The following is a 111,242-nucleotide window of genomic DNA, read 5'->3' on the forward strand; positions in this document are numbered from 1 at the left end:
CGCGCGAGCGCCTCGCGGGCGTGCCGCTGGCGCAGCGCTCGTACGCGCGGCTGCGCCGCATCCTGCTGCAGACCAGCCAGCCCAATGCCTTCACCATCGCCGAGGCCGGCGGCGCCGAGTCGGCGCTGGTGGTGCGGCGCGCCAGCGGCAAGCCGCTGACCGACGGCATCCCCACGCTGTTCACCTACCGCGGCTACTGGGACATCTTCGACAAGCGCATGGCCGAGACCACGCTCGCGCTCGAGCAGGAAGACCGCTGGGTGCTGCAGATCCGCGCGCCCGGCATCACCGACATCACCTCGCGCGAGCTGCTGCTGCGCGAGGTGCGCCGGCTCTATCTCACCGACTACATCCGGGTCTGGGACGACTACCTGGCCGACATCCGGCTGGCCGACAGCCGCTCGCTGCTGCAGAGCATCCAGATGACGCGCGTGCTCTCGACCTCGGAGTCGCCGATGTCGCGCATCATCCGCGGCGCCGCGCGCGAGACCGACCTGCTGCGCAACCATGACGAGGCCGCGCGCAGCCTGCTCGACCAGGCGCAGAACCGCGTGCAGACCACGCGCGAGCGCATCGAGCAGCTGATCGGCCAGCCCGACGGCAGCCAGCGCCGCAACACCGTGCCCGACCGGCCCGAGTCGCTGGTGGACAACCACTTCGAGCCGCTGCGCCGCATGGTGACCGCGCCCAAGCAGGGCGGGCAGGCGCCGATCGATGCCACCGCCGCGCTGATCAACGAGCTCTACAACTACCTCACGGCCACCGACACCGCGCTGCGCAGCGGCAACATCCCGCCGACCAGCGATGCCGTGACCAAGGTGCAGGCCGAGGCCGGCCGCATGCCGGTGCCGTTCCAGGGCATGCTCAATGACCTCTCGGCCACCGCCTCGTCGAAGGCGGCCGCGGTCACGCGCCAGAACATCGGCCAGAACGCGGCCGCCACCATCGGCAACTTCTGCAACCAGGCGATCGCGGGCCGCTATCCGTTCTCGCGCGGCTCCAGCCGCGACGTGGCCGCGGGCGACTTCGCCAACCTGTTCGCGCCGGGCGGGATGATGGACGACTTCTTCCAGAAGAACCTCATGACGCAGGTCGACACCTCGAGCAACCCGTGGACCTGGAAGCGCGGCGTCGACGGCAGCGCCTCGGGCCGCTCGGCCTACCTCGATTCGTTCCAGAAGGCGCAGGCGATCCGCGACGTGTTCTTCACGGGCATGGCGGGCGGGCGCACGCCCTCGTTCTCGATCGACATCCGGCCCGAGGACATGGACGCCGGCCTCACGCAGATGACGCTGGACATCGATGGCCAGACGGTGCGCTACGCGCACGGCCCGCAGGCGCCCACCACCGTCAAGTGGCCCGGTCCGCGCAACAGCAACCAGGTGCGGCTGCAGGTCACGACCTCGAGCGGCACGCCGGCCGGCGGCATCGTCACCGAGGGCCCGTGGGCGCTGCACCGGCTGTTCGACAAGGCCTCGATCTCGCCGGGCGGCTCGAGCGAATCCTTCAATGCCAGCTTCGACCTGCAGGGCCGCAAGGTGGTGCTCAACGTGACCGCCAACAGCGTCTACAACCCGCTGCGGCTGTCGCAGATGAGCGGCTTCTCGTGCCCGGGGCGCTCGTGATGAATCACGGCGCGGCGGCGCAGCCGGCCTGGGTGCCCGGCGACGAGCAGGTCGGCTGGTACGGCAAGCTGCCCGCGGCCGGCGACTTCCTGCACCGGCGCATGTCGCGCGAGCTGCAGGCCTGGTGGGACCGCTGGATGCAGAACGGCCTGGGCGCCTTCAAGCGCTGGCCCGATGCCATGACGCGCCACTACGCGGTGGCGCCGGTGTGGAACTTCGCGATCCCCGCCACGCAGGGCGTGAACGCGGTGCAGTTCGGCTGCATCGCGCCGAGCTGCGACCGCGTGGGCCGCTACTACCCGGTGTGCGTGAGCCTGCAGGTGGATGCGCGCGCCTACCGGCCCGCGGTGCTCGAAGGCGCGGCCGCCTGGTACTGGCGCTGCGGCAACGCCATGCTGCAGGCGATCCGCCATGGCGTGGCGCCCGAGCAGTTCGACGCGCAGGTGCTGGCCGCGGGCCATGGCGGCTTCCAGCCGGCCAGTGGCGGCTCGGACGACATCCTTTCGATCCTCGGGCCTACGTCGGCGGGCGAGGGCGCCCAGCAGCGGCTGGGCTGGCCGGAGCTTCCACTGTGCTTCGACGCGTTCGGAAGCACGAGCTACTGGTGGACCAACCAGGCCGACGGCTCGCCGCTGCGGACCGCGGCGCATGGCGGCGGGCTCAACACGCCGCTGTTCTCGAAGCTTTTTTCCCAGGGGCACGTGCCATGGGCGTGAGAGTCCCGATGCATGAGGAGGAACAAGAATGACGACGGAAGGACGCACCGGCCCTCCGGTGGGCACCGACCCGCAGGAGCGGCCCCACCCGCTGGCCATCGGCCACCGGCTCGACGAGTTCGAGCTGCTCGAGGTGATCGGCGAAGGCGGCTTCGGCATCGTCTACCGGGCCTACGACCACTCGCTGCAGCGCGAGGTCGCGATCAAGGAGTACATGCCCTCGATGCTCGCGCGGCGCATCGGCGACGACAGCGTGCACGTGCGTTCGGACCGGCTCACGGCCACCTTCCAGGCCGGGCTGCGCAGCTTCATCAACGAGGCGCGCACGCTCGCCCAGTTCAGCCACCCGGCGCTGGTGCGCGTGCATCGCTTCTGGGAATCGAACTCGACCGCCTACATGGCGATCCAGCTCTACAAGGGCCGCACCCTGCGCCGGCTGGCCGACGAGGAGCCGGGCACCATCTCCGAAGCCTGGCTGCTCGGCATGCTCGGGCCGCTGCTCGGCGCGCTCGAGACGTTGCACCGCAGCGGCTGCTTCCACCGCGACATCGCACCCGACAACATCTTCATCCAGCAGGACGGCCTGCCGGTGCTGCTGGACTTCGGCGCCGCGCGCAAGTCGATCGCCGACCTGGTCGACGAGGTGGCGGTGATGGTGAAGTCGGGCTACTCGCCGATCGAGCAGTACGCCGACGACAACACGCTGCTGCAGGGCGCCTGGACCGATCTCTACGCGCTGGGCGCGGTGCTCTACCGCGCCGTCACCGGCCATCCGCCGCCCTCGGCCGTGGTGCGCAGCGTGCAGGACGCCTACGTGCCGCTCGCGAGCCTGAACCGGCCCGACCTGAGCCCGGCCTTCTGCGCCGCGGTCGACCACACGCTGGCCGTGCACAGCAAGGATCGCACGCAGACCGTGGCGGCCTTCGCGGCCGAGCTCGGGCTCAGCAAGCTCGGCGACATCTACGTGGGCGGGCTCGCGGCGCCGGTGCACGCGGCGGGCGCGGTGCCTGCGCCGGCACCGGCGCCCGTGGCGCCCGTGGCGCCCGTGGTGCCCGTCGCGTTGCCCGAGTCGTATGCGCCGGTCTCCGCGCCCGCGCCCTTCGAGGCATTGCCGCCGGTCGCGCCGCCGGCCCGCGCGCCGGCCGCGCGCCGGCCCGCGAAGAAATCCGCGCTGCCGCGCTGGGGCCTGGTCGGCGTGCTGGTGGTGGCGCTGGTCGCGGTCGGCAGCTGGATCGGCCTGCGCATCACGCAGTCGCCGCCGCCCACCAGCACCGCGATGGCACCGCCGGTGCCGCCGCCGGGCGCGCCGATGTCGAACCCCGCCTCGCCGCCCGCCGTGATGCCGCCCGCCACGCCGGCCTCGGCCACGGTGCCCGCCGCCTCGCAGCCGCCGTCGGCCGATGGCGGCGGCGGCGTCGCGGCCGCGCCCACCGGCGGCAACTCGCCGACCGCCGTGCCGCCGGCCACCGCGCCGGGCAGCAACGGCGCGCTGAGCCCGCTCGACAACGTGCCCGTGACACCCGCGAGCCCGCCGCCCGAACCCGCGCTGGCGATCAGCGAGGCCGAGGACTGGAACCTCGCGCAGGCCGAGAACACGCGCGAGGGCTACGAGGCCTACCTGCGCCGCTACCGCCGCGGCCCGCATGCGCGCGATGCGCGCAATGCCATCGCCGAACTCAACCGGCTCGCGCAGCCGGCCTCCACGCAGCCCGTGGTGGTGGGCACCGTGCCGCCCGGCGTGCCGGGTGCGCCGGGTGCAACAACCCCGGTCGCGGGCGGCACGGCGGTTCCGCCCGTGTCGGGCGCCGCGGCCGGCATGGGCCGCGTGACGCTCAACATCCGGCCCTGGGGCCAGGTCTTCGTCGACGGGGCAGACCGCGGCGTGAGCCCGCCGCTCAAGTCGCTGTCGCTGCGCCCCGGCATCTACAACATCGAGGTGCGCAACGGCGACCTCGAGGTCTACCGGCAGCGCGTGACGGTGCAGGACAGCAAGTCAGCGCCGGTGGTGAGCCACGAGTTCAAGTAGGGGGCGAAGGCGGCGGTCAGCCGAGCAGACTGGCCGTCGTCACCACCTGGGCGTACTCGCCCTGCAGGTTGGCCAGCGCCATCGCGTGGACCTGCTCCGCGCCGAAAGTGGCGCCATCGATGCCCGCGCGGTCGAAGGCGAAAGTGGCATCGGACACCACCGTGACCGCGAAGCCGAGGCAGCTCGCGGTGCGCGCCGTGGCCTCGACCGACATGTTGGTGGCCACGCCGACCACCACGAGCGCCTCGATGCCGCGCACGCGCAGCCAGCGCTCGAGGCCCGTGTGCGCGAAGGCATCGGTCACGTTCTTCTCGACCACGTGCTCGGCGGGCAGCGGTGCCAGCGCGTCCTGGAATTCCGCGCCGGGCTGGCCCGGGAAGAACACCGACTCGGCGAAGCGCGACATGTGGCGCACATGGACCACGGGGCGGCCGATGTCGCGCCAGTGCATGAGCAGGCGCTGCACCTGGGCTTCCGCGCCGGGGTTGTTGCGGCGGCCCGCGCGCGGTTCCTGCATGCCTTTCTGCATGTCGATGACGAGGAGGGCGCGGTTTGTCATGGCGAGCCTAGCGTGAACGGGATTGCGCCGCACTCTAAGCGATGCGCCGGGCGCTACAGGCCCTTCTGCAGCGCCCGCCGGTACTGCACCGCCTCCGCCACGTGCGCCGTCTCGATGACCGGTGCCCCCGCGAGGTCGGCGATGGTGCGCGCCACCTTGAGCGCGCGGTGCGTGCTGCGCGCCGACCAGCCGAGCCGGGCGGCGGCCGTGTGCATGAAGCGGCGCGCCTCGTCGCCGAGCGACGCATGGCGATCGATGTCGGTGCCTTGCAGCGCCTGGTTGGCCTTGCCCTGGCGTTCGATCGCGCGTTCGCGCGCGGCGGCTGCGCGCGCGCGGATGGCGGCCGTGGTCTCGCCCGCGGGCGCATCGAGCAGTTGCTGCGCCGACACCGCGGGCACTTCGATGTGCAGGTCGATGCGGTCGAGCAAGGGGCCGCTGAGCTTGCGCTGGTAGCGCGCCACCTGGTCGGGCGTGCAGCGGCAGGCTTTCGTGGGCGCGCCCAGAAACCCGCAAGGGCAGGGATTCATCGCGGCGATGAGCTGGAAGCGCGCCGGAAAATCCGCCCGCCGCGCGGCCCGCGCGATGGTGATCGTGCCGGTCTCGAGCGGCTCGCGCAGCGCCTCGAGCGCGGCGCGCGAGAACTCGGGGAATTCGTCGAGGAACAGCACGCCGTGGTGCGCCATCGAGATCTCGCCGGGCCGCGGGGGCGAACCGCCGCCCACCAGCGCCACGGCGCTCGAGGTGTGGTGCGGCGACGCGGTCGGCCGGTGCATCCAGCGCTCGGTCGAGAAGCGGCCGCCGAGGCTCGCGATGGCGGCGCTCTCGAGCGCTTCATCGATGCGCATCGGCGGCAGCAGGCCGGCGAAGCGCTGGCCCAGCATCGACTTGCCCGAGCCCGGCTCGCCCATCATCAGCAGGCTGTGGCCGCCGGCCGCGGCGATCTCGAGCGCGCGCTTGGCCCCGGCATGGCCCTTCACGTCGGCCATGTCGGCATAGGCGGGGGCGCGGGCTTGCGTGGACGCATGGGCGCGCGACCAGCCCTCGTCGTCCGCCTCCAGGCCCGCCTGCGCATCGGCCGGCAGGAAGCGCCGCACCACGTCGAGCAGGTGCCTGGCGCCGTAGACCTCGCCGCCGGGCACCAGCGCGGCCTCGTCGGCGCTGGGCGCGGGCAGCACCAGCCGGGTGGCGATGCCGCGCGTGTGCAGCGCGAGCGCCATCGCGAGCGCGCCGCGCACCGGCCGCAGCTCGCCCGACAGCGAGAGCTCGCCCGCGAACTCGTGCCCCGCGAGCCGCGCGCCCTCGATCTGGCCGCTGGCCGCGAGGATGCCCAGCGCCATCGGCAGGTCGAAGCGGCCCGAGTCCTTGGGCAGGTCGGCCGGCGCCAGATTGACGGTGATGCGCTTGTTGTGCGGGAACTCCAGCCCGGCGTTCTGGATGGCCGAGCGCACGCGCTCGCGCGCTTCCTTGACCTCGGTCTCGGCCAGCCCGACCAGCGTGAAGCTCGGCAGGCCGTTGGCCAGATGCACCTCGACCGTGACACTGGCCGCTTCCAGCCCGAGCAAGGCGCGGCTTTGCACCAAAGACAGACTCATTCTCTGCTTCCTCCCTATATTGGTGCGCCCGATTCCGGTCGTCGCGGGCGTCTTGTTCTTTTTTCGGTGCAAGGCACAAAGCCTTGCGCTTGTAACCATTTTTGGCTGGCTTCCTTGGGCGCGCTTCAACCGGTCACCGGGGGATGTGCACTTTGGCACGCTCCCTGCTTTGAGGGTCATCAGGTTCCACAACACTACTTGCGAGGAGTTCCCGATGACGCACCGTTCCGCCGCCCAGGCCCTGATCGTCCTGGCCACCGCATTGACCACGTCGGGCGCCGCCCTGGCGCAGGCCACCCCAGACGCTGCGGCGGCGCCTGCAGCGGCACCCGCTGCTTCTCCGATCACGGCCAACATCTCGCTGACCACGAACTACAAGTTCCGCGGCCAGGACCAGGACATGATCGGCCGGGACGACTTCGCCAAGACCCGCGGCCTCAAGCCCGCCATCCAGGGCGGCTTCGACTACGCCTTCGGCGAGAGCGGCTTCTACGTCGGCAACTGGAATTCCAGCGTCAACTGGCTCAAGGGCAACAGCGTCGAGGTCGACCTGTACGGCGGCTACAAGTTCAAGGCCGGCCCGCTGGACATGGACGTCGGTGCGCTCACCTACATCTACCCGGGCAACTCCCTCGGCAACACCACCGAGCTCTACGGCGCGGCCACCTATGCGAACGAAACCTTCGGCTCGTTCACGGCCAAGTACTCGCACACGGTGTCGAAGGACTACTTCGGCTACGCCGGCAACAAGAACGGTTCGGGCCTCAAGGGCCGCAACACCGGCTACCTGAACCTGAGCTACAGCAAGGAGATCGTGCCGAAGGTCACGCTCAAGGCCGCCGTGGGCTTCACCCGCTTCTCCAGCGACATCCGCCACAACACGGCCGCCAAGAACTACGTCGACTACAACGTCGGCGCCACCTACGACTTCGGCGGCGGTCTCACGCTCACCGGCTCGGTGCAGGGCGCGAACAAGAAGGACGCGTTCAACGTCGCGGCCGGCCCGCTGTACGACTTCGGCTTCTACACCGTGCAGCAGGTCTATTCGCCCAACAAGCCGCGCTTCATCCTCACGCTGACGAAGACGCTGTAAGCACGCGACACAACGAGGCGCGGCCCATGCTGCCGCGCGAATTCTTTCCATCCAAAGGAGCAACTCATGAAGCTGGTCACAGCCATCATCAAACCGTTCAAGCTCGACGAAGTGCGCGAAGCCCTCTCGGCCATCGGCGTGCAGGGGATCACCGTCACCGAGGTCAAGGGTTTCGGCCGCCAGAAGGGCCACACCGAGCTCTACCGCGGCGCGGAGTACGTCGTCGACTTCCTGCCCAAGGTCAAGATCGAGGCGGCGGTCTCGGATGACCTCGTCGAACGCGTGATCGAAGCCGTCGAAGGCGCCGCGCGCACCGGCAAGATCGGCGACGGCAAGATCTTTGTCTACAACCTCGAGCAGGTCGTGCGCATCCGCACCGGCGAAACGGGCCGCGAAGCCCTTTGATCGAGTCCAGGCCCGAAAGAACAACGTCCATGAAAAAACTGCTTGTCTCCCTCGCGCTCGGCTTGAGCGTGCTTGCCGCCGGCACCACCGGCTTCGCGCAGACGCCCGCGCCCGCCGCCGCCGCTTCGGCACCGGCCGCCGAGGCCTCGGCACCGGCTGCCGCGCCCGCCGCAGCGGCACCGGCTGCTGCAGCGCCCGCCGCCGCACCGGCCGCGGCACCGGCACCCAAGGTCGATTCGGGCGACACCGCCTGGATGCTGACCTCCACGCTGCTCGTGATCCTGATGACCATCCCCGGCCTCGCGCTGTTCTACGGCGGCCTGGGCCGCTCGAAGAACATGCTGTCGGTGCTGATGCAGGTCTTCGTGATCTTCTCGCTGATCAGCATCCTGTGGGCCATCTACGGCTACAGCCTCGCCTTCACGGGTGAAGGAAGCTTCGTCGGTACCTTCGACAAGATCTTCCTCAAGGGCGTGTCGCAGGAGACCTTCGGTGCGCTCACGACGATCCCCGAGTACGTGTTCGTCGCGTTCCAGGGCACCTTCGCCGCCATCACCGTGGCGCTGATCGTCGGCGCCTTCGCCGAACGCGCCAAGTTCTCGGCCGTGCTGCTGTTCTCGGTGCTGTGGTTCACCTTCGCCTACGTGCCGATGGCCCACATCGTCTGGGGCGGCGGCCTGCTCGGCAAGGACGGCGCGCTCGACTTCGCGGGCGGCACCGTGGTGCACATCAACGCCGGTGTGGCCGGCCTGGTCGGTGCCTACATGGTCGGCAAGCGCGTGGGCTACGGCAAGGAAGCCTTCACGCCGCACTCGCTCACGCTCACCATGGTCGGCGCCTCGCTGCTGTGGGTCGGCTGGTTCGGCTTCAACGCCGGCTCGGCGGGTGCCGCCAACGCCGCCGCTGGCCTGGCCTTCGTGAACACGGTGCTCGCCACCGCTGCCGCCGCGCTGTCCTGGATCCTGGGCGAGAGCCTGCACAAGGGCAAGGCCTCGATGCTGGGTGCCGCCTCGGGCGCCGTCGCCGGCCTCGTCGCAGTGACGCCCGCCGCCGGCTTCGTCGGTCCGATGGGTTCGATCGTGCTGGGCCTGCTGGCCGGCCTGGTCTGCCTCTGGGGCGTGGGCGGTCTCAAGCGCATGCTCGGTGCCGACGACGCGTTCGACGTGTTCGGCGTCCACGGCGTGGGCGGTATCCTGGGTGCCATCCTGACCGGCGTGTTCGCGGCCCAGGGCCTCGGCGGCACCGGCGGCCTGACCCCCGACACCTTCTCGATGGGCGCCCAGGTCTGGATCCAGATCAAGAGCGTGCTGTTCACCATCGTCTGGTCCGGCGTCGTGGCGTTCATCGCCTTCAAGATCGCCGACCTGGTGCTCGGCCTGCGTGTGACCGAAGAGGAAGAGCGCGAAGGCCTCGACATCTCGTCGCACGGCGAAACCGCCTACAACCGCTGATCGGACAAGCTCCGACACGCGACAAGGACACCGCGGGTTCCTCGCTCCAGAGGAAGGGACCCGCGGTCCACCACCAGACCACCACCCTATTTTTCCAAGGTACTTCCAAGGTACTTCCAAGGTTTCCTGAAGCCCATTTTTTCAGCGAGAGTCTCCTTTGGATGTTCAGCCCGCAAGCACTCCGGTGCGAGCGGGCTTTTTTTTGTCCTCGGCCCGGCGCGGCCCGGTGCGGTCCGACAGCGGCGGACCGTGGCGCGGGGGCACAATCCCCGTCATGTGGACCCCCCTGGACAACAGCCTCAGCGCCCTCGGCGAATCGCCGTTCTGGCACCCGCAGGAACGTTCCCTGTACTGGCTCGACATTCCCGGCCGCGCGGTGCTGCGCACGCGCGGCGAGATCGGCGCGGGCGGCGCGGTCGAGCGCTGGGACCTGCCGACCGAACCCGGCTGCATGGCGCCCGCGCGCAGCGGCGGCCTGGTGATCGCGCTGCGCGACGGCATCTACCGCGCGCGTGAATGGGGCGGCGCGCTGGCCGCGATCGCGCGCGTGGAGCACGACGCGGCCACCATGCGCTTCAACGACGGCAAGTGCGACGCGCTCGGCCGCTTCTGGGCCGGCAGCATCAACGAGGCGAAGGACCGGGCCAATGCCGCGCTCTACTGCCTCGACGCGCGCCGCGACGGCGGCCAGTCGCCGATGCTCTCGCAGATGGCCGAGGGCGTGACCACGGCCAACGGCCTCGCGTTCTCGCCCGACGCGCGCACGCTCTACTGGGCCGACACGCCGGCCCACGCGGTGCGCGCCTGGGACTGGGATGCGGCGCACAACACGCTCTCGCACGGCCGTGTCTTCAAGCGGTTCGACGCCAAGCCCGAAGGCTGGGCGCCCGGCTCGGCGCTGGCCTATGGCGGGCGGCCCGACGGCGCCACGGTCGATGCCGAGGGCCACTACTGGGTCGCGATGTTCGAGGGCGCGCAGCTGCTGCGCCTCGCGCCCTCGGGCGAGGTCGTGGCCGCCTTCGCGCTGCCGGTGCAATGCCCGACCATGCCCTGCTTCGGCGGCGACGACCTGCGCACGCTGTTCGTCACCACCGCGCGCAAGGGCCGGCCCGAGGCCGAACTGGCGCAGAAGCCCGCCTCGGGCATGGTGCTGTCGATGCGCGTCGAGACGCCCGGCCTGCCGGTCCATTTCTTCGAGGACTAGCCCGCGCCGCATGGCCCTGCAGCACATCCCGCCGATCCAGTGCCTCGTGACCTTCGAAGCGCTGGCGCGGCTGCGCCACGCGGGCCGCGCGGCCGACGAGCTCTGCGTGACCGCCAGCGCGGTCAGCCACCGCATCCGCCAGCTCGAGTCGCACGTGGGCTTCAAGCTGTTCGGCCGCGGCGACTTCAGCCTCACGGCCGACGGCGCGGCCTACCTCGCCAACGTGCGCACCGGCCTGGCGGCGCTGCAGGCGCATGCGGGCGGCACGAACGCCGCGGCGGGCCAGCGCGCGGCCACGCGGCTGCGGCTCGCGGTCACGCCGACCTTCAGCCGCCAGTTCCTCATGCCGCGGCTCGAGCTGTTTCGCAACATCTATCCCGACATCGACCTGGTGCTGCAGGTGTCGATCCCGCTGCTCGACGTGACCGCCGAGCCGGCCGACCTCGAGGTGCGCTACGGCGGCGGCAACTACGCCGACTGCGAGCACCGCCCGCTGCTCGAGGAACTGGTGGTGCCGGCCTGCAGCCCGAGCTACCTCAACGAGTTCGGCCCGTTCCACGGTTTCCGCACCGCGGCCGAGATCGCGGCCGCGCGGCTGATCCGCAGCCCGCTCGAACCCTGGGGCACCTGGTTCGCGAGCTGCGGCATCGACCAGCCCGAGCCGCAGCTGGGCTCGCAGTTCAACGACCTGGGCCTGGTCTACGACGCGGCCGCCAGCGGCTTCGGCGTGGCGCTGGTGCGCCAGAAGATGGGCGCGGCCTGGTTCGAATCGGGCCGGCTGGTGGCGCTGTCGGAGCATGCCGTGCGCTCGCCGCACCGCCACACGCTGTGCTGGCAGCCGGGCGCGCTCGAGCGCTGGGAGTGCGCGGCCTTCGCCGACTGGCTGGTGCAGGCGCTGCGCTGAACACGGTCCCAGCCCGTGCGGCGCGGCGAAGATTCCTCAAGTCCGCCGCAAAAATCCTTCAACCCGGAGGCCGCGCATTTCCTTAGAGTGGGGGGTCGGCCCCCGCCAGCCATCCGCAGAAGAACACCGAGAAGAGACTTCGCCCATGAACGCGCCCCCGAGCGCGACGCAGCATGCGTCGCTCCAGAAGACAGAACGCCAGTCGCAGGTCGTGCGCGCGCTGCAGGTCCACCTGCCGGCGCATGCGCTGATCTGGCATGCCGAGGACACCACGCCCTACGAGTGCGACGGCCTCACGGCCTACCGCCAGCGGCCGCTGGTGGTGGCGCTGCCCGAGACCGAGGACCAGGTGGCGGCCGTGCTGCGCACCTGCCACGGGCTGGGCGTGCCGGTGGTGGCGCGCGGCTCGGGCACGGGGCTGTCGGGCGGCGCCATGCCGCACGAGATGGGCGTGACTTTGTCGCTCGCCAAGTTCAACCGCATCCTCAAGATCGACCCGGTCGCGCGCACCGCGCTCGTGCAGTGCGGCGTGCGCAACCTCGCCATCAGCGAGGCCGCCGCGCCCTACAACCTCTACTACGCGCCCGATCCCTCGAGCCAGATCGCCTGCTCGATCGGCGGCAACGTGGCCGAGAACTCGGGCGGCGTGCACTGCCTCAAGTACGGCCTCACGCTGCACAACGTGCTCCAGGTGCGCGGCTTCACGGCCGAGGGCGAGCCGGTGGCGTTCGGCAGCGAGGCGCTCGATGCCGCCGGCCTCGACCTGCTGGCGCTGGTGATCGGCAGCGAGGGCATGCTCGCCGTCACCACCGAGGTCACGGTGAAGCTGGTGCCCAAGCCGCAGCTGGCGCGCTGCATCATGGCCAGCTTCGACGACGTGCGCAAAGCCGGCGACGCGGTGGCCGCGGTGATCGCCGCGGGCATCATCCCCGCGGGGCTCGAGATGATGGACAAGCCCATGACCGCCGCCGTCGAGGACTTCGTGCACGCGGGCTACGACCTCGACGCGGCCGCCATCCTGCTGTGCGAATCCGACGGCACGCCCGAGGAGGTCGAGGAGGAGATCGGCCGCATGACGGCCGTGCTGCGCGGCTGCGGCGCCACCGCCATCGCGGTCAGCAACAGCGAGGACGAGCGCATGCGCTTCTGGAGCGGGCGCAAGAACGCCTTTCCGGCCTCGGGCCGCATCAGCCCCGACTACATGTGCCTCGACTCCACCATCCCGCGCAAGCGGCTGGCCGACATCCTGCTGGCGATCCAGGCGATGGAGCAGAAGTACGGCCTGCGCTGCTGCAACGTGTTCCACGCGGGCGACGGCAACCTGCATCCGCTGGTGCTGTTCGATGCCAACGACCCCGACGAGCTGCACCGCTGCGAGCTGTTCGGCGCCGACATCCTCGAGACCAGCGTCGCGATGGGCGGCACCGTCTCGGGCGAGCACGGCGTGGGCGTCGAGAAGCTCAACAGCATGTGCGTGCAGTTCACGGCCGCCGAGAACGAGCAGATGTTCGGCGTCAAGCGCGCCTTCGATCCCGAGGGCATGCTGAACCCCGGCAAGGTGATCCCCACGCTGCAGCGCTGCGCCGAGTACGGCAAGCAGGTGGTGCGCGGCGGCCGGCTGCCGCATCCCGAGCTGCCGAGGTTCTGATGAGCAGCGGCATCGATCACGCATTGGGCCAGGCCGTCGAACGCATCCGCGCCGCGGCCGCCGACGGCACCGTGCTGCGCATCCGCGGCGGCGGCAGCAAGGACTTCTACGGCGAGGCGCCGCGCGGCGAGGTGCTCGACACGCGCGCGCTCGCGGGCATCGCGAGCTACGAACCCAGCGAGCTGGTCGTGACCGTGCGCGCGGGCACGCCGCTGGCCGAACTCGAGGCGGCGCTGGCCGAGAAGGGCCAGTGCCTGGCCTTCGAGCCGCCGCACTTCGCGGCGGATGCGACCGTCGGCGGCATGGTCGCCGCGGGCCTCGCGGGCCCGTCGCGCGCCAGCGTGGGCAATGTGCGCGACTACGTGCTCGGCGCCACGCTGGTCAACGGCCGCGGCGAGGTGTTGAGCTTCGGTGGCCAGGTGATGAAGAACGTGGCGGGCTACGACGTCTCGCGCGTGCTCGCGGGTTCGCTCGGCACGCTGGGCCTGATCGCCGAGGTCAGCCTCAAGGTGCTGCCGGTGCCGCCGGCCGAGGCCACGCTGGAGTTCGCCTGCGACCAGGCCGATGCGCTGCGGCTGCTCAACGAATGGGGCGGGCGGCCGCTGCCGCTCAACGCGAGCTGCTGGTTCGAGTACGCGGGTGCCGGCGCGCTCTACCTGCGGCTGCGCGGCGCGGTGGCGGCGGTCGAGGCCGCGTGCGCGCACCTCGGCGGCGAGCGCAAGGACAAGGAGCGCGCCGCGGCCGACTGGCAGTCGCTGCGCGAGCAGAGCCTGCCGTGGTTCGACACCGCGGCCGGGCCCGATGCGCTGTGGCGGCTGTCGGTGCCGCAGACCGCGCCGGTGCTGGGGCTCGAGGCATTCGGCGCGCCGCTGGTCGAATGGCATGGCGGGCAGCGCTGGTACAAGGCGCCGCCCACGCCGGCCGCGGCCGCGCGCATCCGCGAGGTCGCGCGCGCGGCGGGCGGGCATGCGACGCTGTTCCGCCTGCCCGCGCACGGCGAAGCTCACGAGGCCGCGGCGCCGCGCTTCGACCGGCTCGAGCCCGCGGTCGAGCGCATCCACCGCGCGCTGATGCGCGAGTTCGATCCGCACGCCGTGTTCGACCGCGGCCGGCTGCACGCCTTCGACTGAACGACCCCCATGCGGCGCCTGCGCTTTCTCACCGGCCGCCACCGCGCGCCCTCGACCAACCACATGCTGGGCCTGCTGCTCGCGTTCAACGCCGGCGCCGTCAATGCGGGCGGCTTCCTGGTGCTGCACATGTACACCTCGCACATGACCGGCTTCACCTCGCAGGTGGCCGACGGCCTGGTGCTCGGCAACGCGACCCTGCTGCTCAATGCGCTGGGCGCGATCCTGGCCTTCGTGGCGGGCGCGGCGGTCTCGGCGCTCTTGGTCAACTGGGCGCGCCAGCACCATCTGCGCAGCGTCTATGCGCTGCCGCTGCTGCTCGAGTCGGCGCTGATGCTGCCCTTCGGCCTGATGGGCGCGATCACGCTGACCTGGCACACGCCCTTCGCGGTGCCGCTCACGGTGCTGCTGCTGTCCTTCATCATGGGGCTGCAGAACGCGGTGGGCTCCAAGACCTCGGGCGGCCGCATCCGCACCACCCACATGACCGGCAACCTCACCGACCTCGGCATCGAGCTCGGCAAGCTGCTGTACTGGAACCGTCGCGCGAAGCCCGGCGAAACCCTGGCGGGACCGGTGCGCCACAACGGCGCGCGGCTGCGGCTGTTCGCGGGGCTGGTCGGCATGTTCGTCACGGGCGGCATCGTCGGCGCGGCCGGCTTCACCTACGTCGGCTTCGTCTGCGTGGTGCCGCTCGCGGCGCTGCTGCTGGCGCTGTCGCTGCCGCCCTTCATCGAGGACGTGCGGCGTTCGGCCCACCTGCGCCAGCTGCTCGGCGCGATCCGCCCGCGGCGCAAGAACGACGCGTCCTCCGGCCCCTGAGGCCGGCGAGTTTCACGAGACAACGACAAGAACCGACCCCACGATGCAAACCGAGCTCGCTCCCGAATTCCGCGGCACCGACGACGGCCGCGAGGCCGAGGCCATCCTGCGCAAGTGCGTGCACTGCGGCTTCTGCACCGCCACCTGCCCGACCTACCAGCTGCTCGGCGACGAGCTCGACGGCCCGCGCGGGCGCATCTACCTGATCAAGCAGGTGCTCGAGGGCCAGGCGCCCACGCGCAGCACGCAGCTGCACCTCGACCGCTGCCTGACCTGCCGCAACTGCGAGAGCACCTGCCCGAGCGGCGTGCAATACGGCCACCTGGTCGACATCGGCCGGCGCATCGTCGACGAGAAGGTGCCGCGCCCCGCGGTGGAATCGGCCACGCGCTGGGTGCTCAAGGAAGGCCTGCCCTCGCCGCTGTTCGGCCCCGCGATGAAGCTGGGCCAGTCGGTGCGCGGCCTGCTGCCCGAGGCACTGAAGGCCAAGGTGCCCGCGAAGCAGGCGGCCGGTGCCTGGCCCACGGCCACGCACGCGCGCAAGGTGCTGATGCTCGCGGGCTGCGTGCAGCCGTCGATGATGCCGAACATCAACACCGCCACTGCGCGCGTGCTCGACGCGGGCGGCATCCAGGCCGTGCTCGCGCCCGAGGCCGGCTGCTGCGGCGCGGTGAAGTTCCACCTCAACGACCAGGAGGGCGGCAAGGCGCAGATGCGCGCCAACATCGACGCCTGGTGGCCGCTGGTCGAACGCAACGAGGTGGAAGCCATCGTGATGAACGCCTCGGGCTGCGGCGTCACCGTGCGCGAGTACGGCCACGTGCTGCGCAACGATCCGGCCTATGGGCTGAAGGCCGCGCGCATCAGCGGGCTCACGCGCGACCTCGGCGAACTGCTGCCCGACCTGGTGCCGGCGCTCAAGCCGCGCGTGCGCGCGACGCCCGGCACCATCGCCTACCACCCGCCCTGCACCCTGCAGCACGGCCAGAAGCTGCGCGGCGGCATCGAGACCCATCTGCGTGCCTTGGGCTTCGACGTGCGCGTGGCGATGAACGAATCGCACCTGTGCTGCGGCTCGGCCGGCACCTACTCGGTGCTGCAGCCCGAGCTCGCCTATCCGCTGCGCGACCGCAAGCTCGGCCACCTCAAGCAGCTGCAGCCGGTGGCGATCGCTTCGGCCAACATCGGCTGCATCACGCACCTGCAGAGCGGCAGCGGCGAGCTGCCGGTGCGCCACTGGGTCGAGCTGCTCGACGCGGCGCTGCAGCCGGCCGGCTGAGCCCTCAATCGCAGCGGTAGGTGACCTCGCCCTGCGGCGCGCGGCCCTTGGTCGGCGGCACGAAGCGCAGCGGCGCGCCGAAGTTGCGGCAGTAGGCCTCGGCCTCCTCGGGGCTCGGCGAACGCAGCACGCCGTCGCCGAGCATGGTCACGCGCGGCGCGGTGCGGGTCGCGCAGCCGGCGAGGACGGCCGCCAGGGCCAGGAGGATCAGCGGAGTGGCGCGATGGCGCATGGCGTGAACGGCGCCAGGACGGCGGCGTGGAAGTGCGGGAGCCGCCGACTGTAGCGGGTCCCGGCGCTCAGTCCCAGCGGTAGCGCGCGGTCATCGTCACGGCGCGTTCGTTGCCGCGGTAGCACTCGCCGTGGTAGCAGCCCGAGAAGTACTTGCGGTTGAACAGGTTGCTGACGTTGAGCGCCAGTCGCCACGGGCCGCGCTCGTAGTGCACGGTGGCGTCGGCCACCGCCACGCCGCGCTCGAAGCTCGTGTTGTGCTCGTCGCCCGCGCGCTTGCCGATGTAGCGCGCGCCGGCGCCGAAGCCCAGGCCGTTGCCCAGCGTGTAGTCGAGCCAGAGCGCGGCCGTCTGGTTCGGCACCAGCGGCAGGGTCTTGCCGATCTCGTCGCCGTCGGCGCTCTGCAGCACCCGGTTCTGCAGCCGCGAGAACGAGGCCGTGAAGTTCAGGCCCGGCATCAGCTCGCCCTTGGCCTCGAGCTCGATGCCGCGCGAGCGCACCTTGCCGATCTGCCGGCCTTCGAAGGTGACCGGGTCGTACGAGACCACGTTGTTCTTGCGCAGGTCGTAGACGGCGGCGGTGAACAGCAGGCGCGAGTCCGCGGGCTGGTACTTCACGCCGGCCTCGACCTGCTTGCCGCGGCTCGACCGGTAGGGGTTGTTCTGCGCGTCGAGCCCGGCGTTCGGCAGGAACGACTCGGTGTAGCTCAGGTAGGGCGCCCAGCCGCTGCGAAACAGGTAGGTGATGCCGGCACGGCCGCTGAACACCGAGTCGCGCTGCTCCGTGACCTTGCTTTCGAGCCAGTCCTCGGTGATCGAGCGCACGTGGTCCTTGCGCCCGCCCAGCGTCAGCATCCAGCCGTCGCCGAACTTGATCTGGTCCTGCGCGTAGAGGCCGACCTGGCGGATGCGCTGCGTGTAGTTGTTGAGCGGTTCGTCGGGTACCGGGATGAACTGGTCGTAGACCGGGAAGTACAGGTCCAGGTCGGGCGCCGGTCCGCGGAACTGGCGCGCGCGGCCCTTCTGATCGTTCCAGTCCAGGCCCAGCAGCAACGTGTGCTCGGTCGCGCCGGCGCGCAGCTTGCCCTGCAGCTGGGTGTCGAGCCCGGCCTGCGACATCGGGTCGTTCCAGCGGCGCGCGAGCCGGTAGATGGTGCGCTGGTCCTCGGCGGCCGAATCGGCCCAGACCACGCGGCGGTCGAGCCGCAGGTGGCCGTAGCGGAAGTTCTGGCGCAGCGTCCAGTCCTCGCCCAGCAGGGTCTCGAGCCGGTAGCCGGCGGAGGCCTGCTCCTGCTTGATGCCGCTGTAGCTGCGGTCGCCCATCTTGAGGTTGGTGTAGCGGCCGTTGGCGTTGATGAAGTAGGGGTCCTCGCCCGAGCTGTCCTTCAGGAACTCGCCGAACACGGTGAACGAGGTGCGTGCGTCGGGCTGCCAGCGCAGCGAGGGCGCGATGTAGGAGCGCGTGCGGTTGATGCGCTTGCCGTCGGGGTAGCGGTCCTGGTCGTTGCTGTCGAGCGAGACGCCCACCAGGCGGTAGCTCAGCGTGCCGTTCGGGCCGAAGGCGTCGCCGAGGTCGAAGGCCAACTGCTTGCGGTCGAAGCTGCCGTACTGCAGCTCGAGTTCGCGGATGCGCCCGCCCGTGGGCTGCTTGCTCACGCGGTGGATGATGCCGCCCGCGTCGCCGCGGCCGAAGGCCATCGACGACGGGCCGCGCAGCACCTCCACGCGCTCGAGCGCATAGGGCTCGGTCAGCGGATAGGTGACGTTGAACGGCGTCTGCGCGAGGCCGTCGCGGTAGGTGCTGTTGTAGGTGTTGAAGCCGCGCAGCGTGATGTCCTCCCAGCCGCGGTTGTCGGGGCCGTAGACGCTGACCGACACGCCGGGCGTGTAGGCGATCGCGGCCATCACGTCCTGCGCGCCGCGCGCCTCCATCTCCTCGCGGCCGACCACCGAGATCGACTGCGGCACCTCCACCAGCGGGGTGTCGGTCTTGGTGGCGGTCTGCGAGAGGCGCGCCGCGTAGCCGGCCACCGGCCCGGTGGCGCTCTCGCGCTGCGCCTCCACGATGATCGGCGGCATGCTGCCCGTGGCCTGGCCGGCGCGCTGGACCACGATGGCGCCGCCGGTGGCGATGGCCGAGAGGCCGGTGCCGGCGAGCGCGCGATCGAGCGCCTGGCGCAGCGACTGCGCGCCCTGCAGCGCCGGGGCCGTGAGCCTGGCCGCGAGCGCGGCATCGACCGAGATCGCCACGTTCCATTCGCGCGCCAGTGCGTTGAGCGTCTGGCCCAGCGGCTGCGCGGGCAGCGCCAGCCGGTGTTCGGCCGACAGCACCGCGGCGGCGCTTGAGGGCTGGGCCTGGGCGCCTCCCGCGGCCAGGGTGGCGGCGAGCGCGAGCGCCAGCATGGCGCAGGGAAGCGGGCGGGCGAAGGTGGCGGGAAGCCTGGGAGCCATGGAAATTACGTCCTTTGTGCGGGGTTTGCGCAGGGAAGACGTACGGGGCGGCAAAGACCGGACAAATTTTTTTCGCTGCGGTCCGCCCTCTTTGGCAGAGATGGCGGCGGCCGGCTTCAGCGCCGCGGCCGGATCAGCGCCGCGCCGCTGCCCGTGCGCTCCACGCGCACCGGCAGCACGCTCGGCAGGCTGGCCAGGAAGGTGGCGGGGTCGCGCAGCGGGAAGCTGCCGGTCAGCCGCAGGCCGCGCAGCGCGGGCTCGTCGGCCAGCTCCATCGGGCGGTCGAGGTAGTCGTTCCAGCGCGCCACCGCCTCGGGCAGCGGCGTGTCGTCGAAGGCCAGCCAGCCCTGGCGCCAGGCGCCCACGTCGCCCGGGCGCACCGCCGCGCGCGGGCCCAGGCCCTGCGCACCCACGTCCACCGCGGTGCCGGCGCCCAGTTCGATGTCGGGCGCGCGGCCGTCGTCAGGCCCCTGGCCGACCCAGACCGCGACCCGGCCCTGCGCCACCGCCACGTGCATGCGGCCGTCGCGCGCGCTCACGCTGAACACGGTGCCGAGCACGCGCACCCGGCCCCATTCGGTGTTGACGAAGAAGGGCCGTGCCGGATCGTGCGCGACCTCGCAGCGGATCTCGCCGCCCGCGAGCCGCACTTCGCGCCGGTCGCGAAAATAGGCGACCTCGACCGCGGTGCGGGCGGCCAGGTCGAGCCGGCTGCCGTCGGGCAGCGGATGCGCGATGCGCTGGCCGCGCGACGTGCGCAGCGCCAGTTCCAGCACAGGCTGGCGCCAGAACCAGCGCGCGCCGCCGGCCACCAGCACGGCCGCGCCGAGGCCGCCGAAGGCCGCGAGGATCTGGCGCCGCGTGCGCCGCGCATGGGGGGCCGAACCGGCGGCGGGCCGTGCCACCGTCTCGCGCAGCGCGCTGGCCTCGGTGGCGCTCCAGGCGCGCAGCGCGGCCTGCGCCGCCGCCTCGTGCAGCGCGTTGGCCTGGCGCCACTGGGTGAGTTCGGCCTGCGCAGCGGCGGCGGTCTCGGGCGCGCCGCCGTGCTGGCGCGCGACCAGCAGCAGCGCGTGCTCGAACAGCTTGCGCGCGGAACCCTCGGCCGGCCGGCGGCGCGCGGGCAGGGCGCCGTCGAGGCTGCCGGCGGGGGTGGACAGGGCGTCCTTCATGCCAGCACGAAGGCCGCGTCGCCCTGCAGCCGCAGGCAGTCGCAGACCGCGCGCACCACGTGCTTCTCGATCGCCGCCACGCTCACGCCCATGTGCGCGGCGGCCTCCGCGTGGCTGCAGCCGTAGATGCGCACCAGCACGAAGGCCTCGCTGCGCCGCCGGGGCATCGCCTGCAGCCGTGCCACCAGGCGCTCGAGCTGCAGCCGCGCGTCGAGCGCGCGTTCGCTCGAAGGCGCCTGGTCGCTGCAGATGCAAGCCAGGGTCTGCAGCATGCGCAGCTCGGCCTGGCGATGCCGGGCCGTGTCGATCACGATGTTCTTGCCGGTGCGGTAGAGGAGGGCGCGCAGGTCGAGCACGGCGCTGCGCTGCTGCATCGCGAGCACGCGCGCGTAGCTTTCCTGCACCACGTCGGCGGCCGCGTCGCGGTCGCGCAGCGAGCGCGAGAAGAAGCCCAGCAGTTCGGCGTAGTAGCTTGCGACCATGACCCGCGGTGTCGTCGTTGCCTGATCGAACTTGACGGGGTCGAAGCGTGCAGGCCAGAAAGAATGAGAACTATTCTTGATTATCTGGCATTTCTTGCGAAGAAGGTTCGCCAAAAGCCGCCGCTGAGGCGCCCGCGCCGCCGCCGCACACCGGGCCGCGCCCTGGTCCGACGCGTGCCGGCCGTGGCGCCGGCGCATCATTCCGGCTCTTCGGCAGCGCCAAGGAGTACGCCCATGTCCCGCTTTCCCACCCGTGCCGCGCTCGCGGCCGCCTTCCTGTCGCTCGCGGCCGGTGCCTTCACCAGCGCCCAGGCCCAGTCCGCCATGCCCGCCTGGAAGGGCGAGGGCGCCACGCGCTACGTCTGCGGCGGCATCGGCTCCGACGAGTCGAAAGCCATGCGCGCCGCGATGAAGGAGCATCCGCTGGCGCTGCTGTTCGCGCGCGCCGATGGCGCCTACCTGGCCGACCTGCAGGTCGAGATCAAGGGCGCGGACGGCGCCGCCGCGCTCTCGCTGCGCGCCTCGGGGCCGGTGTGCCTGGTCGACATTCCCGCGGGCCGCTACACGGTGGTCGCGACCACCCAGGGCGGCGAGTCGAAGAGCCAGGCCGTCACGGTCGGCAGCGGCTCGACGACCGCGAGCTTCAGGTACTGAGCGTCAGGCGGAGGCGGCGAGCGCCGCCTCGATGTCGCGCGAGAGCGAGGCCGGCGTGTCGAGCGGCGCATAGCGCTTGCGCACCTGGCCGTCGCGCCCGACCAGGAACTTGGTGAAGTTCCACTTGATGGCGGTGCTGCCCAGCAGGCCCGGCTTCTCCTTCACCAGCCACTGGTACAGCGGCGCGGCGCCGCTGCCGTTGACGTCGATCTTCTCCATCATCTGGAAGCTCACGCCGTAGTTCTTCATGCAGAAGGCGCCGATCTCCTCGTTGGTGCCCGGGTCCTGGCCGCCGAACTGGTTCGACGGGAAGCCCAGCACCGCGAGGCCCTGGTCCGCGTACTTCTCGTGCAGTTCCTCGAGGCCCGCGAACTGCGGCGTGAAGCCGCACTTGCTCGCGGTGTTGACGATGAGCAGCACCTTGCCCTTGTAGGCGGCGAGGCTCACGGGCTGGCCGTCGATCTGTCTGGCCTCGAAGTCGTAGACGCTGGTCATGGGGATTTCCTCAAGGGGTCGAAGGAGCGCGATCTTCGCTCGCGGCGGGCGTTCGCGCAAACGAGGACCAGACCGCGGCCGCCACGATCAGCGCGCCGCCCGCGAGGATGCGCGAGTTCATCGTGGCCGCGCCCAGCGCCACCGACGACACGCTCGCGAACAGCACCTCCGACAGCATGATCACCGCGGTCGCGCTGGCCGCCAGCCGCGCGGCGCCGTACTGCAGGCAGACGTTGGCGATCACGAAGCCGAAGCCCAGCAGCGCGGCCCAGCCGATCCAGCCCGGCGAGGCGGCGGTCGGCGGTGCGAAGGCGCCGAGCGCGGTGCCGGTCAGCGCGGCCGTGCCCGCCACCACCGCGCAGCCGCAGAACATCGCGAGCGCGCGCGATTCGCCGGGCGCCGCGCGCAGCTGGCGCAGCACGATGTTGGTGACAGCGAAGCCGAAGCCCGCCGCCACGCCGAGCCAGTCGGGCAGGCTCGAGGGCACGGGCCAGTCGGTGCCCGGCGTCTTGAGCACCACCGCCACGCCGGCCAGCGCCAGCGCCACGCGCGCCAGCGATCCGCCCGTGGGCCGCTCGCCCAGCACGGCCCAGCCCAGCAGCACGCTCCACAGCGGCATCAGGTAGAACAGCAGCACCACGCGCACCACGTCGCCCTGCGTCACGGCCCAGTTGAAGCCCACGTTGGTGAAGCCGGCCGCGAGGCCCAGCAGCACCAGCATCGGATGGGCCGCGAAGCCGGCCCAGGCGCCGCGGCGCAGCAGGCCCACCACGGTGGCGATCGCGAGATAGATCAGGCAGGTGGTCCACACCGGATGCAGGCCATGGCCTTCGATGTGACGGAACGGAAACCACGACAGCCCCCAGACGAAGGCATTGAAGATCAGGGCGAGGGCGGGCATCGGGCGGGCAAACCGCCGAGCATAGCGGTCCCTCGGTGCGGCCGCCGCCGGGCCGCCCCAAGGCGGGCCGCGTCTCCCCCTCGGGGGGTGGAGTTACACGACCGAAGGGCGTGAAAAGCCGGGGGGCTCAGTGATGCTTGTCGCTGCGGGCGATGGCGAGCAGGTGCTCGACTTCCTCGGGGTACTTCTTGAGGTTGTTCTCGTGCCAGCGCTTGATGATCCACATGCAGCCCGCCACCACGAAGCCGAAGGCGCTGATCGCGCCGTAGGCCGACAGGCCCAGGCCGGTGCACACGCTGTAGAAGCCGCCGAGCAGCAGGATGCAGGCCTGCTCGTTGAAGTTCTGCACCGCGATCGAGCGGCCGGCGCCCATCAGGTTGTGGCCGCGGTGCTGCAGCAGCGCGTTCATCGGCACCACCAGGAAGCCGCCGAGGCCGCCCAGGATGATGAGGAAGGGCACCGCGAGCCACACGTTGCCGATGAAGTTCATGCAGATCACCATCAGCCCCATCGCGATGCCCATGGGGATCACGCGGGTGGCCATGTCCAGCCGCATGCGCATCGAGGCCACGATGGCGCCCACGGCGGTGCCGATGGTCACCACGCCGGTGAGGATCGAGGCCTGCGTGGTGTTGTAGCCCAGCGCCAGCGAGGCCCAGGCCAGCACGATGTACTTGAGGTTGCCGCCCGCGCCCCAGAACAGCGTGGTGGTGGCCAGCGAGATCTGGCCCAGGCGGTCGCGCCACAGGCGGGCGTTGCAGTGCCAGAAGTCGGGCAGCAGGCCGACCAGGTTGCGCGCCAGGCTGTGCTCGGGGTTGGAGCGCATCGGCCGCATCTCGACGCCGGTGTGCGGAATGCGCGTGTTGAACCAGGCCGCGACCATGTAGACCACGATCAGCACCGAGAGCGCGGCCTCGGCCGGCGAATCGATGCCGGTGTCGATGAAGGGCATGTCGAAGGCCAGCAGCTTGCTCGACACCGCATGGCCCACCAGCGAGCCGCCGAGCACGATGCCCAGCAGGATCGAGGCGATCGTCAGGCCCTCGATCCAGCCGTTGGCCTTGACCAGCTGCGAGGCCGGCAGCAGCTCGGTGAGGATGCCGTACTTGGCCGGCGAATAGGCGGCCGCGCCCAGGCCGACGATCGAATAGGACAGGAGCGGGTGCGAGCCGAACAGCATCATCAGGCAGCCGAACACCTTGATGGCGTTGCTGACGAACATCACCCGCCCCTTGGGCAGCGCATCGGCGAAGGCGCCCACCAGCGGCGCGAGCACCACGTAGAAGACGGCGAAGATCGGCACCAGCGCCGCGCGCTGCCACTCGGGCGCGCCGGCGTTTCGCATGAGATCGACCGCAACGACGAAGAGCGCTTGGTCGGCCAGCGACGAAAAGAACTGGGCCGACATGATCGTGTAGAAACCGCGCTTCATCGATGGGCTGGCTGGCCAGGGGGGGCGCTGGCAGTAGTGAAAAAGTGTCGCGTGGAAGGCGAGTGGGCGGTTATAGCATGGGGGTACGACAGGCCCTGCAGGCAGCTTCTGCGTATTCGACCCCATTCCCGAAGATGCTAAAACGTGGTCTGCAAATCGTTTTCAAAGACCCTTCGCCATGCCCCGCCCCATTCTCGCCACGGTTCACACCGCTGCCTTGCGCCACAACCTCGAGCGCGTGCGCCGCAATGCGCTCGATTCCCGCGTCTGGGCGGTGGTCAAGGCCAATGCCTACGGCCACGGCATCGAGCGCGTCTACGAGGGGCTGCGCGGCGCCGACGGCTTCGCGCTGCTCGACCTGGCCGAGGCGCAGCGCGTGCGCGCGCTGGGCTGGCGCGGCCCGGTGCTGCTGCTCGAGGGCGTGTTCGAGGCGCGCGACCTCGAGCTGTGCTCGCGGCTCGACCTCTGGCACACGGTGCATTGCGACGAGCAGATCGACATGCTCGCGGCCCACAAGACCCTGCAGCCGCACCGCGTATTCCTCAAGATGAACTCGGGCATGAACCGCCTGGGCTTCACGCCGGAGCGCTTCGCGGCCGCCTGGACCCGCCTCAACGCGCTGACCCAGGTCGACGAGATCTCGCTGATGACCCACTTCAGCGACGCCGACGGCGAGCGCGGCATCGCGCACCAGGTCGAGGCCTTCGAGCGCGCCGCGCGCGACCTGCCCGGCGAGCGTTCGATCGCCAACAGCGCCGCCACCCTGCGCCATGCCGACAGCACGCGCGCCGACTGGGTGCGCCCCGGCATCGTGCTGTACGGCAGCGCGCCCGACTTCCCGGCCAACGATGCCGCCCATTGGCAGCTGCAGCCCACCATGACGCTGTCGACCAGGCTGATCGGCGTGCAGACCCTGCAGCCGGGCGACACCATCGGCTACGGCTCGCGCTTCACGGCCGATGCGCCGCTCCACATCGGCATCGCGGCGGTCGGCTATGCCGACGGCTATCCGCGCCACTGCGACACCGGCACCCCGGTGCTGGTCAACGGCGTGCGCACGCGCATGGTCGGGCGCGTCAGCATGGACATGATCACGGTCGACCTCACGCCCGTGCCCGACGCGCAGTTCGGCACCGAGGTCACGCTGTGGGGCCGCTCGGCCGTCAACGATGCGGTGCTGCCCATCGACGAGGTGGCGCGGGCCGCGGGCACCGTGGGCTACGAGCTGATGTGCGCGGTGGCCCAGCGCGTGCCCTTCGCACCCGAGACCGTCGACCACGACCGATGAAGGTCCTCTCCAACTGGCGCTCGGTGCGCCTTTGGGAGACGCAGGTCGAGCGCGACCTGCACCGCCACCACAGCCTGCGCACGCACGGCATCCTGATCGGCAGCTTCACGCTGCTGCTGATGTGGGGCGCCTCGGCGCTGCAGATGCACCTGCTGGGCGTGCAGTCGCTCGCGGTGCGCTACTTCATGACCCTGGGCGTGGGCTACCTCGGCTACCTGCTGGTGCTGCGCTGGTGGGCGCAGCGGCTGGTGGAGGGGCGCGCCGACCTCGGTGACGCGGTCGACGCGGCCGATGCCGGCGAGCTGGCCTTCGACGCGGGCAGCGCGCTCGCGCGCTCGGGTGCCAGGGCCGACGGCGGCCTGCTGTCCGATGCCGCCAGCGGCGCGCTCGAGGTCGCCGGCGGTGCCGACGAGGGCGCCGTGGTGGTCGTGCCGGTGGTCGCGATCTTCCTGGTCTGCATCGCGGTCGTGCTCGGCGCCGGCTCGCTGGTGCTGCTGTATTTCAGCTGGGACGCGCTGCTGGCCGTGGCGATCGAGGTGGCGTTCTCGTATGTCTCGGCGCGCGCCGCGGTGCGCGTGGCGCGCGAGGGCTGGCTCCTGGCCGCGGTGCGGCTGACCTGGAAGCCGCTGCTGGGCGCGGTCGCCTGCGCCGTGATCCTCGGCGCCACCCTCGACCATTTCCTGCCCGAGGCGCGCAGCCTGCCCGAGGCGGTGCGCATGCTGCTCGGGCGCTGAGGCGAGGCCCGCACCGTGGACCTGCGCACCCTGCGCTACTTCATCGCCGTGCTCGAGGCCGGCAGCCTCTCGCGCGCCGCGGGCACGCTCTACATCGCGCAGCCGGCGCTCACGGCGCAGATCAAGAAGCTCGAGGCCGAGCTCGGCGCGCAGCTGTTCGATCGCTCGCACGCGGGCGTCACGCCCACGCCCGCGGGCCTGCAGCTCTACGAGGACGCGCGGCGCCTGCTGTCCGATGCCGACGCGGTGCGCGAGCGCATCCAGCGCCTGCCGCAGGGGCCCGAGGGCTCGGTCACGGTGGCCGTGCCCTTCCTGCTGGCCTCGCTGCTGCTCGGGCCGGTGCTGGCCGAACTCAAGGCCTCGCATCCGCGCATCCGCGTGTTCGTGCTCGACGACCTGAGCCTGATGGTGAAGAAGGCCATGCTCGACCGCCGCGCCGACGTCGGCATCCTGGTCGACACGCCGCAGGTCGAGGGCCTGGCCTGCCGCCCGCTCGCGCGCGAGGCCATCTTCGCCTGCGGCTTCGACCGCGACGGCAGCGTGGCGCCGCGCCTGCGCGCCGGCCGGCGCGGCAAGGCCCGGCTCGCGCCGCGGCCCGAGATCGACTTCGCCGACGCGGCCCGACTGCCCCTGGTGCTGCAGTCGCGCCGCTTCGCGATCCGCCAGCGCGTGGAGGAGGCCGCGGCCACGCTCGGCGTGGCGCTCAACCTCGCGCACGAGCACGACTCGGCGCGCGTGATCCGCTCGCTCTATGTCTGCGGCGCCGGCTTCACCTTTACGCCGGCCTGCGCGCTGTCGGACAACCCGCCCGCGGGCGAAGGCTGGATCGCGGCGCGCGTGGTGCGGCCCGCGCTGCAGCGCAGCTACGCCATCGCCACGCCGGCCGACCGCGCGCCCGATCCCGCCGCCCAGGTGGTGGCGCGCGCCCTCGTGCGGCAGGCCGCGCGGCTGATCGCCGAGGGCCGCTGGGAGGCCGAGCTGCTCGCCGAGGTCGAGCCCGAGGCATAGCGCGGCGCCGGTCTTGCAACCGAGGCCATCAATGCGATTGATGGCTCGGCATCAGCAAACGGTATTTCCCGTGCCGGGGCGCTTTGGCGGACAGTGGCGCATCGCATGCAAGAACGCATGCCTGCCCCCAGGAGACACCCCTTGCCCCAGACCACCCCCCGGGTCGCCAACGTCGGCGAACTCGTTTCGCGCTGCGCGCGCCTGCACGGCCCGCGGATCGCGCTGCGCACCGAATCGCGCAGCCTCAGCTACGAGGCGCTCGACCGCCGCTCGAACCGCCTCGCCAACGCGCTGCTGGGGCTGGGCCTCGCGCGCGGCGACCGCGTCGGCATCTACCTGCCGAACTGCATCGAGATCGTCGAGGTCGAGCTGGCCTGCTACAAGGCCGCGCTGGTCAAGGCGCCGTTCAATGCGCGGCTCTCGCCCGCCGAGGTCGGCGAGATCGTCGCCAACAGCGGCGCCGCGTTGATCGTCACCACGGCCGAGCGCGCGGAAAGCTTCCTGCCGCACCTGAAAGGCGACGCGCGCCCCATGCTGCTGTTCGTCGACGTGCCCGAGGGCGACGCCGCTTCGTATGAGGGCGCGCTCGGCCGCGCCAGCGACGCCTTCGAGGCCGCGAGCGTCGAGGCCGACGAGCTCGCCGTGCTGCACTACACCTCGGGCTCCTCGGGCGTGCTCAAGGCCGCGATGCAGACCTTCGGCAACCGGCTCGCGCAGCTGCGCAAGTTCCTCGTGCGCTCCGAGGGCATGCGCGAAGGTCACCTGCTGGGCCTGGTCGGTCCGGTCACCCATGCCTCGGGCATGCAGATCGTGCCCGCGCTGTGCAGCGGCGCCACCATCCGGCTGTTCGCGGGCTTCGAGCCCGGCCGCTTCCTCGCCGACATGAAGGCCGAGCGCGTGACCCACACCTTCATGGTGCCGACCATGATCAACATGCTGCTGGCCGAGCTCGAGGGCCGCTACCGCCCGCTGCCCGACCTGCAGCGCCTGGGCTACGGCGCCGCGCCGATGGCGCCCGCGCGCATCCTGCGCGCCATGGACGTGTTCGGCCCGGTGCTGTCGCAGGGCTACGGCGCGGGCGAGACCACCTCGGGCGTCTGCGGCCTCGGCGTGGAGGACCACCTGTTCGCGCGCGCCGCCGCGCCCGAGCGGCTGGCCTCGTGCGGCCGGCCCTTCCTCGAGTCGCTGGTGGAGATCGTCGACGACGCGGGCCAGCCCGTGGCCCGCGGCGAGATCGGCGAGATCGTGGTCAGCGGCCCCGACGTGTTCGCCGGCTACTGGCGCGCGCCCGAGCTCACGGCCGAGGTGCTGCAGAACGGCCGCTACCACACGGGCGATCTCGCGCGCGCCGACGACCAGGGCTTCGTCTACATCGTCGACCGCAAGAAGGACATGGTGATCAGCGGCGGCTTCAACGTCTATCCCTCGGAGGTCGAGGCCGTGCTCTACCAGCACGAGGCCGTCGCCGATGCCTGCGTGTTCGCCGTGCCCGACGACAAGTGGGGCGAGGCCGTGGCCGCGCACGTGGTGCTCAAGCCCGGCCATGCGCTCGACCTGGGCGCGCTCGATGCCTTCTGCGCCGAGCGGCTCGGCGGCTTCAAGCGGCCGCGCCGCGTGGAGTTCGTGGGCGCGCTGCCGAAGAACCCGAACGGCAAGGTCGCGCGCAAGGCGATCCAGGCGCCGTACTGGGCCGGCCAGAGCCGCATGGTCAACTGAAGGCGGGGACGGACATGAACGCATCCCTCCCGTCGTCCGGCGCCCATGCGCGGCCCTTTGAAGGTTCCGCGCGCGCGGCCGAGCTGATCGCGCGCATCGAGGACTTCCTGCACGGCGAGCTCGCCGACCTGGTGCGCGCGCACGGCATCGACCACGAGCACGGCGCGAGCCGCGAGTTGCTGCGGCAGGTCTGGCGCCGCTCGCAGGCGCTGGGCTTCTACGGCATGACGCTGCCCGAAGCCATGGGCGGGCTCGGCCTCAGCGTGCTCGACCACGTGCTCGTGAAGGAAGCGATCTACGCGAGCGGCTCGCCGCTGGCGCCGCACGTGCTCGGCGAGCTCAGCGGCCCGCCGCGCGTGGGCGCGCTGGTGCGCAAGGCCACGCCGCACCACATGGAGCGCTTCATCGTGCCGGTAGCGCGCGCCGAGAAGGCGATCTGCTTCGCGCTGACCGAGGCCGAGGCCGGCTCCGACGCGGGCGCGGTGCAGACGCGCGCCGTGCGCGAGGGCGAACACTTCGTGCTCAACGGCCGCAAGCGCTTCATCTCGGGCTCGCCCTTCGCCGACTTCGCGGTGCTGATGGCCTCCACCGCGAGCGACCCGGCGCAGCGCGAGGTCAGCGCCTTCTTCGTCGACCTCGCGCAGCCCGGCGTGCGCGTGGAGGCCGGCTACAAGACCATGGCGGGCCAGTCGCACACCGGCGACATCGTGCTCGAGGACTGCCGCATCCCGGTGGCGAACCTCGTCGGCGAACCCGGCCGCGGCCTCGCGCTCGCGCTCGGTCGCATCACGGTCAACCGGCTGCTGCACTGCCCCGCGATGGTGGGGCTGGCCGCGGTGGCGCTGCGCGATGCCTGCGAGTACGCGAGCCGGCGGCGCCAGTTCGGCCGCGCCATCGGCCAGTTCCAGGCGATCCAGCACATGCTCGCCGACATGGCGACCGAGCTGGCGGCCGCGCGCGCGCTGATGCTCGCGACCGCGCGCCAGATCGACGCCGGCTCGGAGGCGCGCGCCGAGGCCTCGATGGCCAAGCTGTTCTGCTCCGAGTCGGCCTTCCGCATCGCCGACCGCGCGGTGCAGATCCATGGCGGCGAGGGCATCGTGCAGGGCCGGCGCGTGGAGTTCCTGTTCCGCATGCTGCGCATGTACCGCGTGCTGACCGGCACCAGCGAGATCCAGCGCAACACCATCGCGCGCGAGCTGCTCGGCGAGCTTCCGGGCTGAACGCATCAACCAAGAACGACAAGGAGACAACCCCATGTGCTTCACGGACCGCCGCCGCTTCCTCGGCACCGCTTCCGCCGCGTTGGCCGCCTTCGCGCTGCCGGCCGCCTCGCGTGCCCGCGCGGCCGCCGCGCCCTGGCCCGAGCGCCCGATCAAGTGGGTCGTGCCCTACCTCGCGGGCACCGGTCCCGACATCACGGCGCGCGTGCTGGCCGAGGCCGTGGGCCCGCTGCTGGGCCAGCCGGTGGTGATCGAGAACAAGGGCGGCGCGGGCGGCAATATCGGCGCGCGGCTGGTGGCGCGCGCGCCGGCCGACGGCTACACCTGGATCTACTCGGCCGCGCCGATGGCCGCCAACATGCGCATGTACCGCAGCCCCGGCTACGACGCGCTCAAGGACTTCCGCCACCTCATGCGGCTCACCACCTCCGACATCGTGCTGGTGGTGAACGCCAACGCCGGCATCGCGAGCCTGGCCGAGCTGGCCGCGAAGGCGCGCGCGAACCCCGGCAAGCTCGACTACGCCTCGGGCGGCGTCGGCACGCCCTCGCACCTCGGCGTGGAGCTGCTGCTGAACGCGCTCGGCGCGCAGGCCACGCACGTGCCCTACAAGGGCGCCTCGGAACTGGTCAACGCGATCCTTGGCCAGCAGGTGGTGTTCGGCACGCCGATCCTGTCGGTGGCCGCGCCGCAGATCCAGGCCGGCAGGCTCAAGGCGCTCGCGATCGCGGGCGCGCGCCGCAACCCCACACTGCCCGAGGTGCCCACGCTGGCCGAGCTCGGCGTGAAGGGCGTCGAGCTGACCTCCTGGGGCGGCATCTCGGTGCCGGCCGGCACGCCCGACGCGATCGCCGAGCGCATCCGCGCGGCCTTCGAGAAGGCGCTCGCGCAGCCCGCGGTGCAGGCCACGCTGGCCGAGAACGGCGGCCTGGCCAGCCCGCAGGGCGCGCGCGAGTACACGCACGGCTTCACGCAGGAGATGGCGCTGACCGAGACGATGATGAAGCAGGCGGGGCTGCAGCCGCAGTGAGGCTCAGCCCTCGGTGCCGAGGTGCGCCACGAGGTGGTCGATCAGCACCCGGCACTTGGGCACGGTGAAGCGGTTCGGCGGATAGAGGATCCACGCATGGCCGTGGTAGTTGCCGCGGAACTCCCAGTCGCCGAGCACGCGCGCCACGCGGCCCTCGCCCAGTGCCTGCTGCGCCGAGAAGGCCGGCACGCAGGCCACGCCCAGGCCGGCCGTCGCGGCCTCCATGCGCATCTCGCTGTGGTTGGCGATGTAGCGGCCCTGCACCGTCACCTCCACGTCGTCCTCGCCGGGGCGGCTGAAGCGCCAGTGGTTGTCGCGCTCGTGCTCGCCCAGCGACAGGCAGCTGTGGGCCGCGAGATCGCGCGGGTGCGCGATGGCCGCATGGCCCTCGAGGTACGCGGGCGCGGCCACCAGGATGTGCGCCACCGCCATCAGCCGGCGCGCCACCAGCCCCTCGGGCGGCTCGGTGGTGAGCCGCACCACGAGGTCGACGCCCTCGCGGATCGGATCGATGTCGCGGTCCTCCACGATCAGCTGCACGTCGACCGCGGGATGGCGCGCGAGGAAGTCCAGCACCAGCGGATGCAGCACCCGGCGCGCGAAGGCCTTGGGCGCGCTCAGCCGCACCAGCCCGCGCGGTTCGGCCGAGAAGCGCTGCGCCAGCGCCATCGTGTCCTGCGCCGCGGCCGCCAGTTCGCGGCAGCGCTCGAAGGCCTCGGCGCCGGCCTCGGTCAGGCGCAGCTGGCGCGTCGTGCGCTGCAGCAGCTGCACGCCGATCTCCTTCTCGAGCCGCTTCACCTGCCGGCTCGCGGCCGAGGGCGTGATGCCCAGCAGGTCGGCCGCGGCCGAGAAGCTGCCGAGCTCGGCCACGCGCAGGAAGGCCACCATCTCGGGCAGTACCTTGAGGAATGAATTCGGTCCCACGGTGCAACAGTCCTGTTCCTGCGGATGGCTACTCGCCGCGATCGAGGCCCGGAACAATTCCGCCTCGGTCCCCGCGCATGGCGCGCGGGCATCGGCATCGAACAGGCGGAGTATGGATTCAAAGCGCGCGGGCGGCATCGCCCTCACCCCCGGCGGCGTGCCGGCCCGGCCCGGCTTCGGCATGGCCGAACTCATGCTGCTGCTGGTGGCGGCGGTCTGGGGCGGCAGCTATGCGGTCGCCAAGCAGGCCACGCTGCAACTGCCGGTGCTCGAATTCATCGCGCTGCGCTTCGGCCTGACCTTCCTCGTGCTGCTGCCGGCGCTGCGCCCGCTGGTCGGGCCGCAGTGGCGGCAGGGGCTCGCGGTGGGCGGGCTGCTGGGCGCGAACCTGCTCGCGATCTTCGTCTGCGAGACCTTCGGCGTCTCGCTCACCAGCGCGAGCAACGCCGCCTTCCTGATCAGCCTGTGCGTGGCCTTCACGCCGCTGGCCGAATGGTGGCTGCTCGGCGAGCGGCCCGCGCCGCGCGTGTTCGCGGCTGCGGCGATCTCGCTCGCGGGCGCCGCGCTGCTGTCGCTGAGCGCGCATGCCTCGGCCAGTTCGGCCGGCCTGGGCTGGGGCGATGCGCTGATGGTCGCGGCCGCCGTGCTGCGCGCCCTCATGGTCTGCCTGACGCGCCGCCTCGCGGGCCGCCATGCACTGCCGGCGCTCACGCTGACCGCGGTGCAGGCGGGCACCATGGCGCTGGGCGCGGCCGCGCTGGCGCTCGCGGTGTCGGGCGGTGCCTGGCATGTGCCGCCGGCCACGGCCTCGTTCTGGTGGGGCATGGCCTACCTCGTGCTGCTGTGCACCGTGTTCGCCTTCTTCGCGCAGAACCATGCGGCCTCGCGCACCAGCCCGAGCCGGGTCTCGCTGCTGATGGGCAGCGAGCCGGTGTTCGGCGCGCTGATCGCGGTCTGGGGCTTCGGCGAACGGGTCGGCCCGGGCGGCTGGATCGGCGGCGCGATGATCGTCGCGGCCGCGTGGTGGGTCACGCTGCCGCCGCGCCGGGGCTGAGCCGGCCGGGCATGGCATCCTCGGAGCGCATGACCGATTTCTCCGTGGCCCATGGCCCCCACACCCTGCGGGGCTCGATCCTTCCGAATGCCGCGGGCGAGCCGCCGCGCGTGCTGGCGCTGCATGGCGGCGGCGTCCAGGCCTCGCGGCGCGGCATCCGCTACCTGCTCGACGGCCTGGTGCAAGGTGGCGTGCCCTGCGCCTCCTTCGACTTCTGCGGCCATGGCGAGAGCGGCGGGCAGCTCGAGGGCTCGAGCCTCGCGCACCGCGTGGCGCAGGCATGGACCGTCGCCGAGCAGGTGGCGCCGGGCCGGCCGCTGTCGCTGATCGCCAGCAGCATGGGCGGTCACATCGCCTGTGCGCTGATCCCCGTGCTGAACCCGTCGGCACTGGTGCTGTTCTGCCCCGCCGCCTACGTGGCCGAGGCCGAGAGAGCGCCCTTCGGCCCGCGCTTCCAGGGCCTCCTGCGCGCGACCCGCGACGAGGACTACGCAGCCTCGCCGGCCTTCGCCGCGCTCGATCGCTTCGAGGGCCGGCTGCTGCTGGTGCTCGGCGGCGAGGACGCGGTCATTCCCGCCGCGGTGCTCGCGCAGTACGCGCAGCGGGCGCGGCGCGCGAAGAGCGTGGAAGTGCTGCGGCTCGCGGGCGCGGGCCACAAGCTGCACGAATGGCTGCCCGCGCATCCGCGGGACCACGCGCGCGTGCTCGAGGCCGCGCTGCGCACGCTGGCGTAGCGCCGGCGCCGCTCAGTACAAGCCGAGCTGCCGCGTCTTCAGGCGCGCCAGCCCCAGCAGCGCATCGGTGAACGGCGTCGCCACGGCGGTCAGTTCGCCGAGCTCGCGCACCACGGTCACGAGGGCGTCGAGCTCGACCGAGCGGCCGGCCTCCACGTCCTGCAGCATCGAGGTCTTGAAGGCGCCGAGCTTGCGCGTGACGGCGTGGCGGTCTTCCGGGCTCTGCGCGATCTCGATGCCGATGCGACGACCGATCTCCTTGGCCTCGAGCATCACGGCCGAGATGAAGCCGCGCACGTAGTCGTCGCCCATGATCAGGTCGGTGGTGGCACCGGTCAGCGCGCTGATCGGGTTCACCGTCATGTTGCCCCAGAGCTTGAACCAGACGTCGCGCTGGATCTGCGGCGACAGCGTGGTCTCGATGCCCGTGGCCTGCAGCAGCTCGACCAGCTTCTTCACGCGCGGCGTGGCCTCGCCCGAGGGCTCGCCCACGATCAGGCCGTTGCCGAAGTGGTGCCGCACCACGCCGGGCGCGTCGAGCGAGCAGCTGCAGTGCACCACGCCGCCGATCACGTTGGCCGCGGGAATGGCATTCGCGATCGCGCCGTCGGGGTCGACCGCACCCAGGCGGTGGCCAGCGATGGGGCCGCCGAAGCCGCCCTCGAGGAACCACCAGGGCACGCCGTTCATTGCGGTAAGCACCAGGGTGTCGGCACCGATCAGCGGCGCGATGCGCTCGGCCACGCCGGCCAGCGCCGGCGCCTTGACGGCGATCACCACCAGGTCCTGCACGCCGAGTTCTTCCGGGTCGGCCACCGCGTTGACCGGCACGCGCGTGCGCACGTCGCCGCGCATCAGCGAGAGGCCGTCGCGCTGCAGCGCTTCGAGCGTGGCGCCGCGCGCCACCACGTTGAGGCGCTGGCCCGCTTGCGCGAGGCCGACGCCGATCCATCCGCCGATCGCGCCGGCGCCGTAAATGCAGATCTTCATGGTCGGATCGTAGCGGTCAGGCGCGGTAGGAAGGATCGATGCGGTCGACCTGGCGCACCAGGGCATTGAACACGTCCTGGCCGGCGCCGTGCGCGGGGCTGAACTGCAGCGCGTCGCGCGTGCAGCGGCGCGCGATCTCCTCGCTCACGGGGATCGCGGCGCCCATCGAGAAGGTCGCCATCTGGATCTCGCAGGCGCGCTGCAGCGTCCAGAGGATCGCGAAGGTCTGCGGCAGGGTCTGGCCCCAGGCCAGCAGGCCGTGGTTGCGCAGGATCACGGCGTTGCGGTCGCCGATGCTCTGCAGCAGGCGCGGGCCCTCGTCGGCGTGGATGGTGATGCCCTCGAACTCGTGGTAGGCCACCATGCCGTGCAGCTGCGCGGTATAGAAGTTGGTCTGCTGCAGGCCGCCCTGCAGGCAGGCCACGGCCACGCCCGCGGTGGTGTGCGTGTGCATCACGCAGTGCGCGCCCTCGAGGCCGTCGTGGATCGCGGCATGCACCGTGAAGCCGGCCGGGTTGACCGGGAAGGTCGAGCCGTCGAGCACGCGGCCCTGCAGGTCGATCTTCACCAGGTTGCTGGCCGTCACCTCGCTGTAGTGCAGGCCGAAGGGATTGATCAGGAACTGCTTCTCGCCACCGGTCACGCTGTCGGGCAGCCGCACCGTGATGTGGTTGTAGATCATCTCGGTCCAGCCCAGCATCGCGAAGATGCGGTAGCAGGCCGCGAGCTCCTCGCGCGCGGCGCGCTCGTCGGGATGGATCGAGGGATGGACCAGGGCCGACGCGGACGACGGCGTGGTGGTGGCGAGAGAGGTCATTGCAGTTCCTTCATGGGGTTAGCCTTCCGCGGTGAAGCCGACTTCCTTGACGATCGGCGCCCACTTGGCGGTGTCTTTCTTCAACAGTTCGGTCAGCTCGGCGGGCGTGGACGACATGGCTTCCAGGCCGAAGGTGCCGAGGCCGTCGACCACGTCCTTCTGCGCCAGCGCGTTCTTCATCGAGGCGTTGAGCCTCGCGACCAGCTCGGGCGAGGCCTTGGCCGGCAGGAAGAAGGCGAACCACTCGCTGTGCGCCATGTCCTGGATGCCCTGCTCGCCGAAGGTCGGCACGTCGGGCGCGAAGCGGCTGCGCTTGGCGCCCGAGACGCCGAGGATGCGCACCTTGCCCGTGGGCAGGTGCTGCGTGATGTCGCCGATCGGGCCCGACACCGCCGAGATGTTGCCGCCCAGCAGGTCGAGCATGGCCGGCTGCGTGCCGCGGTAGGCCGCGTGCTTGAGCTCGACGCCGCCCTTCTTGCCGAGCAGCGCGCCGATGAAGTGCGGCGTGGAGCCGGCGGCCGGCGAGCCGTAGTTGGCGCCGGCCGGGTTGGCCTTGGCCCAGGCCAGGAATTCGGGCACGGTCTTCACGCTGGCCGGCACGGCCGGGCCGACCGCGAAGCCGAAGTCGAAGATGCAGCCGATGGTCACGGGCGTGAGGTCGACCATCGGGTCGTACGGCAGCTTCTTGTAGATGTGCGGGTAGATCGTGAGGATCGAGGTCGGCGTCTGCAGGATCGTGGTGCCGTCGGCCGGGCGGCCCTTGACGTAGCCGACCGCGATCTGGCCGCCCGCGCCGGTGCGGTTCTCCACCACGGCCGCGCGCGCGTAGTCGGGGCTCAGCTTGGTCGCGACCCGGCGGCAGATGGTGTCCGAGGTGCCGCCGGCCGCGAAGCCGGTGACGATGGTCGCGGTCTCGATGCCGGCCTGCGCGAAGGCCCGTTGGCCGATGCCGGCAAGCAGCGCGGAGGCGCCGGTGGACTGCAGCAGCTGGCGGCGGGTGAAGCTCATGATGGTTCTGTCTCCGGGTAACGGTGGTTGGGGGTCAGGACTCGTCGCGCAGCCAGGTGACCGCGCCCGAATGGGTCACCGCGCCCTGGTGGGCCGGGCGCACGGTGAGCGCGTATTTTTCCAGCAAGCCACCGCGCGGCACCCCCGCGTTTACCTCACGTCCGGCGAGGCGCCGCGCGATCTCCTCGTCCGTCAGTTCCACCGAAATGGTGCGCGCCGCCGCGCGCGCGTCGATCGCGATCGGGTCGCCGTCGCGCAGCGCCGCGATCGGACCGCCGTCGGCCGCCTCGGGCCCGGCATAGCCGATGCACAGGCCGCGCGTGGCGCCCGAGAAGCGCCCGTCGGTCAGCAGCGCCACCTTGTCGCCCATGCCCTGGCCGTAGAGCAGGGCGGTGATGCCCAGCATCTCGCGCATGCCGGGGCTGCCCTTCGGGCCCTCGTTGCGGATCACGATCACGTCGCCCGCCTCGTACAGCCGGTTCTGCACCGCCGTCTGCGCCTGTTCCTCCGAATCGAACACGCGCGCCGGGCCGCGGTGCACCAGCGTCTGCAGGCCGGCGGTCTTGAGCAGCGCGCCGTCGGGGCAGAGGTTGCCCCTGAGCACCGCCAGCCCGCCGTCGCGCGTGATCGGGTTGCCGGCCTCGCGCACCACGCGGCCGTCGGGCGCCAGGGCGTCGGCCAGTTCCTCGGCCATGGTGCGGCCGGTGAAGGTGAGCACGTCGCCGTGCAGGAAGCCCTGCTCGAGCAGCGTGCGCAGGATCACGCCGGCGCCGCCGATGTAGAACACGTCGCGCGCGAGGTAGCGCCCGCCCGGGCGCAGGTCGGCGATGAGCGGCGTGCGCGCGAACACCTCGGCCACGTCGTCGAGGTGGAAGCGGATGCCGGCCTCGTGCGCGATCGCCGGCAGGTGCAGCGCGGCATTGGTCGAGCCGCCGGTGGCCGAGACCACGGCGCAGGCGTTCTCGAGCGCCTTGCGCGTGACGATGTCGCGCGGCAGCGGGCTGTCGCCCATCACCGCCTTCATCAGCGTCTTCGCGGCGCGGCGCATCAGCGGCGCGCGCTCGCTGAACACGGCCGGCACCATGCTCGAGCCGATCGGCGCGAGGCCCAGCGCCTCCGACACCATGCCCATGGTGTTGGCCGTGAACTGGCCCGCGCAGGCGCCGGCCGTGGGCAGGCAGGCGCGGCTCATGGCGTCGAGCTCGTCGTGCGTGGCCGTGCCGGCCAGCACCTTGCCGATGGTCTCGTAGGTGTCGACCACGTTGAGGTCGCGCCCGTCGGGCCCGGGCATCTGACCCGGCAGCGCCGAGCCGCCGTGCACGAACACGCTCGGCACGTTGCAGCGCACCATGCCCATCATCAGCCCCGGCAGGTTCTTGTCGCAGGCGCCGATCGCGAAGATGCCGTCCCACTGGTGGCCGCGCACCGAGGCCTCGACGCTGTCGGCGATCAGCTCGCGCGAGATCAGCGAGAAGCGCATGCCCGAGTGCGCCATGGTCAGCCCGTCGCTGACCGACACCAGCGGGCATTCGTGCGGCGTGCCGCCGCCCGCGTAGATGCCGGTCTTGGCGTGCTGCGCCTGCTCGCGCAGGTTCAGGTTGCACGGGCTCATCTCGCCGCCGGTGTGGAACACGCCGACGTGCGGGCGCTCGATGTCCTCGTCGTCCTGGCCCAGCGCATGCAGGAAGCTGCGCGTGGTCGCGCGGATCGTGCCCTCGCGGATGGTGGCGGAACGGAAGCGCGGCGGCTTGGGATCGGTGGGCGTGGTCATCGGCTGGCGGCGGGCTGGCTCGGGTGGGGGAAAAGGGTCAGAACATGCCGTTGCTGTTGGCGGCGGTCTCGGGCACCGGCTGGATCACGTCCCAGTGCTCGACGATCTTGCCGTTCTCGAGCTTGAAGATGTCGACGATCGCATTGCCGCGCGTGCCGGGCTCGCGCACCGCGTGCACGTGCAGGATCACGTAGTCGCCCTCGGCGAAGCTGCGCTTGATCTCGCTCTTCGAGTTCGGGAATTTCTCGCGCAGGAAGGCGATGAACTTGCGGAAGCCCTCGGGGCCGTCGGCCGCGGTCGGGTTGTGCTGCACGTAGCGGTTGCCCACGTACTGGAGCGCGGCCTCGGCGTCCTTCTGGTTCAGGCCCTTCTCGTAGAAGGCCAGCACGGCCTGGCGGTTGGCTTCCTGCTGGGCGCCGGGGCCGGTGGCGGGGAGTTGGGCGCAGGCCGCGAGGCCCAGCACGGCGGCGGCGGCGAAGAACTTGAGGGCGAGGCGGCGCATGCGGACTCCTGTCGTTGCTTCAGTAGCTGCTGGGAGCGGGCGCGGCCGGGGCGGCGCCGTTCCTGAACTTGGCGGCGAGCTGGCGCGCGGCCGCGGCCAGCACGATGGTGTCCACCCCCACGGCCACGAAGGTGGCGCCGGCCGCGAGCCACTTGCGTGCCTGCTCCTCGGTGGTCGAGAGGATGCCCGCGGCCTTGTCAGCCTTCTGGATGCGCGCGACCGCGTCGGCGATCACCGCCTGCACCTCGGGATGGTTGGGCTGGCCGACGAAGCCCATCGAGGCCGACAGGTCGGCCGGGCCGATGAACACGCCGTCCACGCCGGGCGTGGCCGCGATCGCGTCGAGGTTCTTCATCGCCTCCACCGTCTCGGCCTGCACCAGCAGGCAGGTCTGGGCATTGGCCTCGTGCAGGTAGTTCGGATAGGCCTGCCAGCGCGAGGCCCGCGCGAGCGCGCTGCCCATGCCGCGGATGCCCTCGGGCGGATAGCGCATGCCCTGCACCATGCGCGCGGCCTGTTCGGCGGTGTCGACCATCGGCACCAGCAGCGTCTGCGCGCCGATGTCGAGGTACTGCTTGAGCAGCGTGGTGTCGCCCACGGGCACGCGCACGATCGGCTGCGGCCGGGTCGCGCCCTCGGGCAGCGCCGACCAGGCGCTCGAGATGCCCTGCAGCTGCGCGAGCACCGAGCGCACGTCGTTGGGCGCGTGCTCGCCGTCGACCAGCAGCCAGTCGTAGCCGGTGCCGGCCAGGATCTCGGCCGCGTAGCCATCGGCCAGGCCGACCCACAGGCCGATCTGGGCGCGCTTCTCGGCCATGGCCTTCTTGAACAGGTTGATGGGGGTTTGCATGAGGTATTCCGAAGAGGTCAGACGAGGCGGAACGACACGGCGCCCAGCGGGCCGTAGTCGGCATGGAAGGTGTCGCCGGGCAGCGCGGTGGTCGGGCGCGTGAACGAGCCGCCGAGCACGACCTCGCCGGCTTCCAGGTGCTCGTCCCAGGGCGCGAGCTTGTTCGCGAGCCAGGCCACGCCGGTGGCCGGATGGTTGAGCACGGCCGCGGCCACGCCCGATTCCTCGATCACGCCGTTCTTGTAGAGCAGCGCGCTGACCCAGCGCAGGTCGACCGCATCGGGCTTGACCGGCCGCCCGCCGATCACGATGCCGGCATTGGCCGCGTTGTCGGCGATGGTGTCGAAGACCTTGCGCGGCGCCTTGGTGTGGCGGTCGAACTGCTCGATGCGCGCGTCGATGATCTCGATCGCCGGCACCACGTAGTCGGTGGCCGCGAGCACGTCGAAGATGGTCACGCCCGGGCCCTTGAGCGGCTTGCCGAGGATGAAGGCCAACTCGACCTCGATGCGCGGCGCGATGAAGCGCGCGAACGGAATGTCGGAGCCCTGCTCGAAGAACATGTCGTCGAGCAGCGTGCCGTAGTCGGGCTCGGTGATCTGGCTCGACTGCTGCATCGCGCGCGAGGTCAGGCCGATCTTGTGGCCCTTGGCCACGCGGCCCTCGGCGATCTTCTGCTTGACCCATGCGCGCGAGATCGCATAGCCGTCCTCGATGGTCATCTCGGGAAAGCGCTTGGAGAAATGCTCGACCTGCACGCGCGAGCGTTCGCTCTCGTGCAGTTCGGCCGCGAGCCGGGCGATGGTGTCGGAAGAAAGCATGGCGGTGTGTGTGGGGGTCAGCTCTTGTTGAACAGGGGATGCAGGTTGCTGTGCTTGCCGTCGTAGACCTGGCCGGGGCTCTCGTCGATCTGCAGCGTGATGCCGATGTGGCGTTGCGAGAAGACGGGCTCGAAGTGGCTTCGCACCCTGGCCAGCAGCGCGTCGCCGGCCTTCTTCTTCACGGCCTCGGAGCGGCCCGCGGCCATGCGCAGGTTGAGGTAGACGAAGGCGTAGTCGGCCTGGCCGTCGGCCACCGCGTAGTGCGCGGCCGGGTAGGCCAGCACGCGCGTGCCGCCGGTCGGGAACACCGGCTTGCCGGCCTCGTCGCGCTGTTCGAGCATGGTGTCGGCCAGCGTGCGGCACAGCGCCGACATGTCGGTCTCGACCTCGATGTTGGGCGTGTAGAGGATCACCAGGTGCGGCATGGTCGTGCTCCGTTCAAACCACCGACATCGTCGCGGCCGTGCAGGTCACCGCAAAGATCGGAATGGCCTTCATGTGGAAGATCTCCCCCTGGCCGCGCGCGGCCGCGGCCACGCTGAGGAAGGTGCGGATCTCGAAGCCGCCCTGGCCGGCCTCGCGGTAGGTCGCCTCGTCGCCGTAGTCGTCGAGCGACAGCAGCGCCTCGCGGTCGTTGGCGCACCAGCGGCGCATGAACTCGGCGTCCCACTCGGCATTGACCTTGCCCGAGTCGGGCGTGGCCGGCCAATGCGAGATGCCGCCGGTGCCCACCAGCGCGATGCGCTCGGGCACCTTGTCGCAGGCGCGGCGCAGCGCTTCGCCGAAAGCCCAGGCGCGGTGCAGCGGCGTGAGCGGCGGGCCCTGGCAGTTGATGTTGACCGGGATCACCTTGGTGTCGAAGTCCGGCGTGAGGAAATTCAGCGGCACCATGATGCCGTGGTCGAACTTCCACTCCTCGGCATAGGCCACGTCCACCGTCTGCATCACCTCGCGGATCAGCCGCTGCGACAGCGCGGCGTCGCCCGGGATGGTGTGCTTCTCGATGCCGAGCCACTTCGGGTCCTCGATCGGGCCCTCGTAGCTGTCGGCCATGCCGATCGCATAGGCCGGCATGTTGTTCATGAAGAAGTTCGCGAAGTGCTCGGCCGCGATCACGATCACCGCGTCGGGCCTGGTCGCGCGCATGGCCTCGCCGAAGCGATGGAACTGCGCGTGGAACTCGTCCTTCACCGCCGGGTCGGCGAGATGCGCGCGGCCGGTGATGCCGGGGGCGTGGCTGCACACGCCTGCGAATACGAGACTCATACGCCCGCCACTTTCTCGTCGGTTCCGGTTGTCATTGCATAGATGCCGGCACGCACCGGCCCGTACTTGCGCACGCCCTCGCGCATGGCCTCGAGGTAGTCGGCCCACGGGATGCCCAAGAGCGGCGCGAAGTGCATCAGCAGCTGCCCGTTGCAGCCCAGCACGTAGAGCTTGCCGACGTCGCCGCCGTCGATCGCTTCGCGCTCCTCGTCGCTGAGGTCGTAGCCGCCGAGCAGCGCCTTGCGCGTGTCGCCGCCTTCGGCATAGCGCCGCTGCACCTCGGCATCGCGGTTGAGCGCGAACAGGAATTTCTGCATCGCATAGAGGCTCATGGTCAGCCCTCGATCTGGATGTTGGCCTTGCGGATCACGTCGCCGTACTTCGCGATCTCGCTCTGGACGAAGACCGCGAAACGCTCGGGCGAGCCCGACAGCGACGCGATGCCGCCCTTGCGGAAGGCCTCGGTCACCACCGGTCCCGCGAGCGCGCGGTTGACCTCGGCGTTCACGCGCTGCACCACGGCGTCGGGCGTGCCGGCGGGCGCCAGCAGGCCGTTCCACGAATTGGACTCGATCGCCACGCCCTGTTCGGCCAGTGTGGGAATGTTCGGCGCGTACTGCGAGCGCTGCGCGGTCGCCATGCCCAGCGCCACCAGCTTGCCGCCCTCGACGTGGCCGCGGAACTCGGGCCAGTTGCCGAACATCATCGTGACCTGGCCGCCGAGCAGGTCGGTCAGCGCCGGGCCCTGGCCCTTGTAGGGCACGTGCACGATGTCCAGGCCCATCTGCAGCTTGAGCATCTCGCCCGAGAGGTGGGCCGAGGTGCCGTTGCCGAAGGAGGCGAAGCTCAGCGTACCGGGCCTGGCCTTGGCCTGGTCGCGCAGGTCGGCCAGCGTCTTCAGGCCGCTGCCCGGATGGGTGGCGAGCACATGCTCCGACATGCCCATCAGCGCCACCGGGCGCAGGTCCTTCAGCGTGTCGTAGGGCAGCTTGCGCACCAGCGTCTGGTTGGCCGCGAAGCTGTTGGCCACGCAGACGAAGCTGTAGCCGTCGGGCGCGGCCTTGGCGACCGTGTCGACGCCGATCACCGTGCCCGCGCCGGGCTTGTTCTCGATCACCACGGGCTGGCCCAGCGTCTTCGCGAGCTCGGTGCCGACCAGCCGCGCGACGAAGTCGGTGGTGCCGCCGGGCGGGAAGGGCACGACGATGCGCACCGGCCGGGCCGGCCACGCGGCCTGGGCGCGCGCCAGCATCGGCAGTGCCGCGAAGGCGGCCGTGCCTTGCAGCAGCGTGCGGCGACCCAGGCTCATGCCACGCCCCAATGGGGGATGTGGTGCGAGCCCATCGACACCGCCACGTTCTTCGGTTCGCAGAACACCTCGTAGCTCCAGGTGCCGCCTTCGCGGCCGGTGCCCGAGGCCTTGGTGCCGCCGAAGGGCTGGCGCAGGTCGCGCACGTTCTGGCTGTTGACGAAGCACATGCCGGCCTCCACGGCCGCGGCCACGCGGTGCGCCTTGCCGATGTTCTCGGTCCAGACGTAGCTCGACAGGCCGTACTGGATGTCGTTGGCGAGCTCGATGGCATGCGCCTCGTCGCGGAACGGGATCAGGCAGGCGACGGGGCCGAAGATCTCGTCCTGCGCGATCTTCATGCGGTTGTCGACGTCGGCGAACACCGTGGGCACCACGTAGTTGCCCTTCTTCACGCGGTCGGGCAGGTTGCTCGGTGCTTCGAGGCCGCCGCACAGCAGGGTGGCGCCTTCCTTCGGGCCCAGCTCGATGTAGCTGCGCACCTTGGCCAGGTGGGCCTGCGAGATCATCGGGCCGACGATGGTCTTCTCGTCGAGCGGATCGCCCACCGTGATGCGCCTGGCGCGCTCGGCGAACTTGGCGGCGAAGTCGGCGTAGATCGACTGCTGCACCAGGATGCGCGAGCCGGCCGTGCAGCGTTCGCCGTTGTTGCTGAAGATCATGAACACGGCCGCGTCGAGCGCGCGGTCGAGGTCGGCGTCGTCGAAGATCACGAACGGGCTCTTGCCGCCGAGCTCCATGCTGAACTTCTTGAGGCCCGCGCTCTTCACGATGCGGTTGCCGGTGGCGGTGGAGCCGGTGAACGAGATCGCGCGGACGTCGGGGTGCGCCACCAGCGGCTCGCCCGCTTCCTTGCCGTAGCCGTGCACCAGGTTCAGCACGCCGGGCGGAATGCCGGCCTCGAGCGCCAGCTCGCCGAGGCGCGCGGCCGAGAGCGGCGAGAGCTCGCTCATCTTCAGCACGGCCGTGTTGCCGAAGGCCAGGCAGGGCGCGACCTTCCAGGTGGCGGTCATGAAGGGCACGTTCCACGGACTGATCAGCGCGCACACGCCGACCGGGTGGAACAGCGTGTAGTTCAGGTGCGTGGGCGTGGGGTAGGTGTGGCCGTCGACGCGCGTGCACATCTCGGCGAAGTAGTAGAAGTTGTCGGCCGCGCGCGGCACCAGCTGCTTGCCGGTTTGCGCGATGACCTGGCCGCAGTCGTTGGTCTCGGTCTGCGCGATCTCGGGCACGTTCTTCGCGATCAGGTCGCCGAGCTTGCGGATCAGCTTCGCGCGCTCGGGCGCGGGCATGCCGGCCCACTTTGGGAAGGCTTCCTTGGCGGCGGCCACGGCCGCGTTCACCTCGGCCTCGCCGCCGGAGGCGACTTCGGCCAGCACTTCCTGCGTGGCGGGGTTGACGGTCTCGAAGTAGTCCGAGCCCTTGACGGACTTGCCGCCGATGAGATGGTCGATCTGTTGCATGAGGGAATCCGGTTCAGTCCAGTTTGATGTCGCGCGCCTTGATCAAGGCATGCCATTTCTTGCGCTCCGCATCGGTGTAGCGCGTCATTTCGGTGGCGTCGGCGGGGCGGGCCTCCCAGCCGGCGTCGTAGAGCTTCTGGCGCACGCCGGCATCGGCCATGGCCTTCTGCAGCTCGGTGCCGAGCTTCGCCTGCACCTCCTTCGGCGTGGCCGCGGGCACGACCAGGCCCTGCCAGGTGTAGGCCTCGACGTTGGCGAAGCCCAGTTCCCTGGCGGTGGGAATGTTCGGCAGTTGCGGCACGCGCTCGGCCGACATGGCGAGCAGCGGCACCACCTTGCCGGCCTTGACCGCGCTCACGCCGCTGGGCAGGTCGAGCATCATCAGCGCGACCTGGCCGCCCATCAGGTCCTGCAGCGCGGGCGCACCACCCTTGTAGGGCACGTGCAGCATCGACACGCCGGCTTCGCGCTGGAACAGTTCGTAGGCGAGATGGTGCGGGCTGCCGGTGCCCGGCGTCGCGATGCTGTACTTGCCGGGCGAGGCCTTGAGCGCGGCCAGCAGCGCCTTCGCGTCGGCGATGCCCGCGTTGGGCGCGGCCGTGATGATCAGCGGCGAGCGGCCCATCATGCCGACCAGCGCGAAGTCCTTCTCGGCGTCGTAGGGCAGCTTCTTGTAGAGCGCGGGGTTGTAGACCAGCACGCCGTTGTCGGCCGAGAACACGGTGTAGCCGTCGCCGGGCGAGCGCGCCACGTTCTCCGACGCGATGATCGCGCCGGCACCGGGCCGGTTGTCGACCAGCACCGGCTGGCCCAGCTGCTGCGACACCTGCGCGCCCACGGTGCGCGCGAGGAAGTCGGTGCCGCCGCCGGCCGGATAGCCGACCACCCAGCGCACCGGCTTGGCGGGATAGGCGGTCTGCGCGACGGCGAGGGCCGAGACGGCCAGCGCCATCGTCGCTGCCGCCACGGATTGGAGAAGCTTCTTGCCGGTGATCATGTCGTGTCGTCTCCGCTGATTTCTTGGGCGTGTGAATGGAAAAGGAAAGCGCGCCGCGCGGGCGCGCTGGAAAAAAATCAGGCCGCCGCGATGGTGTTGACCAGCGCGCCGATGCCCTCGATCTCGGTCACGATCTCGTCGCCGGGCTGGCAGTCGACCACGCCGTCGGGCGTGCCGGTCAGGATCAGGTCGCCCGGCGACAGCGTCATGAAGCGGCTGAAGTACTCGATCAGAAAGGGCGCGTCGAAGATCATGTCGCGCGTGTTGCCCTGCTGTGTGACCTGGCCGTTGACCGTGGTGCGCAGCGCGAGCGCCATCGGGTCGGCCACGTCCTTCGCATCCACCAGCCAGGGGCCGATCGGCGTGCAGGTGTCGCGGTTCTTCACGCGCAGGTTGGGGCGGTACCAGTTCTCGAGGTAGTCGCGGATCGCGTAGTCGTTGGCCACGGTGTAGCCGCCGATGAAGTCGTAGGCGTCGTCGCGCTTCACGTGGCGCGCGGTCTTGCCGATCACGATCGCGAGCTCGCACTCGTAGTGCATGAACTGCACGCCGGCCGGGCGGAAGGTCTTCTGGCGGTGGCCGATCAGCGCGCTCTGGCCCTTGACGAAGACCAGCGGCTCCTCGGGCGCCTTGAACTCGAGTTCCTTCGCGTGGTCGGCGTAGTTGAGGCCGAGCGCGAGGATGGTGCGCGGGCGCGGCGTGGGCGCGAGCGGCGGCAGCCAGTCGACGGCGTCGAAGCCGACCACGCGGCCATCGGCCAGCCGCAGCGCGCCGTCGTGTTCGACGGCCTCGTGCACTGCGTTCTCGTAGCGGATGCGTGCGTGCTTCATGCGGCGGCTCCCGTCTCTTCTGCAACCAGGGTGTTGGTGAGCGTCTCGAAGCCCGGCGCAGAGATCTCGATGCGGTCGCCCACGCGTGCCAGCGGCCGGCCCGCGCCGCAGCCGAGCATCAGCACGTCGCCGTGCGCCAGCGTCATGAATTCGCCGACCTCGGCCAGCAGCTGGCGCGCGGGGCGCACCAGCGTGGAGAAGTCCAGCGTCTGCTGGAGCTCGCCGTTGATGCGCACCTCGACGCGGAACGCCGCGGGATCGTCCACCTCCTGCGCGTCGCGCAGCGCGGGGCCGATGCCGAGGAAGCCGTCGAGGCATTTGAACTTGACCGGCGGGCGGAAGAAGCTGGCATGCGGCACCGACAGGTCGTTCATCGGCACGAAGCCTTCGATGTCGCCGTCGGCGCCGACCACCATGCCGATGCTCGCGCCCACCTCGACCTCGGGCACGTTCGCCGGCACGGGGATCGCGGCGCCATGCGGGCTCCAGGTGTTGGCGGTCTTGACGTAGAGCACCGGCGCCTTGGGCGGCGCCTTGTAGGGCGGGGCGCTCATCTGCGGCGCGAGCGCTTCCACCTCGGCGCGGAAGTTGAGCAGCGTGCCGTAGACGGTGCCGGCGGGAAGGAAATGGGAAGGTGAAGGTGAAGAAGGGGGGCTCATGGCTGTTCCAGTGCGATCAGTTCGTCGAGCAGCTCGTAGAGCTGGCCGAGCTTGTCCTTGCCCAGGGATTGCTCCATCCACTGGTAGTGCGCCTCGATGCTCGAGGACAGCTTGTTCACCAGCTTCATGCCGCGCGGCGTGGCCTCGACCACGGTGCGGCGCTGGTCGGCCGGGTCGCGGCTGCGCGTGATCAGGTCGTCGCGCTCCATGCGTGCGAGCACGCCCGTGAGGCTGGGCCCGAGGATGAAGGCCTCGCGCGCCACGCGGCCGGTTTCGACCGCGCCGTGTTCGCCGAGCACGCGCAGCACGCGCCACTGCTGGTCCGACAGCGCATGCACGCGCAGGCTGGGCCGGGTGTGGGCCATGACGGCTTCGCGCGCCTGCAGCAGCAGGCGCGGAAGGTTGCGGTGGGTGAAGGCGGTGCTCATGTCGATCGATTTATTTAACATGTTAAATGATCGGCAAAAAAACACGGCTACGGGATAACCCTGGCCCGCGCGGGCCAGGGTGGTTTGCCTCAATCGATGGTCGCGCCCGAGGCGCGGATCACCTGCCCCCAGCGTTCCGATTCGCTGCGGATGTAGGCCGCGAGCTGCGCGGGCGTGCTCGAGCCGGGCTCGAAGCCGTCGTTCTCTAGCTTCTGGCGCAGCGCGGGCTGGGCGATCACCTTCGCGATCTCCTGGCTCAGCCGCTCGACCACCGGCGCCGGCGTGCCCGCGGGCGCGACGATGCTCTGCCAGGCCACGGCCTCGAAATCGGCGGTGCCCGGCAGCCGCGACTCGGCCACGGTCGGCACGTCGGGGAAGGTGGGCTGGCGCTTCTTCGAGGTCACGGCCAGCGCGCGCAGCTTGCCGCTGCGCACGTGCTGCAGCGCCGGCGCGATGTCGGTGAACATCAGCTGCAGCTGGCCGCCGAGCAGGTCGGTGAGCGCGAGCGCGCTGCCCTTGTAGGGCACGTGCGTCATCGCGGTGCCGGTGGCGAACTTGAACATCTCGGCGCCCAGGTGCTGCGGGCTGCCGTTGCCGGCCGAGCCGTAGCTCAGGCCTTCGGGTTTGGACTTGGCGAGCGCCACCAGCTCGGCCAGCGTGCGCGCGGGCACCGAGGGATGCACCACCACCATCAGCGGCACCGCGCCGATCAGGCCCACGGGCGCGAAGTCCTTCGCCGGGTCGTACGAGAGCTTCTTGTAGAGCCAGGGATTGATCGCGAGCGTGGTGCTGGTGGCCACCAGCAAGGTCGACCCGTCGGGCGCCGCGCGCGCCACCTGCGAGGCGCCGATGGCGGTGCCCGCGCCGGGCTTGTTGTCGACGATCACGGTGCGGCCGAGCGCCGTGCCGAGCTGCTGCGCGATCAGCCGGCCGAGCATGTCGGTGGTGCCGCCGGGCGCGTAGGGCACGACGATGGTGATGGGCCTGTCGTTCTGCGCCAGCGCGGCGAGCGGGCCGGCGGCGCAGGCGGCGGCGGACAGGGCACCGAGCTGGCGCAGGGCGTGGCGGCGGTTCATGCGGATGTCTCTCTTTCTTCGTTGGATTCGGAAGCAGCGGCTGGCGTGGCGCCGCGCAGCAGGTCGACCAGCGCCTCGGGATCGGCCGGCACGGCATCGCCGCGCCAGGCCACGTGCTGGTCGGGGCGCGAGATCACGAGCGCGCGGTCGTAGAGCGTGGCGGCTTCGGGGCCGTCGATGTCGAGCACGCGCAGCGGCAGCCCGCGCGCGGCGGCCGCGGCCACGAGCGGCGCCACATCGAGCGCCGGATCGCGGCGCAGCAGCACGTAGCCCTCGCCGAGCGCGGCCATCGCGTCGTAGAGCGAGCGGCCGTCGGCCAGCCACAGGTGCGGCGTGCGGCAGCCGGGCACGGTGGACGGCTTGAAGTCGTACATGGTGTAGGCCGGCGCGGCCTCGCCGTCGTAGGCGATCAGCGGCGAGGCGTCGTAGAAGTAGCCGAAGTTCAGCCCGCCGCAGCAGTACTGCTGCACGTTGAGGTCGTACAGCGCCTGGCCGCGCGCGGCGCGCAGCGCGTCGCCCTCGGGGCCCGGTGCCTCGATGCCCTCGGGCACGCCCTCGCGCTGCTTCTGCAGGGCCAGCGCATGGTTCATCGCGAATTTCGAGACCTGCTCGGTGATCGGCTGGCGTTCGGCCTCGTGCGCGCCGAGCGCGGCCTCGGCGAGCCAGCCGCGCAGGTGGCCCGAGAGCAGCCACGACAGGTTCATCGCGTCGGCGATGCCGGCGTTCATGCCGTAGCCCGCCATCGGAATCCACAGGTGGGCCGCGTCGCCGCAGATGAAGACGCGGCGGTCGCGGAAGCGCTCGGCCACCAGGCGGCGGCCGATCCAGTCCTCCTTCGAGATCACCTCGTACTCGAAGTCCGGCCCCACGCCGAGGATCTGGCGGATCGCCCAGTCGCGGTCGATCGATTCGAAGTCGGTCTCGTCGGCCAGCAGGTAGTTGTGCAGCAGCCAGGTCTCGCGCCCGTCGATCGCATAGACGTTGCCGCAGCGCCGCGGATTGAGCGCGAAGGTGGCCCAGGCCGGCTTGTTCTTCAGCAGGCCCAGCAGCGCGGGCGCGCGGAAGTAGGTCGACTGCACGCGGCCCACCACGTCGGTGCCGCGCAGGTTGGCGCCGATCTTCTTGCGCACCGTCGAGCGTCCGCCGTCGCAGCCGATCAGGTAGCGGCAGCGGATGCGCACCGCGCTGCCGTCGTCGAGGTCGACGCCGGTCGCCCACACGCCCTCGTCGTCCTGCTCGAAGTCGTCGATGCGCGTGCGGTTGCGGATGCGCAGGCCCGGCGTGGCCTCGGCATGCGCGAACAGCACCGGCTCGAGGAAGATCTGGTTGATGCGGTGCGGCGGCTCGGCCGTGGGCCACCAGGTGTCGGGGCCGCCGGTGGCGGTGTAGCGCTCGCGCCGCGCGGGGATCGGGATGCGCGAGAGCTCGGGTCCCGTCACCGTGGTGCGGTAGGCCACGTCGTTCGGATAGTCGGCCGGCAGGCCCGCGTCGCGCAGTGCCTGCGCCACGCCGAGCCGGCGGAAGATCTCCATCGAGCGGGCCGACACGTGGTTGCACTTCACGTTCGGTGGCTCGCCGCGGTGGCGGATCTCGGTGACCAGCACGTCGATGCCGCGTTGCGCCAGGTCGATGGCCAGCGTGAGGCCGACCGGCCCGCCGCCGACGATCAGCACCTGCGCCTGCAGTGGTTCTGTCATGGGTTCGTTTGTCTCTCGTTGTGGACGGCGGCCATTACAGTGCCGAAGTGCCATCCGACAGAAGTGAAACTTTCATGGCCATTCATAAAAAGCCTTTATCAATGCGCGGCGTGCCCTCGGTGCGCCAGCTGCGCGCCTTCGCGGCCGTCTACCACAGCGGCCAGCTGTCGAGCGCCGCCGCGGCGCTGTCGCTCACCCAGCCGGCGGTCAGCGTGCTGCTGCGCGAGCTCGAGGACCGGCTCGGCGTGCGGCTGTTCGACCGCACCACGCGCAGCCTGCACCGCACCGCCGCGGCCGACGAGGCCATCGGCCATGCCGAGCGCGTGCTGGCCGAGCTCGACGCGCTGGGCAGCGGCATGGCCGAGCTCGCGGCCGGGCGGCGCGGCCGGCTGCGCATCGCGGTCACTTCGACCATCGCGCAGACGCTGATGCCGCGCGCGCTGCGCCGCTACACGCAGCAGCATCCCGAGGTGAAGGTCGCGATCGACGACTGCGCGCCGAGCCAGTTCGTCGAGACCGTGCTCAGCGGCCAGGTCGACTTCGGCGTCGGCACGCTGCAGGCGCGCACGCCGGGCCTGGACGAGCGCGTGTTCGTGCACGACCACCTCGCCGTGATCGCCGACCGCGACCTGCCGCTGCCCGGCGGCGCCGCGGGCATCACCTGGCGCCAGCTCGCGGCGCTGCGGCTCATCACGGTCAAGCCCGGCTACGGCGTGCGCAACAGCATCGATGCCGCGGCCGCCGAGGCCGGCGTGCGGCTCGAGATCGCCTACGAGGTGACCTTGCTGACCACCGCGCTCGCGATGGCCGCGGGCGGGCTCGGGCCGGCGCTGCTGCCGGCCTCGATCCTCGCGCATGCCGATCCCTCGCGGCTGGTCGCGCGCCGGCTGATCCGGCCGACCGTGGCGCGCAACATCGCGGTGGTCACGCGGCAGGGCCGTTCGCTGTCGCCGGCCGCGGCCGCCTTCGCCGACCTGCTGGCGAGCGAATTCGCGATCTGAAGGCTCAGGCGCGCGGCCGCGCGAGATAGGCCTGCATGGTCTCGATGAAGGTCTTGGCCGCCACCGAGAGCGTGCGGTCGCGCTTGGCGACCACCGAGATGTTGCGCGTCACCACCGGCGCGTGGATCTTGCGCGCCACCAGTTCCTTGAAGCCGCACTGCGCCACCAGCTCGGCCGGCACGATCGACGCGCCCAGGCCCGAGGCGCTCATCGCGAGCGCGGTGGTCAACAGCGACACCTCCTGCTGGATGTCGAGCGCCACGTTGGCCGCGCGCGCGGTGCGGTCGATGGCATTGCGGATGCCGTAGCCGGCCTTCACCGTGATCAGCGCATGGCCCGCGAGGTCGCTCCAGCGCACCTGGCGGCGGCGCGCCAGCGGATGGCTGGGCAGGCACACCAGCGCCAGGTGGTCGTGGATCAGCGTGCGCTGGCTCAGCGCCGCCACCTCCTGGTCGGGCGAGCCGATGCCGAAGTCCACCTGCTCCGAGAGGATGCGGGGCACGAACTGCTCGGTCTCGCAGTCGACCAGCTGCACGCGCACGCCCGGGTGCAGGTCGTTGAAATGCCGGATCACCGGCGGCACCAGCGTCAGCGCGATGGTCGGCGTGACCGCGATGCCGATGCGCCCGCTGGGCGCGGCCTGGCCGCGGAAGCCGGTCTCGAGCGAACGCACGTCGCGCAGGATGCGCTCGGCCACCGGCAGCATCTCGTGCGCGGCCTCGGTCGGGCTCAGCGAGCGCGTGGTGCGGTCGAACAGGCTGGTGCCGGTGGCGGCCTCGAGCTGGCGGACCAGCACGCTGACGGCCGAGTGCGTGAGGTAGAGCCGGTCGGCCGCCGCGCTGAGCTTGCGCCAGCGATAGACCTCCACGAAGGCGCGCAGCTGGCGCAGGCTGGTGCCGGGGATCGAGCCATCGTGATTCATGAATTTATTTCGACGCTTGCAAAATAAGTTTCGATTCTCTCGCGCTGCGTCCTCCGCTCCAATCGCGCCCATGCCCTGCATCCGGAGGGCGCCAACGACAACAGGAGACTCGATGAACGGCTCGGGCTTTTCATTCGCGCACACGCGTGCCGCCGTGTCCGACGCGGAGTGGCGGCAACGCGTCGATCTGGCGGCGGCCTTCAGGCTGGCCGGCTACTACCGCATGACGGACCAGATTTACACCCACCTCACGGCCAAGGTGCCGGGCACGCAGGCGCATTTCCTCATCAACCCCTACGGCGTGCTGTTCGACGAGGTCACGGCCTCCTGCCTGGTCAAGGTCGACCTCGACGGCGAGGTGGTGTTCGACCCGACCGGCATCGGCATCAACCCCGCGGGCTTCCTGATCCACAGCTGCATCCATCGCGCGCGCCCCGACCTGCATGCGGTGCTGCACACCCACACCGCCGCCGGCATCGCGGTGGCGGCGCAGCGGCGCGGTCTGCTCAACCTGTCGCAGCACGCCATGCGCTTCCATCGCCGCATCGGCTATCACGATTACGAAGGCGTGGCGCTCGACTTCAGCGAGCAGGACCGGCTGGTGCGCGACCTCGGCCCGCACAACGTGATGATCCTGCGCAACCACGGCCTCTTGGCCGCGGGCGACACCATCCGCGAGGCCTTCGAGCGCCTCTACTACCTCGAGCGCGCCTGCGAGGCGCAGGTGCGCGCGCAGTCGGGCGGCGCCGAGCTCATCGAATGCAGCGACGAGATCGCCGAGAAGGTGGCGCAGGCCCTCGACCGGCCCGGCCGCTCGGCGCGCGACAACGACTGGCCGGCGCTGCGCCGGCTGCTGGACCGCATCGATCCGTCGTACGCGACCTGAAGCCGGCAGCCCCACGAGAACGACAGGAGACACACGATGACGAAGACGAAGACGAAGACCGATGGATGGCCGCGCCGCGCGGCCGCGCTGCTGGGCATGGCCGCCGTGGCCTTGCAACTGGCCGCGGGGGCCATGACTGCGAGCGCGCAGGCCGCCTGGCCGAGCAAGCCGATCCGCTGGGTGGTGCCCTACACGCCCGGCGGCGGCACCGACCAGAGCTCGCGCATCATTGCCGAGAAGCTCTCGGTGGCGCTGGGCCAGCCGATCGTGATCGACAACCGGCCCGGCGGCAACACGGTGATCGGCGCGGCCGCGGCTGCTTCCGCGGCGCCCGACGGCTACACCGTGTTCTTCGCGGCGCTGTCGACCATGGCCGTGATCCCGAATCTCTACGACAAGCTGCCCTATGCGAGCGATGCGCTCACGCCGGTGACGCAGCTGGTGCACTTCCCGCTGTTCCTGATGGTCGAGGCCGGCGGGCCGCTCGACACCATGCCCAAGTTCCTCGCGGCGGCGCGCAGCCAGCCGCTGCTGTTCGCGATCGGCGGCAGCGGCAGCGGTGGCCACCTGGGTTCGGAGCTGATGAAGCGCCAGCTCAAGGCCGACATGACGGCGGTGCCGTTCAAGGCCATGGTGCAGGCCGCGCCCGAGGTCGCCACCGGCCGCGTGTCGTTCATGTTCGCCGACCTGCCGGCCGCGCTGCCGCACGTGCAGGGCGGCCGCGCGAAGATCATCGCGACCGCGGGCAAGACGCGCTCGGCGCTCTATCCCGAGGCGCCGACCCTGGCCGAGGCGGGCGTGGGCGAGATCGACTTCGACACCTGGGCCGGCCTGGCCGTGCCCAAGGGCACGCCGCAGCCCATCGTCGACCGGCTGGCGCTGGAGCTCAACAAGGTCATCGCCGATCCGGCCGTGCGCGCGAAGCTGGCGCTCATCGGCGTCGAGCCCGCGCCGTCCTCGCAGGCCCGCTTCACCGAGTTCATCGCTTCGGAGAATGCCAAGTGGCGCGCCGTGATCCAGGCCGCCGGCATCAAGCTCGAATGACGGCGCCGCCGCTGCGCTCGCTGCTGGTCTTCAACGGCGAGGCCGGGTTCTATGCGCAGGCCCTGCGCGCGCGCTGCCCGGCGCTGGCCGTGCACGCCACCACCGAGCGCGCCGAGGCCCTGCGCCTGCTGGCCGAGGTCGAGGCGCTGGTGGTCTCGGGCCCGTGGGTCGACGACGCGATGCTCGCGGCCGGGCCCGCGCTGCGCTGGGTCCATGCGCTGACCTCGGGCACCGACACCATCACCGGCTCGCCCGCGCTGCGGCCCGGCACGCTCGTGACCTCGTCGCGCGGCGTGCATGGCCCGCAGATGTCCGAGCTGGCGCTGCTGCTGATGATGGCGCTGGCGCGCGACCTGCCGCGCATGCTGCGCGACCAGCGCGAAGGCGCCTGGCACCGCTGGCCGCAGCCGTTGCTGTGGCGCCGGCACGCGGTGCTGGTCGGCACCGGCCATGTCGCGCGCGAGCTGGCGCGGCGCTGCCAGGCGATGGGCATGCGGGTCAGCGGCATCTCGGCCACGCCCGCGCCTATCGACGGCTTCGACGACGTGCAGGGGCGCGAGCGGCTGCAGCAGGTGGTTGCGCAGGCCGACTTCGTGGTGGTGCTGACCGCGCACGATGCGCGCACCCACCACCTGATCGATGCGCCGGTGCTCGCGGCCATGCCGGCGCATGCCTTCCTCGTCAACCTCTCGCGCGGCGGCGTGGTCGACGAGCACGCGCTGCTCGCGGCGCTCGAGGGTGGCGTTATCGCCGGCGCCGGGCTCGACGTCTACGAGACCGAGCCGCTCGCGGCCGGCCATCCGCTGCGCCGGCTGCCGAACGTGATCGCCACGCCGCACATCGGCGGCCTGAGCGACGTCTATGCGCAGCAGGTGCTGCCGATGCTGCTCGACAACGCGGCGGCCCTGGCGGTGGGCGACGTGGGCGCGCTGGTCAACCGCGTGTGCTGAGCGAGCGTCCCCGCGCCGCGGTGGCGTGGGGCCACGCCCTAAACTCCCGGCCATGGCCAAGGACAAATCCATCTACGTCTGCAGCGAATGCGGCGGCACCAGCGCCAAGTGGCTCGGCAAGTGCCCGAGCTGCGGCGCCTGGAACACACTGATCGAACAAGCGGCCGGCGGCGCGAACGCCCCGGCCAACAACCGCTTCGGCACGCAGTTCGCGTCGCTCGCCGGGGCTTCCGAACTCGCGGTGCTCTCGGAGATCGAGGCCAGCGACGTCGCGCGCACGCCCACCGGCCTCGACGAGCTCGACCGCGTGCTCGGCGGCGGCGTGGTGGCCGGCGGCGTCACGCTGATCGGCGGCGATCCGGGCATCGGCAAGTCGACCCTGCTGCTGCAGGCGGTCGATGCGCTGCAGCGCGCGGGGCAGAACGCGCTCTACGTCACGGGCGAGGAGAGCGGCGCGCAGGTGGCGCTGCGCTCCAAGCGGCTGGGGCTGGACCACTCGCAGGTGCAGGTGCTGGCCGAGATCCAGCTCGAGAAGATCATCGCCACGCTCGATGCCACGCGCCCGGCCATCGCGGTGATCGACTCGATCCAGACCGTCTACTCCGACCAGCTCACCTCGGCGCCGGGTTCGGTGGCGCAGGTGCGCGAATGCGCGGCGCACCTCACGCGCTTCGCCAAGACCAGCGGCACGGCCGTGGTGCTGGTGGGCCACGTCACGAAGGAGGGCGCGCTCGCGGGCCCGCGCGTGCTCGAGCACATGGTCGACACCGTGCTGTACTTCGAGGGCGACACGCACTCGAGCTTCCGCCTGGTGCGCGCGATCAAGAACCGCTTCGGCGCGGTCAACGAGATCGGCGTGTTCGCGATGACCGAGCGCGGCCTCAAGGGCGTGGCCAACCCGAGCGCGATCTTCCTGAGCCAGCACACCGAGCCGGTGCCCGGCAGCGTGGTGCTGGTCACGCTCGAGGGCACGCGGCCGATGCTGGTCGAGATCCAGGCGCTGGTCGACGACGGCGGGCCGAGCCCGCGCCGGCTGTCGGTGGGCCTGGACCGCGACCGGCTCGCGATGCTGCTGGCGGTGCTGCACCGCCATGCGGGCGTGGCCTGCATGGACCAGGACGTGTTCGTCAACGCGGTCGGCGGCGTGCGCATCAGCGAACCGGCGGCCGACCTCGCGGTGATGCTGGCCATCACCTCGAGCCTGCGCGGCAAGCCGCTGCCCAAGGGCTTCATCGCTTTCGGCGAAGTGGGCCTGGCGGGCGAGGTGCGGCCCGCGCCGCGCGGCCAGGAACGGCTGCGCGAGGCCGCCAAGCTGGGCTACAGCATCGCGGTGGTGCCCAGGGCCAATGCGCCGCGCAAGGGCACGAAGGACATCGAGGGCCTGACGATCCACGCGGTGGACCGGATCGAGGAGGCGATGGACGTGGTGCGCGAGCTCGAGTGAGCGAGCGCCCAAAAAAAAACGGGCCGCAACGGCCCGTGAAAAAACGCCTGGCGCATCGGTGGCGGCGCGCCCGGCGAGCTCCCAACCTCCTACCCCCTGATTCGTGCGTCGCTGCGTGGCGTGAACGCCGGGCCGCCGTCGCGCCGGCATTGGCCGCCGGGCGACGGGGCCGGGTTCATCGCGTTCCGGCCGCCGCCGGCGGCCTCTCCCTGACAACGTGGGCCGCCGCGGCCGCCTTGTTCGTGCCGGGGTTCGCCGGCACCGCGCAGGGTGGCGAGGCTGAGCCGGACGAAGGTGACGGAGCGTGGAATGTTCATCTGCGGTGTCTGCGGGGCCCGGGCCGATGCCCGTGCGGCGAAATGTGCCCGCGACGGCCCGCGGCGCGGGCAGCTTTGTGGCCCGGTAGCGCGAGATGCGCCTGGCGGTAGCCGGGCTCGCTACCCCGCTGCGCCGGCGCGGCGACAATGCGGGCCATGAATTTCCAGAAGTTTCTCGTGCCCGTGGGGGCGCTCGTCGTGCTCGGTCTGGCCTGGCGCAGCTATGGCTGGGGCGGCGTGGCCCTGGCGGCCGGCGCGATCGTGATGTTCCTGCTGATGCACTTCAACCGCGCGATGCAGGTGCTCAAGCGCGCGGCCGACCGGCCCGTGGGCACGGTGGCCAGCTCGGTGATGCTCAACGCCAAGCTCAAGCCGGGCGTGACGCTGATGCACGTGGTCGCGATGACGCGCGCGCTCGGAGAACTGCGCTCGCCGCAGGACCAGCAGCCCGAGCACTACCGCTGGACCGATGCCGGCGGCTCGTACGTCGACACGGTGTTCAACGGCGGCAAGCTGCAGGGCTGGACGCTGACGCGGCCCGAGGTCCAGGACGACGAGCCCGAGGCGCCGGCCTCTCCGTCGGCCTAATCGACGCTCTTGCGCGCGCCGCGCGGCGCGCGCCACGGCGGGTTGATGCGCGCGTGGTGGCGCGCCTCCTTCGCGAACTCGGTGCACACGTGCGTCATCAGGTCGGCCGAGCGGTAGACCAGGTAGACCTCGAAGTCGGGCAGCTCGTCGGTGATCGGCAGCCGCTCGAGCGCGTCGCCGCTCAGCCGCAGCGGCCCGGCGCCGTGGAACACCGCATCCGACCACATGCTGACCAGGTCGGTCTGCGTGGCGAGCTGCAGGCCCAGCAGGTTGGAGGCGCTCTGCACCATGCGCCGCGGCATCTCGAGCCCGTGCAGGCGCATGGTGCTGACCAGCGGGCTGAACGGATCGTCGACCGGGTCGAGCACCAGCCAGTCGGCATCGAGCAGCGGTCGCAGCTTGCGCACGCGGCGCAGCGGATGGCCGGCGCGCACCGACAGGTGCATCGCCACCGAGAACAGCGGCTCCCACTGGAACACGTTCGAGCCGGGCCCGCTGCAGGTCGAGATCAGGCCGAGGTCGAGCCGGCCCTCGCGCAGGCCCTCGAGCATCTGCTGCGGCCGCATCTCGAAGGCGCGCAGCGCCACGTTGGGAAAGCGCTGGCGGAACGCGGCCATGGCCTCGGGCAGCGGGCCGTTCGAGGCCACCGCGGTGAAGCCGATGTCCAGCCGCGCCTCGTCGTGGCCGCGGATCGCCTCGATGTCCTCGAGCGCATGGCGCAGCTCCTGCTCGACCACGCTGGCGCGCTTGACCAGCGCCGCGCCGTAGGGCGTGAGGCTCACGCCGCGCGTGGAGCGCGACATCAGCGTGACGCCGAGCTCGCGCTCGAGCTCGGCGATCGCCTTCGACAGCGCCGGCTGGGTGGTGTGCAGGCTGCGCGCCGCCTCGTGGATGCTGCCGTGCTGCGCCACCGCGAGCAGCACGCGCAACTGCTGCAGCTTCATCGCGCGCGCCCGGGCCTCAACGGTCGAAGGCCGCCTGCAGGCCGGCCTTGTCGCTCACGCCCTGGTGCAGCTTGAGCATCAGCAGCAGGCGCGCCTTCTGCGGGCTCAGGTCGCCGGCCATCACGGCGCCGGCGTCGAAGGTGGTCTTGCCGCCGCCGACGAAGCCGTACAGCGGCATGGTGCGGCCGTTCGACACGCGCGTGGCGATCACCACCGGCACGCCGCGCGACAGCGCGTACTTCACGGCCTCGTACATCGAGACGTTCATGTTGCCCATGCCCACGGCCTGCACCACGATGCCCTTGGCGCCCTGGTCCACCGCGTAGCGCAGCAGCGAGCCGTCGGCGCCGCCGAACATCGCGAGGATCTCCACGCGTGGCATCTCGGCGCTGCCGATGTCGATGTGCTGGCGGCGCAGCGCGCTGCGCGAGAACACGACCTTGTCGTCCCAGACCTCGCCGATGAAGCCGAAGTCGCCCGACTTGAAGGTCTCGACGTTGCCGGTGTGGGTCTTGGTGACGGCGCGCGCGGCATTGATCTGGTTGTTCATCGCGAGCATCACGCCCTGGCCCACGGCCTCGGGCGTGGTGGCGATGCGGATCGCGTTGAGCAGGTTGCGCGGGCCGTCGAAGTCCGGCGAGGACGCATTGCGCTGCGCGCCGATCAGGATCACGGGCTTGTTCGACTTGACCGTGAGGTCGAGCCAGTAGGCCGTCTCCTCCATGGTGTCGGTGCCGTGCGCGATCACCACGCCCGCCACCTCGGGGCGCGCGAGCGCGTCGTCCACCGCCTTGGTCAGGCGCGTCCACCACTTGGGCTCGACGTAGTTGGCCGACATGGCCGAGAAGTTGTTGACCTCGATGGTGGCGTACTTGCCGGCATCGGGCACGGTCTGCATCAGGTCGTCGCCCGAGATCGCGGGCACCACGCCCTTGGTGACGGGGTCGACCTTCATCGCGATGGTGCCGCCGGTGGCGATGAACTGCACGACGGGCCGGCTGCCCTGGGCCGAGGCGGCCATCATGCAGCAGGGCGCGAGGGCCAGCAGGCAGAGGCAGTGGCGGATGAGCTTCATGGTGTTGTCCTTTTTCTCGAGGGCTGGGAAGCGGCAGGGCGCCGACGCGCCATTGTGAAGGCGCCATGCCCGCGAATGGCGCGCGATGCGCCATCTCGGTAGTTCCACCGATGGCTTCGCGGCCCTGCTTCTGCGGGGGATGCCTTTTGGTTATCGGCATGAAAATTTGTGATTCCTCGCCACCGCGCTTTGCCTGAATACTCCGCCGCCACGGGTTCGGGGTGCCATGCGCCGCATGAAGTTCGCGCTTCGCGAATCCGTCGTCCGCACAACAACACAACGCCCCGTGGAGATCGAATGAGCGAAGCCGCCGCCCTGCCAGCCAGCCCCGTGCTGGGTTCCGCCCCGCCCGCCAATGCCGCCGCCACCGCTGCTACCACCAGGAGCGGCCAGAGCCAGTTCCGGCTGATCGCCGCCTGCTCGATCGGCAACGCGCTCGAGATGTACGACTTCACCGTCTACAGCTTCTTCGCGCTGCTGATCGGCAAGCTGTTCTTTCCCTCCGAGAGCGCCTTCGGTTCGCTGCTGCTCGCGGTCGCGACCTTCGGCATCGGCTTCGTGATGCGGCCGCTGGGCGGCGTGATCATCGGCAACTACGCCGACCGCAAGGGCCGCAAGGCGGCGATGACGCTGACCATCGCGCTGATGGTGGCCGGCACGCTGTGCATCGCGCTCGCGCCCACCTATGCCTCGGCCGGCGTGTTCGGCTCGCTGATGATCGTCGCGGGCCGGCTGCTGCAGGGCTTCTCGCTCGGCGGCGAGGTCGGCGCCGCGACCTCGATGCTGATGGAGGCCGGCGGCGTCAAGGGCCGCGGCTTCCGCGTCAGCTGGCAGCTCGCGAGCCAGGGCCTGTCGGCGCTGGCCGGCGCGCTCACCGGTGCGCTGCTGTATGCGCTGCTGCCGCAGGCCTCGCTCGAGAGCTGGGGCTGGCGCCTGCCTTTCCTGCTGGGCCTGCTGATCGCGCCGGTGGGCCTGTACATCCGCTCGCACCTCGAGGAAACGCACCAGGCCGAGAGCCACGAAGCCAGCCCGATCGGCCGGCTGCTGCGCGCGCACGGCGGCACTGTCTTCAAGGGGATCCTCGCGACCACCGCGGGCACGGCCACCATGTACCTGGTGGTGTTCTTCATGCCCACCTACATGATCCGCGTGCTCAAGATGCCGCCCTCGCTGTCGCTGCTGTCGGGCTGCGTCACCGGCATCACGCTGTTCGTGGTGTCGCTGGTGGCGGGCCGGCTGGCCGACCGGCTCGAGCGCCGCAAGCCGCTGGCGATCGGCTCGTTGCTGTTCAGCCTGGTCGCGGTGGGCCCGGTGTTCTGGCTCATCAGCCACCATCCGAGCGTGCCGCTGGTGCTGTGCCTGTCGGCGCTGCTCACGGCGAGCGTGAACATCGGCACCACGCCGATGTTCCTGATGCTGCTCGAGATGCTGCCGATCGGCGTGCGCGCCAGCGGCATCTCGGTGATCTACAGCGTGGGCGTCACGATCTTCGGCGGCTCCTCGCAGTTCATCGTGACCTGGCTGCTGGCCCAGACCGGCAACCCGCTCTCGCCGGCCTTCTACATGATGGCCTGCGGCGTGCTGAGCATCGGCGCGCTGCTGAGCCTGCGCGAACGGCGCGTCGGTTGAACGCCGCTTTCCTCTCCCTCCTTCCGCGAAACGGATCCCTCCCATGACCCGCGAACTCAGCCTCCAGACCACCAAGCTCCTGTCCCGCCTGCTGCCGCCGATCGAGATCGACACGGAGGCCTTCGTCGACATCCGGCGCCGGATCCATGCCGAGCCCGAACTCGGCTTCGAGGTGAGCGCGACCAGCGAACTGGTCGCGCGGCTGCTGCGCGAATGGGGCTACGAGGTGCACACGGGCATCGGCAAGACCGGGGTGGTGGGGCAGCTCAGGCTCGGCAGCGGCACGCGGCGCCTGGGCATCCGCGCCGACATGGACGCGCTGCCGATCGTCGAGGCCACGGGCCTGCCCTACGCGAGCCGGCAGCACGGCCGCATGCATGCCTGCGGCCACGACGGCCACACGGCGATCCTGCTCGCGGCGGCGAAGGCGCTCGCGAAAAGCCGCGACTTCGACGGCACGCTGAACCTGATCTTCCAGCCCGACGAGGAGAACCTCTGCGGCGCGCGCGCGATGATCGCGGACGGCCTGTTCGAGCGCTTTCCCTGCGACGCGGTCTATGCGCTGCACAACGCGCCCGGCGTGCCGGCCGGCAGCTTCATCGTGCAGGCGGGGCCGGTCACGCTCTCGTCCGACGTGGCCGACGTGACGATCCAGGGCAAGGGCGGCCATGGCGCGATGCCGCACCGCGCGCAGGACCCGGTGGTGGCGGCCGCCGCCACCGTGACCGCGCTGCAGAGCGTGGTGGCGCGCAACGTCGCGCCCGACGACACGGCGGTGCTGTCGGTCGGCTTCATCCGCGGCGGCGCCACCCACAACGTGATCCCGCAGTCGGTCGCGCTCGGGCTCAACGTGCGCGCGGCCCGGCCCGAGACGCGCGCGCTGGTCGAGTCGCGCATCCGCGAGATCGTCGCGCTGACCGCGCAGGCGCATGGCGTGGAAGCCTCCATCGACTACCGGCCGCTGGTGCCGCCGGTCGTCAACACCGAGGCCGAGAGCCGGCTGATGACCGAGGTGTGCGCCGCGCTGGTGGGCGCGGACAAGGTGGCGGCCATGGTGCCGCGCGGCTTCGCGGGCAGCGAGGACTTCGCCTGGATGCTGGCCGAGCTGCCCGGCTGCTACGTGCTGCTGGGCAACGGCGAAGGCGAGTTCGGCGGCTGCATGGTGCACAACCCCGGCTACGACTTCAACGACGAGGTGCTGCCGCTGGGCGCGGCCTGCTGGGTGCGGCTGGCGCAGACCTACCTGGTGGCCTGACGCCGGCCGCGCCGGGTCAGAACGGCGCGTCTTCCTCTTCGGCCGTGGTCACGGCCGTCGCGCTGGCCGCGGCCTTTGGCGCTTCCTCGGCCGGTGCCGCGGTGAACGCCGCCTCGCCGCCGAGCGCGTCGAGCAGCGCCGGCACCAGCTGGCCCAGCTCGCCGGTGGCGATCGCCACGTCGGCGTCGAAGTTGTCTTCCTTCTTGCCGCCGCCGGCGCCTTCGTCGGTGCCCTCGAGGAACACGATCTTGCGGATCTGCAGGCCGTGCGTGAGCTCGAAGGACACGCGGTCGTCCCAGGTCAGCGCGAGGCGGGTCGGGCGCTTGCCGTCGGCGATGTGCTGCTTGACCTCGTCGATGTCGAGCGGGTGCTTGGCATAGCGCACCACGGCCTTCGATTCGTCGGTGGCCTTGAGCTCGCACTCGCGGTCGATGGTGAAGCCCGCGGGCGGCTCCTGCGAGGCCAGCCATTCGGACATGGCGGCGGCCGGCTCGATCTGCGTGTTGAGCTGCATCGTGCCGAAGCCGGTGAAGTTCTGCACCAGGCTGCTGACCACCTCGTCGGCGCGCGCCGCGTTGGAGCTGTTGACCACCAGCCGGCGCTCGGCCTGGTCGACCCAGACCGTGACGCGCGCGGTGCGCGTGAAGGCCATCGGCAGCAGCTCGTGCGTGATGTCCTCCTTGAGGTCCTTCTTTTCCTTCTTGCCGGGCTTGCGGCCGGTGGTGGCCTCGATCTGCGCGCAGCGCTCGTCGAGCTTGCGGCGCACCACCGAGCCCGGCACCGACTTGCTCTCGATCATGTACTCGAGCAGCCACTGGCCGTCGATGGATTCCACCAGCGGGCCGTGGGCCTCGCCGCGCGGCTCGACCCAGCCGGCCGACTTCTCCTGCGAGGCGCCGCAGGGCTCGAAGCGCTGCTTGCCCAGGCCTTCCTCGGCCTCGGCCAGCGTTTGCGACCAGCCGGGCTCGATGCGGTAGACGATGACGTTCTTGAATACGGACACGGAGAATCTTTCCCTTCAATCGCTTGTTTGGCGGAACCGGCCATTGTCGCGGCGTCGGGCCGGTTCGCGCCACCGGCGGTGCATGGCCCGGGGCGCCGGTCAGGCAAGAGCGGCACGGCGCCGTAAAATCGGCGGCTTTGGCGGCCTTCAGGCCGCACCCCACAGCCTCCCCCCGCTGAAGGCTTTCTGCAAAAGCTCCCAAAGGAATCAGGAAATGAGCTCGATCCCCCCCTCGCTCGACGACCGTGACGGCAAGATCTGGATGGATGGCGAACTCGTGGACTGGCGCGACGCCAAGATCCACGTGCTGAGCCACACGCTGCACTACGGCTGCGGCGCCTTCGAGGGCGTGCGCGCCTACAAGACGGCCGACGGCGGCACGGCGATCTTCCGCCTGGCCGAGCACACCGAGCGCCTGTTCAACAGCGCCAAGATCCTGCGCATGAAGATCCCGTTCACGCAGGAACAGCTCAACGAGGCCCAGAAGCAGGTCGTGCGCGAGAACAAGCTCGAGAGCTGCTACCTGCGCCCGCTGATCTGGATCGGCTCCGAGAAGCTCGGCGTGAGCCCCAAGGGCAACAAGATCCACGCCATGGTCGCGGCCTGGTCCTGGGGCGCCTACCTCGGCGAGGAAGGCATGCGCCGCGGCATCCGCGTGAAGACCTCGAGCTACACGCGCCACCACGTCAACATCACGATGACGCAGGCCAAGACGGTCAGCAACTACACCAACTCGATCCTCGCCAACATGGAAGCGCTGGACGACGGCTACGACGAGGCGCTGCTGCTCGACGCGAGCGGCTTCGTGTCCGAGGGCGCGGGCGAGAACGTGTTCGTGGTCAAGAACGGCGTGGTCTACACGCCCGACCTGTCGGCCGGCGCGCTCAACGGCATCACGCGCAACACCATCCTGCACGTGTGCAAGGACCTCGGCATCGAGCTGGTGCAAAAGCGCATCACGCGCGACGAGGTCTACATCGCCGACGAAGCCTTCTTCACCGGCACCGCGGCCGAAGTCACGCCGATCCGCGAACTCGACCGCGTCGAGATCGGCAACCGCGGTGACGGCGGCGCGCGCGGCCCGGTCACCGAGAAGATCCAGGCGGCCTTCTTCGACATCGTGAACGGCAAGAATCCCAAGTACGCCCACTGGCTCACGAAGGTCTGAAGAACATGTCCACCACTGCAGTCGTCGAACTCCTCGCGAAGGAGCTCAACCACCAGGGCGGCGTGTTCTGCCCCAGCCCCAAGGCCGACATGAAGCTCTGGAACAGCCACCCCAAGGTCTACCTGGACGTGGCGCGCACCGGCGAGGCCAAGTGCCCGTACTGCGGCACCACCTACCGGCTCAAGGCCGGCGAGGTGGTGTCGGCGCGGCACTGACGCAACCTTAGAAAAAGAGACCGGGGGAGGCCCGGAACATCCATGAAGATCAACGTCGCGATCACGATGGAGATCCGGGCCGATGCACGGCAATCGATCTGGTTCAACGGCGCCAACCAGCACTGCGTGTACCTCTACATGCTGCTGAAGCGCTCGCCGCTGGTGGGCGAGGTCTGGCTGGTGCACGGCGACGGCGTCGCCGCCTATGCCGAGGGCATGATGCTCGGCGAACTGGCCGGCGCGCTGCGGCCGCTCTCGGCGGTGGTCCACCAGACCGACCTGCTGATCGAGATGAATGCGCTGGTGCACCCGACGCACGTCGAGGCGGTGCGCCGGCGTGGCGGGCATTGCGTGTCGTACCGCTTCGGCAACGACTACGTGGTGGCGGTCGAGACCATCAACTTCCAGGCCAATCCCTGGCTGCCGAACCCGCACCGCGTGCAGTTCGACGAGCTCTGGACCAACCCGCAGCACGCCCACACCTGCAAGAGCTACTTCGAGGCCGTGTACCGCGCGCCGGTGCACGTGTTGCCGCACGTGTGGTCGCCGTACTTCCTCGAGCAGAGCCTCGCGGCCAACGCCGAGCTCAAGGCGCGCTTCGGCTACCGCAACCAGGGCCGGGCCAAGCGCATCGCCTTCTTCGAGCCGAACCTCAACGTGGTCAAGAGCTCGCTGATCCCGATGCTGGCGGCCAACGAATGCCATGTGCGGCGGCCCGAGCTCGTGCAGCACGTGTACATGACGAACACCTTCGACAAGAAGGAGAACACGGCCTTCAAGCACATCGCGCTGGGGCTGCGCATGGTGCAGGACGGCAAGGCCACGGCCGACCCGCGCGGGCCCTTCGTCGAATGGGCCGCGCACCACACCGACATCGTGGTGTCGCACCAGTGGGAGAACGGCCTCAACTATCTGCTGTACGAGGCGCTCTACGGCAACTATGCACTGGTGCACAACTCGCCTTTTTTGCGCGAGGTGGGCTACTACTACCCCGAGTTCGAGGTCTTCGAGGCGGCGGCCGCGATCGAGCGCGCGGCCGAGACGCACGATGCGCAGCTGGCCGCGCAGGCGCAGGCCAACGCGGCCTTCCTGCGCACGCTAGCTCCGGCGCACGCGCCGAACATCGAGGCGCACGACGCGCGCATCCGCGCGCTTTTTTCGAACTAGGCCTCGGCCACGCGCACCACGCGCTTGCCGAAGTTGCGCCCCTGCAGCAGGCCGATGAAGCCGGCCGGCGCGTGCTCCAGGCCCTCGACGATGTCCTCCATCGGCTGCACCTCGCCGCGTGCGATCCAGTCGTCCATCTCGCGGCGGAAGGCCTCGAAGCGCTCGCCGTAGTGATCGAGGATGACGAAGCCCTGCATCCGGATGCGCTTCTGCAGCAGCGAGGCCATCAGCAGCGGCAGGCGGTTCGTCCCCTGGGTTTCGCCGTCGGCGTTGTAGTCGGCGATGTGGCCGCAGACCGGCACGCGTGCGCCGATGTTGAGCAGCGGCAGCACCGCGTCGAACACCGGTCCGCCGACGTTCTCGAAATAGACGTCGATGCCCTTGGGGCAGGCCGCGGCGAGGCGCTCGGCCAGCGCGGGATCGTGGCGGTCGAGGCAGGCGTCGAAGCCCAGCACGTCGACCGCGTGGCGGCACTTGTCCGCGCCGCCCGCGATGCCGACCACGCGCGCGCCCTTCAGGCGCGCGATCTGCCCGACCATCGCGCCGACGGCGCCGGTGGCCGCGGCCACGACCACGGTCTCGCCGGGCCTGGGCTGGCCGATGTCGAGCAGGCCCACGTGGGCGGTGAAGGCCGGCATGCCGAGCGCGCCGAGCGCGAGCGAGGGGCGCGCCATGTCGCCCAGCGGCATCAGGTCCTGGCCGTCGGACAGCGCGTAGTCCTGCCAGCCGGCATTGCCGAGCACGAGTTCGCCGGCGCGGAACTGCGGGTGCTTCGAGGCCACGACGCGGTTGACCGTGCCGCCCACCATCGGCTGGCCCAGCGGCACCGAGGCCGCGTAGATCGGCGCGACCTCGTCCATCAGCTGGCGCATGTAGGGGTCGAGCGAGAGGTACAGCGTGCGCAGCAGCACCTGGCCCTCGGCGGGCACGGGCACGGCGCCCTCCTCGAGGCGGAAGTGCGCGGGCGTCGGCAGCCCGCGCGGGCGCGCGGCGAGGACGAGGCGGCGGTTGACGGTGTCGCTTTGGGGCATGGGCAGGGGCTCCTGGGTGGTAGAAAGGCGATGACCTGTCAGGTAATTAGACCGGTCGTCTAGAAAGCGGCCGCAAAAAAGGCGGGAGCGACATCGGTCGTCCCGCCTCTCAGCCGACCGGGGTGGGAACGGGCGCCAGACCCAGCACCTGCCGCGTGCCGGCCATGGTGCGGTCGAGCGGGGCGCGGTCGCGCGCGATCTTCGCGAGCAGGCTGGCGCCGAGCCAGCTCTGGTAGAGCGAAACAGCCTGGGCCTGCGCCGGATCGCCGGCTTCGGCGGCCGGCAGCGAGCCGTCGCCCCGGCCGGTCTCGATGCAGCGCGCGAGCCGGTCGGTGATCTGGCGGATGCCCCGGTCCAGCGCCGCGCGCATGGTCTCGGACAGGTCGCAGACTTCGGCGCCCAGCTTCACCACGAGGCAGCGGCTCTGGGCGTCGTCACCGGTCTGCGAGTCGAGCCAGTCCTGGAAGTAGGCGACCAGCTGCTGCGCGCCCGTGCCCGACTCCGCCAGCAGGGCGTCGGTGCGCGCGAGGTAGTCGCTGAAATAGGCCTCGAGCACCGCCTCGCCGAAGGACTCCTTCGAGCCGAAGTAGTGATAGAACGAGCCCTTCGGCACCTTGGCCAGGCTCAGCACCTCGGCCAGCCCGACGGCCGTGAAGCCCTTGCGCAGCAACAGCGGATGCGCCACGTCGAGGATGTGGCGGCGAACGTCGGGAGGCGTGGCGACGGCAGTCATGGCGCCGGACTCTAGCGCCGATTAGACCAGTCGTCTAGTACGAGATTCCGGAGTCAGCCCGGTGCCGCCGCGCGCTTCGAGGCTTCGGATTCGCTGCCGATCCGCCGGCCCGGCCAGAGGTCGCGCCAGGGCTCGGGGTCCTGCCGCTCCTGCGCCAGCCGCAGGTAGACCATCGCGATCCACAGCAGCGCCAGCCCGATCTGGGCGTCGCGCAGCGCCGAGTTCACGCAGGAGGCGATCAGCGCGATCAGGGTCGCGGCCAGCGCGTAGCGGCCCGCGATGTCGGGCCGCTTCCAGGCCTGCCAGACGGCCGCGACCATGATCGCGAGCAGGCTCAAGAGGCCCGGCAGGCCGCCCTGCGCGCCCATCCAGAGGAAGTCGTTGTGCGGCATGTTCGAGTCGGCGAACAGCGCGGGGCCGCGCTGGTGCCACTGCTCGGTCCAGCCGCCGATGCCCCAGCCGGTGAGCGGCCGGTCGGCGATCATGCGGCCGGTGTCGCGGTACATGAAGTAGCGGATGACCATGCTGCCGTGGAAGATCTCGCCGGCCTGCGCCTTCTCGATCTCCTGGATGCCGACCTCGACCTTCTGCTGCAGCTGCGGCAACTGGTAGAGGCCCGCACCGAGCACCACGGCGCCCACGATCAGCGCCGCCGACAGCGCCTTCAGGTGGCTGCGCCACTGGTGGATGCACACCAGCGGCAGCACCAGCAGCAGCGCCAGTACCGAGGTGCGCGAGGTCAGCGGCAGCGCCACCACCGCCATCAGCAGCAGCACCAGCGCGAAGGCCGGCAGCGCGCGCAGCGGCCGGTGCGCCGCGATCTGCGACAGGCCCCAGACCGCCGCCGTGGATGCCACCACGCTGAACAGCAGCGCATTGCTGATCGACTTGTTGCCGACCTCCATCACCACGCCGCGCAGCGGCGCCCAGATGTGGAAGCCGCCGACCGCGTAGAACACCACCACCAGCAGCAGGTTGAGCGCCGAGATCAGCAGGAAGCCGCGCAGCGCCCACATGGCCTCGTCGCGCGCCAGCGCCATCGCCATCAGCAGCGTGGCCGCGATGCGCAGCCCGTGCACCAGGTTCGAGGGGGTCTCGGGGTAGTGCGGCCGGATGGCCAGCACGATCAGGGTCCAGGCCACATAGGCCACGACCGGCCACCACAGCGGATTGGCGCGCAGCCGCGCGATGCGTTCGCGGCCGCTGCCCGCGACCAGCAGGGCGACCAGCAGCAGCAGGGCCGAGAGGTAGGTGACGCCGACCGGCATGTACACCGCGAGCCCCCAGAACATGGCCGCGGGCCGGACGATGTGCGATCTCTGCATAGGGCGCGAATTCTAGGGGGCCGGATTCCGGCGCAACCTGACTTCACCCCGGGGCGCGCGGGGCTTGGCCGCGCCGTGCTTCAGCCGCGCGGCAGCCGGATCACGAAGCTCGCGCCGCCGCCGGGCCGGTCCTCGCAGCGCACCGTGCCGCCATGGCGCTCGGTGATCGACTTGACCAGCGCCAGCCCGAGGCCGACGCCGCCGTTGCGCTCGCTCGCGCCCGGCAGCCGGTAGAAGGGCTCGAAGATGCGTTCGCGCAGCGCGGCCGGCACGCCCGGGCCGCGGTCGTTCACGCGCACCGTGGCCTGGCCGTCGGCGCTGCCGAGCTCGACCGAGATCTCGCCGGCGCCGTAGCGGCGCGCGTTCTCGAGCAGGTTGCGGATCACGCGGCGCAGCAGCCGCGAGACGCCGGGCACGGTCAGCGCCGCGTTGTCGGTGCCTGCCACCAGGTCGAGCTCGGCGTCGACGCGCGCGCATTCCTCGGCGGCCAGGCCGGTCAGGTCGACCGCCTCGATGGTGCCCATGTCGGCCTCGCTGGCGTCGAGCCGGCTGGCCAGCAGGATCTCGTCGATCAACTGGTCGAGCTCGGCGATGTTGCGCGAGATCTCGGCGCGCGCCGCGGGGCTCGGCTGGTCGCCCATGAGCTCCAGGCTCATGCGGATGCGGGTCAGCGGCGAGCGCAGCTCGTGCGAGGCATTCGCCAGCAGCGACTTGTGCGAGCGCACCAGCTGTTCGATGCGCACCGCCGATGCATTGAAGCGCTTGGAGAGATCGGCCACTTCGTCCTGCCCTTCCTCGGTGACGCGCACCGACAGATCGCCCTCGCCCCAGCGCTGCACGCCGCGCTGCAGCGTCTCGAGCCGCTTGGTGAGCCGGCGCACGATCGGATAGACGCCGAGCGCCACCGCCACGCCGACCAGCGCGATCATCCAGCCCAGGCCGAAGGGCGTGCGCCAGGGCGCGAAGCCGCTGGTGCCGGTGGCGCGCTCGCGCGGCGCCACGCGCAGCGTGATCTCCTTGCCGTCGCTGAGCGTCACGTCGAACTCCAGCCCCTGGCCCGGCACGCGCAATGCCTTGCCGGCGCCGATCTGCTTGTCCTGCGCGTCGAGCACCACCACCTCGCGTGGCACCGGCGCCAGCCGTTCGCGCTCGGCCTCGGCCGCCACGCGCACGATCCAGTTGGCCATCAGCGTGAGGATCACCACGCCGCCGACCACCGCGAGCCAGATGCGCACGTAGAGGTGGCGGGAGTACAGATTGATCATGGGGAGGTGGGGAGTGCGGCGGCCGGGGCCGGCCGCTTTTTCTGGAGAGGTGCCACGAGCGGGACGGAAATCACCCGTCGGCCGTTCAGTCCTGCTGCTTGGCGAACACGTAGCCCACGCCGCGGACCGTGAGGATGCGCTTGGGATTCTTCGCGTCGACCTCGATCGCCGCGCGGATGCGGCCCATGTGCACGTCGATCGAGCGGTCGAAGGCCTCGAGCTCGCGGCCGCGCACGGCTTCCATGATCTGGTCGCGCGTGAGCACCCGGCCCGCGCGCTCGGCCATCGCGACCAGCAGGTCGAACTGGTAGGAGGTGAGGTCGGCCACCTGGCCGGCCACCGAGACGGTGCGCGCGTTGCGGTCGATCTCGAGCGTGCCGAAACGCATCATCGACGCCGCCTCGGCCTCGGTGCTGCTCTCGCCGCGGCGGCGCAGCACGGCGCGGATGCGCGCCAGCAGCTCGCGCGGCTCGAAGGGCTTGGGCAGGTAGTCGTCGGCGCCGATCTCCAGGCCGATGATGCGGTCCATCGGGTCGCCCTTGGCGGTCAGCATCAGCACCGACACCTTGGAGATCGCGCCCGGCAGCGCGCGGATGCGGCGGCAGACCTCGAGGCCGTCGGTGTCGGGCAGCATCAGGTCGAGGATGACGAGGTCGGGCGCGTGCTGCTGCAGCTGCTCGAGGCCGCTGGCGCCGTCGCCGGCATGGTTGAAGCCGAAGCCCGACTGGGTGAGGTATTCGCCGACCATCTGCGCCAGGCGCTGGTCGTCTTCGATCATCAGGAGTTGGGGGGTGCTCATGCGCTTCATGGTGTTCCACCGGGAGCAAGCTGGCTTGAACGCTCCGTAAAGTTGGGTAAACCTGGTGCCGCGGTGTCAACCGGCCGGCACTGCGAAAAGCATAGCGCCGTCGTGCTGCGGGGCCGCCGAAAGCCGCTCCGCGCCGCGGTATTCGGGCTGCGCGAGCAGGGCCTCGAGCGCTAAAGCCTCGAGCGCCGGGTCGCAGTCGCGCGCCCGCGCGAGGATCTCGCCGGCCAGCCGGCGCAGCTGCGCGGTCGAGGCCCGGATGCGCGCCTTGAAGGCCGCGTCGTCGAGCCGGTCGTTGAGGCTGCGGTTGAGCTCGGCGAACCACGGCATCGCGGCCTGGTCGAGCATCGCCGCGCGGTTGCGCTTCTCGCTCGCGCCCGACCAGGCGCGCAGCAGCGCCTGCACCGCGAGGTTGAGGCGCTGGCAGTGCTGCAGCTCGTCGCGCACGCTGCCCAGCAGCGCCAGGTCGGTGAGCCGGCCCTGGAAGAAGATCTGCGACAGCACGCCCCAGTAGTAGGCGTAGTCCCAGATCACCTTCACCGGCAGCACCTCGGGATCGCCGAACAGCGGGTACTGGTCCTGGTAGAGCGCCAGCGTGCTCTCGTAGAACGAGTGGTAGATCTGGTCGTAGAGCTGCGCGCGCGCCTCGATCGAGCGGCCGCGCCGGTCGTGCGCGATCAGGTCGGTGATGTAGGTGTTGCCGATGGCGATGAAGTCGCTGCCCGGCGAATAGAAGGGATCGAGGAACAGGCCGGCCTCGCCGGTCAGCGCCCAGCGCCGGTCCGAGAACACCTGCTTGCAGCCGTACGAGAAGTGGCGCAGGAACGCGAAGTCCTGCAGCAGGTGGCGCTTGCCGTCGAGCGCCTCGTAAAGCCGCGGCTGGTAGGTCGCGAACCAGGCCATGGCCTTGTCGAAGCTGTCGATGGTGGCCAGCGGATGCAGCTTCTGGTCGGCCACGATGCCCACCGAGTGCGAGCCCGAGGCCAGCGGGATCAGCCATACCCAGTAGCCCGCGCCCACCAGGTGGTTGGTCGACAGCCAGCGCGCCTGCGGATCGCAGCGCGCGCGCCAGGCCTCGTCGGCGCTCCAGTGGTCGATGGTGATGCGCTCGCCGATGCGGAACCACACGGCGTTCACGTCGTGGTCGTTGGGCTGCGCCAGCCCCAGCTTGCGCTTGAGCAGGCCGGCGCGCCCGCAGGCGTCGATCAGCCAGCGTGCTTCGGTCTCGCGGGTTTCGCCGCCCTGGGTCCATTGCAGCCGGTGGTGGGTGGCGCCGTCCTCGGCCAGCTCGATGCGGCGCACGAAGGCGTCGTCGGCGAAGTGCACGCCGTGGCGCGCGGCCTCCTGCGCGAGGTAGTTCTCGAGGATGCCGCGGTCGATCTGGTAGCTGGGCACCGACAGGTAGCGGCTGGCGCCGATCTCGGTCACGCCGTCGATGTCGCGCCGGCCCTCGCTGAAGAAGAAGCGGAAGCCGAACTTGCGCAGCTGCGCGTTCTCGAAGTGCGGCTTCAGGCCCAGCACGGTGTCGAAGTAGTGGGCGCCGATCTCGACCGACGATTCGCCCACCTTGTGCGCCGCATGCGGCACCGGGTGCGCGCGGCGCTCGAGCACCAGCACCGAGAGGTCGTCGAAGCGCTGGCGCAGTTGCAGAGCGAGCGTGAGCCCTGCCAGACCGCCACCCATGATCACTGCGTCGTAACGAGGGGCGGTCGGCTTCATTCGGGGTTTTCCGTCAATGCCCGCCGGGCCGCAGCAGCAGTCTCAGCGAGAGGGTGGGGGAGAGCGGCAGCGTCACCGGCGCATCGGTCCGGCCGTCGAGCCGCGCCAGCGCCTCGAACAGCCCGAGCGCCTGTGCCATCGGGTTGACCTGCGCGAGCGTTTTCGCCGCCTCGGACGTGGGCGCCGTGCCGGCCGCGCCGTCGCTAGCCAGCGACCAGTCGAGCGCCGCCACCGTGCGTTCGGTGGGCTCGGGCGCCAGCACCAGCGCCAGCGCGAGCTGGCCCTGGCTGCCCGTCACGGCCGCCAGCGGGCCGGAGGCGGGCGCGTCGTAGCCCACCAGCAGCACCGCCTCGCGGTCGGCCGCGCACTGCGCCGCGGCTTCGAGCAGGGCAGCGCCGAAGCTGCTGTCGTAGGCCGAGATCGAATTGCTCGCGGCCATGCAGCCGGTGCCGATGGTCCAGTAGCCCACGGCGGCGTTGTGCACCGAGTTGTGGAAGCGCGTGGGCGACAGCACCGACGGATCGGTGGCGAGCGTGCTGCACATGTAGTCGTTGATCGACAGGTCGCCGTGCGCCGAGACGAACACGCAGGGCAGGTCGGCGGCCTGCCGGCCCGAGCCGGCGATGGCGGCGGCCGCCACCTCGAGCGCCAGCGCCACGGTGTCGGGCGCGCGGCGGCGCTCGGCCGGGGCCAGCACCTGCGGCGCGGGGCGCTTCGCGGGCGGATCGGTGAGCGCACCCTCGCCGCGGAAGGCCGCGCGCGCAGCCTCCCAGCCGGGCAGGGTGGGGGCCCAGAAGGCGGGCCCCTCGATGTAGATCGTCGGTGTGGTGCTCATGCGCCCATCGCCTTGCCGAACACCAGCGCGCAGTTGTTGCCGCCGAAGCCGAAGGAATTGGAGAGCGCGTAGCGCACCTCGCCGTGCGCCGGCGCGAGCCGGATCTGCGGGCCGAAGCCCGGGTCCAGCGCGGCCGAATTGACCGTGCCCGGCATCAGGCCGCGCTCGATCGCCAGCAGGCTGATCACCGCCTCGACGATGCCCGCGGCGCCCAGCGTGTGGCCCGTGAAGCCCTTGGTCGAACTCGCATGCGTGCGCGCCGGGAAGCGCCGTGCCACCAGCGCGCCCTCGACCTCGTCGTTCTTCTGGCTCGCGGTGCCGTGCATGTTGATGTAGTCGATCGCCTCGGGCGCGAGGCCGGCGCGCGCCAGTGCCTCGTCGAGCGCGCGCTCGGCGCCCAGGCCCTCGGGATGCGGTGTCGACATGTGGTGCGCGTCGCTGGCCTCGCCGTAGCCCAGCAGCTGCAATCCGGTGGCGGAAGCCGCGTCGGCGCGCTCGAGCAGCGCGAAGCCCGCGGCCTCGCCCAGGCTGATGCCGTCGCGGTCCGGATCGAAGGGCCGGCAGGGCCCGCCCGACACCAGCTCGAGCGAGTTGAAGCCGAACAGCACGCTGCCGCACAGCGTGTCGACGCCGCCGACCACGGCCGCGTCGACCAGGCCCAGGCGGATCAGCCGCTCGGCCGAGGCGAACACCTTGGCGCTCGACGAGCAGGCGGTGGAGATGGTCTCGCTCGGCCCCTCGAGGCCCAGCACTTCCTGCACGAACATCGCGAGCGAATGCGGCGTGTGCACCGCCGGGCGGCGCTGCGCGGGCGGGAAATGGCCGTCGGCGTCGAGCTGGGTGTAGGCCAGCTCGGTCTCGCCGATGCTCGAGGTCGAGGTGCCGAGGATCAGCGCGATGCGCGCCGCGCCATGGCGCCGGCGCGCCGCGGCCACCGCCTCGAGGAAGCCGTCGGCCTGCAGGCCGAGCCAGGCCAGCCGGTTGTTGCGGCAGTCCCAGCGCGCGAAGGCCTCGGGCAGGCGGAGCTCTTCGAGGCCGTCGACGCGGCCGATCCAGGTCGGCAGCGGCGCGGGGCCGAAGTCGTTGGCGCGCAGGCCGCTGCGCGAATGCTCGAGCGCTTCGGCAAGCGGCTCCTTGCCGACGCCGACGGCCGAGGTGGCCGTGTAGGCGCTGATCTGGAGGGGGGGAATGCGGGCGGGCACGGTGTGGACGTGGCTGGGCGGTGACGCGGTTGGAGGAGTAGTTCTTGTGGTCGGGTCTGGGGAAAGCAGCGCAAAGCCTACCAGTTGCGGGGGTGGGGCCGTGTCGGCGGTTTCCTATGGGGCCGGGTCAGGATTTCCCGCTGTCCGCACGCGCGGCCAACGTGCGCGAGGCCAGCGCCACCAGCACCAGCACCGGCACGCCGAGCAGGGCGGTGGCGCAGAAGAAGGTGCTGTAGCCGTAGGCGTCGACGAACACGCCCGAGTAGCCGGCGATGAACTTCGGCAGCAGCAGCATCAGCGAGCTGAACAGCGCGTACTGCGTGGCCGAGTAGCTGATGTTCGTGAGGCTCGAGAGGTAGGCGATGAAGGCCGCCGAGGCGATGCCGCCCGCGAGGTTGTCGGCCGAGACCACGGCGATCAGCGCCGTCAGGTCGTGGCCGCGCGAGGCCAGCCAGGCGAACAGCAGGTTGCTCGCCGCGCTGAGCACCGCGCCCAGCATCAGCACCCGCATCACGCCCAGGCGCATCGACAGCACGCCGCCGACGAAGGCGCCCACCAGCGTCATGACCACGCCGTAGATCTTGCTGACCGTGGCCACCTCGTCCTTGGTGAAGCCCATGTCGACGTAGAAGGGGTTGGCCATGATGCCCATCACCACGTCGCTGATGCGGTAGATCGCGATCAGCGACAGGATCAGCACCGCCTGCCACTTGTAGCGGCGGATGAAGTCGGCGAAGGGCTCGACCAGCACGTCGCGCAGCCATTCGGCGGCATTGCGCGGCGCCGACAGCGAGCGCTTTGCGGGCTCGGGCGACAGCAGCACCGTGAGCACGCCCACGAACATGGAGCCGGCCATCACGAGGTAGGCGGTCTTCCAGGCGCCGTTCTGGTAGGCCGCACCGGCCGCCGCGCCCGCCGCTGCCGCGACCGGCGCGACCTCGGCCCAGGCCGCCACCCACAGCACCCCCGCCCCGGCCCAGATCATCGCGAGCCGATAGCCGGTCTGGTAGGCCGCGGCCAGCGCCGCCTGCTTGCGGGTTTCGGCGGACTCGATGCGGAAGGCGTCGAGCGCGATGTCCTGCGTGGCCGAGCCGAAGGCCACCAGCAGCGCGCACCAGATCATCGGCATGAGCCCCTGGCGCGGATCGTTGACCGCCATGCCGACCAGCCCCGCGATCACCATCCCCTGCGCCAGCAGCAGCCAGCCGCGCCGGCGTCCGAGCAGCGTGGTCAGCGGCGGCAGCGGCAGCCGGTCGACCAGCGGCGCCCAGACCCATTTGAAGCCGTAGGCCAGGCCGACCCAGCTCAGGTAGCCGATGGTGGCGCGGTCGATGCCGGCCTCGCGCAGCCGGAAGCTCAGCGTGCCCAGCACCAGCAGCAGCGGCAGCCCGGCCGAGAAGCCCAGCGCCAGCATGCGCAAGGTGGCAGGTTCGAGGTAGACCTTCAGGGCGTCGCGCCAGGGCGGCGAACCGGCGGCGGTGGATTCGGCGGGCGGGACGGAAGACATGTGGGAGCGATTGTCCATGAGCGCCGCGCCTGCCGGCCGCCGGGGCATCCACCAGGACGTCTTCATTTGTTCCTATCATCCGGCCCCATATGTGCACACGCTGCGATCGCTTTGCCCCGGTTCCCTCCCATGCCTCGGCCTGGCAGCCGCGGCGCGCCTTCCTGCTGGCCGCGGCCGGCGCGGCATTGAGCGGGCCGGCGCTCGCGCAGGTCGACGTCGGCAATGCCTCGGTGGCGCGCAACCTCGTGCCGGCCGACCGCATCGAGGCCGCGGGCGGCCAGCAGTACGGCGAGTTGCTGGAGCAGGCGCGCGCCAAGAACGCGCTCGCGGGCGACGGCAATCCGCAGCTGCAGCGGCTGCGCGCCATCGCCAACCGGCTGATCCCGTTCGCCACGCCCTGGAACAGCCGCGCGCGGCAATGGAAGTGGGAGGTCAACCTGATCGGCAGCAAGCAGATCAACGCCTTCTGCCTGCCGGGCGGCAAGATTGCCTTCTTCACCGGCATCCTCGACCAGCTCAAGCTCACCGACGACGAGGTCGCGATGGTGATGGGCCACGAGATGGCCCATGCGCTGCGCGAGCATGCGCGCGCCCGCATGGCCAAGAGCGCGGGCACCGGCGCCGCGCTCTCGATCGGTGCGCAGCTGCTCGGGCTGGGGCAGGTCGGCGACCTTGCCGCGCGCGCGGGCACCCAGTTGCTCACGCTCAAGTTCAGCCGCGGCGACGAGACCGAGGCCGACCTCGTCGGCCTGGAACTCGCGGCGCGCGCCGGCTACGACCCGAAGGCCTCGGTGTCGCTGTGGAACAAGATGGCCACGGCCTCGAAGAACCAGGGCGGGCTGAGCTTTCTCTCCACCCACCCGAGCGGGCCGGACCGGATCGCGAAGCTGCAGGCGAATCTGCCGAAGGTAGAGAACCTGTACCGGGACGCGAAAAAGAGCTGAGCGCCCTGTCTTCCTCCTTCCCCCTCTGGGGGAAGGCCGGGATGGGGGCACCGGGCGGTGGACACGGTCAGCGCTGTTGCAAGGCTCGGCGCCCCCACCCCAACCCTCCCCCAGCGGGGGAGGGAGCCATACATAAATACTTGAGCGGCTGATGCCATAGGCGCGTCGGCAGCGGCCCGCGCGCGCTGGCACGCCGCTTGCATCTCGACTTGTACACAAGTTTGGATGCCTGATCATGGTGCATGACGAGAAAGACCCGGCCGCCGCGGCGTGGATCCTGCGTTTCGCGCAGCCGCTGACGCGCGAGAACGACGACGCGCGGGACGCCACGCCCGCTTCCACCGCCGCCCCCGCCCCGCTCGCGGGCCTGCGCTTCGCCGTCAAGGACAACATCGACGTCGCCGGCGTGCCCACCACCGCCGCCTGCCCGGCCTTCGACCGCCTGCCGGCCGCCCATGCGGCCGTGGTGCAGCGGCTGCTCGACGCCGGTGCATCGCTGCTCGGCAAGACCAACCTCGACCAGTTCGCCTGCGGCCTCAACGGCACGCGCTCGCCCTATGGCGAGGTCGGCAATGCCTTCGATGCACGCTACGTGTCCGGCGGCTCGAGCTCGGGCTCGGCCCGCGTGGTCGCCACCGGCGAGGCCGACTTCGCGCTCGGCACCGACACGGCCGGCTCGGGCCGCGTGCCCGCGGGCCTCAACAACATCGTCGGCCTCAAGCCCTCGCGCGGGCTGCTGAGCACCACCGGCGTGGTGCCGGCCGCGCAGAGCGTCGACTGCGTCTCGATCTTCGCGCGCACCGTCGCGCTCGCGGCCGAGGTGCTGCAGGCCGCGCTCGGCTTCGATGCGCGCGATCCCTATTCGCGCGACATCGCGCTCGATGCCAGGCCCTTCCCCGCCGCCTTCCGCTTCGGCGTGCCCGATCGCCTCGCCTTCTTCGGCGACACGCTCGCCGAGGCCGCCTTCGCCGATGCGCGCGGGCGCCTCGAGGCGCTGGGCGGCACGGCCGTCGCCGTGCCCTTCGCGCCGCTGGCCGAAGCCGCCGCGCTGCTCTATGACAGCGCGCTGGTGGCCGAGCGCTATGCCGCGGTGCGCGCCTTCTTCGACCGCCACGAGACCGAGGTCGTCGAGCCGGTGCGCGGCATCCTCGCGCAGGGCCGCGGCTACAACGCCGCCGACGTGTTCGAGGCCCAGACCCGGCTGCGCGCGCTCGCGCAGCAGGCCGAGCCGATGTGGCGCGACATCGACGTGCTGCTGGTGCCCACCGCGCCCACGCACTACACGCGCGACGCGATGCGCGCCGACCCGGTGGCGCTCAATCGCAACCTCGGCGCCTACACCAACTTCGTCAACCTGCTCGACTACGCCGCGCTCTCGGTGCCCAGCAGCCTGCGGTCCGACGGCCTGCCCTTCGGCATCACGCTGATCGGCCGCTGCGGCAGCGACCTCGCGCTGGCCGAGCTGGGCCAGCGCTACCACCACGCCACCGGCCTCGCGCAGGGCGCGACCGGCGAGCCGCTGCCAGCGCCGCGGCCGATCCGTGGCCTCGCACCAGTGCCGGCCGCGACGCTGCCGATCGCGGTGGTCGGCGCGCACCTCAGCGGCATGCCGCTCAACGGCCAGCTCACCGAGCGCGGCGCCGTGCTGCGCGAAGCGATCCAGACCGCGCCGCGCTACCGCTTGTACGCACTGCCCGGCACCGTGCCGCCCAAGCCCGGCCTGCAGCGCAGCGCCGAGGGCGGCGCCGCGATCGCGCTCGAGGTGTGGGACATGCCGCTGGCCGAGGTCGGCGGCTTCCTCGCGCTGATCCCCGCGCCGCTGGGCCTGGGCAGCGTCGAGCTGGCCGACGGCCGCTGGGTGCACGGCTTCATCTGCGAGGGCCATGCGCTGGCCGGCGCCGAAGAGGTCACGCGCCATGGCGGCTGGCGCGCCTACCTCGCGAGCCGCGCCGCCTGAATCCCTGTTGTCTTCGAACCCCGACCGAGGAGTCTTCCATGTCCATCTCCGACCTCCCTTCCACCGCCTCGCGCCGACAGTTGCTGCAGGCCGGCGCCGCCGGCCTCGCGGTGCTCGCCGCGCCGGCGATCGTGCGCGCCCAGGCGGCGCCGAAGATCCGCGTCGGCTTCTGGCCGGTGGCCGCGGGCCTGCCCTTCTTCGCGGCGGTCGAGCGCGGCTTCTTCAAGGAGGCGGGGCTCGATGTGGAGCCGCAGAAGTTCGCGGGCGCGCAGCAGGTGATGGAAGCCATGCTCGCGGGCCGCTGCGACGGCAGCGCCAACGGCACCGGCTCGGCCAACCTCGCGATCGGCGAGATCGCGCAGCCGGGCCTGTTCAAGATCTTCTGCACCAACCCGAGCAATGCGAAGTTCGTGCTCGACGAGTTCATCGTCGCCAAGGACAGCCCGATCAAGGCCATGGCCGAGCTCTCGGGCAAGAAGGTGGCCTCGGGCCCGGGCATCCAGAACGTCACGCTGTGCAAGACCATGCTCGAGCGCGCGGGCGCCAAGGGCGTGTCGGTCAGCGAACTGCCGATCGGCCAGCACGTGGCGGCGCTGGTGGCGGGGCAGGTCGATGCCTGCTACACGCTCGAGCCCACCGGTACCGTGGGCCGCATGAACGGCACCACGCGCGTGCTCGAGGCCGGCGTGGTCGCGCGCTACATCCTCGGCGACCCGATGGCGCCCTGGCACGGCGGTGCCGCCAGCCTCACGACCGAGTTCCTCAAGAAGAACCCCGACGCGGCCAAGAAGTACATCGCCGCCTATGCGCGCGGCGTGGAACTGGTGCGCAGCCAGCCCGACGAGGCGCGCCAGTACATGAAGGGCTACACCGCCATCGAGGGCAAGCTCACGGCCGAGGTGCCGCTGGCCTCGTACATGCTCTACAACGAGTTCAAGCCCAGCGACGTCGCCTACTTCCAGAAGTTCTACGACCTGTTCACCGAGAAGGGGATCTTCGAGAAGAAGGTCCTGGTGGACGGCCTGCTCTACAAGGCCTGACGCCATGGCCGACAGCAGCACCACCGCCTCCCCGTGGGCGCCGCCCGCGGGCAACGCCGCCGCCTCCGCGGCACCGAAGGCGCCCGCCTGGGAGCGCTGGCTGCCGGCCATCGGGCCGGTCGTCCTGTTCATTGTCTGGGACCTGGTGGTGCGGCTCGGCTTCATCAAGCCGATCCTGCTGCCCTCGCCGGCCGACACCGTGGCCGCGCTCATCACCGGCCTGGCCGGGGGGCCGCTGCTGCTCGACTTCGCCGTCACCGTGTGGCGCACCGTGCAGGCCTTCGCGATCGCCGCCGTCGTCGGCATGCCGCTGGGAGTGCTGCTGGGCAGCAACGAACGCGCCTACCGCAGCGTCGAGTTCCTGATCGACTTCTTCCGCTCTACGCCCTCGTCGGCGCTGATCCCGCTGTTCCTGCTGATCTTCGGCGTGTCCGACATCAACAAGGTGGCGATCGCGGCCTTCGGCGCGCTGCTGATCGTGGTGTTCAACAGCGCCTACGGTGTCATCAACGCGCGCAAGCAGCGCGTGATGGCGGCGCGCGTGATGGGCGCCTCGCGCTGGCAGATCTTCAAGGACGTGCTGGTGTGGGAGAGCCTGCAGCCCAGCTTCGTGGGCCTGCGCTCGGCGGTCTCGATGGCGCTGGTGATCGTGATCGTGGCCGAGATGTTCATCGGCTCCGACAACGGCCTGGGCCACCGCATCATCGACGCGCAGCAGGTGCTCAACGTCAAGAGCATGTATGCGGCCATCCTCGCGGCCGGCGCGCTGGGCTACGTGCTCAACATCCTCTTCCTCGTGGCCGAGCGCCGCATCGTTCACTGGAGCGGCCGATGAAAGCCACGCCCGACATCGTCGTCAACGGCCCGGTGTATGCCGACGTGCCCAAGCCGGTGTTCAAGCCCGGCCCGGCCGGCACCCACATCACGATCCGCGGCCTCACCAAGTACTTCGCGGGCTGGCCGCTGTACGAGAACTTCGACCTCGACATCCCCAAGCACCGCATCGTCTCGGTGTTCGGTCCCAACGGCTGCGGCAAGTCCACGCTGATCAACATGATCGCGGGGCTGATTCCCATCGACAGCGGCGAGATCCTGTTCGACGGGAAACAGCGCAAGGACACCAAGATCGGCTACGTGTTCCAGAACTACCGCGAGGCGATGTTCCCGTGGATGCGCACCATCGACAACATCGCCTATCCACTGAAGCTCGAAGGCCGCAGCAAGGCCGAGGTCGATCGCCGCATGGAGGAGCTGGTCGCTTCCTTCGACGTCAAGTTCGACCTCAAGCGCTTCCCCTACGAGCTCTCGGGCGGCCAGCAGCAGACCGCGTCGATCATGCGCGCGCTCGCGCCGAACCCCGAGGTGCTGTTCCTCGACGAGCCCTTCTCGGCGCTCGACTTCGAGATGACCTTGTTCATCCGCGAGAAGCTGCAGGAGGTGTTCATGCAGACCGGCACCACCATGCTGCTGGTCTCGCACGACCTCGAGGAAGCCGTGTACCTGGCCGACGAGGTGCTGCTGCTGACCAAGCGCCCGACCAAGGTGGCCGAGATCCTGCGCTACGGCGATGCGCGCCCGCGCACGGTCGAGACCCTGAGCACCGAGAGCTTCGTCGCGATGAAGAAGCTCAGCCTCGACATCTTCCAGCGCGAAGTGCGCCGTTGAAGCGCTGTCGACAAGGAGACGACGCCATGACCCCCGAACAGATCGAACGCCACGTCGACGCGGCCGCGGCCGCGCTCGGCCTCCCGCTCTCGCCCGCCCACCGCGAGGGCGTGCTGCGCTACTTCGCGCTCGCGGCCGGCTTCGCGGCCACCGTCGAGGCGGTGCCGCTGTCGGTGCACGACGAGGCCGCGGTGCAGTTCGTGCCCGTGGCACCGGCTTCGCCTTCGGAGGCCGGCCGATGAACGCCGCCAGCCTGATCGCCAGGGACGCGAGCGCCATGGCCGAGGCGGTGCGCCGCGGCGAGGTCAGCGCCAGCGCGCTGGCCGAAGCCAGCCTCGCGCGCATCGAGGCCACCGACGGTCGCGTCAACGCCTTCACCGCCGTGCTGCGCGAACGCGCGCTGCGCCGCGCCGCGCAGGTCGATGCCTCGCTGGCCTCGGCCACGGCCGAGCGCACGCGCGAACTGCCGCTGCTCGGCGTGCCCTTCGCGGTCAAGAACCTGTTCGACATCGCGGGCATCGCCACCCTGGCCGGCTCGAAGATCGAACGCGAGGCCGCGCCCGCGAATGCCGACGCGCTGCTGGTGCGCCGGCTCGAGCGCGCGGGCGCGGTGCTGGTCGGCGCGCTCAACATGGACGAGTACGCCTACGGCTTCACCACCGAGAACAGCCACGAGGGCCCGACGCGCAATCCGCACGACCTCTCGTGCATCGCGGGCGGCTCCTCGGGCGGCTCGGGCGCGGCCGTGGCCGCGGGGCAGGTCGCGCTCACGCTGGGCTCGGACACCAACGGCTCGATCCGCGTGCCGGCCTCGCTGTGCGGCGTGTTCGGCCTCAAGCCCACCTTCGGCCGGCTGCCGCGCAGCGGCAGCTATCCCTTCGTCTCGAGCCTCGACCACCTCGGGCCCTTCGCGCGCTCGGCGCGCGACCTCGCGCTGGCTTACGACGCGATGCAGGGCCCGGAGGACCCCGCCGGGCGGCGCGACCCCGGCTGCACGCAGCGCGCGGTCGAACCGGTGGCGCCGCTGCTGGTGCGCGGCACGCGGGGTTTGCGCATCGGCGTGCTCGGCGGCTACTTCCGCGCCAATGCGGGCACCGAGGCCACCGCCGCGGTCGACCGCGTGGCCGATGCGCTGGCCGCGCACGCCAGCGTCGAGCTGCCGCTGGTCGAGGCCGGCCGCGCGGTTGCCTTCCTGATCACCAACGCCGAAGGCGCGGCGCTGCACCTCGACGACCTGCGCCGCCGCGCGCACGACTTCGAGCCGCTGTCGCGCGACCGCTTCCTCGCGGGCGCGCTGCTGCCCGCCGCCTGGATCGCGCGTGCCCAGCGCGTGCGCCGCGCCTATGCCGAGGCGGTGGCGCGCGTGTTCGGCCGCTTCGACGTGCTGCTCGCGCCCGCCACGCCGAGCGCCGCCACGCCGGTGGGCGCCGAGCGCTTCGAGATCAACGGCCAGAGCCTGCCGGTGCGGCCCAACATGGGGCTGCTCACGCAGCCGATCTCGTGCATCGGCCTGCCGGTGTGCAGCGTGCCGGTGTGGGGCGCGCATGCGCGGCTGCCGATCGGCGTGCAGCTGATCGCCGCGCCCTGGCGCGAAGACCTCGCGCTGCGCGTGGCCGCGGCGCTCGAGGACGCGGGCGTGGCGCGCGCGCCCGTGGCCACCCTTTGACGACCGACGGACACCCCGCTTCATGACCACTCCCGAGATCAACCTGCCCGACGTGCTCGCCGAAGTCGAGGCCGTGTTCGCGCGCTACGAGCACGCGCTGGTGAACAACGAGGTCGAGGTGCTCGACGAACTGTTCTGGGCCAGCCCGACCACGCTGCGCTACGGCGCGACCGAGAACCTCTACGGCTACGAAGCGATCCAGGCCTTCCGCGCTTCGCGCCCCGCGCAGGGGCTCGCGCGCGAGCTGCTGCGCGTCGCCATCACCACCTACGGCCGCGACTTCGCGACCGCCAACTGCGAGTTCCGCCGCGAAGGCAGCGAACGCACCGGCCGCCAGAGCCAGACCTGGATGCGCACGGCCGAAGGCTGGCGCGTGGTCGCCGCGCACGTGAGCCTGCTCGGCGCCTGAGGCCCATTTCTTGCACCCCCACCTCCACCCTCCCGAAAGCACAGCATGACGAGCCAACCCAATCGCCGCGATTCCCTCAAGACCCTGGCCGCCCTCGGCGCGGCCGGCACCCTCGGTGCGCTGAGCCCTTTCGCTCGCGCGCAGGCCAAGCCGCTCACCGTCGGCGTGATCTACGTCGGCGCGCGCGACGACTACGGCTACAACCAGGCACACGCGCAGGCCGCCGCCGAGATCAAGAAGCTGCCCGGCATCAAGCTGGTGGAAGAGGAGAACGTGCCCGAGACTGCGGCCGTGCAGAAGACCATGTCGGGCATGATCGCGCAGGACGGCGCCAAGCTGCTGTTCCCGACCTCCTTCGGCTACTTCGATCCGCACATCCTGGCCGTGGCGCCCAAGAACCCCGACGTGCGCTTCTCGCACTGCGGCGGCCTCTGGACCGAGGGCAAGCATCCGAAGAACGTCGGCAGCTTCTTCGGCTACATCGACGAGTGCCAGTTCCTCAACGGCGTGATCGCCGCCCACATGACGAAGAGCAACAAGATCGCCTTCGTCGCGGCCAAGCCGATCCCGCAGGTGCTGCGCAACATCAACGCCTTCACGCTGGGTGCGCGCTCGGTCAAGCCGAACATCACCTGCAGCGTGATCTTCACCGGCGACTGGTCGATGGCCGTGAAGGAGGCCGAGGCCACCAACAGCCTGGCCGACCAGGGCTGCGACGTGTTCACCATGCACGTGGACGGCCCCAAGGTGGTGGTCGAGACGGCCGCCAAGCGCGGCAAGATGGTCTGCGGCTACCACGCGAGCCAGGCCAAGCTCGCGCCGAACGCCTACCTCACGGGCGCCGAGTGGAACTGGCTCACCGCCTACAAGACCGCGATCGAGGCCGCGCAGACCGGCAAGCCGCATCCCAACTTCCTGCGCGGCGGCCTGAAGGAAGGCTACGTGAAGATGTCGGCCTATGGCCCCATGGTGCCGGACGCCGCGAAGAAGCAGGCCGACGACATCAAGGCGAAGATGATCGCGGGCACCTTCGACATCTTCAAGGACGGCATCAAGGACAACAAGGGCGCGGTGGTGGTGCCCGCGGGCAAGGTGCTCAAGCAGACCGACCTCGAGCTCGAGAAGATGAACTACCTGGTCGAAGGCGTGCTCGGCTCCGTTTGAGCGCAGCGCCGTCCATCGCATCGCCATGCGCAACGCGCTCAAGGAATTCGCCCTCCCGGTCTTCGCCATCGCGGCGGCGCTGCTGGTCTTCGGCCTGGTCGTCGCCTTCGCGGGCGTCGATCCGGTAGAGGTCTGGACCACGCTGTTCAAGGGCGCCTTCGGCGACTGGTTCTCGTGGCAGAACACGCTGCAGCGCGCGGCGCCGCTGATGCTCACGGCCCTGTGCGTGGCGTTGCCCGCGCGCGCCGGGCTGATCGTGATCGGCGGCGAGGGCGCGCTGGTGTTCGGCGGCCTGGCCTGCGCGGCGCTCGCGCATGCGCTGCCGCTGCCCTCGGGCGTGATCGGCATCACGCTGCTGTGCATCGCGGGCGCGGCGGTCGGCGCGCTGTGGATCATGCTCGCGGGCTGGCTGCGCCAGTACCGCGGCATCAACGAGACCATCAGCAGCCTGCTGCTGGCCTACATCGCGATCGGCATCTTCAAGCATCTGGTCGAAGGGCCGCTGCGCGATCCCGCGAGCCTCAACAAGCCCTCGACCCACACCTTGCCCGACGGGCTGCTGATCGGCGGCATCGGCGGCTCCGACGTGCACTGGGGCCTGGTGGTCGGCATCGTCGCCTGCCTGGGCCTCGCGGCCTGGCTGCGCGCCACGCCCTCGGGCTTCTCGGTGCGCGTGGTGGGCGGCAACCCGCGCACCGCGCAGCTCGTGGGGCTGCCGGCCACGCGGCTGATCCTCGGTGCCTGCGGCCTCGGCGGCGCCTGCGCGGGCGTGGCCGGCGCGATCGAGGTGGCGGCGGTGCACACCAACGCCAACGCCTCGCTGATCGCGGGCTACGGCTACGCGGGCATCCTGGTTTCCTTCATCGCGCGCCACAACCCCGCGGCCATCGTGCCGGTGGCGATCCTGTTCGGCGGCTTCGGCGCCGCGGGCAGCCTGCTGCAGCGGCGCGTCGGCCTGCCCGATGCCTCGGTGCTGGTGCTGCAGGGCATCGCCTTCGTGCTGATCCTCGCGAGCGAGGGACTGCGCACGGTCAACTGGAAGAAGTTCGGCGACCGCATGCTGCCCGAGGCCAAGAGCTACGACAGGAGTTCCGTTGCATGACCGCTGACCAATGGATCGCGCTCGTGGCCGGCATCGTCGGCGGCGCGCTGCGCGTGGGCGCGCCCTTCCTGTTCGTGAGCCTGGGCGAATGCCTCACCGAGAAATCGGGCCGCATCAACCTCGGCCTCGAGGGCGTGCTGGTGCTGTCGGCCATGGCGGCCTTCGGCGGTGCCTACCTCACAGACTCGGCCTGGCTCGGCGTGCTGATCGGTGCCACGGCGGGCGCGGCGCTCGCGCTGCTGCACGGCCTGTTGTGTTCGCTCGACCGCGTCAACGACGTGGCCACCGGCATCGCGCTGATGCTGCTGGGTACCGGCTTGGCGTTCTACCTCGGCAAGCCGCTGATCCAGCCGCAGGCGCCGCAGATTCCCGCGATCCCGCTGGGCTTCTGGAGCGACAACCCGGTGGTGCGCTCGGCGCTGCAGCTCAATGCGCTGGTGCCGGTGGGCCTGGCGCTCGCGCTGCTGCTGTGGTGGGGCTTCGCGCGCACGCGCATCGGCCTCTTGGTGCGCATGGCCGGCGATTCGGCGCAGGCCACGCGCGCGCTCGGCTATTCGGTGTCGGGCCTGCGCATCGCGGCCACCACCGCGGGCGGCTTCATCGCGGGGCTCGGCGGCGCTTCGCTCACGCTGTTCTATCCGGGCAGCTGGAACGAGGGCATCTCGAGCGGGCAGGGCCTGATCGCGGTGGCGCTGGTGATCTTCGCGCGCTGGAGCCCGCTGCGCTGCGTGGGCGCGGCCTTCCTCTTCGGTGGCGCGGGCGCCATCGGTCCCGCGCTGCAGTCGATCGGCATCGGCTGGGGCTACCACCTCTTCAACACCGTGCCCTACGTGCTCACGCTGGCGATCCTGGTGCTGACCTGCCGTCCCGGCAGCGCGGCCGCGGGCAGCCCCGGCGAGCTGTCGGCCACCAGGAACTGAGCTTCGACATGACCACAGAACCCATCACACAAGGACAACGCCCATGAGCGGCCTCGGCGGACTCAACAAATCGGCCAACGGCGTCGTCGTCGGCCTGGTGCAGCTGCAGTTGCCCAACGTGAAGACGCGCGCCGAGCTCGCGGCCCAGACCGCGCGCATCTGCGCGCTGGTGGGCAAGGCGCGCCGCAACCAGTCGACCATGGACCTGGTGGTGTTCCCCGAGTACGCGCTGCACGGCCTCTCGATGGACACCAACCCCGAGATCATGTGCACGCTCGACGGCCCCGAGGTCGCGGCCTTCAAGCGGGCCTGCATCGAGCACCGCATCTGGGGCTGCTTCTCGATCATGGAAGCCAACCCGCGCGGCAACCCCTACAACAGCGGGCTGATCATCGACGACCAGGGCGCGATCCGGCTCTACTACCGCAAGCTGCATCCGTGGGTGCCGGTCGAGCCCTGGGAGCCCGGCAACCTCGGCGTGCCGGTGTGCGACGGCCCCAACGGCAGCAAGCTCGCGCTGATCATCTGCCACGACGGCATGTTCCCCGAGATGGCGCGCGAGGCCGCGTACAAGGGCGCCGAGATCATCCTGCGCACGGCCGGCTACACCGCGCCGATCCGCCATGCCTGGAAGATCACCAACCAGGCCAACGCCTTCTGCAACCTCGCCTACACGGCCAGCGTGTGCCTCAGCGGCAGCGACGGCAGCTTCGACTCGATGGGCGAGGGCATGTTCTGCGACTTCGACGGCACGGTGCTGGTCGAGGGCGGCGGCCGCGTCGACGAGATCGTCACGGCCGAGCTGCGGCCCGACCTGGTGCGCGAGGCGCGCACCGGCTGGGGCGTGGAGAACAACATCTACCAGCTCTACCACCGCGGCTACGTGGCGGTGAAGGGCGGGGCGCAGGACTGTCCCTACACCTACATGCGCGACATGGCCGCGGGCACCTACCGCCTGCCCTGGAGCGCCGAGGTCAAGGTGACCGACGGCACGCCTTGCGGCTTCGCGCCGCCCGAACGCAGCTACGCAGGACCCGAGCAATGAGCACCACCGATACCGCCGCCGTGCAGCGCCACGTCGCGGCCGAACCCTATGCCTGGCCCTACAACGGCCAGCTTCGGCCCGACAACACGGCGCTGATCGTGATCGACATGCAGACCGACTTCTGCGGCAAGGGCGGCTATGTCGACGTGATGGGCTATGACCTGTCGCTGGTGCAGGCACCGATCCAGCCGATCGCGCGCACGCTCGCGGCGCTGCGGCCGCTGGGCTATCACGTGATCCATACGCGCGAGGGCCACCGACCCGATCTCGCCGACCTGCCGGCCAACAAGCGCTGGCGCTCGCGCCAGATCGGCGCCAACGGCGTGGGCATCGGCGACGACGGTCCCTGCGGGCGCATCCTGGTGCGTGGCGAACCGGGCTGGGAGATCATTCCCGAGCTCGCGCCGCTGCCCGGCGAGACCGTGATCGACAAGCCCGGCAAGGGCTCGTTCTATGCCACCGACCTCGAGCTGATCCTGCGCACGCGCGGCATCGAGAACCTGATCCTCGCGGGCATCACCACCGACGTCTGCGTGCACACCACGATGCGCGACGCCAACGACCGCGGCTTCGAATGCCTGCTGCTGTCGGACTGCACGGCGGCGACCGACCATGGCAACCATCTCGCGGCGCTCAAGATGATCACGATGCAGGGCGGGGTGTTCGGGGCGCATGCTTCGTCGCAGGCTTTGCTGGCGGCGTTATGAGCGCGGATCATTCGATTCGTGTCATGGGGACTGGATTTCGACGGCCGGGGCGCGATCACCCCACTGGGGTGCCTTGCTCCGCGAATGTCCCCCGGCCTTCGGCCTCCTCCTTGATTTCGCTGCGCAAGGCACCCCAGCGACGTGATCGAGGGGCGCTGCGGTCGTGCCGGCCGCACCACCGCTGCGCTCCTCGTGCACAGGGCGTCGGGTGCTCCCCGCAGCGAAATCAAGGAGGAGCCGAAGGCGGGGGACATTCGCGGAGGGGAGTGCCCGACGGCCTGTGCACGCGCCCCGAACCAAGCCTCGGAGTAAAGACATGAGCACCCACGCCATCGGCGGCCTCCCCCCAGGCACCGGCGCGCTCGCGCTCGACACCTACCGCCTCACCAAGCGCTTTGGCGCCTTCACCGCGATGGACAGCGTGACCCTGCGCGTCGAACCCGGCAGCGTGCATGCGCTGCTCGGCGAGAACGGCGCGGGCAAGAGCACGTTGGTGAAATGCGTGGCCGGCTTCCAGCGCGCGGAGGAGGGCAGCATCCTGATCGACGGCCGCGAGCAGGACATCGCCAACCCCATCGTCGCGCGCGCGCTCGGCATCGGCATGGTCTACCAGCACTTCACGCTGGCGCCGGGCATGACCGTGGCCGAGAACCTGCTGCTGGCCGGCGGCCGCACGCCCGCGGTGATCGACTGGAAGGCCAAGCGCGCCGAGCTCGAGGCCTTCCTGGCCACCACGCCGTTCCGCCTCGACCTCGATGCGCGGCCGTCCGAACTGGCCGCGGGCGAGAAGCAGAAGCTCGAGCTGCTCAAGCAGCTCTACCTGAAGCCGCGCCTGCTGATCCTCGACGAGCCCACCTCGGTGCTCACGCCGCAGGAGGCCGACGAGGTGCTGGGCCATGTGCGCGAGTTCGCGCGCAGCGGGCTGTGCACCGTGCTGATCATCACGCACAAGTTTCGCGAGGTCATGGCCTATGCCGACGGCGTGACGGTGCTGCGGCGCGGCAAGGCCGTGCACCACGGCCGCGTGGCCGACACCAGCCCGGCGTTGCTCGCCGCGACCATGATGGGCGCGCAGGAGACCGCCGCGGCCCCGGCGCAGGCCGCCGCCACTTCCACGCGCCGCGCGCCGGCCGCCGATGCGCCCGTCGCGCTCGAGGTCGAGGGCCTGCGCGCGCTCGGCGATCGCGGCACGCTCGCGCTGCACGACCTGAGCCTGTCGGTGCGCGCGGGCGAGATCCTCGGCGTGGCCGGCGTCTCGGGCAACGGCCAGCGCGAACTGGTCGAGGCGCTGGTCGGCCAGCGCCCGCGCCTCGCGGGCCGGGTGCGCGTGATGGGCACGCCCTACCGCGCAAGCCGCGCCGAGAACCGCGAACTCAAGGTGCGCAGCCTGCCCGAGGAGCCGCTGCGCAACGCCTGCGTGGGCGACCTGAGCGTGGCCGAGAACATGGCGCTGCGCGACTTCGACCGCCCCCCGCTCGCGGCCGGCGGCCTGCTGCGCTTCTCGCGCTGGCGCGCGCGGGCGCGCGAATGGATCGCCGAGTACGGCGTCAAGACGCAAGGCGAAGGCGCCCCCATCCGCAGCCTCTCGGGCGGCAACGTGCAGCGCGCCGTGCTCGCGCGCGAGCTCGCGGGCGACATCAACGTGCTGATCGCGGCCAACCCCGTGTTCGGCCTCGACTTCGCGGCCGTGGCCGAGATCCACGCGCGCATCGTGCAGGTGCGCGAGAAGGGCGGGGCGGTGCTGCTGGTCAGCGAGGACCTCGACGAGCTGCTCGAGCTGTCGGACCGCATCGTCGTCATGAGCGAGGGCCGCGTGGTCCACGAGACCGCCGCCGCGGGTGCCGAGCGCCACGTGATCGGGGCGCACATGGGCGGCGGCCACTAGAAGGACATCGAACATGCAGATCGCGCAGGCACTTCCCTTTCCCTACACCTTCGACCCGAAGTCCACCGCGCTCGTGCTGATCGACATGCAGCGCGACTTCATCGAGCCCGGCGGCTTCGGCGAGACCCTGGGCAACGACGTCTCGCTGCTCGAGGCCATCGTGCCGGCCACGCAGCGCGTGCTCGCCGCGTGGCGCGCGGCCGGCGGCCTCGTCGTCCACACGCGCGAGGCGCACCGGCCCGATCTCTCGGACTGCCCGCCGGCCAAGCGCAACCGCGGCAATCCCACGCTGCGCATCGGCGACGAGGGGCCGATGGGCCGCATCCTCGTGGCCGGCGAGCCCGGCAACCAGATCATCGAGGCGCTCGCGCCCGTGGCCGACGAGATCGTGATCGACAAGCCCGGCAAGGGGGCCTTCTACGCCACCGAGCTGCACGAGCTGTTGCAGGCACGCGGCATCACCCACCTGCTGTTCGGCGGCGTCACCACCGAGGTCTGCGTGCAGACGAGCATGCGCGAGGCCAACGACCGCGGCTACGACGGCCTGCTGCTCGAGGACTGCACCGAGAGCTACTTCCCGGCCTTCAAGGCCGCCACCGTCGAGATGGTGCGCGCCCAGGGCGGCATCGTCGGCTGGACCGCGACCGGCGGCCAGCTCATCGAAGCGCTCGGCGGCGCATGAAGCGCGCCGCAGCGACTACCATTCGCCCCGTGTCGACCATCGCCCGTCCCCGCCACGGCACCGAAGCCGCCGAACCCAGCGCTCCCGCGTCCACGCCCGTGGCCGCCGACGCGGTCGTGTTCCGCACGCGCGCCGACGAGGTCTATGCGCAGCTCAAGCGCGACGTGGCCGAGTTCATCCTCGTGCCGGGCGACCGCTTCACCGAGAACGAGATCAGCGACCGCCTCGGCGTCTCGCGCACGCCGGTGCGCCAGGCGCTGTTCCGGCTGCAGCAGGAGGGCTTCGTCGAGGTGCTGTTCCGCAGCGGCTGGCGCGTGCTGCCCTTCGACTTCGAGCAGTTCGAGCAGCTCTACGACCTGCGCATGATCCTGGAGACATCGGCCGTGCACCGCCTGTGCGAGGCCGATCGCCGCGTCGACCGCAGCCTGCTCGACGAGCTCGCGGCCATCTGGCTGGTGCCCGCCGCGCAGCGCAGCACCGACATGGCGCAGGTCGCGGCCTGGGACGAGGCCTTCCACTGCTCGCTGGTCGCGGCCGCGGGCAATGCCGAGATGGCGCGCGTGCATCGCGACGTCACCGACCGCATCCGCATCATCCGCCGCCTCGACTTCACGCAGCAGCCGCGCATCGACGCCACCTACGACGAGCACGCCAAGATCCTCAAGGCCGTGCGCGCCAACCGCGGCGACCAGGCCGCGATGCTGCTGCGCGCCCACATCGAGACCAGCCAGGCCGAGGTGCGCAAGATCACGCTGCACCAGGTGCACCTGGCGCGGCACGCGGGGCGCGCGCCGCGCTGAGTTGATGCACCTGCTTCAGGTGCCGTGCGATTACGGCGCGCCGAGGGGGGCGAACACCATCTGGGGAAGGCTTGTCAGGCCCACGGCCGTCATTCCATCCGGTGTCACCGCCAACTGGCGCCGGAGAAGACCGCCGAACTTGAAGGACTTCAACAGCGTTCCGTTGGCGGAATGGACCCAGACGTCCGCATTCGCAAGTCCGCCATCCACGCCGCATATCACACGGCCGTCCCTGGTGACCTTGACATTGTTGGGATAGGCCTCTCCGCCCGGCAGGCTGGCAATGAACGCCAGACTGATGGGATTCACGGAAGAACAGCGGTAGGGCGCGCCCGACGCGGTGTAGAGAGCGGTGCCGTCCGCATTCACGGCGATATCCTGCCCATTCGCGGCACCGTTGACGGCCCCCGATGCAGTGTTCGTCACCAGCAGGGTGCCGCCACCCATGGCGGAATAGTCGACATCGAACGCGATGAAGCCGGCGGGACTGAAGCCCGTGTCCTGCGCGAAAACCCTCCGGCCGTCGGACGAGGCGGCAAGGACCAGGCGAATGCCGCCGGGCGACAGTGTGTTGATGCTCAGGCCGTCCACGTACGCATTGCCGTCACCCGCGATGACGATGTTTTTGCCGTTGGTGCGGATCGCCAGCAAGCTCAGGTACGGATCGGCGCTCGATATCAGCGGCCAAGCTTCGATCTTCGATGCGGTCGCGAGGTCCACGACGGCGATGGCCTGGCCACCCGTATCCACCGCATAGAGCTTGCTTCCATCGGGTGCAACGGTCATCTCCGCCAGCGAGCCTCCGACGTTGGCGATGCTGCCGACCTTGGTGCCCAGGTGCGCGTTGTAGATATCGATCGACGTGCCACCACTATGCGCGTAGACGTAAGGGCGGATCTTGTCGGCGACGATGTTTGTGTACTCGGCCGGCAGCGTGGTCAAGGCGGTCAATCCACTGGTGGCCTTCCACAACCCGACGTTGATGACCGCGGCAGCCACGTCCGGATTGGATGTCTTCAGCGTGACGGTCGCATAGCTTGTCTGGCCCGTGGGCGCCAGCTTCGGATCCGCAGTGAGCACCAGGCCCGGACTGGTTCCTGTCGTGCCATTGCCCGTCACGGAGAGCCAGGGGGCGCTGGAGGTGGCGGTCCAGGGCAGTGCGCCGCCGAAGTTGTCGGTGACCCGCACCGTTCGCGTGAGCACGGATCCGTCAGGTACGCTGGCGAAACCGATGCCCCACTCGGAGGGAAGCAGTTGCCGCTTGTCCCGATTCAGGACCAGGCTCACAGGCAGCGTGACCGTGTCGCCGTTGACTTTCGCCGTCACGGTCGCGAGGCCGGAATGGGTGCCTGGCGTGATGCCATTGAAGATCGGCGAGAAGCTCAGCGGCGTGCCGTTCGCATCGACGCTGCCGGACGTGGCGGCGGCGTTGACCCAGTTGGGCAGCGGCGTCGAGAGCGTCCAGGGCCACTTGTTGGTGCCCGTGTTCAGGCTCATGGAGAGCGATTGCGCGACCTCATCCCGTCCCTTGGCGCCGCCCAGGATGACTGCCATGGATGGAGCGGACAGCGTGGGCTTCGTGAGCGTGAGCGCGGTGCCCACGGTCTTGCTCGGGTAACCCGCCGAAGCCAGCACGATGCTGCTGGTGTAGTCGCCAGAGGCCAGGTTGGACTTGCTGGCATCGACGCGGGCAGTCAGCGAGCCCGGGGTGGTGCCCGTGCCCGGCTGGAGCAGCAGCCATGGCGAGGCGGCGCTGGCCGTCCAGCTCGCGGGCGTGCCGTTGTCCAGCTCGAAATTCAGTGTTTGTGGCGGGATGGTCGCGCCATTCACCCCGGTGAAGGTGAAGGAGTCGGTGCTGACCTGGAACTGCGTGGCCAGCATTTCGAGCGTGAATCCGACCTTGGCTTCCTGACCGTCGGCGGAACGCACCACCAGCTCATCCTGGTAGATGCCGGCAGTCATGCCCTGCGTGACGAAGCGGGCCTTGAGCGTGGCCGGCAGCTGGCCTTCCGCCTGCGCGACCTTCAGCCAGCTGCTGCTCGTGGTGGCCTTCCAGGTGCCGTCGGGGCCGCCGACGTGGACGTCGACCTCGGGCGGGTTGGCGGCGCCCACATGAACGGTTGCACGCGTACCGGTCGGCGCGAGAGCCGACAGCGGCTTTGGCGTGACCGTGAGGTCGTAGGGAAGCGAAACCGGAGAGCCTGCGTACTGGCCGATGCACGCGATGTCCTTGCACAGGGACACGGAGAACGTGCCTCTGTGGCGGCCTGGCGTCAGGCTGCCAGAGGTATTCAGGGTCGCGGCGAAGGTGACTTTGTCAATGGCGACGAGACGCAGGCCGTCGGCCTGTCTCAGGATCTGCTCGCGATCCAGGACCACTGCATAGACAGGGCCAGTGAACACGTCGGGGTTGGTGACGTTGACTTTCACCACATAGCTGGCGCTGGTGCCGGTCTGTTGGTTACCGGTGAGCGTGGATGGCGAGAAGGTGATGACGGGGTTGGACGCAGGCGTTTCCGGTTGACCCGTGGCGCCGGGAACACCACCCACGAGGCCGGGGAATCCTCCCCCACCGCCGCCGCCTCCACCGCCCCCGCAGGCGGCCAATGCCAGACAAAAGCCAACAATGGCCGTGAATTTCAGCTTCATTCCCTCGCCCCTCTTTTCCTCTGTCGCTCGAAGCCGCGCAGCGATGCATTGACGCATGCACGGCGGTTAATACTTATTCCGCAAAGTATCTCAGCTTTGCGAGCGATCGAAGTCGAGGCGCTGCGCGATGGGCGAGGAGTACGCGAATCGCCAGGCGCGGGCGGGAGCGGTCGCGGGTCGAGGTGCGTGAGAGCGAGTTCGGGGGCGCGAATGCCGGGGCGCTTCGTGCCGAAAGTTGTTGTGCCATCCTCCTTTTGGAGGGGCTGAATCGCGGCGAGGCCGGCCGACCGCGCGGCTCAATCCGCCGTGATGTTCCCCTTCTTCACCACGGCCGCCCAGCGCTGCGCATCCTTCTGGATCAGCGTGCCGAACTCCGCCGGCGTCGAACTCGCGGGCACCATGCCCTGCGACTCGAAGGACTTCGCCACCTCGGGCGACTTCAGCACCGCGGCGATCTCCTTGTTGAGCCGCGCCACCACGTCGGCCGGCGTGCCCTTGGGCGCGAGCACGCCGTACCACATGTCGACGTTGTCGGCGGTCACGCCGGCCTCGGCCAGGGTGGGCACGTCGGGCAGCTGCGGCAGGCGGTGGCTGCTGCCGGTGGCGAGCGCCTTGAGCTTGCCGGCCTGGATGTGCTGCAGCGCGACGTGCACCGGCAGGAACATCGCGTCGATGCGCCCGCCGAGCAGGTCGGTGACGGCGCCCGCGGTGCCCTTGTAGGGCACGTGCAGCAGCTCGGTGCCGGTGCCCTGCATCAGCAGCGCCATCGACAGGTGGTGCGGCGTGCCGACGCCGGGCGTGGCGTAGGTCAGCTGGCCCGGATGCGACTTGGCCGCGGCCACGAGCTGCGCGAGCGTGGTGGCCTTCTGCGTGTTCGGGTTGGTCACCAGCAGCAGCGTGCCCCAGGAGGTCAGCGACACCGGCGTGAAGTCGGCCACCGGGTCGTAGGCCAGCGTCTTGTAGAGGCTCTTGTTCATCACCAGCGTGTTGACCTGCACCATCAGCGTGTAGCCGTCGGGCTTGGCGCGCGCCACCTTCTCGCTGCCGATGTTGCCGCTGGCGCCGGCCACGTTCTCCACCACCACGGGCTGGCCCAGCGCCGCGGGCAGCCGCGCCGAGAGCTGGCGCGCGATCAGGTCGATGCCGGTGCCGGGCGTGTAGGGCACGACCAGCGTCACGGCCTGGTCGGGCCAGGCATGGGCGGCCATGGCGCTGGCGGCGGTGAGCAGGGTGGCGAGGGTCTTGGTCAGAAGGCGCATGGTGTCTCCGTGGGCATGTTCTTGTGGGATGGGTTCAAAGGTACGAGGCGCGCTGCTTGAGCGCGGCCGGGTCGTAGCCGGCCACGCGCTTGTAGTGGTCCGAGATCGCCTGCAGCTCCTGCTGCGTCACGATCTCGTCGAGCTTGTCGAAGCGCTTGCCGCCCGAGCGCTCGAACACCTCGCGCAGGATGGTGTCGGGCGGGTTGCTGCGGTTGGTCAGCACCACCTCGGTGGTGGCCTTCACGCGCACCCGGTCGTAGCTCTCGAGCGCGGCCTGGCCGACGCCCTCGCGCTTCATCGCACCCGCGAGAAAACGCGCGTCGATGATCGCCTGGCCCGCGCCGTTGGAGCCGCGCGGCACCATCGGGTGCGCGGCGTCGCCCAGCAGCGTGAGGCGGCCGTGGGTCCAGCGCGGCAGCGGGTCCTGGTCGACCATCGGGTACTCGAGGATGGTGTCGGAGGCCTGGATCAGCGCCGGCACGTCGAGCCAGTCGAAGTGCCAGTCGGCGAAGGCGGGCAGGAAGTCCTCGAGCCGGCCGGCGCGGCTCCAGTCGCGCATCGCGGGTTGCGGCGCGTGGATCTCGGCCACCCAGTTCACGAGCTGGCGGCCCTGCGCGTCGATGTCGTTGCGGATCGGGTAGATCACCATCTTGCCGACCGTGAGCCAGCCCGCGCGCACCATGCTGCCGCCCGACAGGAACGGTTGCCACGCGGCCGTGCCGCGCCACATGTTGATGCCCGAGTACCGCGGCGCGCCCTCGTTCGGATAGAGCTGCTTGCGCAGCGCCGAGTGGATGCCGTCGCAGCCGATCGCCACCGCGCCGCGCACCGGCGCGCGGCCGTCGGCGAAATGCACCGTCACGCCCGCGTCGTCCTGCTCGACGCCGGTGCAGCGGTGGCCGCAGCGCACGCTCTCGGGGCCGAGGCGCTTCAGCGTCTCCTCGAGCAGCACGGTCTGCAGGTCGCCGCGGTGGATCGAGTATTGCGGCCAGTCGTAGCCCGCATGCCGGCCCGCGGGTTCGCGGAACACCAACTGGCCGTGCTCGGTGAAGAACACCGCCTCCTGCGTGCGCACGCCGACCCGGTCGAGCGCCTCGAGCAGGCCCAGCTCGGACAGCTCGCGCACCGCGTGCGGCAGCAGGTTGATGCCCACGCCCAGCGGGCGCAGCTCGGGCACGGCCTCGTAGACGCGGCAGGCGATGCCGGCCTGGTGCAGGCTCAGCGCGAGGGTCAGGCCGCCGATGCCGGCGCCCAGGATGATGACTTCGTTGGATGCGGTGCTCATGGGGGCCGTATTGGGACCTGAAACGAGCCATAGGGGAAATTTAGATGTGATATGGATTTATCATGAATCCTTATGAACCTGAGCACACGCCAGATGCGCGCCTTCCTGCAGGTGGCGCGCATCGGCAACTTCACGCGCGCGGCCGAGCAGGCGCACATCACCCAGGCCGGCCTGAGCATCCTGATCCGCGAGATGGAGAAGCAGCTCGGCTGCCGCCTGTTCGACCGCACCACGCGCATGGTGAGCCTCACGCCGGCCGGCCGGCGCCTGCTGCCGGTGGTGGAGCGGCTGCTGACCGACCTCGACGACGTGGCGGCCGAGCTCGGCGCCGAGGGCGATGCGGCGCGTCAGACCCTGCGCATCGCGGCCACGCCGCTGGTGTCGTCGCACCTGCTGCCCTGGGTCTTCGCGAGCTTTCGCGAGGCCCATCCGCAGGTCGCGCTGCGGCTGTTCGATGCCGACCTGCGCGACGTCGAGGCGATGGTGGAGGCGGGCGATGCCGACCTCGGCCTGGGCTTCTTCTTCAGGGCCGCGCCCAGCCTCGACCGCACGCCCGTGGGCCGCTTCGAGCTGATGCGCGTGACGCAGGCCGCGGCCGACGGCGAGCCGGTCGGCAGCGCGCCCTGGTCGGCGCTGCGCGGCGCCGCGCTGATCGGCCTGCCGCCCGGCAACCCGATCCAGAAGGTGATCGATCGCCAGCTCGGCGAGATGGGCCTGGCCGACGCGCAGCGGCCCGCCTTCAACTTCTTCGGCACGCTGATCTCGATGGTCGAGGCCGGCTTCGGCACCGCCGTGATGCCCACCTTCGCGCTTGCGGCCTGCCGCCGCCACCGCGTGCGGACCGACGTGCTCGTGAAGCCGCGCGTGGGCATGGACTTCTTCCGCGTGACCAAGCGCGGCGCGCACGAGACCGAGGCGCTGCGGGCCTTCAGCGAGACGCTGAGGAAGGCGCTGCCGGCGCTCTCGCACTGAGTCAGTCGAGCGCCGCCAGCCGTTTCCCCAGGAACTCCGCGAACGCATAGGCGATCACCGGCAGCTGCCGCCCGCGCAGGTTCGCGAGCACCAGCTCGCCGCGCGGGAAGCCGCGGTCCTCGATCTCGCGCACCACCACCTCGCGGTCGTCGGGCAGCGCGCCGATCGCCATCTGGAACGAGATCGAGCGCCGGTCGTAGACGCAGCCGCGCAGGAATTCGAAGCTGTTGCTCTCCACCATCGCGTCGATGCGGGTCGAGCTGCGCGCGAGGAAGCGCTCGATCAGCTGGCGCCCGCCGGTGTCGCGGTTGGGCAGCACCACCGGGTACTCGGCGCAGTCGCGCAGCCGCACGCCGGTGGCCGTGCCGGTGGCGATGGCCAGCGGATGGCGCGCATGCATCAGCGCCATGAGCCGCTGCTCGACCGAGGTCAGGCGCTCGATGTCGCTCTCGGGCGCGAGGTTGAACACCAGCGCGAGGTCGGTGCCGAAGCTGCGCAGCGCCTCGGCGGCCTGCACGTGGTCGCCGATGCGTACCTCGAAGGCCACCAGCGGATGGCTCCGGCGGAAGTCGTGGATCGCCGCGGGCAGGAAGCGCGGCGCCAGCGCCTGGCTCGCCACCACCCGCACCGTGCCGCGGCGCAGCCCCTTGAGCTCCTCGATCTCGGAGCGCACGCGCTCGAGGTCGGCCGCGCGCCCGCGCACGTAACGCATGAACAGCTCGCCCGCGGTGGTGAGCCGCATGCCGCGCGGCAGCCGCTCGAAGATCGGCGTGCCGAGCTCCTCCTCGATGTCCTGGATGCGGCGGTTGACGGCCGAGGGCGCGACATGCAGCCGTTCGGCGGCCTGGCGGATCGAGCCCGCGCGGGCGACCTCGTCGGCATAGCGCAGGAAGCGCAGGTGGTTCATGGCGGATCGCTGGTCAAAGGGATGTGGCCGCGACCGGTTGCATGATTCGGGCCATGGCTGCGTTGCCGTTGCGGCAACGCAGGGTCCGCGAAACGGTATGGATTCGGAGCACCTTCTGGCACGGTGACTGCGTGGAGGTCGGGCATGAAACGCCGATCCGATATCCCGCGCACCAAAGACGAACAGCCGGCACGCTTCGGCCCCGCCGCGCACAACGCCTGGACGCTCGACGCGCAGGGCGTGAGCTTGGTGCGCGCACCAAGGCGACCCGTTCCGGTGCGCATCGATGCGCAGCCGCAGCCGGTGCGGTTCGACCTCGCGCGCAGCGCGCTCGTGGTGGTCGACATGCAGAACGACTTCTGCCACCCCGAGGGCTGGTTCGCGCAGAAGGGCCTGGGCACGAAGGCCGCGCGCAAGCCCATTCCCGTCATCGCGCGCCTCTTGCCCGCCTGGCGCGCGGCCGGCGGCGCGGTGGTGTGGCTCAACTGGGGCATCCGCGCCGATGCGCTCAACCTCAGCCCGACCATCCACTTCAAGGGCAAGCGCAGCGCCGACGGCGTGGGCTATGCCGAGCGTTCGCCGATCGACCACGGCCCCTCGCTGGTGCGCGGCGAATGGGGCGCGCGCGTGATCGACGAGCTCGAGGTCGCCGCCACCGACATCACCGTGCACAAGCACCGCCTGAGCGGCTTCTGGGACAACGAGTTCGACAGCCTGCTGCGCCAGCAGGGCATCACCACCTTGCTGTTCGCGGGCATCAACACCGACCGCTGCGTGTTCTCCACGCTGCAGGACGCGGCCTTCCTCGGCTACGACTGCGTGCTGCTGAAGGACGCCTGCAACACGCCGTCGCCGGCCTACGTCACGCGCGGCATCCATTTCATCGTGCAGCAGCTGCACGGCTTCGTCGCCACGGCCGAAGCGCTCATGGCCTCGCTGCCGAAGCGTTCGCGCCGTTCTGCATCCACCCCGCCCCACCAGGAGTCCTGACATGTCCCTCTTCCGCCGCCCCATGCCCGCGCTGCTCTCGGCCTGCGCGCTCGCCCTGGCCGCCACCGGCGCCGCCGCCCAGACCTCGGTCAAGATGGTCCTCAACTGGAAGTACGAAGGCGCGCAGGCCTGGTTCTTCACCGCGCAGGACAAGGGCTACTTCAAGGCCGAGGGCCTCGACGTCGAGATCGACCAGGGCGAGGGCTCGGCCGCCTCGATCCCGAAGGTGGCCGCGGGCGCCTACCAGGCCGGCTTCGGCGACGTCAACGCGCTGATCGACCTGGCCTCCAAGCGCCCGGCCGATGCGCCGGTGGCGGTCTACATGCTCTACAACACGCCGCCCTTCACGCTGGTGGTGAAGCAGGACAGCCCGATCCGCACGCCCAAGGACCTCGAGGGCAAGACCATCGGCGGCCCGGCCAACGACGGCGCGCTCAAGCTGTTCCCGGCCTTCGCGAAGATCGCCAACGTCGACCCCGCCAAGGTCAACATCACCAACATGGCGCCCAACCTGCGCGAGCAGATGTTGAGCCGCGGCCAGATCGACGCCGCCTTCGGCTACGTGACCACCGTGAGCTTCAGCGCCAAGGCCATGGGCCTCGATCCCGCGAAGGACCTGCGCTTCATCCGCTACGGCGACCACGGCATGGACCTCTATTCGAACGCCGTGTTCTTCTCGCGCGCCTTCGTGAAGGACAACCCGAAGGCGGTGCAGGGCTTCGTGAAGGCGCTCAACCGCGCGATCAAGGACGTGATCGCCGATCCCGATGCCGGCGTGGCCGCGGTGATGAAGCGCGAGCCGCTGCTCAAGCGCGAGGTCGAGAAGGAGAAGCTGCTCGCCACCCTGCGCAACGACATGAGCCATCCCGAGATCGCGCGCATCGGCCTGGGCGACATCGACGAAGCACGCATGCAGCGCGCGATCGAGATCGTGGCCGATGCCAACAAGCTGCCGCGCAAGCCCACGGTGGCCGAGGTCTTCGACCGCGGCTTCCTGCCCGCGCGCGCCGAGCGGCCCTCGAGCCTGGACCGCCAACCCTGAACCCCGCCACAACGACACGAAGAGAGAAAGACGAACATGGACCTGCAACTCAAGGACAAGGTGGCGCTCATCACCGGCCCCGCCAAGGGCATGGGGCGCGCCGTGACGCTGGCCTTCGCGCGCGAAGGCGCGAAGCTGGTGCTGGCCGGCCGCGACACCGCCGCCATCGAGCCCGTGGCCGCCGAGGCCCGCGCGCTCGGCGTGGCCGCCATCGTGGTGCCCTGCGACCTCACGCAGAGCGCCCAGACCGAGGCGCTGGCCGCGCATGCGCTCGAGGCCTTCGGCCGCATCGACATCCTGGTCAACGTGGCCGGCGGCTCGGGCCCGATCGGCAAGACCGGCTGGGAGACCACGAGCGAGGAGTTCGACGAGATCGTGCAGCTCAACATGACGGGCTGCTTCAACACCATGCACGCGGTGCTGCCCTCGATGATCGAGCGCAAGAGCGGCAAGGTGGTCAACGTCGGCGGCACCTTCGGCATGCGCGGGCGCGCCGGCCGGCTCGCCTACTCGGCCTCGAAGTGGGGGCTGCGCGGCATCACCAAGAGCTTCGCGCTCGAGGCCGGCCCGTACGGCATCAACGTCAACTGCGTTGCGCCGGGCATGGTCGACGGGCCGCGCTTTCGCGAGAAGGTGTGCGCCAACATGGCCGAGAAGCTGGGCATCACGCTCGAGGAGGCGATGACGCGCCATGCGGCCGACTACGCGCTGCGCCGCGTCTCCACCGACGCCGACGTGGCCAACGCCTGCCTGTTCATGGCCAGCGAGGTCTCGCGCCAGATCACCGGCGTCGACCTGCCGGTCGATGGCGGCTGGGCCATGCTCTGAACGCGGGGAACGAACCATGAAGGAAGTCGACCTCGTCATCCGCGGCGCCCAGGTGGTGTCGCCGGACCGCATCTTCGAAGCCGCCGTCGCGATCGCCGGCGAGCGCATCGTGGCCGTGGGCCACGACGACACCATGCCGAGCGCGCGCGAGGAGATGCGCGCCGACGGCCTGCACCTGCTGCCGGGCGCCATCGACAGCCATGTGCATTTCCGCGACCCCGGCTATCCGAACAAGGAGACCTGGAAGACCGGCTCGGCCGCCGCCGCGCTCGGCGGCGTGACCACCGTGTTCGAGATGCCCAACACCAACCCGCCGACCGGCACCGTCGAGGCGCTGCGCTTGAAGCAGAAGGCGGCCGAGTCCTCGTACGTGGACTTCGGCATCCACGGCCTGCTCGGCGACGACACCGTCGAGCGGCTCGAGGAGCTGCTCGAGGCCGGCGTGACCAGCTTCAAGGCTTTCGTCGGCAACACCTTCGGCAACCTGCCCGCGCCCACCGACGGCGCGCTGCTCGAGGGCTTCGAGAAGCTCGCGCCGCTGGGCATCCGCACCGTGGTGCATGCCGAGAACTCCTCGATCCTGTTCCGGCGCCAGAAGAAGATGCAGGCTGCCGGGCGCATCGACGCGATGGCGCACCTGGCGGCGCGGCCCGCGGTGGCCGAGATCGAGGCCATCGGCCGCGTGCTCACCCTGGCCGAATGGACCGGCGCGCGCGTGCATATCGCGCACCACAGCGCGGCCGACTCGCTCTACCTGCTGCGCGCGGCGCGCGCTCGCGGCGTCGACGTGACGGCCGAGACCTGCCCGCAGTACCTGCTGCTCAACACCGACCACATGCGCACGCTCGGTGGCGTGATGCGGCTGAACCCGCCGATCCGCGAGCCGCGCCACAACCAGCCGCTGTGGGATGCGTTGATGGACGGCACGCTTGACATGATCGCCACCGACCATGCGCCGCACGCGCCCGAGGAGAAGACGCGCGAGAGCATCTGGGACTGCGACTGCGGCTTCCCGGGCGTGGAGACGCAGATGCCGCTGATGCTGACCGAGGTCAACCGCGGCCGTGCCTCGCTGATGGACTACGTGCGCTGGAGCTCGGTCAACCCGGCCAAGGCCTGGGGCCTGTACGGCACCAAGGGCGTGATCGCGCCGGGCGCGCATGCCGACATCGCCTTCGTCGACATGAACCGCGCGGGCGTGCTGTCGCAGAACAAGCTGCAGAGCATCAGCAAGATCTCGCCGTGGAACGGGCGCGCGGTGCGCGGCTATCCGCTGCACACCCTGCTGCGTGGGCGCTTCGTGATGCGCGACGGCCGGCTGGTGGCCGAGGCCGCGGGCTGGGGCCGCTCGGTGAAGGGCGTGCAGCGCATGCCGGTGGCCAGGCCGCGCAACACCGAGCACTACAGCAGCGCGATCCTCGAGACGCCGCCGGGCGTGCCCGTGAACGCGGTGCCGGTCGGCGAGATCGACTGGAACGCGGCATGAGCGGCGGCCGCATCCAGGAGGTCCGCGTCTGGCGCATCCCGTGCAGCGGGCCCGGCGACCTGCGCGGCGCGCGGGCACTGATCGAGGCGGGCGAGCTCGTGCCGTCCGAGATCGTCGCGGTGATGGGCAAGACCGAGGGCAACGGCTGCGTCAACGACTTCACGCGCGAGTACGCCTCCGCGGCCTGGTGCCAGCTGCTCGCGGGCGCGCTCGGCTGCACGCCCGAGGCCGTGCACCGCCAGGTGGCGCTCGTGATGTCGGGCGGCACCGAGGGCGTGCTCTCGCCGCACTTCACCGTGTTCGCGCGGCGCTGGCGCGACGAGGCCATGCCCACGCATGGCGAGAAGCGGCTGGTGGTGGGCGTCGCGCACACGCGCGACTTCCTGCCCGAGGAGATGGGCCGCGCCGCGCAGATCGACGCCACCGCCGAGGCCGTGGCCGCGGCGATGCGCGACGCGGGCATCGACGGCACGCACGACGTGCACTTCGTGCAGGTCAAGTGCCCGCTCTTGACTTCGGCCAAGGTGGCGGCCGCGCTCGCGCGCGGTGCCGCGCCGGTCACGCACGACAGCTACGAGTCGATGGGTTACTCGCGCGGCGCCTCGGCGCTCGGCGTGGCGGTGGCGCTCGGCGAGGTGGCGCGCGCCGATATCGGCGACGCCAGCGTGATGGCCGACTGGAGCGCCTACTCGGCGCGCGCCTCGGCCTCGGCCGGCATCGAGCTCGAGGGCAACGTGGTCATCGTGCTCGGCGAGGCGCGCGCCAGCGCCTCGGCGCTGCGCATCGCCCATGGCGTGATGCGCGACGCGATCGACGGCCACAGCGTGCGCGCGCTGCTGCGCGACGCCTTCGGCCTCGATGCCGAGCGCGACGCGCAGGCCGTCTCGCGCCGGCTCGTGAACCTGCTCGCCAAGGCCGAGGCCAGCCCCGACGGCCGCGTGCGCGGCGAGCGCCACACCATGCTCAACGACTCCGACATCCATGCCACGCGCCATGCGCGCGCGGTGGTCGGCGGCGTGCTGGCCTCGCTGGCCGGCCACACCGCGCTCTATGTCTCGGGCGGCGCGGAGCACCAGGGGCCCGCGGGCGGCGGTCCGGTGGCCGCGATCGTGCGCGTCGAGGACGCAGGCACGTCCTCTCCTTCTTCCTGAAAGCGACCATGGAACGAGCCTTCATCCAACTGTCGGACGTGATGCTGCGCTACGGCGGCGGCACCATCGCGCTGGACCACACCACGCTGGGCATCGACAAGGGCGACTTCGTCGCGCTGGTCGGCCCCAGCGGCTGCGGCAAGTCGACCATCCTCAAGCTGGTGGCCGGGCTGCTGCGGCCCAGCGCCGGCGCGGTGATCGCGGGCGGGCGCGAGGTGGGCGCCGTGGGCGTGCGCACGCCCGCGGGCAGCCATGCCTCGGCCGCGCCGCGGCTGCGCATCGGCCTCGCGTTCCAGAACCCGACCATGCTGCCCTGGCTCACGATCCGCGAGAACGTGATGATCCCGCTGAAGATCGTCGAGCCGTTTCGCCAGGACTACCGGCGCAAGAAGCGCGGCGAATACGCCGAGCGCGCCGATGCGCTGCTGGCCCAGGTCGGCTTGAAGGGTTTTGGCGACAAGCGGCCGTGGCAGCTCTCGGGCGGCATGCTGCAGCGGGCCTCGCTGTGCCGCGCGCTGGTGCACGAGCCCGAGCTGCTGCTGCTCGACGAGCCCTTCGGCGCGCTCGACCAGTTCACGCGCGAGGAGCTGTGGGACATCATGCAGTCGCTGTGGATCGCGCGCCGGCCCACGGTGCTGCTGGTGACGCATGACCTGCGCGAGTCGGCCTACCTGGCCAACCGCATCTGCGTGATGAGCGCGCGGCCGGGCCGCATCCTCGAGACGCGCGAGGTCGGCTTCGCGCGGCCGCGCACGCTCGAGAGCAGCTACGCGAGCGAGTTCGCGACGCTGGTGCAGCAGCTGCGCATGCGCATCGCGCAGGCGCGCCGCGGCGGCGATGCGGCGCCCGAGGCCGTGGCGGCCGAACCGCTGGTCGCGGAGGTGGCGGCATGAACGCGATCTCCCCCGTGCTGCGCCAGCGCCTGCTGTCGACCGGCGCGCTGCTCGGCTTCTTCGTGCTGTGGGAACTGGTCTGCCTGGCCGGCGGCATCTCCGACCTGGTGCTGCCGCGGCCGAGCCAGATCGCCCATGTGCTGCTCGAGAAGATGCCGCTGCTGTGGCCGCACACCGTGCAGACGCTCTACACCACGCTCGCGGGCTTCGTGCTGGGCGTGGCCGCGGGCGTGCTGATCGGCGTGGCCATCGGCTCCTCGAAGCTGGCCTACGACGTGACCTATCCGCTGCTGGTGGGCTTCTCGAGCATTCCGAAGGTGGCGGTGGTGCCGCTGTTCGTGGTGTGGTTCGGGGCCGGCACCGTGCCCGCGATCCTGACCTCGATGGTGATCAGCATCTTCCCGGTGGTGGTCAACGTGGCCACCGGCCTCGCGAGCACCGAGCCCGAGCTCGAGGACGTGCTGCGCGTGCTCGGCGCGCGCAAGCGCGACATCCTCTGGAACGTGGGCCTGCCGCGCACGCTGCCCTACCTGTTCGCCTCGCTCAAGATCGCGATCACGCTCGCCTTCGTGGGCACGGTGCTCAGCGAGACCGTGGCGGCCAACAAGGGCATCGGCACCGTGATGATGATCGCCAGCGGCAACTTCGACGTGCCGATGGTGTTCGCGGGCCTGTTCCTGCTCGCGGCGATGGGCGTGCTGCTGTACGCGGTGTCGGCCCTCGTCGAGCGGCGCATGACGGGCTGGGCCCAGCGCAAGACCGACATGGCCATGGCCTGACCCAAGGACGACCTCCAATGACTTCCACGCGCATCCTCATCACCGCGGGCGACCTGCGCTTCGTGGCCCAGACCCATCCCGACGCGCCGCTCACCGTGGCCGCGTTCTCGAAGCTCTTGCCCTACCGGCAGAAGCTGATCCACGTGCGCTGGAGCGGCGAAGGCTGCTGGGTGCCGCTGGGCGACTTCCAGCTCGGCGTGGGCTTCGAGAACCACACCAGCCATCCCTCGGTGGGCGACATCCTGTTCTATCCCGGCGGCTACAGCGAGACCGAGATCATCCTGGCCTATGGCGCCTGCAGCTTCTCGAGCCGCATGGGCCAGCTCGCGGGCAACCACTTCCTGAGCATCGTCGAGGGGCGCGAGCAGTTGCGCGAACTCGGCCGGCGGGTGTTGTGGGAGGGCGCGCAGGACGTGCGCTTCGAGGCCGCCTGAACTTCACGCAAGACCAAGGAGCTCCCATGCTGAAAACCCTCTCGCGCCGCGGCGCGCTCGCGGCCCTGCCCGCGCTGGCGGCCGTGCTCGGCGCGCCGCGTGCCTTCGCGCAGGCGCCCACGCCGATCAAGTTCGTGCTCGACTGGAAGCTGCAGGGCATCCATGCCTGGTACTACCTCGCGCAGGACCGCGGTTACTTCGCGGCCGAGAAGCTGGCCGTGAGCATCGACCAGGGCGACGGCTCGGCGGCCGCCGTCACCAAGGTGATGAACGGCGCCTACCAGGCCGCCTTCGGCGACATGAACGCCATCGTGCAGAACGCCGCCACGCGGCCGGCCGACGCGCCCGTGATGGTCTACATGCTCTACGACCGCGCGCCCTTCGCGCTGATCGTGAAGGCGTCAGGACCGATCAAGACGCTCAAGGACCTCGAGGGCCGCACGCTCGGCAGCCCGGCCGGCGGCGCCGCGGCGCGCATGTTCCCGGTGATCGCGGCGCGCGCGGGCATCGATCCCGCCAAGGTCCAGTGGACCGGCATGGCGCCCAACCTGCAGGAGCAGATGCTGCTCAAGGACCATGTCGACGGCTCGGCCGTGTTCTCGGTCACCAGCTACATGAACCTGGTGGCGCAGGGCGTCGACCCCGACCGCGACATCCGCTGGTTCCACTACGCCGACCATGGCGTGGACCTCTACGGCAACGGCGTGATGGTGTCGCGCGCGCTGCTGCGCGACAGGCCCGAGGCCGTGGCCGGGCTGGTGCGCGCGATCCACCGCGCGGTGCTCGACACGATCGCCGACCCCGACGCGGCCATCGCCGCGCTCGCCAAGCGCGAGCCGCTGCTCGATGCCGCGCTCGAGAAGCGGCGCCTGCTCTACACGCTGCGCACCGTGATGCTGACGCCCGCGGTCGCGCAGGCCGGCATCGGCGATGTCGACGATGCGCGCATGGGCCGCGCCATCGCGCAATTGCGCACCGCCTTCGAGCTGCCGCGCGCGCCCGCGCCCGGCGAGGTGTTCGACCGGCGCTTCCTGCCGCCCGCGGCCGCGCGCCGGGTGGTGGCGAGCTGAGGCGTCGCATGACCCTCGCCCCGCACCCCGACGCCATCGACTGCGCCTGGCTGCTGGCCGAGCCGGGCCTGCAGCCCGCGCAGGCCGGCATGCGCATCGCGCTCGACGGCGAACGCTTCGGCGCGATCGCGTCGCGCGATGCCGCAGGCCCCGCGCCGCGCCGGCTCGTGCTGCCGGCGCTGGCCAATGCGCACGACCATGCGCGCACCTTCCGCAGCGCCACGCTCGGCGCCTTCGGCCAGCCGCTCGAGAGCTGGCTGCCCTTCCTGGGCACGGTGCCGGGCATGGACCCCTACCTCTGCACCGCCACCTCGTTCGCGCGCTCGCTGCGCCATGGCGTGGCGAACCTGATGGTCCACTACACGCGCGTGCAGGGCGGCATGGACTACGTCGACGAAGCGCGCGCGGTGGCGCGGGCCGCGCGCGACGTGGGCGTGCGCATCGGCTTCGCGGTCGCCATGCGCGACCGCCACGGCATCGCCTACGACGACGATGCCGCCGTGCTGGCCCTGCTGCGCCCCGGCATCCGCGACGCGGTCGCGCGGCGCCTCGCGGTGCAGCCCATCGAGCCCGCGCGGCAGCTCGCGCAGGTCGACGCCGTGGCGCGCATGGTCGAGGAGGAGGGCCTGGGCGCGCACGTCACCGTGCAGTACGGCCCCACCGCGGTCCAGTGGTGCGGCACGCCACTGCTCGAGGCCATCGCGCGCGCCTCGGCCGATACCGGCCGGCCGGTCCACATGCACCTGCTCGAGACGCGCTACCAGCGCGACTGGGCCGATGCCAATCATCCGGGCGGCATCGTGCGCTTTCTCGACGCGATCGGCCTGCTCACCCCGCGCCTCACGCTCGCCCACTGCACCTGGGCGCGGCCCGACGAGCTCGCGCTGATCGCCGAGCGCGGCGCCACCATCGCCGTCAACACCAGCTCGAACCTCGGCCTCCAGTCGGGCATCGCGCCGCTGGCCGAGATGCTGCGCCAGGGCTGCCGCGTGGCCATGGGGCTGGACGGCATGGCCTTCGACGAGGACGACGACGCCCTGCGCGAGATGCGCCTGGCCTATGCGCTGCACCGCGGCTGGGGCTACGAGCGCGCCATGACCCCGGCCCAGCTCTGGTCCTTCGCGGCCGGCCACGGCCCGCGCAGCGTGGGCGGCGCGCTGGTGTCGGGCGGCCGCATCGCGACCGGCGCCCCGGCCGACCTGGTGCTGCTGGACCTCGAGGCGCTCGACGACGATGCGCTGTTCGACGACATCGATCCGCTCGAGCTGGTGCTGGCCCGGGCCAGTGGGCGCCATGTGGCGCAGGTGCTGGTCGGCGGGCGGCTGGTGGTCGATGCCGGACGGGTGCTGGGCATCGACGAGCCCGCGCTGCGCGCCGAGCTGCTGGCGCGCATGCGCGCGGCGCTCGCGGCCGATCCCTCGCATGCGCAATGGCGCCGCACGCTGGGGGCGCTGGCGGAAGATTTGGGGCCGCTGTACCGAGAGGGGCGGATCGGGCGCTGCTGCGGCTAGGCGGCCGGGCGCTCAGAGCGTGAAGTCGTACTCCAGCGTGATCGGCGCGTGGTCGCTGAACTTGATGGTCTTGAAGATCTGCTCGGTGCGCGCGAGCGCGGCGGTCTTCGGCGTGGCGAGGTGGTAGTCGAGCCGCCATCCCACGTTGTTGGCATAGGCCTGGCCGCGGTTGCTCCACCAGGTGTAGGCCTCGCCGGTGGTGTCGGGCTTGAGCATGCGGTAGACGTCGACCAGCCCCGCGCCCTCGGCGCCGGCGTCGAGCAGCTTCGTCATCCAGGCGCGCTCCTCGGGCAGGAAGCCGCTGTTCTTCTGGTTGCCGCGCCAGTTCTTGAGGTCGATCTCCTTGTGGGCGATGTTGATGTCGCCGCACAGCACGAACTCGCGCTGCTTCTTCAGCGCCACCAGGTGCGGGAAGAAGCCCTTGAGGAAGCGGAACTTGGCCTGCTGGCGCTCCTCGCCCGAGCTGCCGCTCGGGAAATAGCAGCTGATGACCGAGAACTTGCGTTTCGGCGTGTCGAAGCGCAGCTCGAGATAGCGGCCCTCGGCGTCGAATTCGGCGTCGCCCCAGCCCACCACCACCTCGCTGGGCACGTGCTTCGTGTAGATCGCGGTGCCCGCGTAGCCCTTCTTCTCGGCAAAATGGAAGTGGCCCTTGAGGCCGGCCATCTCCTCGAAGCGGCCTTCGATGTCGCTGGCCTGGACCCGGATCTCCTGCATGCAAATACAATCCGGCGCCAATTCGGCCACCCAGTCGGCAACGCCCTTGGTGGCGGCCGAACGCAGGCCATTGAGATTGAGACTGGTCAGTTTGAACACAAGGAATTCCGATGGCTGTAGATGGTGAGAAAAGCAGTGCGGTGGCGCAGGACTTCGTCCAGTTCGCGCTCGACGCGGGCGTGTTGCGCTTCGGCGAGTTCAAGACCAAGGCCGGCCGCATGAGTCCTTATTTCTTCAATTCGGGCCTCTTCGACGACGGCGCCAAGATCGCGCGGCTCGCGGGATTCTATGCAGACCGCCTGATCGAGAGCGGGCTCGAGTTCGACATGATCTTCGGCCCGGCCTACAAGGGCATCCCGCTGGGCGCCACGGTGGCGGCCGAGCTCGCGCGGCGCGGCCGCAACGTGCCCTTCGCCTACAACCGCAAGGAAGCCAAGGCGCACGGCGAGGGCGGCAACCTGGTCGGCGCGCCGCTCCAGGGCCGGGTGCTGATCGTCGACGACGTGATGTCCGCGGGCACCGCGGTGCGCGAGTCGATCGCCGCGATCCAGGCCGCGGGCGCGGTGCCGCACGCGGTGGCGATCGCGCTCGACCGCCAGGAGAAGGCGACCGAGAACGGCGTCGACGTGGACCACAGCGCCGTGCAGTACGTGCGCAACCAGCTCGGCCTGCAGGTGGTGGCGATCGCCACCCTCGACGACCTGCTGAGCTACCTCTCGGGCGGCGCGGCCGCCGACCTCGGCACCCACCGCGAGCGCGTGCTCGCCTACCGCACGCGCTACGGCGCCCA

Annotated in this window: 106 protein-coding genes (2 of these 106 cut by a window edge); 60 read left to right on the top strand and 46 right to left on the bottom strand. The window is 70.8% G+C overall.

Annotation, left to right across the window (positions count from 1 at the left end):
- The 3 genes in view from tssM to AC07RV_RS26890 are tightly spaced (at most 28 nt apart) and all read left to right on the top strand, a layout consistent with a single transcriptional unit that may run on beyond the window.
- Positions 1-1,625 carry the final stretch of a type VI secretion system membrane subunit TssM gene (gene tssM / locus AC07RV_RS26880; protein WP_296774510.1) on the top strand. It extends 2,056 nt beyond the left edge of the window, so the window shows 1,625 of its 3,681 coding nt (coding positions 2,057-3,681); the start codon falls outside the window, past its left edge; its stop codon occupies positions 1,623-1,625.
- Positions 1,625-2,341, top strand: coding sequence for a type VI secretion system-associated protein TagF (tagF, locus tag AC07RV_RS26885; protein WP_296774512.1), 717 nt, complete (start codon positions 1,625-1,627; stop codon positions 2,339-2,341). The genes tssM and tagF overlap by 1 nt, the downstream gene beginning before the upstream one ends.
- A 28-nt stretch (positions 2,342-2,369) precedes the next feature.
- On the top strand, positions 2,370-4,367 hold the full coding sequence (locus tag AC07RV_RS26890; protein ID WP_296774514.1) for a serine/threonine-protein kinase: 1,998 nt from the start codon (positions 2,370-2,372) through the stop codon (positions 4,365-4,367).
- 16 nt (positions 4,368-4,383) lie between these two features.
- Here the strand turns inward: AC07RV_RS26890 and AC07RV_RS26895 are convergent, their stop codons facing one another.
- A complete protein-coding gene (locus AC07RV_RS26895; protein ID WP_296774515.1) occupies positions 4,384-4,926 on the bottom strand; it encodes a cysteine hydrolase family protein in 543 nt (180 codons plus the stop codon).
- Positions 4,927-4,979: 53 nt separating this feature from the next.
- The gene (locus AC07RV_RS26900; protein ID WP_296774517.1) at positions 4,980-6,518 is read right to left on the bottom strand and encodes a YifB family Mg chelatase-like AAA ATPase; all 1,539 of its coding nucleotides are present in this window, start codon (positions 6,516-6,518) and stop codon (positions 4,980-4,982) included.
- 214 nt (positions 6,519-6,732) lie between these two features.
- Here AC07RV_RS26900 and AC07RV_RS26905 point away from each other — a divergent pair, with 214 nt between their 5' ends.
- The 9 genes from AC07RV_RS26905 to glcF all read left to right on the top strand — a co-directional run bounded on the left by AC07RV_RS26905 (position 6,733) and on the right by glcF (position 16,454).
- Positions 6,733-7,611, top strand: a complete 879-nt coding sequence (locus AC07RV_RS26905) for a TorF family putative porin (RefSeq protein ID WP_296774519.1) — start codon at positions 6,733-6,735, stop codon at positions 7,609-7,611.
- Positions 7,612-7,677: 66 nt separating this feature from the next.
- On the top strand, positions 7,678-8,016 hold the full coding sequence (gene glnK, locus AC07RV_RS26910; protein WP_057597341.1) for a P-II family nitrogen regulator: 339 nt from the start codon (positions 7,678-7,680) through the stop codon (positions 8,014-8,016).
- 29 nt (positions 8,017-8,045) lie between these two features.
- On the top strand, positions 8,046-9,467 hold the full coding sequence (locus tag AC07RV_RS26915; RefSeq protein ID WP_296774521.1) for an ammonium transporter: 1,422 nt from the start codon (positions 8,046-8,048) through the stop codon (positions 9,465-9,467).
- A 274-nt stretch (positions 9,468-9,741) separates the two neighbouring features.
- Entirely contained in the window at positions 9,742-10,671 is a 930-nt protein-coding gene (locus AC07RV_RS26920) for an SMP-30/gluconolactonase/LRE family protein (protein WP_296774522.1), read from the top strand.
- A 10-nt stretch (positions 10,672-10,681) separates the two neighbouring features.
- Complete coding sequence (locus AC07RV_RS26925) at positions 10,682-11,575, top strand: LysR substrate-binding domain-containing protein (RefSeq protein WP_296774524.1); 894 nt, start codon at positions 10,682-10,684, stop codon at positions 11,573-11,575.
- A 145-nt stretch (positions 11,576-11,720) separates the two neighbouring features.
- Positions 11,721-13,223 (top strand): FAD-linked oxidase C-terminal domain-containing protein, encoded by a 1,503-nt coding sequence (locus AC07RV_RS26930; RefSeq protein ID WP_296774525.1) that lies wholly within the window; start codon positions 11,721-11,723, stop codon positions 13,221-13,223.
- A complete protein-coding gene (gene glcE, locus AC07RV_RS26935) occupies positions 13,223-14,353 on the top strand; it encodes a glycolate oxidase subunit GlcE (protein WP_296774527.1) in 1,131 nt (376 codons plus the stop codon). The genes AC07RV_RS26930 and glcE overlap by 1 nt, the downstream gene beginning before the upstream one ends.
- A 9-nt stretch (positions 14,354-14,362) precedes the next feature.
- Positions 14,363-15,175, top strand: a complete 813-nt coding sequence (locus tag AC07RV_RS26940) for a YoaK family protein (RefSeq protein WP_093343938.1) — start codon at positions 14,363-14,365, stop codon at positions 15,173-15,175.
- 43 nt (positions 15,176-15,218) lie between these two features.
- On the top strand, positions 15,219-16,454 hold the full coding sequence (gene glcF, locus AC07RV_RS26945; RefSeq protein ID WP_296774528.1) for a glycolate oxidase subunit GlcF: 1,236 nt from the start codon (positions 15,219-15,221) through the stop codon (positions 16,452-16,454).
- A 4-nt stretch (positions 16,455-16,458) separates the two neighbouring features.
- Here glcF and AC07RV_RS26950 read toward each other — a convergent pair whose 3' ends face one another.
- The 4 genes from AC07RV_RS26950 to AC07RV_RS26965 form a co-directional block, all read right to left on the bottom strand.
- Complete coding sequence (locus AC07RV_RS26950; protein WP_208509050.1) at positions 16,459-16,686, bottom strand: hypothetical protein; 228 nt, start codon at positions 16,684-16,686, stop codon at positions 16,459-16,461.
- Positions 16,687-16,753: 67 nt separating this feature from the next.
- A complete protein-coding gene (locus AC07RV_RS26955; RefSeq protein ID WP_296774531.1) occupies positions 16,754-19,135 on the bottom strand; it encodes a TonB-dependent siderophore receptor in 2,382 nt (793 codons plus the stop codon).
- A 116-nt stretch (positions 19,136-19,251) separates the two neighbouring features.
- On the bottom strand, positions 19,252-20,304 hold the full coding sequence (locus AC07RV_RS26960) for a FecR family protein (protein ID WP_296774533.1): 1,053 nt from the start codon (positions 20,302-20,304) through the stop codon (positions 19,252-19,254).
- A complete protein-coding gene (locus AC07RV_RS26965; RefSeq protein ID WP_296774534.1) occupies positions 20,301-20,786 on the bottom strand; it encodes a sigma-70 family RNA polymerase sigma factor in 486 nt (161 codons plus the stop codon). The genes AC07RV_RS26960 and AC07RV_RS26965 overlap by 4 nt, the downstream gene beginning before the upstream one ends.
- A 234-nt stretch (positions 20,787-21,020) precedes the next feature.
- Between AC07RV_RS26965 and AC07RV_RS26970 the strand changes: the two genes are divergently transcribed.
- Positions 21,021-21,440: a carboxypeptidase regulatory-like domain-containing protein gene (locus AC07RV_RS26970; RefSeq protein WP_296774536.1), complete on the top strand. Its 420-nt coding sequence runs from the start codon at positions 21,021-21,023 to the stop codon at positions 21,438-21,440.
- A gap of 3 nt (positions 21,441-21,443) precedes the next feature.
- Here AC07RV_RS26970 and AC07RV_RS26975 read toward each other — a convergent pair whose 3' ends face one another.
- The 3 genes from AC07RV_RS26975 to lplT all read right to left on the bottom strand — a co-directional run bounded on the left by AC07RV_RS26975 (position 21,444) and on the right by lplT (position 24,268).
- Positions 21,444-21,935 carry a glutathione peroxidase gene (locus AC07RV_RS26975; protein WP_093343949.1) on the bottom strand — a complete coding sequence of 164 codons (492 nt, stop codon included), beginning with the start codon at positions 21,933-21,935 and terminating at the stop codon, positions 21,444-21,446.
- Between the two features lie 10 nt (positions 21,936-21,945).
- Entirely contained in the window at positions 21,946-22,836 is an 891-nt protein-coding gene (locus tag AC07RV_RS26980; RefSeq protein ID WP_208509047.1) for a DMT family transporter, read from the bottom strand.
- Between the two features lie 127 nt (positions 22,837-22,963).
- Entirely contained in the window at positions 22,964-24,268 is a 1,305-nt protein-coding gene (gene lplT / locus AC07RV_RS26985; protein WP_093343952.1) for a lysophospholipid transporter LplT, read from the bottom strand.
- A gap of 178 nt (positions 24,269-24,446) precedes the next feature.
- On the opposite strand from lplT, the gene alr reads away from it, so the two are divergent.
- The 6 genes from alr to AC07RV_RS27015 all read left to right on the top strand — a co-directional run bounded on the left by alr (position 24,447) and on the right by AC07RV_RS27015 (position 31,267).
- Entirely contained in the window at positions 24,447-25,556 is a 1,110-nt protein-coding gene (alr, locus tag AC07RV_RS26990; protein WP_296774539.1) for an alanine racemase, read from the top strand.
- A complete protein-coding gene (locus AC07RV_RS26995) occupies positions 25,553-26,290 on the top strand; it encodes a hypothetical protein (RefSeq protein ID WP_296774541.1) in 738 nt (245 codons plus the stop codon). The genes alr and AC07RV_RS26995 overlap by 4 nt, the downstream gene beginning before the upstream one ends.
- 15 nt (positions 26,291-26,305) lie before the next feature.
- Positions 26,306-27,298, top strand: coding sequence for a LysR family transcriptional regulator (locus AC07RV_RS27000; RefSeq protein WP_296774543.1), 993 nt, complete (start codon positions 26,306-26,308; stop codon positions 27,296-27,298).
- A gap of 141 nt (positions 27,299-27,439) precedes the next feature.
- The gene (locus tag AC07RV_RS27005; protein ID WP_444814051.1) at positions 27,440-29,014 is read left to right on the top strand and encodes an AMP-binding protein; all 1,575 of its coding nucleotides are present in this window, start codon (positions 27,440-27,442) and stop codon (positions 29,012-29,014) included.
- A gap of 14 nt (positions 29,015-29,028) precedes the next feature.
- Positions 29,029-30,237 carry an acyl-CoA dehydrogenase family protein gene (locus AC07RV_RS27010; protein WP_296774546.1) on the top strand — a complete coding sequence of 403 codons (1,209 nt, stop codon included), beginning with the start codon at positions 29,029-29,031 and terminating at the stop codon, positions 30,235-30,237.
- A 34-nt stretch (positions 30,238-30,271) separates the two neighbouring features.
- Positions 30,272-31,267, top strand: coding sequence for a tripartite tricarboxylate transporter substrate binding protein (locus tag AC07RV_RS27015; RefSeq protein WP_296774548.1), 996 nt, complete (start codon positions 30,272-30,274; stop codon positions 31,265-31,267).
- A 3-nt stretch (positions 31,268-31,270) separates the two neighbouring features.
- Here AC07RV_RS27015 and AC07RV_RS27020 read toward each other — a convergent pair whose 3' ends face one another.
- Entirely contained in the window at positions 31,271-32,191 is a 921-nt protein-coding gene (locus tag AC07RV_RS27020) for a LysR family transcriptional regulator (RefSeq protein WP_296774550.1), read from the bottom strand.
- A 112-nt stretch (positions 32,192-32,303) separates the two neighbouring features.
- Here AC07RV_RS27020 and AC07RV_RS27025 point away from each other — a divergent pair, with 112 nt between their 5' ends.
- A complete protein-coding gene (locus tag AC07RV_RS27025) occupies positions 32,304-33,245 on the top strand; it encodes a DMT family transporter (protein WP_296774552.1) in 942 nt (313 codons plus the stop codon).
- A gap of 29 nt (positions 33,246-33,274) precedes the next feature.
- Complete coding sequence (locus tag AC07RV_RS27030; protein ID WP_296774553.1) at positions 33,275-33,979, top strand: alpha/beta hydrolase; 705 nt, start codon at positions 33,275-33,277, stop codon at positions 33,977-33,979.
- Between the two features lie 12 nt (positions 33,980-33,991).
- Here AC07RV_RS27030 and AC07RV_RS27035 read toward each other — a convergent pair whose 3' ends face one another.
- The 18 genes from AC07RV_RS27035 to AC07RV_RS27120 form a co-directional block, all read right to left on the bottom strand.
- Complete coding sequence (locus AC07RV_RS27035) at positions 33,992-34,969, bottom strand: 2-dehydropantoate 2-reductase (RefSeq protein WP_296774555.1); 978 nt, start codon at positions 34,967-34,969, stop codon at positions 33,992-33,994.
- 16 nt (positions 34,970-34,985) lie between these two features.
- The gene (locus AC07RV_RS27040) at positions 34,986-35,786 is read right to left on the bottom strand and encodes a class II aldolase/adducin family protein (protein ID WP_093343968.1); all 801 of its coding nucleotides are present in this window, start codon (positions 35,784-35,786) and stop codon (positions 34,986-34,988) included.
- An 18-nt stretch (positions 35,787-35,804) separates the two neighbouring features.
- Positions 35,805-36,794: a Bug family tripartite tricarboxylate transporter substrate binding protein gene (locus AC07RV_RS27045; RefSeq protein ID WP_208510155.1), complete on the bottom strand. Its 990-nt coding sequence runs from the start codon at positions 36,792-36,794 to the stop codon at positions 35,805-35,807.
- A gap of 34 nt (positions 36,795-36,828) precedes the next feature.
- Positions 36,829-38,565, bottom strand: a complete 1,737-nt coding sequence (gene ilvD / locus AC07RV_RS27050) for a dihydroxy-acid dehydratase (protein ID WP_296774558.1) — start codon at positions 38,563-38,565, stop codon at positions 36,829-36,831.
- A gap of 37 nt (positions 38,566-38,602) precedes the next feature.
- Complete coding sequence (locus AC07RV_RS27055; protein ID WP_296774560.1) at positions 38,603-39,067, bottom strand: nuclear transport factor 2 family protein; 465 nt, start codon at positions 39,065-39,067, stop codon at positions 38,603-38,605.
- Positions 39,068-39,086: 19 nt separating this feature from the next.
- Positions 39,087-39,917 carry a 4-hydroxy-2-oxoheptanedioate aldolase gene (hpaI, locus tag AC07RV_RS27060; RefSeq protein ID WP_296774562.1) on the bottom strand — a complete coding sequence of 277 codons (831 nt, stop codon included), beginning with the start codon at positions 39,915-39,917 and terminating at the stop codon, positions 39,087-39,089.
- A gap of 17 nt (positions 39,918-39,934) precedes the next feature.
- The gene (gene hpaH / locus AC07RV_RS27065; protein ID WP_203203728.1) at positions 39,935-40,738 is read right to left on the bottom strand and encodes a 2-oxo-hept-4-ene-1,7-dioate hydratase; all 804 of its coding nucleotides are present in this window, start codon (positions 40,736-40,738) and stop codon (positions 39,935-39,937) included.
- Between the two features lie 17 nt (positions 40,739-40,755).
- On the bottom strand, positions 40,756-41,163 hold the full coding sequence (locus tag AC07RV_RS27070) for a 5-carboxymethyl-2-hydroxymuconate Delta-isomerase (protein WP_296774564.1): 408 nt from the start codon (positions 41,161-41,163) through the stop codon (positions 40,756-40,758).
- 13 nt (positions 41,164-41,176) lie between these two features.
- Positions 41,177-42,004: a DODA-type extradiol aromatic ring-opening family dioxygenase gene (locus AC07RV_RS27075; RefSeq protein WP_296774565.1), complete on the bottom strand. Its 828-nt coding sequence runs from the start codon at positions 42,002-42,004 to the stop codon at positions 41,177-41,179.
- Positions 42,001-42,336 carry an aromatic ring-opening dioxygenase subunit LigA gene (locus AC07RV_RS27080; protein WP_208510163.1) on the bottom strand — a complete coding sequence of 112 codons (336 nt, stop codon included), beginning with the start codon at positions 42,334-42,336 and terminating at the stop codon, positions 42,001-42,003. The genes AC07RV_RS27075 and AC07RV_RS27080 overlap by 4 nt, the downstream gene beginning before the upstream one ends.
- A gap of 2 nt (positions 42,337-42,338) precedes the next feature.
- Positions 42,339-43,313 (bottom strand): tripartite tricarboxylate transporter substrate binding protein, encoded by a 975-nt coding sequence (locus AC07RV_RS27085; protein ID WP_296774566.1) that lies wholly within the window; start codon positions 43,311-43,313, stop codon positions 42,339-42,341.
- Positions 43,310-44,776, bottom strand: a complete 1,467-nt coding sequence (gene hpaE / locus AC07RV_RS27090; RefSeq protein WP_057592752.1) for a 5-carboxymethyl-2-hydroxymuconate semialdehyde dehydrogenase — start codon at positions 44,774-44,776, stop codon at positions 43,310-43,312. Before hpaE ends, AC07RV_RS27085 begins: the two co-directional genes overlap by 4 nt.
- Before the next feature lie 13 nt (positions 44,777-44,789).
- Positions 44,790-45,773: a Bug family tripartite tricarboxylate transporter substrate binding protein gene (locus AC07RV_RS27095; RefSeq protein WP_296774567.1), complete on the bottom strand. Its 984-nt coding sequence runs from the start codon at positions 45,771-45,773 to the stop codon at positions 44,790-44,792.
- 77 nt (positions 45,774-45,850) lie between these two features.
- Entirely contained in the window at positions 45,851-46,603 is a 753-nt protein-coding gene (locus tag AC07RV_RS27100; protein ID WP_261211948.1) for a fumarylacetoacetate hydrolase family protein, read from the bottom strand.
- Positions 46,600-47,262, bottom strand: coding sequence for a fumarylacetoacetate hydrolase family protein (locus AC07RV_RS27105; protein WP_203203733.1), 663 nt, complete (start codon positions 47,260-47,262; stop codon positions 46,600-46,602). The genes AC07RV_RS27100 and AC07RV_RS27105 overlap by 4 nt, the downstream gene beginning before the upstream one ends.
- Complete coding sequence (gene hpaR, locus AC07RV_RS27110) at positions 47,259-47,690, bottom strand: homoprotocatechuate degradation operon regulator HpaR (RefSeq protein WP_093343992.1); 432 nt, start codon at positions 47,688-47,690, stop codon at positions 47,259-47,261. Before hpaR ends, AC07RV_RS27105 begins: the two co-directional genes overlap by 4 nt.
- A gap of 89 nt (positions 47,691-47,779) precedes the next feature.
- Positions 47,780-48,766, bottom strand: a complete 987-nt coding sequence (locus AC07RV_RS27115; RefSeq protein WP_296774570.1) for a Bug family tripartite tricarboxylate transporter substrate binding protein — start codon at positions 48,764-48,766, stop codon at positions 47,780-47,782.
- Positions 48,763-50,463 (bottom strand): FAD-dependent oxidoreductase, encoded by a 1,701-nt coding sequence (locus AC07RV_RS27120; RefSeq protein WP_296774572.1) that lies wholly within the window; start codon positions 50,461-50,463, stop codon positions 48,763-48,765. The genes AC07RV_RS27115 and AC07RV_RS27120 overlap by 4 nt, the downstream gene beginning before the upstream one ends.
- Before the next feature lie 74 nt (positions 50,464-50,537).
- Between AC07RV_RS27120 and AC07RV_RS27125 the strand changes: the two genes are divergently transcribed.
- Complete coding sequence (locus AC07RV_RS27125) at positions 50,538-51,464, top strand: LysR family transcriptional regulator (protein ID WP_296774573.1); 927 nt, start codon at positions 50,538-50,540, stop codon at positions 51,462-51,464.
- Positions 51,465-51,468: 4 nt separating this feature from the next.
- Here AC07RV_RS27125 and AC07RV_RS27130 read toward each other — a convergent pair whose 3' ends face one another.
- Complete coding sequence (locus AC07RV_RS27130) at positions 51,469-52,386, bottom strand: LysR family transcriptional regulator (RefSeq protein WP_093343997.1); 918 nt, start codon at positions 52,384-52,386, stop codon at positions 51,469-51,471.
- A gap of 112 nt (positions 52,387-52,498) precedes the next feature.
- Here AC07RV_RS27130 and AC07RV_RS27135 point away from each other — a divergent pair, with 112 nt between their 5' ends.
- The 5 genes from AC07RV_RS27135 to AC07RV_RS27155 all read left to right on the top strand — a co-directional run bounded on the left by AC07RV_RS27135 (position 52,499) and on the right by AC07RV_RS27155 (position 57,615).
- The gene (locus AC07RV_RS27135; protein ID WP_296774576.1) at positions 52,499-53,272 is read left to right on the top strand and encodes a class II aldolase/adducin family protein; all 774 of its coding nucleotides are present in this window, start codon (positions 52,499-52,501) and stop codon (positions 53,270-53,272) included.
- 36 nt (positions 53,273-53,308) lie between these two features.
- Entirely contained in the window at positions 53,309-54,316 is a 1,008-nt protein-coding gene (locus AC07RV_RS27140) for a Bug family tripartite tricarboxylate transporter substrate binding protein (protein ID WP_296774578.1), read from the top strand.
- Positions 54,313-55,266 carry a D-2-hydroxyacid dehydrogenase gene (locus AC07RV_RS27145; RefSeq protein ID WP_296774580.1) on the top strand — a complete coding sequence of 318 codons (954 nt, stop codon included), beginning with the start codon at positions 54,313-54,315 and terminating at the stop codon, positions 55,264-55,266. Before AC07RV_RS27140 ends, AC07RV_RS27145 begins: the two co-directional genes overlap by 4 nt.
- Positions 55,267-55,318: 52 nt before the next feature.
- Positions 55,319-56,710, top strand: a complete 1,392-nt coding sequence (gene radA, locus AC07RV_RS27150; protein WP_093344005.1) for a DNA repair protein RadA — start codon at positions 55,319-55,321, stop codon at positions 56,708-56,710.
- Between the two features lie 464 nt (positions 56,711-57,174).
- Positions 57,175-57,615 carry a glycerate kinase gene (locus AC07RV_RS27155; RefSeq protein ID WP_208513287.1) on the top strand — a complete coding sequence of 147 codons (441 nt, stop codon included), beginning with the start codon at positions 57,175-57,177 and terminating at the stop codon, positions 57,613-57,615.
- On the opposite strand, the gene AC07RV_RS27160 is transcribed toward AC07RV_RS27155, so the two are convergent.
- Together AC07RV_RS27160 and AC07RV_RS27165 are read right to left on the bottom strand one after the other, a co-directional pair.
- The gene (locus AC07RV_RS27160) at positions 57,612-58,559 is read right to left on the bottom strand and encodes a LysR family transcriptional regulator (RefSeq protein ID WP_296774586.1); all 948 of its coding nucleotides are present in this window, start codon (positions 58,557-58,559) and stop codon (positions 57,612-57,614) included. The genes AC07RV_RS27155 and AC07RV_RS27160 overlap by 4 nt on opposite strands.
- A gap of 16 nt (positions 58,560-58,575) precedes the next feature.
- Complete coding sequence (locus AC07RV_RS27165) at positions 58,576-59,634, bottom strand: asparaginase (protein ID WP_296774588.1); 1,059 nt, start codon at positions 59,632-59,634, stop codon at positions 58,576-58,578.
- A gap of 297 nt (positions 59,635-59,931) precedes the next feature.
- On the opposite strand from AC07RV_RS27165, the gene AC07RV_RS27170 reads away from it, so the two are divergent.
- Together AC07RV_RS27170 and AC07RV_RS27175 are read left to right on the top strand one after the other, a co-directional pair.
- Entirely contained in the window at positions 59,932-61,263 is a 1,332-nt protein-coding gene (locus AC07RV_RS27170; RefSeq protein WP_296774590.1) for an MFS transporter, read from the top strand.
- Between the two features lie 43 nt (positions 61,264-61,306).
- Positions 61,307-62,518, top strand: a complete 1,212-nt coding sequence (locus AC07RV_RS27175; RefSeq protein ID WP_296774592.1) for a M20 aminoacylase family protein — start codon at positions 61,307-61,309, stop codon at positions 62,516-62,518.
- Positions 62,519-62,534: 16 nt separating this feature from the next.
- Here the strand turns inward: AC07RV_RS27175 and AC07RV_RS27180 are convergent, their stop codons facing one another.
- Positions 62,535-63,521, bottom strand: coding sequence for a recombination-associated protein RdgC (locus tag AC07RV_RS27180; protein WP_296774595.1), 987 nt, complete (start codon positions 63,519-63,521; stop codon positions 62,535-62,537).
- Positions 63,522-63,735: 214 nt separating this feature from the next.
- On the opposite strand from AC07RV_RS27180, the gene AC07RV_RS27185 reads away from it, so the two are divergent.
- The 3 genes from AC07RV_RS27185 to AC07RV_RS27195 are packed head-to-tail and all read left to right on the top strand — an operon-like array spanning position 63,736 to position 66,071.
- Positions 63,736-64,689 carry a branched-chain amino acid transaminase gene (locus tag AC07RV_RS27185; RefSeq protein ID WP_093344017.1) on the top strand — a complete coding sequence of 318 codons (954 nt, stop codon included), beginning with the start codon at positions 63,736-63,738 and terminating at the stop codon, positions 64,687-64,689.
- Between the two features lie 5 nt (positions 64,690-64,694).
- On the top strand, positions 64,695-64,904 hold the full coding sequence (locus tag AC07RV_RS27190; protein ID WP_208513281.1) for a zinc-finger domain-containing protein: 210 nt from the start codon (positions 64,695-64,697) through the stop codon (positions 64,902-64,904).
- Positions 64,905-64,946: 42 nt separating this feature from the next.
- Complete coding sequence (locus AC07RV_RS27195; RefSeq protein ID WP_296774600.1) at positions 64,947-66,071, top strand: DUF2827 family protein; 1,125 nt, start codon at positions 64,947-64,949, stop codon at positions 66,069-66,071.
- Here AC07RV_RS27195 and curA read toward each other — a convergent pair.
- From curA to AC07RV_RS27240, 9 genes are all read right to left on the bottom strand, one after another.
- Positions 66,068-67,102, bottom strand: a complete 1,035-nt coding sequence (gene curA / locus AC07RV_RS27200) for an NADPH-dependent curcumin/dihydrocurcumin reductase (RefSeq protein ID WP_296774602.1) — start codon at positions 67,100-67,102, stop codon at positions 66,068-66,070. The two genes, AC07RV_RS27195 and curA, sit on opposite strands and share 4 nt — an antisense overlap.
- A gap of 109 nt (positions 67,103-67,211) precedes the next feature.
- On the bottom strand, positions 67,212-67,835 hold the full coding sequence (locus tag AC07RV_RS27205) for a TetR/AcrR family transcriptional regulator (protein WP_296774605.1): 624 nt from the start codon (positions 67,833-67,835) through the stop codon (positions 67,212-67,214).
- A gap of 53 nt (positions 67,836-67,888) precedes the next feature.
- The gene (locus AC07RV_RS27210) at positions 67,889-69,160 is read right to left on the bottom strand and encodes an O-antigen ligase family protein (RefSeq protein ID WP_296774607.1); all 1,272 of its coding nucleotides are present in this window, start codon (positions 69,158-69,160) and stop codon (positions 67,889-67,891) included.
- A gap of 80 nt (positions 69,161-69,240) precedes the next feature.
- Positions 69,241-70,425, bottom strand: coding sequence for an ATP-binding protein (locus tag AC07RV_RS27215; RefSeq protein ID WP_296774609.1), 1,185 nt, complete (start codon positions 70,423-70,425; stop codon positions 69,241-69,243).
- 85 nt (positions 70,426-70,510) lie between these two features.
- On the bottom strand, positions 70,511-71,233 hold the full coding sequence (locus tag AC07RV_RS27220; RefSeq protein ID WP_093344026.1) for a response regulator: 723 nt from the start codon (positions 71,231-71,233) through the stop codon (positions 70,511-70,513).
- Positions 71,234-71,299: 66 nt separating this feature from the next.
- A complete protein-coding gene (locus tag AC07RV_RS27225) occupies positions 71,300-72,949 on the bottom strand; it encodes an NAD(P)/FAD-dependent oxidoreductase (protein ID WP_296774611.1) in 1,650 nt (549 codons plus the stop codon).
- Positions 72,950-72,962: 13 nt separating this feature from the next.
- Positions 72,963-73,784 (bottom strand): beta-ketoacyl synthase chain length factor, encoded by an 822-nt coding sequence (locus AC07RV_RS27230; protein WP_296774613.1) that lies wholly within the window; start codon positions 73,782-73,784, stop codon positions 72,963-72,965.
- Positions 73,781-74,986 carry a beta-ketoacyl-[acyl-carrier-protein] synthase family protein gene (locus tag AC07RV_RS27235; protein ID WP_296774614.1) on the bottom strand — a complete coding sequence of 402 codons (1,206 nt, stop codon included), beginning with the start codon at positions 74,984-74,986 and terminating at the stop codon, positions 73,781-73,783. The genes AC07RV_RS27230 and AC07RV_RS27235 overlap by 4 nt, the downstream gene beginning before the upstream one ends.
- A gap of 127 nt (positions 74,987-75,113) precedes the next feature.
- The gene (locus AC07RV_RS27240; RefSeq protein ID WP_296774616.1) at positions 75,114-76,493 is read right to left on the bottom strand and encodes an AmpG family muropeptide MFS transporter; all 1,380 of its coding nucleotides are present in this window, start codon (positions 76,491-76,493) and stop codon (positions 75,114-75,116) included.
- Positions 76,494-76,582: 89 nt separating this feature from the next.
- Here AC07RV_RS27240 and AC07RV_RS27245 point away from each other — a divergent pair, with 89 nt between their 5' ends.
- The 16 genes from AC07RV_RS27245 to AC07RV_RS27320 all read left to right on the top strand — a co-directional run bounded on the left by AC07RV_RS27245 (position 76,583) and on the right by AC07RV_RS27320 (position 92,479).
- Positions 76,583-77,437: a M48 family metallopeptidase gene (locus AC07RV_RS27245; RefSeq protein ID WP_296774618.1), complete on the top strand. Its 855-nt coding sequence runs from the start codon at positions 76,583-76,585 to the stop codon at positions 77,435-77,437.
- Between the two features lie 235 nt (positions 77,438-77,672).
- Positions 77,673-79,394, top strand: coding sequence for an allophanate hydrolase (gene atzF / locus AC07RV_RS27250; protein ID WP_296774620.1), 1,722 nt, complete (start codon positions 77,673-77,675; stop codon positions 79,392-79,394).
- Between the two features lie 38 nt (positions 79,395-79,432).
- Positions 79,433-80,434, top strand: coding sequence for an ABC transporter substrate-binding protein (locus AC07RV_RS27255; protein WP_057592782.1), 1,002 nt, complete (start codon positions 79,433-79,435; stop codon positions 80,432-80,434).
- 4 nt (positions 80,435-80,438) lie between these two features.
- On the top strand, positions 80,439-81,269 hold the full coding sequence (locus AC07RV_RS27260) for an ABC transporter permease (RefSeq protein WP_093344033.1): 831 nt from the start codon (positions 80,439-80,441) through the stop codon (positions 81,267-81,269).
- Positions 81,266-82,099 (top strand): ABC transporter ATP-binding protein, encoded by an 834-nt coding sequence (locus AC07RV_RS27265; protein ID WP_203203762.1) that lies wholly within the window; start codon positions 81,266-81,268, stop codon positions 82,097-82,099. The genes AC07RV_RS27260 and AC07RV_RS27265 overlap by 4 nt, the downstream gene beginning before the upstream one ends.
- A 26-nt stretch (positions 82,100-82,125) precedes the next feature.
- Entirely contained in the window at positions 82,126-82,341 is a 216-nt protein-coding gene (locus AC07RV_RS27270) for a DUF4089 domain-containing protein (protein WP_203203763.1), read from the top strand.
- Positions 82,338-83,765 carry an AtzE family amidohydrolase gene (locus AC07RV_RS27275; protein ID WP_296774623.1) on the top strand — a complete coding sequence of 476 codons (1,428 nt, stop codon included), beginning with the start codon at positions 82,338-82,340 and terminating at the stop codon, positions 83,763-83,765. Before AC07RV_RS27270 ends, AC07RV_RS27275 begins: the two co-directional genes overlap by 4 nt.
- A gap of 22 nt (positions 83,766-83,787) precedes the next feature.
- Positions 83,788-84,174, top strand: a complete 387-nt coding sequence (gene hpxZ, locus AC07RV_RS27280) for an oxalurate catabolism protein HpxZ (RefSeq protein ID WP_296774624.1) — start codon at positions 83,788-83,790, stop codon at positions 84,172-84,174.
- Positions 84,175-84,219: 45 nt separating this feature from the next.
- Positions 84,220-85,338 carry a BMP family ABC transporter substrate-binding protein gene (locus AC07RV_RS27285; protein WP_093344041.1) on the top strand — a complete coding sequence of 373 codons (1,119 nt, stop codon included), beginning with the start codon at positions 84,220-84,222 and terminating at the stop codon, positions 85,336-85,338.
- 25 nt (positions 85,339-85,363) lie between these two features.
- Positions 85,364-86,440 carry an ABC transporter permease gene (locus tag AC07RV_RS27290; protein WP_203203767.1) on the top strand — a complete coding sequence of 359 codons (1,077 nt, stop codon included), beginning with the start codon at positions 85,364-85,366 and terminating at the stop codon, positions 86,438-86,440.
- Complete coding sequence (locus AC07RV_RS27295; RefSeq protein WP_057592790.1) at positions 86,437-87,360, top strand: ABC transporter permease; 924 nt, start codon at positions 86,437-86,439, stop codon at positions 87,358-87,360. Before AC07RV_RS27290 ends, AC07RV_RS27295 begins: the two co-directional genes overlap by 4 nt.
- 43 nt (positions 87,361-87,403) lie before the next feature.
- A complete protein-coding gene (locus tag AC07RV_RS27300) occupies positions 87,404-88,405 on the top strand; it encodes a formamidase (protein WP_296774626.1) in 1,002 nt (333 codons plus the stop codon).
- A complete protein-coding gene (gene biuH, locus AC07RV_RS27305) occupies positions 88,402-89,112 on the top strand; it encodes a biuret amidohydrolase (protein WP_093344045.1) in 711 nt (236 codons plus the stop codon). Before AC07RV_RS27300 ends, biuH begins: the two co-directional genes overlap by 4 nt.
- A 316-nt stretch (positions 89,113-89,428) precedes the next feature.
- The gene (locus AC07RV_RS27310) at positions 89,429-90,997 is read left to right on the top strand and encodes an ABC transporter ATP-binding protein (RefSeq protein ID WP_296774628.1); all 1,569 of its coding nucleotides are present in this window, start codon (positions 89,429-89,431) and stop codon (positions 90,995-90,997) included.
- 13 nt (positions 90,998-91,010) lie between these two features.
- On the top strand, positions 91,011-91,679 hold the full coding sequence (locus AC07RV_RS27315; protein WP_296774630.1) for a cysteine hydrolase family protein: 669 nt from the start codon (positions 91,011-91,013) through the stop codon (positions 91,677-91,679).
- 29 nt (positions 91,680-91,708) lie between these two features.
- Positions 91,709-92,479 carry a GntR family transcriptional regulator gene (locus AC07RV_RS27320; protein WP_371268815.1) on the top strand — a complete coding sequence of 257 codons (771 nt, stop codon included), beginning with the start codon at positions 91,709-91,711 and terminating at the stop codon, positions 92,477-92,479.
- A gap of 30 nt (positions 92,480-92,509) precedes the next feature.
- Here AC07RV_RS27320 and AC07RV_RS27325 read toward each other — a convergent pair whose 3' ends face one another.
- The 3 genes from AC07RV_RS27325 to AC07RV_RS27335 form a co-directional block, all read right to left on the bottom strand.
- A complete protein-coding gene (locus AC07RV_RS27325; protein WP_296774632.1) occupies positions 92,510-95,128 on the bottom strand; it encodes a YncE family protein in 2,619 nt (872 codons plus the stop codon).
- 296 nt (positions 95,129-95,424) lie between these two features.
- Positions 95,425-96,387, bottom strand: a complete 963-nt coding sequence (locus AC07RV_RS27330; RefSeq protein WP_208508761.1) for a tripartite tricarboxylate transporter substrate binding protein — start codon at positions 96,385-96,387, stop codon at positions 95,425-95,427.
- 34 nt (positions 96,388-96,421) lie between these two features.
- Positions 96,422-97,672 carry a flavin-dependent oxidoreductase gene (locus tag AC07RV_RS27335; RefSeq protein WP_296774635.1) on the bottom strand — a complete coding sequence of 417 codons (1,251 nt, stop codon included), beginning with the start codon at positions 97,670-97,672 and terminating at the stop codon, positions 96,422-96,424.
- A 72-nt stretch (positions 97,673-97,744) separates the two neighbouring features.
- Here AC07RV_RS27335 and AC07RV_RS27340 point away from each other — a divergent pair, with 72 nt between their 5' ends.
- Positions 97,745-98,644: a LysR family transcriptional regulator gene (locus AC07RV_RS27340; protein ID WP_296774636.1), complete on the top strand. Its 900-nt coding sequence runs from the start codon at positions 97,745-97,747 to the stop codon at positions 98,642-98,644.
- Between the two features lies 1 nt (position 98,645).
- Here the strand turns inward: AC07RV_RS27340 and AC07RV_RS27345 are convergent, their stop codons facing one another.
- Positions 98,646-99,551 carry a LysR family transcriptional regulator gene (locus AC07RV_RS27345; protein ID WP_296774638.1) on the bottom strand — a complete coding sequence of 302 codons (906 nt, stop codon included), beginning with the start codon at positions 99,549-99,551 and terminating at the stop codon, positions 98,646-98,648.
- Positions 99,552-99,695: 144 nt separating this feature from the next.
- On the opposite strand from AC07RV_RS27345, the gene AC07RV_RS27350 reads away from it, so the two are divergent.
- From AC07RV_RS27350 to AC07RV_RS27395, 10 genes are read left to right on the top strand one after another with little or no spacing between them, the layout of a single operon-like run.
- On the top strand, positions 99,696-100,541 hold the full coding sequence (locus AC07RV_RS27350) for a cysteine hydrolase family protein (RefSeq protein WP_296774640.1): 846 nt from the start codon (positions 99,696-99,698) through the stop codon (positions 100,539-100,541).
- A gap of 1 nt (position 100,542) precedes the next feature.
- A complete protein-coding gene (locus AC07RV_RS27355; RefSeq protein WP_296774642.1) occupies positions 100,543-101,583 on the top strand; it encodes an ABC transporter substrate-binding protein in 1,041 nt (346 codons plus the stop codon).
- 36 nt (positions 101,584-101,619) lie between these two features.
- Positions 101,620-102,411 (top strand): SDR family NAD(P)-dependent oxidoreductase, encoded by a 792-nt coding sequence (locus AC07RV_RS27360; protein ID WP_296774643.1) that lies wholly within the window; start codon positions 101,620-101,622, stop codon positions 102,409-102,411.
- Positions 102,412-102,427: 16 nt separating this feature from the next.
- Positions 102,428-103,897, top strand: coding sequence for an allantoinase AllB (allB, locus tag AC07RV_RS27365; protein WP_296774645.1), 1,470 nt, complete (start codon positions 102,428-102,430; stop codon positions 103,895-103,897).
- Complete coding sequence (gene atzD / locus AC07RV_RS27370) at positions 103,894-105,048, top strand: cyanuric acid amidohydrolase (RefSeq protein ID WP_296774647.1); 1,155 nt, start codon at positions 103,894-103,896, stop codon at positions 105,046-105,048. Before allB ends, atzD begins: the two co-directional genes overlap by 4 nt.
- Positions 105,049-105,056: 8 nt before the next feature.
- Positions 105,057-105,941 carry an ABC transporter ATP-binding protein gene (locus AC07RV_RS27375; protein ID WP_296774649.1) on the top strand — a complete coding sequence of 295 codons (885 nt, stop codon included), beginning with the start codon at positions 105,057-105,059 and terminating at the stop codon, positions 105,939-105,941.
- A complete protein-coding gene (locus AC07RV_RS27380; RefSeq protein ID WP_296774650.1) occupies positions 105,938-106,720 on the top strand; it encodes an ABC transporter permease in 783 nt (260 codons plus the stop codon). The genes AC07RV_RS27375 and AC07RV_RS27380 overlap by 4 nt, the downstream gene beginning before the upstream one ends.
- A 17-nt stretch (positions 106,721-106,737) precedes the next feature.
- Positions 106,738-107,154: a DUF3830 family protein gene (locus AC07RV_RS27385; protein ID WP_203203782.1), complete on the top strand. Its 417-nt coding sequence runs from the start codon at positions 106,738-106,740 to the stop codon at positions 107,152-107,154.
- 26 nt (positions 107,155-107,180) lie between these two features.
- Positions 107,181-108,224, top strand: coding sequence for an ABC transporter substrate-binding protein (locus tag AC07RV_RS27390; protein WP_296774653.1), 1,044 nt, complete (start codon positions 107,181-107,183; stop codon positions 108,222-108,224).
- Between the two features lie 8 nt (positions 108,225-108,232).
- Positions 108,233-109,735: an amidohydrolase family protein gene (locus tag AC07RV_RS27395; RefSeq protein WP_296774654.1), complete on the top strand. Its 1,503-nt coding sequence runs from the start codon at positions 108,233-108,235 to the stop codon at positions 109,733-109,735.
- A 12-nt stretch (positions 109,736-109,747) separates the two neighbouring features.
- On the opposite strand, the gene AC07RV_RS27400 is transcribed toward AC07RV_RS27395, so the two are convergent.
- Complete coding sequence (locus AC07RV_RS27400; protein WP_057591267.1) at positions 109,748-110,551, bottom strand: exodeoxyribonuclease III; 804 nt, start codon at positions 110,549-110,551, stop codon at positions 109,748-109,750.
- Positions 110,552-110,562: 11 nt separating this feature from the next.
- Here AC07RV_RS27400 and pyrE point away from each other — a divergent pair, with 11 nt between their 5' ends.
- A protein-coding gene (gene pyrE / locus AC07RV_RS27405; protein ID WP_296774656.1) for an orotate phosphoribosyltransferase crosses the window boundary here: on the top strand, positions 110,563-111,242 show its 5' portion. It continues 4 nt past the right edge of the window; the window shows 680 of its 684 coding nt (coding positions 1-680); it begins with the start codon at positions 110,563-110,565; the stop codon falls past the right edge of the window.

It is taken from the genome of Variovorax sp. GW821-FHT09B01 (assembly GCF_059418345.1).

Coding starts and splice junctions, on each gene's coding strand:
- tagF (WP_296774512.1), top strand. CDS start 1,625: ATGAATCACGGCGCGGCGGCGCAGCCGGCCTGGGTGCCCGGCGACGAG.
- AC07RV_RS26890 (WP_296774514.1), top strand. CDS start 2,370: ATGACGACGGAAGGACGCACCGGCCCTCCGGTGGGCACCGACCCGCAG.
- AC07RV_RS26895 (WP_296774515.1), bottom strand. CDS start 4,926: ATGACAAACCGCGCCCTCCTCGTCATCGACATGCAGAAAGGCATGCAG.
- AC07RV_RS26900 (WP_296774517.1), bottom strand. CDS start 6,518: ATGAGTCTGTCTTTGGTGCAAAGCCGCGCCTTGCTCGGGCTGGAAGCG.
- AC07RV_RS26905 (WP_296774519.1), top strand. CDS start 6,733: ATGACGCACCGTTCCGCCGCCCAGGCCCTGATCGTCCTGGCCACCGCA.
- glnK (WP_057597341.1), top strand. CDS start 7,678: ATGAAGCTGGTCACAGCCATCATCAAACCGTTCAAGCTCGACGAAGTG.
- AC07RV_RS26915 (WP_296774521.1), top strand. CDS start 8,046: ATGAAAAAACTGCTTGTCTCCCTCGCGCTCGGCTTGAGCGTGCTTGCC.
- AC07RV_RS26920 (WP_296774522.1), top strand. CDS start 9,742: ATGTGGACCCCCCTGGACAACAGCCTCAGCGCCCTCGGCGAATCGCCG.
- AC07RV_RS26925 (WP_296774524.1), top strand. CDS start 10,682: ATGGCCCTGCAGCACATCCCGCCGATCCAGTGCCTCGTGACCTTCGAA.
- AC07RV_RS26930 (WP_296774525.1), top strand. CDS start 11,721: ATGAACGCGCCCCCGAGCGCGACGCAGCATGCGTCGCTCCAGAAGACA.
- glcE (WP_296774527.1), top strand. CDS start 13,223: ATGAGCAGCGGCATCGATCACGCATTGGGCCAGGCCGTCGAACGCATC.
- AC07RV_RS26940 (WP_093343938.1), top strand. CDS start 14,363: ATGCGGCGCCTGCGCTTTCTCACCGGCCGCCACCGCGCGCCCTCGACC.
- glcF (WP_296774528.1), top strand. CDS start 15,219: ATGCAAACCGAGCTCGCTCCCGAATTCCGCGGCACCGACGACGGCCGC.
- AC07RV_RS26950 (WP_208509050.1), bottom strand. CDS start 16,686: ATGCGCCATCGCGCCACTCCGCTGATCCTCCTGGCCCTGGCGGCCGTC.
- AC07RV_RS26955 (WP_296774531.1), bottom strand. CDS start 19,135: ATGGCTCCCAGGCTTCCCGCCACCTTCGCCCGCCCGCTTCCCTGCGCC.
- AC07RV_RS26960 (WP_296774533.1), bottom strand. CDS start 20,304: ATGAAGGACGCCCTGTCCACCCCCGCCGGCAGCCTCGACGGCGCCCTG.
- AC07RV_RS26965 (WP_296774534.1), bottom strand. CDS start 20,786: ATGGTCGCAAGCTACTACGCCGAACTGCTGGGCTTCTTCTCGCGCTCG.
- AC07RV_RS26970 (WP_296774536.1), top strand. CDS start 21,021: ATGTCCCGCTTTCCCACCCGTGCCGCGCTCGCGGCCGCCTTCCTGTCG.
- AC07RV_RS26975 (WP_093343949.1), bottom strand. CDS start 21,935: ATGACCAGCGTCTACGACTTCGAGGCCAGACAGATCGACGGCCAGCCC.
- AC07RV_RS26980 (WP_208509047.1), bottom strand. CDS start 22,836: ATGCCCGCCCTCGCCCTGATCTTCAATGCCTTCGTCTGGGGGCTGTCG.
- lplT (WP_093343952.1), bottom strand. CDS start 24,268: ATGAAGCGCGGTTTCTACACGATCATGTCGGCCCAGTTCTTTTCGTCG.
- alr (WP_296774539.1), top strand. CDS start 24,447: ATGCCCCGCCCCATTCTCGCCACGGTTCACACCGCTGCCTTGCGCCAC.
- AC07RV_RS26995 (WP_296774541.1), top strand. CDS start 25,553: ATGAAGGTCCTCTCCAACTGGCGCTCGGTGCGCCTTTGGGAGACGCAG.
- AC07RV_RS27010 (WP_296774546.1), top strand. CDS start 29,029: ATGAACGCATCCCTCCCGTCGTCCGGCGCCCATGCGCGGCCCTTTGAA.
- AC07RV_RS27015 (WP_296774548.1), top strand. CDS start 30,272: ATGTGCTTCACGGACCGCCGCCGCTTCCTCGGCACCGCTTCCGCCGCG.
- AC07RV_RS27025 (WP_296774552.1), top strand. CDS start 32,304: ATGGATTCAAAGCGCGCGGGCGGCATCGCCCTCACCCCCGGCGGCGTG.
- AC07RV_RS27030 (WP_296774553.1), top strand. CDS start 33,275: ATGACCGATTTCTCCGTGGCCCATGGCCCCCACACCCTGCGGGGCTCG.
- AC07RV_RS27035 (WP_296774555.1), bottom strand. CDS start 34,969: ATGAAGATCTGCATTTACGGCGCCGGCGCGATCGGCGGATGGATCGGC.
- AC07RV_RS27040 (WP_093343968.1), bottom strand. CDS start 35,786: ATGACCTCTCTCGCCACCACCACGCCGTCGTCCGCGTCGGCCCTGGTC.
- AC07RV_RS27045 (WP_208510155.1), bottom strand. CDS start 36,794: ATGAGCTTCACCCGCCGCCAGCTGCTGCAGTCCACCGGCGCCTCCGCG.
- ilvD (WP_296774558.1), bottom strand. CDS start 38,565: ATGACCACGCCCACCGATCCCAAGCCGCCGCGCTTCCGTTCCGCCACC.
- AC07RV_RS27055 (WP_296774560.1), bottom strand. CDS start 39,067: ATGCGCCGCCTCGCCCTCAAGTTCTTCGCCGCCGCCGCCGTGCTGGGC.
- hpaI (WP_296774562.1), bottom strand. CDS start 39,917: ATGCAAACCCCCATCAACCTGTTCAAGAAGGCCATGGCCGAGAAGCGC.
- hpaH (WP_203203728.1), bottom strand. CDS start 40,738: ATGCTTTCTTCCGACACCATCGCCCGGCTCGCGGCCGAACTGCACGAG.
- AC07RV_RS27070 (WP_296774564.1), bottom strand. CDS start 41,163: ATGCCGCACCTGGTGATCCTCTACACGCCCAACATCGAGGTCGAGACC.
- AC07RV_RS27075 (WP_296774565.1), bottom strand. CDS start 42,004: ATGAGTCTCGTATTCGCAGGCGTGTGCAGCCACGCCCCCGGCATCACC.
- AC07RV_RS27080 (WP_208510163.1), bottom strand. CDS start 42,336: ATGAGCCTCTATGCGATGCAGAAATTCCTGTTCGCGCTCAACCGCGAT.
- AC07RV_RS27085 (WP_296774566.1), bottom strand. CDS start 43,313: ATGAGCCTGGGTCGCCGCACGCTGCTGCAAGGCACGGCCGCCTTCGCG.
- hpaE (WP_057592752.1), bottom strand. CDS start 44,776: ATGCAACAGATCGACCATCTCATCGGCGGCAAGTCCGTCAAGGGCTCG.
- AC07RV_RS27095 (WP_296774567.1), bottom strand. CDS start 45,773: ATGATCACCGGCAAGAAGCTTCTCCAATCCGTGGCGGCAGCGACGATG.
- AC07RV_RS27100 (WP_261211948.1), bottom strand. CDS start 46,603: ATGAAGCACGCACGCATCCGCTACGAGAACGCAGTGCACGAGGCCGTC.
- AC07RV_RS27105 (WP_203203733.1), bottom strand. CDS start 47,262: ATGAGCCCCCCTTCTTCACCTTCACCTTCCCATTTCCTTCCCGCCGGC.
- hpaR (WP_093343992.1), bottom strand. CDS start 47,690: ATGAGCACCGCCTTCACCCACCGCAACCTTCCGCGCCTGCTGCTGCAG.
- AC07RV_RS27115 (WP_296774570.1), bottom strand. CDS start 48,766: ATGAACCGCCGCCACGCCCTGCGCCAGCTCGGTGCCCTGTCCGCCGCC.
- AC07RV_RS27120 (WP_296774572.1), bottom strand. CDS start 50,463: ATGACAGAACCACTGCAGGCGCAGGTGCTGATCGTCGGCGGCGGGCCG.
- AC07RV_RS27125 (WP_296774573.1), top strand. CDS start 50,538: ATGGCCATTCATAAAAAGCCTTTATCAATGCGCGGCGTGCCCTCGGTG.
- AC07RV_RS27130 (WP_093343997.1), bottom strand. CDS start 52,386: ATGAATCACGATGGCTCGATCCCCGGCACCAGCCTGCGCCAGCTGCGC.
- AC07RV_RS27135 (WP_296774576.1), top strand. CDS start 52,499: ATGAACGGCTCGGGCTTTTCATTCGCGCACACGCGTGCCGCCGTGTCC.
- AC07RV_RS27140 (WP_296774578.1), top strand. CDS start 53,309: ATGACGAAGACGAAGACGAAGACCGATGGATGGCCGCGCCGCGCGGCC.
- AC07RV_RS27145 (WP_296774580.1), top strand. CDS start 54,313: ATGACGGCGCCGCCGCTGCGCTCGCTGCTGGTCTTCAACGGCGAGGCC.
- radA (WP_093344005.1), top strand. CDS start 55,319: ATGGCCAAGGACAAATCCATCTACGTCTGCAGCGAATGCGGCGGCACC.
- AC07RV_RS27155 (WP_208513287.1), top strand. CDS start 57,175: ATGCGGGCCATGAATTTCCAGAAGTTTCTCGTGCCCGTGGGGGCGCTC.
- AC07RV_RS27160 (WP_296774586.1), bottom strand. CDS start 58,559: ATGAAGCTGCAGCAGTTGCGCGTGCTGCTCGCGGTGGCGCAGCACGGC.
- AC07RV_RS27165 (WP_296774588.1), bottom strand. CDS start 59,634: ATGAAGCTCATCCGCCACTGCCTCTGCCTGCTGGCCCTCGCGCCCTGC.
- AC07RV_RS27170 (WP_296774590.1), top strand. CDS start 59,932: ATGAGCGAAGCCGCCGCCCTGCCAGCCAGCCCCGTGCTGGGTTCCGCC.
- AC07RV_RS27175 (WP_296774592.1), top strand. CDS start 61,307: ATGACCCGCGAACTCAGCCTCCAGACCACCAAGCTCCTGTCCCGCCTG.
- AC07RV_RS27185 (WP_093344017.1), top strand. CDS start 63,736: ATGAGCTCGATCCCCCCCTCGCTCGACGACCGTGACGGCAAGATCTGG.
- AC07RV_RS27190 (WP_208513281.1), top strand. CDS start 64,695: ATGTCCACCACTGCAGTCGTCGAACTCCTCGCGAAGGAGCTCAACCAC.
- AC07RV_RS27195 (WP_296774600.1), top strand. CDS start 64,947: ATGAAGATCAACGTCGCGATCACGATGGAGATCCGGGCCGATGCACGG.
- curA (WP_296774602.1), bottom strand. CDS start 67,102: ATGCCCCAAAGCGACACCGTCAACCGCCGCCTCGTCCTCGCCGCGCGC.
- AC07RV_RS27205 (WP_296774605.1), bottom strand. CDS start 67,835: ATGACTGCCGTCGCCACGCCTCCCGACGTTCGCCGCCACATCCTCGAC.
- AC07RV_RS27210 (WP_296774607.1), bottom strand. CDS start 69,160: ATGCAGAGATCGCACATCGTCCGGCCCGCGGCCATGTTCTGGGGGCTC.
- AC07RV_RS27215 (WP_296774609.1), bottom strand. CDS start 70,425: ATGATCAATCTGTACTCCCGCCACCTCTACGTGCGCATCTGGCTCGCG.
- AC07RV_RS27220 (WP_093344026.1), bottom strand. CDS start 71,233: ATGAAGCGCATGAGCACCCCCCAACTCCTGATGATCGAAGACGACCAG.
- AC07RV_RS27225 (WP_296774611.1), bottom strand. CDS start 72,949: ATGAAGCCGACCGCCCCTCGTTACGACGCAGTGATCATGGGTGGCGGT.
- AC07RV_RS27230 (WP_296774613.1), bottom strand. CDS start 73,784: ATGAGCACCACACCGACGATCTACATCGAGGGGCCCGCCTTCTGGGCC.
- AC07RV_RS27240 (WP_296774616.1), bottom strand. CDS start 76,493: ATGTCTTCCGTCCCGCCCGCCGAATCCACCGCCGCCGGTTCGCCGCCC.
- AC07RV_RS27245 (WP_296774618.1), top strand. CDS start 76,583: ATGTGCACACGCTGCGATCGCTTTGCCCCGGTTCCCTCCCATGCCTCG.
- atzF (WP_296774620.1), top strand. CDS start 77,673: ATGGTGCATGACGAGAAAGACCCGGCCGCCGCGGCGTGGATCCTGCGT.
- AC07RV_RS27255 (WP_057592782.1), top strand. CDS start 79,433: ATGTCCATCTCCGACCTCCCTTCCACCGCCTCGCGCCGACAGTTGCTG.
- AC07RV_RS27260 (WP_093344033.1), top strand. CDS start 80,439: ATGGCCGACAGCAGCACCACCGCCTCCCCGTGGGCGCCGCCCGCGGGC.
- AC07RV_RS27265 (WP_203203762.1), top strand. CDS start 81,266: ATGAAAGCCACGCCCGACATCGTCGTCAACGGCCCGGTGTATGCCGAC.
- AC07RV_RS27270 (WP_203203763.1), top strand. CDS start 82,126: ATGACCCCCGAACAGATCGAACGCCACGTCGACGCGGCCGCGGCCGCG.
- AC07RV_RS27275 (WP_296774623.1), top strand. CDS start 82,338: ATGAACGCCGCCAGCCTGATCGCCAGGGACGCGAGCGCCATGGCCGAG.
- hpxZ (WP_296774624.1), top strand. CDS start 83,788: ATGACCACTCCCGAGATCAACCTGCCCGACGTGCTCGCCGAAGTCGAG.
- AC07RV_RS27285 (WP_093344041.1), top strand. CDS start 84,220: ATGACGAGCCAACCCAATCGCCGCGATTCCCTCAAGACCCTGGCCGCC.
- AC07RV_RS27290 (WP_203203767.1), top strand. CDS start 85,364: ATGCGCAACGCGCTCAAGGAATTCGCCCTCCCGGTCTTCGCCATCGCG.
- AC07RV_RS27295 (WP_057592790.1), top strand. CDS start 86,437: ATGACCGCTGACCAATGGATCGCGCTCGTGGCCGGCATCGTCGGCGGC.
- AC07RV_RS27300 (WP_296774626.1), top strand. CDS start 87,404: ATGAGCGGCCTCGGCGGACTCAACAAATCGGCCAACGGCGTCGTCGTC.
- biuH (WP_093344045.1), top strand. CDS start 88,402: ATGAGCACCACCGATACCGCCGCCGTGCAGCGCCACGTCGCGGCCGAA.
- AC07RV_RS27310 (WP_296774628.1), top strand. CDS start 89,429: ATGAGCACCCACGCCATCGGCGGCCTCCCCCCAGGCACCGGCGCGCTC.
- AC07RV_RS27315 (WP_296774630.1), top strand. CDS start 91,011: ATGCAGATCGCGCAGGCACTTCCCTTTCCCTACACCTTCGACCCGAAG.
- AC07RV_RS27325 (WP_296774632.1), bottom strand. CDS start 95,128: ATGAAGCTGAAATTCACGGCCATTGTTGGCTTTTGTCTGGCATTGGCC.
- AC07RV_RS27330 (WP_208508761.1), bottom strand. CDS start 96,387: ATGCGCCTTCTGACCAAGACCCTCGCCACCCTGCTCACCGCCGCCAGC.
- AC07RV_RS27335 (WP_296774635.1), bottom strand. CDS start 97,672: ATGAGCACCGCATCCAACGAAGTCATCATCCTGGGCGCCGGCATCGGC.
- AC07RV_RS27340 (WP_296774636.1), top strand. CDS start 97,745: ATGAACCTGAGCACACGCCAGATGCGCGCCTTCCTGCAGGTGGCGCGC.
- AC07RV_RS27345 (WP_296774638.1), bottom strand. CDS start 99,551: ATGAACCACCTGCGCTTCCTGCGCTATGCCGACGAGGTCGCCCGCGCG.
- AC07RV_RS27350 (WP_296774640.1), top strand. CDS start 99,696: ATGAAACGCCGATCCGATATCCCGCGCACCAAAGACGAACAGCCGGCA.
- AC07RV_RS27355 (WP_296774642.1), top strand. CDS start 100,543: ATGTCCCTCTTCCGCCGCCCCATGCCCGCGCTGCTCTCGGCCTGCGCG.
- AC07RV_RS27360 (WP_296774643.1), top strand. CDS start 101,620: ATGGACCTGCAACTCAAGGACAAGGTGGCGCTCATCACCGGCCCCGCC.
- allB (WP_296774645.1), top strand. CDS start 102,428: ATGAAGGAAGTCGACCTCGTCATCCGCGGCGCCCAGGTGGTGTCGCCG.
- atzD (WP_296774647.1), top strand. CDS start 103,894: ATGAGCGGCGGCCGCATCCAGGAGGTCCGCGTCTGGCGCATCCCGTGC.
- AC07RV_RS27375 (WP_296774649.1), top strand. CDS start 105,057: ATGGAACGAGCCTTCATCCAACTGTCGGACGTGATGCTGCGCTACGGC.
- AC07RV_RS27380 (WP_296774650.1), top strand. CDS start 105,938: ATGAACGCGATCTCCCCCGTGCTGCGCCAGCGCCTGCTGTCGACCGGC.
- AC07RV_RS27385 (WP_203203782.1), top strand. CDS start 106,738: ATGACTTCCACGCGCATCCTCATCACCGCGGGCGACCTGCGCTTCGTG.
- AC07RV_RS27390 (WP_296774653.1), top strand. CDS start 107,181: ATGCTGAAAACCCTCTCGCGCCGCGGCGCGCTCGCGGCCCTGCCCGCG.
- AC07RV_RS27395 (WP_296774654.1), top strand. CDS start 108,233: ATGACCCTCGCCCCGCACCCCGACGCCATCGACTGCGCCTGGCTGCTG.